This is a genomic window from Klebsiella sp. V115_8 (assembly GCF_029967715.1).
GTDB classification, from domain to species: domain Bacteria; phylum Pseudomonadota; class Gammaproteobacteria; order Enterobacterales; family Enterobacteriaceae; genus Klebsiella; species Klebsiella quasipneumoniae.
In genome coordinates this window covers 1-99,000 of record NZ_JASCAR010000040.1, presented here as the reverse complement: position 1 = coordinate 99,000, position 99,000 = coordinate 1, and the positions used below count along the sequence as shown (strand labels likewise).

Sequence of the window (99,000 nt, the reverse complement as noted above, 5' to 3'; positions counted from 1 at the left end):
CTACGCTTAGCCGGGCTACGACTGGTGCGCTCCATTTATGCCGGATGGCGGCATACATGCCTTATCCGGCCTACGTTCCTTCCTGCGGGCTCCCCCTGTAGGCCCGGCAAGCGCAGCGCCGCCGGGCAGGACACTTCAAGCTCCATACCTGCGGTTGTGCCGGATGGCGGCATAAATGCCTTATCCGGCCTACGTTTCTGAGGAGGCGTGCGGGATACCCTCCCCAGGCCCGCGCAAGCGCAGCGCCGCCGGGCAGGACACTTCAAGCTCCATACCTGTGGTTGTGCCGGATGGCCGCATCAATGCCTTATCCGGCCTACGTTCCTGAGGAGGCCTGCGGGATCCCCCCAGGCCCGGCAGGCGCAGCGCCGCCGGGCGGTCTGGCGCCAGCCCCGCATGACGACATCCACTCTTTATCTCTGACACAAACGACGGGCGATGCGCTCCAGCTTCATCATCAACAGCAGCGTGACGCCCACCAGCACGATGGTCAGCGCCGAGCCATCGGCGATATTACCGCGATCGGTCAGGCTGAAAATGGTCACCGGCAGGGTGGTCCAGCCCGGCGGATAGATCATCACCGTCGCTCCCAACTCCCCCATCGACAGCGATAAACTCAGCGCCAGCGCCGAGATCATCCATGGCGTCATCAGCGGCAGCGTCACATGGCGCAGGCGGTACCACGGGGAAGCGCCCAGGCTGGAGGCGACGTTTTCAATATCAGCGGAAATTCGCGCCAGCCCGGTGGTCACGTTGCTGAAGGTAAAGGCCGAGATCAGCACGAAATGCGCCGCCAGGACGATAAAGAAGGTGCCATTCATCTGCAGCGGCCCCTGGCTGAAGGCCACCAGAATGCCCAGTCCCACGGAAACCGAGGGGATGGCGCTGGGCAGATAAAACATCAACCCAAGATATTTCTGCAGCTTCGCGCCAGTCTGGCGCAGCGCCAGCGCCGCCCACATCCCGCATAGCAGCGCCAGCAGGCTGGCGCAGAAGCCCACCACCAGGCTGGAAAACAGCGAATCCCACGCCGCGCCGCGAAAAGCGTTAACAAAGTGGGCAAAGGTAAAGCCGGTGGGCAGCAGGCCGTTCCACTGCTGGCTCAGGCTGGAGAGCAAAATCACCGCCAGCGGCAGCAGGAAGATGCCGGCAAAGAGCGTCACCGCCAGCGCGCCCGCCGCCGCGCGGCCTTTACGCGACCAAATCAACATCGTTAACTCCTTACGCCAGTGCGCGCCGCCGCCAGCCGATAGAGCATAAACAGCCCCAGCGACAGCAGAATATTCATCAGCGCGATCATGCAGGCCACGCTGTAATCCGACTCCAGAATCGCCTTGCTGTAGACCATCATCGGCAGGGTATTGACCCCTTTGGCGCCGATAAACAGCACGATACCGAACTCGTTAGTGGTCAACAGCAGGCACAGGCTGCCCCCCGCCATCAGCGCCGGCAGCGCCGCCGGGAAGATAACCTGGGTCATCACCCGCAGCGGGTGAGCGCCAAGAATACTCGCCGCTTCCAGCTGACTCTTATCGATCTGCCGCAGTCCGGCCATCAACGGGCGCATCACCAGCGGCGTAAAGACGGTGATCTCCGCCAGGATCACGCCGTTAATCGAATAGAGGAAGTCCACCGGCGGCAGTTCAAAGGCGAACAGCGCCATCAGGGCGCCGTTGAGCAGCCCCGCCGATCCGTAAATAAAGGTGAACGCGAGAGTGATAAGGAAGGTCGGCAGCGCAATAAAAGTATCGATCACCCGGCAAATCAGCTGGCTGCCGGGGAACGGAATAAAAACCAGAATCAGCGCCAAAACGCTGCCGAGCACCAGGCAGCCAAGGGTAGCGAACACCGCAATCTGTAAGGTATTGAGCAGCGCGCCAATAAAGCGTTTTGAGTCAATCACCTGCCAGAAGGTTTCGAGGCTCAGTTTGCCGCTGGCGTCGCGCAGCGCCTGTTCGGCGATCAGCAACAGCGGATAGAAAAACAGCGTCGCCAGCACCAATAGCGGCAACGCCAGCCACAGGTAAGGGCGCAGGTTTCGCGCCGGGCGCGTAAGGATTAAGGTTTGCGCCATCATTGCTCCTCGATCAGAACCGCATCGCCAGGTTCGAAGTAGAGCGCCAGCTTGTCGCCCGCGCGCGGCAGGGGGTTGACGTGAGTCATGACGATCCGCACCGCTTCGCCCGCGACGTCGCACAGCAGATGCGTCAGATCGCCCTGCCAGTGTACCGAAGTCAGGGTGGCGTTGAGGCGATTACTGGTTGCCGATCGCGGCGCCAGGCTCATATGCTGCGGGCGAATGCATAACAGCTTGTTGTTGCCATGCAGCCCGCCCCGGCTGAAGGCGTTAACCAGGCCGCCGCCGCAGCTCACGTTAACCAGACCCGGCTGAAGACTATCGGTCAGCGCCGTCGCCTGCAGGATATTGGCGCGGCCGAGGAATTCAGCGCTAAAGCGGTTCGGCGGATAGTGGTACAGCTCGTGCGTTTCGCCATGGGCGATCAGCGACCCGTCTTTCATAATGCCGATTTTATCCGCCAGAGTGAGCGCTTCGGTCTGATCGTGGGTGACGTAGAGGATGGTCAGCTCCGGCAGTTCGCGGTGCAGACGGGCAATCTCTTCCACCATGTTATGACGAATTTGCGCATCCAGCGCCGACAGCGGTTCATCAAGCAACAACACCCGAGGACGCACGGCAATGGCGCGGGCTATCGCGACGCGCTGCTGCTGGCCGCCGGAAAGCTGATGCGGATAGCGGGTGGCGTAGTCCGCCATACCAACGATTTTTAAGGCTTCAGTCACCCGCCCGGCGATCAGCGCCCTGGGCTGCTTTTGCGCCCGCAGGCCGAAGGCGACGTTGTCTTCCACCTTCATATGGGGAAACAGCGCGTAGTTCTGCACCACCATCGCCAGCCCGCGCTGGTAAGGCGGCAGGTGGGTGACGTCCGTATCGCCGATCAGGATCCGCCCGCCAGCCGGTTGCACAAATCCGGCAATCGCCCGCAGCACGGTGGTTTTCCCGGAACCGGAAGGGCCAATCAGCGCCAGCACCTCACCGGGTTCAATGGTCAATGACAGCGGTTTTAAGACCACGTTGCCGTGGTAGGAAACGCGCAGCGAGTCCAGGGTGATCCCGGAAGTCCCCGCCAGCGACGGGGAAGGCGTGACGGTCGTTTTCATTAACATCAGGCTTACTCGCTATCGGTCACTTTATGCCAGCGGGCGATATCCGCCGAGAGAGAAAGCGCAACGTCGTCCCAGTTGGGTTCCCAGCGCTTCACGCCGTCGAGCGCCGCCTGCGCCGCCTTAAAGTTAGCGTCATCCGGCGCCACGTCATTGCGTACCGGTAAGCCCCAGGAGCGCGCGCTGACGCTGGATTGCGCCGGTTTATCCAGCAGGAAATTAATCAGCTTTTTGCCGTTTTCGCTGTTCGGCCCGTTCTGCACCAGCCCGATGGTGTAGGGCAGCGCCAGCGCGCTGCGCTCGCCGTTATCATCCGCCGGCCAGAAAATTTTAACGTTCGGGTTACGCGCCATCTGCGACAGGTTCATCTGCAGATCGCCGTTGGCGACGTACAGCTCGCCTTTGTTGACCAGCGCCGTCAGCTTGCCGGTGGAGGCCGATGGGCCGACGTTATTGGCCTGGAGCTTGCCAAGATAGGCAAAGCCAGCGTCTTTACCGCCAAGGCTGTGGAAGGCCTGCAGCATCACCGCGGTGCCGTCCCCCGCCTGGCCCGGCGTGGAATACTGGAGCTTATTCTTAAAGCGGCTATCCAGCAGATCCTGCCAGCTGGCCGGCGCGGTTTTCAGCAACTGACCGTTATAGATGAAGGTCAGATAGTTGTTCACCAGCGGCGAATAGCGGTCGTTGGCGCCAGGGATCTGCGCGCTGCCCTGTGGAGTAAAGGTGGCCAGCAGCTGCTCTTTCGCGGCGCGCTGGATAAACGGCGGCACCGTGACCAGTACGTCGGCCTGCGGATTGGTGCGCTCCTTCGCCAGACGCTCGACAATCGCGCCGGAGCCGCCTTCCACATACTGCACTTTGATGCCCGTCGCTTTGGTGAAGGCGTCGAACTGGCTCTGATACCAGCTGTTATCGCCGTCATGCAGGCCGTCGGCGGAGTATACCGTGACGACGCCGTCCGCCCAAACCGGGGAGCTGGTCAGCGCGAACAGGGACAGCAGGGCAAGTCGGGAGAGTTTCATCGTGTTAGCCTCATCGCAGTTAGTTATTCTGGTGTAGACCAGATTTTCCTTCACGCTACCGGGGGTTTATGACAAAACGATGAAAGAAGTGTGTCGAAAGAGTTAAAACGAGGGGGAGGCATAGCCCCGGTTAACGCTGACGCCACCGGGGACACAGGAAGGATTAATGCAATAAAATCAATGGGTATCGACTTCGATCCGCAGGCTGTCATGCCGCCAGTATTCGATATCGTAGTCAAGAATACGCCCGTGCTGATCGTAATTCAGCCTGCGCAGCAGCAGCGCCGGGCGCCCCTCCATCACCCCCAACGCCGCTGCGGCCTGCGGCGGCATGGAGGTGGGATAAAACGACAAATGCATACTGGTATAGATCAGGTCGTACTGGCTCTGATAAATCTCGGTCAGACTGCCGTTGAGATCGTGGCGCAGCAGCTCCGGCACCCGGGCCGGCAGGCAGTGGTTTTCGCAATAGCACACCGGACGCCCGTCGGCATAGCGCAGGCGGGTCAGCAGGTAGACCTGATCGAAAGGCTGCAGCGCCAGCGGCGCCATCACATCCAGCGGCACGGCGGATAACCGGCCATCAAGCAGCACCGTTTTCGGCTCACGTCCCTGCTCGAGACACAGCTTGTGGAAGTTGGTGTTCTGCGTCGGATCCAGCCACAGCCGCTCCGGCGTCACAAACCAGCCGCGGCGGTCGGCGCGGTAGATCACGCCGCTGGCCTCCAGCTGCGCCAGGCTCTCGCGCACGGTGATACGGGTCGTGTTGAACAACGCGCACAGCTCGCGCTCGGAAGGCAATTTATCGCCGCTTTTGAGGGCGCCGTTTTGAATACGCGCCTGGAGCTGCGCCTTAATCATCAGGTATTGCGGCATCTCGCCAGAGGGTGATTTCATGTTTACTCGCTGCCACTTTTGGTGCGCTCATTATACATAGCCAGATGAATTTTTTGTTGCAGCGCCACATTTCCTTTGACCCTGCCCCGGCTTTGTCTCCATGATAAACACCAATCTGGTATAGACCAAATGGTGAGACAAATGACTTCACGAAACTACCTGCTGCTGACCCCCGGCCCGTTAACCACCTCCCGCACGGTGAAAGAGGCGATGTTATTCGATAGCTGCACCTGGGATGATGATTACAATCTCGGCGTGGTACAGACCATTCGTCAGCAGCTGGTGCAGCTGGCCACCCCGGCCGCCGGGTATACGGCGGTGCTGCTGCAGGGCAGCGGCAGCTACGCGGTCGAAGCGGTGCTCGGCAGCGTCATCGGCGAACAGGGCAAAGTGCTGATCGTCAGCAATGGCGCCTATGGCGCGCGCATGATTGAGATGGCACAGCGGATGGGTATCGCCTTCCACCCTTACGACTGCGGCGAAGTCGCCCGCCCGGACGCCGCGGCGATCGCGCGGATCCTGCGGGATGACCCGGCGATCACCCATATCGCGATGGTGCATAGCGAAACCACCACCGGGATGCTCAACCCGATTGAAGAGGTGGCCGCGCTGGCGAAAGAGTATGGCAAACGCTATATCGTCGATGCGATGAGCAGCTTCGGCGGCATTCCGCTGGATATCGCCGCGCTGAATATTGACTACCTGATAAGCTCTGCCAACAAGTGCATTCAGGGCGTGCCGGGCTTCGCCTTCGTCATCGCCCGCGAATCGGAGCTGGCCGCCTGCAAAGGCCGCTCGCGCTCGCTGTCGCTGGATCTTTACGCCCAGTGGCGCTGTATGGAGGATAACCACGGCAAGTGGCGCTTCACCTCGCCGACCCATACCGTGCTGGCCTTCGCCCAGGCGCTGAAAGAGCTGGCCCAGGAGGGCGGCGTCAGCGCCCGCCATCAGCGCTATACCCGCAATCAGCGCCGACTGGTAGCCGGAATGCGCGCGCTCGGCTTCCGGCCGCTGCTCGACGACAGCCTGCACTCGCCGATCATTACCGCCTTTTATTCACCGGATGCGCCGCAGTATCGCTTTCACACCTTCTACCAGAAGCTGAAAGATCAGGGCTTCGTGATCTATCCGGGCAAAGTGTCGCAAAGCGATTGCTTCCGCATCGGCAACATCGGCGAAGTCTACGACGCCGACATCACCGCCCTGCTGGCGGCCATCGACAACGCCATGTACTGGAAACAATAAGGAACCGCCATGAACCGTATCACCGCACTCATTCTCGACTGGGCCGGCACCACCGTGGACTTCGGCTCCTTCGCGCCGACGCAAATTTTCGTCGAGGCCTTTCGCCAGGCCTTCGATATTGAGATCACCCTTGAAGAGGCCCGCGTGCCGATGGGGCTTGGCAAATGGCAGCACATTGAGGCGCTGGGCAAACTGCCGTCGGTCGACAGCCGCTGGCAGGCGAAATTTGGCCGGGCGATGACGGCCGCTGATATCGATGCGATCTATGCCGCGTTTATGCCGCTGCAAATCGCTAAGGTTGTCGATTTTTCCGCTCCGATCGCCGGCGTTGTCGACACCCTCGCCGCGCTGCGCGCCGACGGACTGAAGATCGGCTCCTGCTCGGGCTATCCGCGCCCGGTGATGGAAAAACTGGTTCCAGCCGCCGCCGCCCAGGGCTATGCCCCGGACCACTGGGTCGCTACCGATGACCTTGCCGCCGGCGGGCGTCCCGGGCCGTGGATGGCGCTGCAGAACGTGATTGCCCTGGGCATAGACGATGTGGCCCACTGCGTGAAGGTCGACGACGCCGCGCCGGGCATCAGCGAAGGGTTACATGCCGGGATGTGGAGCGTCGGCCTGGCGGTGTCGGGAAATGAATTTGGCGCCACCTGGGAGGCGTATCAGGCGATGTCGAAAGAGGAAATCGCCACCCGTCGCGAGCGGGCGGCAGGCAAGCTGTATGCCGCCGGGGCGCATTATGTGGTTGATACCCTGGCGGACCTGCCGGAAGTGATTGCCGACATCAACGCCCGGCTGGCAAAAGGCGAGCGGCCTTAAGCGGGTGAATTCACCTTCACTTTGGTCGCCACCAGCAGGCCGGTAAACAGCATCAATACCCCGGACAACAACAGCGGCGACAGCAGGCCTAAATGGTCAAGCGCAATGCCGCCGACCGCGGCCCCGCAGGTGTTGGCCAGCTGGATCACCGCCACCTGAATCGACCCGGCTTTTTCCGCCTGATCGGAGAGGGAACGGGTGATCCACGTTGACCACCCCACCGGGATCAAGGCGAACGCGAAGCCCCAGATGATCGCCACCGTCGAGGCGACGATTTTGCTTTCCCCCCACAGCACCAGCGCCGCCGCGCAGGCGGTCAGCACCAGCGGCGCAATCGCCAGCGCCGCTTTCACCGAGCGCTTGAGCAGCACCGAGGAAAGCGACGTGCCGATGAAGCTGGCGATACCAAAGCTCAGCAGCACCAGCGTCAGGCCATCGACATCAAACCCGGCGAGGGTCATGTACACCGGGCGAATATAGGTAAAGAAGGCGAACTGTCCGGCAAAAGCCATGAAAATGGCGCACATGCCGGCCATCACCCCCGGCCGCTTCAGCAGGCCAAACATTTTTTGCTGCTGAGCCGCCGATTCACCCGGCAGCGACGGCAGCGCTTTCAGCACCCAGATCGTACACAGCACGCCCATCACCGCCGCGCCGTTAAATACGTTGCGCCAGCCAATAAGCCCGCCAAGAAAACTGCCCAACGGGGCGGCGATCACCAGCGCGATGGATACCGCGCCGAAGATAATCGACAGCGCTTTCGGCACCACGCGCATCGGCACCAGACGCATGGTCAGCGAGGCTGACATCGCCCAGAAACCGCCGAGCGCCAGCCCCAGACAGGCGCGTCCCAGCAGCAGCAGGGTGAAGCTATCGGCAAAGGACACCAACAGGCAGGAAAGGGTCAGCAGCAGCGAAAAGAGGATCACCACGTAGCGGCGATCGGTTTTGCCAATAACGGAGGTGATAAACAGGCTGGAAAACATCGCGACGAACGCCGTCGTCGTCACCGACTGCCCGGCCATCCCTTCGGAGATGCCTAAATCCAGCGCCATCGGCGTCAGCAGACTGACCGGTAGAAATTCGACGGTAATCAGGCAGGCGACGCAGAAAGCAACCGCGAAAACTGCCGACCAGTTTGGTCGCGCGAGCTCGCGTGCGTGGGTTTTGGCTTCATTTGAATGATTCATGAGTGACCTGCGAAGAAAATGGCGGAAAGCTGCGCAGTGTAACATTTTGTTTGTGACGCATTTAACGTTTTCGCAACTCTTCTCGCTTTTCATAAGAGGATGCGTAGCTGCTCGCATGTTTAAAAAAACGATGCTTGCTATCGCCTTAACAAATCTCAGGAGAATTTAATGTAGCACTATGTGCTATACTTTTAACGACAGGATGTCAGCAATGCGTATCTTTAAAACCAAATGGTTCGCCAGAGAGGCTAGCTCTCATGGCATTTCCGACGACAAGCTCTATCAGGCAATTCAATCTGCGCTTCAGGGCAAAGTGGTTGATTTAGGAGGAGGGGTTTATAAAAAGCGACTCAACAAGAATCGCGATCGCGCAATCATCCTTACCAAAAGCGCAGGGTATTGGTTTTATACCTTTCTATATGCCAAACAGGATATGGCCAATATCAACCATCGCGAATTAATGGGGTTTCGTGAGTTAGCAAAACACTATGCCAATCTCTCTGAAGAGAAAACGACGGCCTTAGTTAAAAGTAAAGAATTGGTGGAGATTTGCGATGACAGCAAAAAATAAATACAAAAGCCCGGCTTTCGAAGCGATCCATAGCGCTGCGTCGGGGCTATTCAGCGTTGGCGCAATCCCACAGGAAACAATGCGCCATTTTGATGAATCATGTCTCGGTAGCGTAGCCGCACTTCAACCCATTGAAATTAAAGCGCTACGTGAACAACTCAATGTTAGCCAACCCGTGTTCGCTCGTTATCTGAATACCAGTGTGTCTACCGTGCAAAAATGGGAGACTGGCGCTAAACGACCGAGCGGAATGTCATTAAAATTGCTTAGCGTCGTACAAAAACACGGCCTGAAAATCCTACTGTAGTTATTCTGCCGGATGGCGCTTACGCTTATCCGGCCTACAAGGAACGTAAGGGAGATATGGTTTTGAACCACAGGCCGGATAACAATGATATCAGTGCAACCAGTGCACGCCGTCTTCCGGGAGAAACAGGTCGTTATAGCGCTGCTGAAGGTTATGCAAATCGCTCACATCCGGATCCAGCTCGCGCAGAAACCCTTGCGCCAGACGGATTTGCGCGTCGGTGATCGGCGCCGCTAAACGCGCTTTTTGCATCAGGCGATACCAGTAATGTAGGTTTTTTTCGCTGGCGTCGACAATCGCAACCTGCCAGATCAGCAGCACCTGCGCGGCATTCTGCAGATGCGCTTCATTCGGCCGTTCCAGGTAACGCAAATACTCATTGCCGGCGGTTTTACCCAGCTGATCGATCATCGATTCCAGCGGGACGGGCGTAATGCCAAGGCGTTCGCTCAGGCGGCGGATCGCGCGGCGTGAATCAGAGGTAAGCACCCGAAATCCCACAACAAACACCACTACCAGGGTGGCCAGTCCTATCCAGATCATGCATCCTCTCATCCAATCGCAGCCTGACTATCATAATGGGAATTTGCCTGCTGTCGACTGCCGGACCTGGCATAATGCGCAAGAAATAAAAAAGCCCGGCGCGAAGGCCGGGCAAGGTTACCCAATACCTGGTGAATCAGGCGGTCTGCAAAATACGGTTCTTTTTCTCGCGGCGAATTTTACGCTCTTCGAAGATAGCCACGATGGCCATCAGGCAGATACAGCCGATGGCGGCGGCGTCCAGCGCCGCAAAGGTGCCGGCCCAGCCGGTGAGACCGAAGACCGGCGTGCCGTCGGCGATCATCCCGAGGCCCAGCTTGGCGAAGCTATCGCCGATCAGATAGGCGAAAGTGCCCTTGATCCCATCGGCGGCGCCGATCGCTTTTTTCGGTACGAAACCGACGGCGGCGACGCCGATCAGCAGCTGCGGACCAAACACCAGGAAGCCCAGCGCAAACAGCGAGGCCAGGTAGACGTACTGGTTGCTGGCATGTTGATAAACGCCGAGGGTGGCGATAATCAGCGCCAGCGCGATGCAGGCCACCAGCGCGCGGCGGCCGTTGGCCAGGTCCGACAGCCAGCCCCACAGCAGCGTGCCAACCAGGGCGCCGACTTCAAACAGGGTAAAGCCCTGAATCGCCACTTCTTTAGACAGCTTCAGCTCCTGGAAGGCATACACGGTGGACCACTGATCGATACCAATACGCACCACGTAGAGGAAGATGTTGGAGAAGCACAGCAGCCAGATCACTTTGTTTTTCAGCACGTACTCAACAAAGATCTGCCACTTGGTCATCGCGTTTTCTTCGGTCTCTTTATCCTCTTCGCTGATCGCTTCGCCAAACAGCTCTTCCGCCGTGCCGAGGCCATAGGATTCCGGGGAGTCGCTACCATAGCGCAGGCCAATAAAGCCGACGATTAACGCAATAATCGACGGGAAGATAAACATGCCGATCACGTGGCCGTCGAACAGGTAGTTGGCGCCAAACAGCGCCACGCCCGCCGCGCCGGCGCCGCCGAGGTTGTGAGAGATATTCCAGAAGCCGAGGAAGGTGCCGCGCTTACGGCGAGGCGTCCATTTGGTGATGGTGGAATAACTGCACGAGCCGCCGGTGCTCTGGAAAAAGCCGCTCAGCGCATAGAAGGCGATCATCAGGAACAGGCTGGTGGAACCCGCGCCCATGCTGGCGCTAAAGCCCAGCATGCAGATGGCGGAGAGGATCAACATAAACGGCAGGAACTGCTTGGTGTTTTTGCCATCGGCATAGTAGGAAACCAGGGTTTTCCCTACGCCGTAGGTAATGGAGAAGCCCAGGCCAATCATCCCCAGCTGCGTCATGCTCAACCCGTAAGTGGAGATCATGTCGTTCTGCGCAATATTAAAGTTCTTGCGGATCAGATACATGGTCAGGTAGCCGATGAAGACCACCAGATAGGACTGCATGAAAGGTTTGAACCACATTTTGCGCCGCACGTCGAGCGGCAGATCCAGGGTCGGCTTACGAACCTGATTCAGAAAGGCCAGCATGGGTATCTCCTGAGCTGATTTTTTATGCCTGCGTCATAGCCAGGCATTGTAAAAATCAGCGCGCCGTCTGGCCTGAGACGGCGTCCAGGTGAAACCGGGAAAATTTCCTAGTTTTGCCCCATTCGCGGCGAAAGAGTGAGATGCATCACGCTTCACTGGCCGCGCGCGGCGCCTGGGCGTTTAAGAACGGCAGCAGCAGCAGCGCGGAAATGCCGGCGGCAATCGCGATCGCCACGAAGAATCCGGTCCAGTGCCAGATATCCATTACCTGCGCCAGCGGCCAGCCGGAAAGCGACGCGCCAAGATACGCGAACAGGCCGACAAACCCGGTGGCCGCCCCGGCGGCCTCTTTATGCGAACACTCCGCCGCCGCCATGCCGATCAGCATCTGCGGGCCGAAGACGAAGAAACCGGTGGTGAAGAAGCAGGCCGCCTGCATCACGTAGCTGGCGAACGGCATCAGCCACAGGCCGCCAACCGACAGCAAAATTCCGGCGGCGAAGATCAGGTTCATCGGCCCGCGATTGCCGTTAAACAGCTTATCCGAGCCCCACCCCGCCACCAGCGCGCCGATAAATCCGCCCAGCTCGAACATGGTCACCGCCGAGTTAGCGGTCACCAGATCGACGCCAAGCGTCTCCGACATATACAGATTGCCCCAGTCGTTAATCGCCGCCCGCACCACGTACACCAGCACATAGCACAGCGACAGCAGCCAGATATAGGGGTTGGCCAGCACGTAGCGGGTGAGGATCTCTTTACGCGTCAGTCCGGCGCCCTCCTGCTGCTGGGCAATCTCCAGCGCATCGTGACGCCAGTCGCCGACGGCGGGTAGCCCCACTGCCTGCGGACGATCGCGCAGCCGCCAGCACAGATATAATCCGGCGAGGATCGCCAGGCCGCCGGCGATGGTCATCCCCGCGCGCCAGCCGTAATGTAGCGCCGCCGCTCCCACCACCATCGGGATCAGCGCGCCGCCCACGTTATGCGCCGTATTCCACAGCGCCCACCAGCCGCCGCGTTCGGTGCGTGAATACCAGGCCGTCAGCAGCCGGGCGCAGACCGGCGAGCCCCACCCCTGAAAGAAGGCGTTCAGTGCCCACAGCAGGGCGAAGGCCCACAGTGAGGAAGAAAAACCGAACAGAATATTCACCACCCCGGTGGCGATAAGCCCCAGTCCCATAAAATAGCGGGCGTCGGAGCGGTCGCTGACGATACCGGAGAAAAATTTCGACAGTCCGTAGGTAATGTAGAACAGCGTGGCCAGCAGACCGATATCGCTGCGGGTCAGCACGTTGCTGGCGAGAATATCAGGAACCGCGGCGTTAAAGCTTTTGCGGGTGAAATAGAACAGCGCGTAGCCCAGCCAGATGGTCAACAGGATATGGCGACGCCAGTAGCGATAACGCGCATCAAGCTCGCGTTTATCGCTAATCGGCGCGGCGTCCGGCGGGGCTTTTAAAAAGGCGAACATCGGCGATCCTCTCAGGCGTAACGCAGCGGTAGATTGACGCACACCCGGGTACCGTGGGTGCAGGAGATCGTCAGCGTGCCCCCCAGGGCGGTCACGCGCTCGCGCATGCCGGTCAGACCGAACCCCTGCGCGCTGGAGCCCGGCGGCAGGCCGCAGCCGTCATCCTCCAGCACCAGCATCAGTCGCTCCTCCTGCTGCCAGCCCTGCAGGGTTACGGCGCTGGCGCTGGCATGCTTGACGATATTGTTCAGTCCCTCCTGGCAGACGCGGAACAGGGTCACGCGCTGGTTTTCACTCAGCCCCACCTCGTTAATCCGCCAGTCGAGATGGCTGACGATGCCGCGGTCCTCCAGCTCCATTTCGCGCATCAGAGAACGTACCGCCTGCTCCAGCGGCAGGTCGTCAAGCTGGCGCGGACGAAGACGGCCCAGCAGGCGACGCACCGAGTCATACACCCCTAGCGACAGGTGTTCAATCAATTGGCCGCTCTGGCGAACGCTGGCGTTGTCCGGCGCCAGCCGCTGGACGATCCCCGCCTGGGTGCGTATTGCCGTGATGGTCTGCCCGATATCATCGTGGAGCTCGCGGGCAACGTCGCGGCGCACGCTCTCTTCAGTCTCCAGCAGACGATCCGCCAGCCGCCGATTGCGCGCCAGCTCGCTCTGTAGCGACTGGTTCAGCTCGCGCAATCGCTGGATCCCCGCCCCCAGCAGTAGCCCGGTGAGGCTCTGCGCCAGCAGCGAAAGCAGGAGATCGACGGGGTGATCGTGCCAGGTCTGGCTGGCAATCAGGGCGATCGCGTTCATCAGCGTAGCGATCAGCGCTCCCTGCCAGCCGTAGTGCCAGGCCAGAGCGATAATCGGCAGCGCGAGGCAAAACGGGGTAAAGCGGGAGAGCTCGGCGGGCAGCCCAAGCTGCAGCCACAGGCTTATGGTGAATAACAGCAGATACCAGATCAGATGCCGCCCGCGCCAGTTTACCGGCTGCGCCACCAGCGACGGCCCCAGCGGCCGCCAGACGGTGCTGGTGAGGTAGTGCCAGAACACCAGACAGGTCGGCGCCAGGGTCAGGCCGCCGGTGAGCGTCAACAGCAGGGCGTTAAGCCCCTCGTCCCCCTCCGCCAGCCATGGCAGCGATTGCAGCAGCGCGGCGGCCATTAACGCCCCGCCCTGACGCAGAAGCGTCAGCCAGTCGCGCTGCTGGCGATATCGCGAGATCAGCGCCACCGGCAGGAGGGTCAGCAGGCTTCCGGTCATCAATATTATCGGATGCGCCAGCGCCACTTCCTGCGTCAGCCAGAAGATCAGCAGCCACTCGCTTCCCAGCAGCACCGGCCAGTAGCCGCGCGGGCACTGGAGCATCAGCCCCAGCCGCAGGCCGAAGGGGAACAGCAGCACCGCCAGATCGGCGCGCTCCACCAGATGCAGGCTGATGCTCCACAGACAAAACCAGGCGGCGGCGAAGATAAAGGCGCAGCCGATCACCGACAGCAGGCGCGGGAGTAAGGTCTTCATTGCCAGCTGTCAAACATGCGGCGCGCCAGCTCGACGTCATTGCTGACGCCCAGCTTTTCCAGCAGGTTGGCGCGGTGAACGTGGACGGTTTTCGGCGACAGCCCGAGCTCAGCGGCGATCTCTTTTACCGCCATGCCCTGCGCCAGCATTTCCGCCACCTGACGTTCGCGTTTGGTGAGCGGATCCTGGCGCCCGGCGGCCAGCTTCATGGCGATATCCGGCGTGAGATAGCAGCCGCCCGCCGCCACCGTGCGCACCGCGGCGATAAGTTCGTCCGGGCTGCAGCGTTTCGACAGAAAGCCGCGCGCGCCGGCGTTGAGCGCCTGCTCGACCAGCGCCGGGCTGTCGTGCACCGACAGCATGATGGTCGCCATCCCCTTCGGCAGCTGGCTGAGCAGCTCCAGCCCGGAAATATCCGGCATCGAGATATCGCAGATACAGACCTGAACGCCGCGCCCCGGCAACCCCGCCAGCGCCTCGCGGCCGCTGCCAAATTCGGCGACAACCTGAAAATCAGTTTCCAGCCCCAGCAGCTGAGCAAAGCCGGAGCGGACAATCAAATGATCGTCAATAAGGGCGATGGTGGTCATGATAGGGTCCTGGTGCCTGAGGCGACAAAGCGCTGTGTCCGTAGGCCGGATTAGCGCAGCGCCATCCGGTAAAGGCGCCTACCTTAACCATAAGCACCTTACCGTTCAAGCCTTGCGCGATTTACTCGAAGAACACCGCAATTTTGTTAAACATGGTGGGATCGGACTGGTTACGCGCCACTTTGGTGACATCTTCCAGCTTTTCAATCTGGCTAATCATCTGCCCGAGACGCTGATCGTCGTTCACCAGCAGCCAGATGCGGCTGTGTTCGCTGCCCTGAATCGGTAGACAGAGAATACCTTCGACGTTAAACGCGCGGCGGGCAAAAAGCCCGCAGACGTGGGTCATGACGCCGGGGTGGTTGCGGACGGTGAGTTCCAGGATGACGTTATCACAGTGTTTTTGCATGGCTTACTCCCCCACCATTTCAGTATTAGCCGCACCCGGCGGTACCATCGGATACACTTTCTGCTGCGCGTCGATGCGCACGTGGATCAGCGCCGGCCCCGGACGGTCGATGATCGCCTGCAGCGCCGCCTGCGGATCGGCTTCGTTATTTAAATCACAGGTTTGCAGGCCAAAACCGGCGGCAATCTGCATAAAGTTAATCATCCCCGGATAGGTGGCGGCAAAAACCCCCTGCTGATAGAACAGGCTCTGCTGCTGATGCACCAGCCCCAGCGCTTCGTTGTTCAGCAGGATAATTTTTACATCCAGCTGATTTTCAGCGGCGGTGGCCATCTCCTGAATATTCATCATCAGGCTGCCGTCGCCGGAGAAGCAGATAACCTTGCGCTGCGGATTCGCCAGCGCCGCGCCGATCGCCGCCGGCAGGCCGAAGCCCATGGTGCCAAGACCGCCGGAGGTCAGCCACTGCCGCGGACGGTTGAGCGGGTAGGCCTGCGCCGTCCACATCTGGTGCTGGCCTACGTCGGTGGTGATGATCGCTTCATCATCCACGCAGGCGGCCACGGCGTTAATCAGGCCATAATGGGAGAGCGGGTCGCTTTCCTGCGGGATGGCGCAGGGGAATTCGCGCTGCAAGTCGGCCACCAGCTGGCGCCACTCCTCGCGCGGCTGCGCCTCAACCTGCGGATTCAGCTGGGCTAAGACTTCCGCCACATCGCCCTGAATCGCCACGTGCGGTTGCTTAATTTTGCCCAGCTCGGCGCGGTCGATATCGACGTGGATAATCTTCGCGTTCGGGCAGAACTGCTCGGTCTTGCCAATCGCCCGGTCATCAAAACGCGCGCCTAAAACAATCAGTAAATCCGCTTCCTGCAGAATGAAGTTGGTGCTGCGCGCGCCATGCATGCCCAGCATCCCCAGCGACAGCGGGTGCGCCTTCGGCAGCATGCCCAGCGCCATCAGGGTCATGGTGGTCGGCAGGTTGGCTTTTTCCGCCAGCTCACGGATCTCCTGCGGCGCGTTAATCACCCCGCCGCCCAGATAGAGCACCGGACGCTTCGCCGCGTTGATCATCGCCGCCGCTTCGCGCACGCTTTCGGGGGCGAATGCCGGCGCTGCGGCGCGCTCGCCCGGCTCCGGCAGCGTTTCCAGCTCAATGGTCGCCGACTGTACGTCCTTAGGAATGTCTATCCACACCGGCCCGGGACGCCCGGACTGAGCAATACGGAAGGCGTCGCTGATCACCTGCGGCAGCTCGGCGATGTCGCGCACCAGATAGTTATGTTTGGTGATGGGGATAGAGATGCCGTAGGTGTCCACTTCCTGGAAGGCGTCGGTGCCGATCATCGATGCCGGCACCTGGCCGGTGATGCAGACCAGCGGAATCGAATCCAGGCGGGCATCGGCGATCGCCGTCACCAGGTTCGTCGCCCCCGGGCCGCTGCAGGCCATACAGACCGCCGGTTTGCCTTCGGTACGCGCCATCCCCTGGGCGATAAAGCCCGCGCCCTGCTCGTGGCGCGCCAGGATGTGGCGGATCTGCGTGCTCTGGCTTAAGGCATCGTAGATAGGCAGGATGGAGCCGCCCGGAATGCCGCTAACCATAGTGATACCCTGGCGTTCCAGTAAATGAACAACCAGCTGCGCGCCGGTAAAGCGCATTGTGTTTGATGTGGTGCCCGAACTTGCCATGCTCCAGTCCTTTTCTTCTGGGCCGACTTTACCGGGGGGCTCGCCAACAAAAAACCCCGCTCGGTTTGCGCCGGCGGGGTTTGGAATTCGTGTTGTTCCGGACCCTACGGCGCATTGCCGACGACGACCACCACAGACACGACGACCACCGCGGCTGGCGCGGTTTTTAGTAGGGTCGAAGCGATCAGGGTTGCGTTCATTAGGGACCTGTTGTGTCGAAAAATAAGCTGAATTTATACAAACACAGGTTTTACGTTTTCACAATGGATTTATTTTCATCCACGAAAATTTGCGCGAAAGATCACAGTTCGGCGCAGAAGGGCAGAAAACAAAAAACCCCGCCGGAGCGAGGTTTTTATCAGCATGGTTACAGGTGGTAGCCGCAAGCACACTGTATTACGTCAACGCCAAAAGTATACGCGATCGCTGCAGTTCGCGCAATTTAAGGTCGGTTTTTCTCTGTCATAGAGTATGGGATAGCGCGGCGGATTTGTCCAAAAAATACTGTTCATCCATACAGTATTTATCTATACTGGGTGTGTTCACGGTGTGCCATTCGGGGGCCGCAAGTTTGACCGGCGCAACGAAGTCCTGGCTGAAACGGGTGGTGCCGTCAGTGCCTTAACCCCGAGAGAGCACACTGTGTTACGTCAACAACGTGCAGTTACTGGCCCGCGCGGCAACGCGTGGTTCAGCGCTGCGCACCCCTGTCGTTGCAGGCGGCGGGCCGGGAAGCCGTCCACGGAAGGAGCCACCACAGGCCAGGGCGACGCCGCCGGCGACAGGCAGGGATAAGCTGACAACGGGCAGCGGAAAGGTACGTCAGCTTATTGTGCTCCTTAACCACAGGAGACGCGCGTATGGGCGGAATGGATATTATTATTTTAATCCTGAAACTCATGGTTGCTGTGTTGCAACTACTTGATGCAGTCCTGAAACAGTTCCGCTGATTCAGGTTCAAGTCGCACCTGAGGGGGGCGGGAAACCGCCCCCCTGCAGGCGCCCGCCGGGCGCCCCGGGATGACTTGATGGAGGAAGCTATGCCACCCCTGTTAATTGCCGCCACGACGCCGGATGCCCCGGGGTTCGCGGCGCTGCGCACCGAAAGCCTTGAACAGCATTTCAATATGCTGCGCCGCCTGGCGGAAAACTGGCAGAGCGGCAAAAACCGCTTTACCGCGCCGGGCGAAACGCTGCTGGGCGCCTTCGTGAATCACCAGCTGGTTGGGGTATGCGGCATCAATAGCGATCCCTTCAGCCCCCAGCCGCGGGCCGGGCGTATTCGCCACCTCTACATCAGCGAGCGCTACCGCCGCCGGGGGATCGGCCAGCAGCTGCTGGTCTCGGTTATCACCCACTCCAGCGCCTGGTTCGATTTTCTCAACACCCACGCTCCGGCGCAGGCCTGGCCCTTTTATGAAAGACTTGGCTTTCGCCCGGTGTACGATGAACCGCGGGTGACGCATCGCCTGTTTTGTTCGCTGTAGCCCCGCTGGCTGGCAGCGCGGGCGCGTGTTACAGTCCGGTGACCTTCACTGTTGAACCTGTCTGCGATGACCCTCACCGTATTCTGCATTTTGCTGTTCGCCGCCCTGCTGCACGCCAGCTGGAACGCTATTGTCAAAGCCAGCGGCGATAAAATGTACGCGGCGATCGGCGTCAGCGGCTCGGCCGCGCTGCTCGCCCTGGTGATGCTGCCTTTTGCCCCGCAGCCCACGCTGGCCAGCGCCCCCTATCTGCTGGCGTCGTGCGCGTTACAGGTGGTGTATACGGTGCTGGTGGCGAAGACCTATCAGGTGTCGGATATGAGCCAGACCTATCCGCTGATGCGGGGGACTGCCCCGTTGCTGGTGGCGGCGATAAGCGTGCTGTTTCTCGGCGATCGTTTGTCGCCGCTGGCCTGGCTGGGCATCGGCGTCATCTGCCTGGCCATTCTGGCGATGGCCTTTAACGGCCGCGCCAGCTCCCGCAAAGGCATCGTGCTGGCGCTGATCAACGCCTGCTTTATCGCCGGCTATACGCTGGTGGATGGCACCGGCGTCCGGCTGGCGGGCTCGGCGCTGGGCTACACCCTGTGGACCTTTTTTATGAACGGCTTCTGCCTGCTAAGCTGGGCAATGATGACCCGCCGCGCTGAAGCCAGCCGCTATCTACGCCTGCACTGGCGAATAGGTATCCTCGGCGGGATCGGCACCATGGGCTCCTACGGCCTGGCGCTGTGGGCGATGACCCAGGCGCCGCTGGCGGTGGTCGCCGCGCTGCGTGAAACCTCCATTTTGTTCGGCGCGCTGATCGCGTTTATCGTCCTGAAAGAGCAACTGATGCCGCTGCGCATCGCCGCCGCCTGCGGGATTGCCGCCGGGGCGATCCTCCTGCGCCTCGCGTAGCCTGAAATGGCAACATTAGTTGCCGTTCCTGTTTACATAATCTGCCTGGAATTCCCTCAACAATCGGCACTTTGCAGTTGTTATGTCATTTTTATATGGTAGATTCCTCCATCGTTTACGGGGTGTGCCAGTCACATATTCTTCATTTTTATTTACTCACAAAGTATTCATCGACATGAAACGGCATAAAAACTTCAATTTGTTGTTGATGCTGGTACTGCTGGTGGCCGTCGGCCAGATGGCGCAGACCATCTATATTCCGGCCATCGCCGACATGGCGGTCGCGCTGAACGTCCGCGAAGGGGCGGTACAAAGCGTAATGGCGGCCTACCTGCTGACCTACGGTATTTCACAGCTGTTTTACGGCCCGCTCTCCGACCGCGTGGGTCGCCGCCCGGTGATCCTCGTCGGGATGTCGATTTTTATGCTGGCGACGCTGGTAGCCATTACCACCCATAGCCTGCCGGTGCTGATCGCCGCCAGCGCCATGCAGGGGATGGGCACCGGCGTCGGCGGCGTGATGGCGCGCACCCTGCCCCGCGATCTGTACGAAGGCGCCCAGCTGCGTCATGCCAATAGCCTGTTAAATATGGGCATTCTGGTCAGCCCGCTAATTGCCCCGCTGCTCGGCGGCATCCTCGACACCCTGTGGAACTGGCGCGCCTGTTACGCCTTCCTGCTGGTGCTGTGCGCGGGGGTGACCTTTAGCATGGCGAAATGGATGCCGGAAACGCGCCCGGAGGGCGCGCCGCGCACCAAACTTCTGGCCAGCTACAAAACGCTGTTCGGCACCGGCGCCTTTAACTGTTACCTGCTCATGCTGATCGGCGGCCTGGCGGGAATTGCGGTATTCGAAGCCTGTTCCGGCGTACTGATGGGCGCGGTGCTCGGCCTGAGCAGCATGGCGGTGAGTATTCTGTTTATTCTGCCGATCCCGGCCGCCTTCTTCGGCGCCTGGTTTGCCGGCCGGCCGAACAAGCGTTTCCCGACCCTGATGTGGCAATCGGTTATCTGCTGCCTGCTGGCGGGTCTGATGATGTGGATCCCGGGGCTGCTGGGCGTTATGACCGTCTGGACCCTGCTGGTGCCGGCGGCGCTGTTCTTCTTTGGCGCCGGCATGCTGTTCCCGCTGGCCACCAGCGGCGCGATGGAGCCATTCCCGTTCCTCGCCGGTACCGCCGGGGCGCTGGTTGGCGGCTTGCAGAATATCGGTTCCGGCGTGCTGGCATGGCTGTCAGCAATGATGCCGCAAACCGGTCAGGGCAGTCTCGGGCTGCTGATGATGCTGATGGGCCTGTTGATTCTGCTGTGCTGGCTGCCGCTGGCCTCGCGCTTTACCCATCATCAGCAGCCGGTATAAGTGCGGCGGCCGCTCCCCGGATAGCGGCTGACGCCTTACCCGGCCTACCGTTCTGTCGTCTGTAGGCCCGCGCAAGCGCAGCGCCGCCGGGCGGTTATCAGGCGCCGTACCGTTATGTTGCCGGGTGGCGGCTCACGCCTTACCCGGCCTGTCCAACATCACAGAGGGGTAGCCCGGCTCATTTTCAGGTCAGACTATGTAGCCACTCGATAAAGGCGTCGATTTTCGGCCACTGGCGACCCGGCAGGGTGGTCACATAGTAGTGCTGGTGGCATTTCAGCGTCATATCGCCAAACGGGGCGATCAACTCCCCGCTCTCCAGCCGCTTCTGCACCAGCCGCTTACGCCCCATTGCCACCCCGAGGTGGTTCATCGCCGCGATCGCCGCTAAATCGGAACGATCGAAGCCAATGCCCGACGATGGCGGCAGGTCCACCGCAAACTGCTGCGCCCAGCTATACCACTCATCGGTGCCGGAATCGTTGCTCCATGCCTGGCGGTCGTGGAGCAAGGTACAGTGGCGCAGATTGCCCGGATTCGACATTAACTGCCGCTGGTGCGCGTAATTCGGCGTACATACCGGCACGATCGCCTCATCCATCAGAAAATGGTGGCTCAACTGCGACGACGGCGCATCATCAAAATAGATCGCCAGATCGATGCCCGTCCGCTGCAGGTTAACGTTCTCGTTGCCGGTCAGCACGGTGAGGGAGATGGCCGGGTAACGGCGGGTAAAGTCTCCCAGAGCCGGCACCAGCCAGCACTGGGCGATAGAGGGCCGCGAGTAGACCGTCAGACTGCCGGAGAGCTCCTGGTTTTTGATGTCGAGGATCTCCTGATTGAGGCCATCCAGCGACGACTTCAGCGCCCAGTAGACCCGCTTACCTTCACGCGTCAGCTCAACTTTACGATGCGAGCGGACAAAGAGCAGGATCCCCAGCTCCGCTTCCAGCTGATTAATCCGGTGGCTGACGGCGCCAGGCGTGAGCGCCAGCTCGTCGGCGGCCAGGGCAAACGACTCGTGCCGCGCCGCTACTTCAAAGGTCGACAGCCTGGAAAGCTGCCAGCCGTTCAGCAGCCGGGTACCTATGTTTTTTAGCACATCCATCACGCGCTCCTGGCTAATACAGTGGCTGTTGATGATAAAAAAATCACGCCGGTTTTGCCGCTAAAGGGTGAATTAATTTGACCCACAGCATGTTTAATGGTCTGTTTTTGAGCCAAATCACCGACTTGATTCAATTCTCCTCACCTTAAAGCCCATTTATATCGTTTGTCAGCCCATGAGGTTTCTCGCTTCAATAAGGCCAGATTATTCACAGGCGAGGTGGAATATGGGTTCGCAAGTCTGGGTTGTGAGCACGCTGCTGATCAGCATCGTGTTAATCGTCTTAACGATCGTCAAACTGAAGTTTCATCCTTTTCTGGCGCTGCTGCTGGCGAGCTTTTTCGTCGGCGCGATGATGGGAATGGGCCCGCTGGAGATGGTCAACGCCATTGAGAGCGGGATCGGCGGCACGCTGGGCTTCCTGGCGGCGGTGATCGGCCTCGGCACCATTCTCGGCAAGATGATGGAGGTCTCCGGCGCGGCGGAGCGCATCGGCCTGACGCTGCAGCGCTGCCGCTGGCTGTCGGCGGACGTGATTATGGTGCTGGTCGGCCTGATCTGCGGCATCACGCTGTTTGTCGAAGTCGGCGTGGTCCTGCTGATCCCGCTGGCCTTCTCCATCGCCAAAAAAACCAACACCTCGCTGCTGAAGCTGGCTATTCCGCTGTGTACCGCGCTGATGGCGGTGCACTGCGTGGTCCCTCCGCATCCGGCGGCCCTGTTTGTCGCTAACAAACTGGGCGCCGATATTGGCACAGTGATTGTCTATGGCCTGCTGGTCGGTCTGATCGCCTCGCTGGTTGGCGGCCCGCTGTTTCTCCGAGCGTTAGGCAACCGCCTGCCGTACAAACCGGTCCCGGCCGAATTTGCCAATCTTGAGGTCCGCGAGGCGTCGACGCTGCCGTCGCTCGGCGCCACGCTGTTTACCGTACTGCTGCCGATTGGCCTGATGCTGGTGAAAACCGTCGCCGAACTGAACATGGCGAAAGGCGGCACGCTGTATACGGTGCTGGAATTTATCGGCAACCCCATCACCGCGATGTTTATCGCCGTCTTTGTCGCGTATTACATGCTCGGCATTCGTCGGCAAATGGGGATGGGCGTCCTGCTAACCCATACTGAAAATGGCTTTGGGTCGATCGCCAACATCCTGCTGATTATCGGCGCAGGCGGCGCGTTCAACGCGATCTTAAAATCCAGCGGCCTGGCCGATAGCCTGGCGGTGATCCTGTCGAACCTCGATATGCACCCGATTCTGCTGGCCTGGCTGGTGGCGCTTATCCTGCACGCCGCCGTCGGCTCCGCCACCGTGGCGATGATGGGCGCCACCGCCATCGTCGCGCCGATGCTGCCGCTCTATCCCGGCGTCAGCCCGGAGATCATCGCTATTGCTATCGGTTCCGGCGCCATTGGCTGCACGATCGTCACCGATTCCCTCTTCTGGCTGGTCAAACAGTACTGCGGCGCAAGCCTCAGTGAAACGTTCAAGTACTACACGACGGCGACTTTTATCGCGTCGCTACTTGCACTGGCCGCCACCTTCCTGCTTTCTTTCATTATCTGAGCGCAAAGAGACGTATGATGAAACACGCTGAATTGACTACCTTGACCGCGACCTTCCCGCTTGTGCAGGATTTGATCGCCCTGAAAGAAACCACCTGGTTTAACCCCGCCACCACCCCTCTGGCGGAGGGATTACCTTACGTCGGCCTGACCGCCGACGACGTGCAGGACGCCCATGCCCGCCTTCAGCGCTTCGCGCCCTATCTGGCGGAAGCCTTCCCGGAAACGGCCATCAGCGGTGGGATCATCGAATCGGAAGTGGTCGCCATTCCGGCAATGAAGCACCGCCTCGAGCAAAAATTCGGCCAGCCGATTGGCGGCGAACTGCTGCTGAAAAAAGACAGCCATCTGCCGATCTCCGGCTCGATCAAAGCGCGCGGCGGCATTTATGAAGTGCTGACCCATGCGGAAAAGCTGGCGCTCGAGGCCGGGCTGCTGACTACCGCAGATGATTATCGCAAATTGCTGACGCCGGAGTTTAAACAGTTCTTCCGCCAGTACAGCATCGCCGTCGGCTCAACCGGCAACCTCGGGATGTCGATCGGCATCATGAGCGCCCGCATCGGCTTTAAGGTTACCGTACATATGTCCGCGGACGCCCGGGCGTGGAAAAAGGCCAAACTGCGCAGCCACGGCGTGACGGTGGTGGAGTATGAAGAGGACTACGGCGTGGCGGTCGAACAGGGACGCAAGGCGGCGGAATCCGACCCGAACTGCTTTTTCATCGACGATGAAAATTCGCGCACGCTGTTCCTCGGCTATGCCGTGGCCGGCGAGCGCCTGAAGGCGCAGTTCGCCAAAGCCGGACGGGTGGTCGATGCCGACCATCCGCTGTTCGTCTACCTGCCGTGCGGCGTCGGCGGCGGCCCCGGCGGCGTGGCGTTTGGCCTCAAGCTGGCCTTTGGCGACCACGTTCACTGCCTGTTCGCCGAACCGACCCACTCTCCCTGCATGCTGCTCGGCGTCTACACCGGGCTTCATGACCAGATAGCGGTGCAGGATTTAGGCATTGATAACCTGACTGCCGCCGACGGTCTGGCGGTCGGCCGGGCGTCCGGCTTCGTTGGCCGGGCAATGGAGCGCCTGCTCGACGGGTTCTATACCCTTGACGACCAGACGATGTATGACATGTTGGGCTGGCTGGCGACAGCGGAAAATATTCGCCTTGAGCCCTCCGCGCTGGCCGGGATGGCCGGGCCGCAGCGCGTCTGCGCCAGCAAAGCGTACCATCAGCTGCAAGGGCTGAGTGAGCAACAGCTGCAGCAGGCGACCCACCTGGTGTGGGCCACCGGCGGCGGAATGGTGCCGGAAGAGGAGATGGCGCAGTATCTGGCGAAGGGGCGCTAATCTTCAGCGCAGCAGCGGCATCAACGCCTCTGGCGGCCGCTGCTGTCGGCGCAGGTCCCGCATCACTCGCATATAGGGCCCGCTGAGATCGTAGAACTGCCGATACCCCGCGCACAGCGGGTCTTCCTGTTCGCCGCAGCGGCACAGGCGTAGCCACGGACAGCCGTAGCAGGCGCTGTTGGCCGCCGGCGCGCCCGCCTGCGTTATCAACTCGCCGCACCAGGCGCTCAGCGTCTCGCTGAACAGCAAAATATTGATACGGCCAATATCTTCCCGCACCCAGCGGTGAAAGACCGCGCAGAGAAACTCTCCCCACAGCGCGGCGTCGCCAGCCGCCAGCTGCGGAATAAAATGGATAGCCGTAAGCCCCTGTTGACGCAGCTGCGCATAGAACGCCTGCGGCTGGCGGCAATGCTCCGCCTCGACCACTACCGCCTGAAAGGGAGTGTCATGTTGCTGGCCGGGGGCATGAGTGAGAGGCAAATTCGCCGGACATCCTGTCATGACATATCCCTAATGAATGAAACGATCTGTTGAAGGTGAGTAACAGCAAACAGGAATGCCAGAGAAAGTACTGCGAGTGCGATCAAAAATTTGTCACGAACCGCCCGCGGCTGCAAAAAATCGCTGTCGTCGACGTCCATCAGATGACGACGGCGGGTATAGCCCCAAAGGATCCCCGCCACTATCGCCAGCACGCCGATCGACAGCCAGAACGGCAGTCCGGCGCGGTGCCAGCTGTGCTTAATCGCCAGCGCCATCAGCGCGCCATAGCCCAGCAGGGTGCGAAACCAGGCCAGGGAGGTGCGCTCTGGCTGTAGCCCCGGGTCGCTTTCCCGCCGCGCCCGGCGTTTATCCGCCATACAGCACCAGCAGCATCACCGCGACCACCACCGCCAGCAGCAGGATGCTAATCACCAGCAGCGTCCGGGTATAGGGGAGATCCTGCTTCAGGCGCATCGCCTTCTCGTTGTTCAGCCAGCGCAGATAGCCATAGATGGCCATGCCGCCGGCAAACAGGCACAGCAGCAGGGCGAGAATTTCACGGATCAGCGGCGTGGCAAAGTCTGGCGCCAGCTGGTCAAGACCGACGCCAGCGGCAAGAAAACCGAGCGCCGTGCGGATCCACGCCAGAAAGGTGCGTTCGTTAGCCAGCGAAAAGCGGTAATCAGGCGCTTCGCCGAGGCGGGAGATTTTCATGACGGTTCCTTGTTCATCGCGCAGCAGGCTTCAGCATAGCGTAAATCAGGAACCGGGGAGAAGCATCGGCGCCCCGCAGGGCGCCGGTCAACGGCGGGGATTAATGCAGCTCCGGCCAGTAATCCTTATTGGCGGCAATCAGGTCGTCGAGGATCGCTTTCGCCACCGAGGCGCTCGGCACGGTTTTCGACAGGGTAATCGCCTGCCACAGCTTGTGGTAAGAGCGTTGTTCCCAGGCATCGACCACCAGTTTTTCCACCGCCACCTGCTGGCTCATCATCCCTTTCTGGAAGTGCGGGATGTCGCCGACCGTCAGCGGCTCCGGCCCGTTGTGGCCCACCAGGCAAGGAATTTCCACCATCGCGTCGGCGTCAAAGTTATGGATCGCGCCATTGTTCGGCACAATCAGCAGCATCCTTTCCTGCGTGTTAAAGGCGATGGCCGTCGCCAGATCGACGATATACGACGCGTGCTCGTCAATCTCCAGATCGCCTGCGGAGGATTTCCCGGCGGCAATAATCGCCCGGCAGGCGCTGAAGACGTTTTTCTCACGATGATCCATCACCTCATTGGCGCGGGTGCGTTCCGGGTTGGAGTGGGCCACCACGTAGTCCGGGAACAGGTAATATTTCAGGTAGGTATTCGGCATGGTCTGCGGATCCAGCTCCTGCACATCTTTCGCTTTGGCAAAGGTGTCGTTCCAGCTTGCCTCGGTGTGCGGGTCGTTAGAAGGCGGCACATAGCCGTATTTCGCCACATATTCGCGCAGTTTTGGCATCAAATCGTTGCCGTCGAGATCCTCAATCGAGGTCCACCAGCCGAAGTGGTTGAGGCCGTAGTAGCGCACGCGCATCTGTTTACGGTCTTTGAGGCCGACAATCTGCGCCATCCGCCCTTCAATGCCGATCGGCATATCGCAGATGTTGAGGATTTTGGCGTTCGGCCGCAGACGACGGGTAGCTTCCGCCACAATCGCCGCCGGGTTGGAGTAGTTAAGCATCCAGGCGTTCGGCGAATATTTTTCCATATAATCCACCAGCTCCAGCACGCCGCCGATAGAGCGCATACCGTAGGCGATCCCGCCCGGTCCGCAGGTCTCCTGGCCCAGCACGCCGTGGCGCAGCGGGATTTTCTCATCCTGTTCACGCATCGGATATTTCCCGACGCGGATATGCGCCATGACGAAATCAACATCGGTAAACGCCGCCTGCGGATCGGTGGTATAGCTGAATTCAATCTCCGGCGCCTGCTCTTTGAGGATCACTTTGCACGCCTCGGCGATGGTCTCCTGCCGCGCCCCGTCGTTGTCGTAAAATTTCAGCGACCGCAGCGGAAAACGATCCTGGTTTGCCAGCAGCATCAGGACAATGCCCGGGGTGAAGGTGCTGCCGCCGCCTGCGATAACAACTGAGAATTTTTTCATGATACTGCCTCCGTCATGGTGGTATGTTCGGTCGAAAGAGAATCTTTCATCAGGTTTTCCAGCTGGTCGCGCACCTGGGGAACGTGCAGGCCGACGATGACCTGAATCCCGTTGCCGCGGCGTACTACCCCGTGGGCGCCCAGCGCTTTAAAGACGTCGTCACTTTGCGTTTTCGCCATATCGACCAGCGCGATGCGCAGTCGGGTGGCGCAGTTATTGATACTTTCAATGTTGCTGGCGCCGCCGAGGGCCTGCAGGAAGCCAGCGGCCTGGCCCAGCCGGGTCTCTGGCGCGGCTGCCGCCGTGGTTTTACCCCGCGCCGCCTGATAATCAGCCTTGCTGTAGAGCTTGATTTCGCTCTCTTCCCGGCCCGGCGTCTTCAGGTTCAGACGCAGGATCAGGGTGCGGAAGACCACGAAGTAGAGGGCGGTGAAACAGAGACCAATACCTATCTGAATGAACATCATCGAGGCGTGGTGATGGAACATCGGGATCCAGTTTTGCGGCAAGAACTGGTCGAGCAGGCCGCCGCCGAAATTGCCCACCACCCCGCAGATGTACATCACCGTCGCCATGGACGCCGCCAGCACCGCGTGGACGGCGAACAGCAGTGGCGAGATGAACAGGAAGGTGAACTCCAGCGGCTCGGTGATCCCGACCAGCATCGCGGTCAACGTGGCGGGGATCAGCAGGCCGGCGACCTTGACGCGATTTTCCGGCGCGGCGGTGAAGTAAAGCGCCAGCGCAATGCCCACCGAACCAAACACTTTCGAGTTACCGTGCAGGGCAAAGCCGCCCTCCGGGAACAGCGTCTTCAGCGGTTCCGTACTCTGGCTGAACGCCTGCAGATGCTCTGCCCAGTAGACCTGCAGTCCGCCCTCCACTACCGCCGGGCCAAAGATGAACGGGCCATAGACGAAGTGATGCAGACCGGTGGGGATCAGAATGCGCTCAAGGAAGATGTAGACCCACACCCCGAGCGCGCCGGCAGAGCGCAGGAAGGCCTGTAGCGATTCAATACCCAGCTGGACTTTTGGCCAGCCGAGCAGCGTCAGCCAGGCGCAGGGGATCATCGCGAGGAAGGCGACAATGACCACAAACGATGAGCCCTGGAAGATGCCGAGGAACACCGGCAGGGGTTTATCGAAATAGCGATTATGCAGGGCCGTCACCAGGCCGGAGATGACGATCGCCCCGATAATGCTGGTGTCGAGGGTTTTAATCCCGGCAATCATCGTCAGGCCGCTGCCGGCCGTGGGTTCAACGGAAAAGTCGACGCCGAAGAAGTGGCCCCAGGTCATCCCCATGGCGTTAATAAAGTAGTTCCAGGTGAGAAAGCTCACCAGTACCGCCAGACAGGCCCGGCCCTGGGCCTGCTTCGCCAGGCCAATCGGCAAGCCGACGGCGAAAATCAGCGGCATATTACGAAAGACGGTCCAGCCGCCCTCTTCGATGATGTGAACGATCTGTGCAAACAGGCTGTCGGGTGCGGTCAGCGCTTCGCCGACGAACATCGGGTTGCGCAACATAATGGCGATACCGACCACGATCCCGGCGAAAGGAAACAATAAAACCGGGGTAAACATGGCGCCGCCAAAGCGTTGTATTTGACTGAGCATTGGGAAATCCTCATGTAACAACTCGTAGGGTGAATGGCCTTCTTTTTCTTGATTACCGGCCTCACTCGAGAATAGGAATTTGCCCGTCCAACAACATGCCGCGCCGTTGCGATTCGTGATCGCTTTCATGGTTTTAATTTGGCCAAAGTTGTCTACTTCGTTAACAAAAGTTAGACATCGATAAGCCAAAGGATGAAATCGATCTAATGAATGGATAATAACCTGCTGTCTTAAAACTCATTTTTTAATAACAGGTGAAGAAAATAACCTCGCTCTTTCCTGTACAAGAGGACTACTGGTGATCTACAAATCCATTGCTGACCGCCTGCGGCTGCGGCTGAATTCTGCCGACTTCTCCATCGGCAGCCCGCTGCCGGGAGAGAAAAAACTGGCCGAGGAGTTCGGGGTGGCGCGCATGACCATCCGCAAAGCCATCGACCTGCTGGTGGACTGGGGGTTGGTGGTCCGTCGCCACGGCTCGGGGACCTACGTGGCGCGTAAAGACGTCCATCATGAAACCAGCAATCTCACCGGCCTGGCGGAAGTGCTGCGCAAGCAGGGTAAAGAGGTGGTAAGCCAGGTGCTGGCCTTCGAAGTGATGCCTGCCCCGCCGGCCATCGCCAGCCTGTTGCGAATTAAAATTGATGAACGGATCTACTTCTCGCGGCGGGTGCGCTTCGTCGACGGCAAGCCGCTGATGCTGGAGGATAGCTATATGCCGGTGAAGCTGTTCCGTAACCTGTCGCTGAGCCATCTGGAGGGATCGAAATTTGATTATATTGAGAAGGAGTGCGGGATCATCATCAGCGGGAACTATGAGACCCTGACGCCGGTGCTGGCGGACAGGCAACTGGCGCGCTCAATGAACGTTCCGGAGCAGACGCCGCTGCTGCGGATTACCTCCCTTTCCTACAGCGACAGCGGCGAGTTTCTTAACTATTCGGTTATGTTCCGCAACGCCAGCGAGTATCAGGTGGACTACCATCTGCGCCGCGTCCAGGCGCACAGCCCGCTAGCTCACCCCCCAGAACAGCACGGCGAGTAGCTGCGGGGTGATAATCCGCAGGAACATCACCAGCGGATAGACGGTAGCGTAAGAGAGCGCCGCCGCGCCGCTGGTGGCGTGCAGATTGTTGGCGAAGGCCAGCGCCGGCGGGTCGGTCATCGAGCCGGCCAGCATGCCGCACAGCGTCAGATAGTTCATTTTCGCCAGCATGCGCGCGAGAATGCCTACCGTCAGCAGCGGGATGGCGGTGATGAAAATGCCGTAACCGATCCAGCTCAGGCCATCGCCCTGGGTCAGGGTCGCCACAAAGTCGCCCCCCGATTTCAGCCCGACCACCGCCAGAAACAGCACGATCCCCAGCTCGCGCAGCGCCAGGTTGGCGCTCGGCGGCATAAACCAGTACAGCTTGCCGATGCTCCCGATGCGCCCGAGAATCAGCGCCATAATCAGCGGCCCCCCGGCCAGCCCGAGCTTCAGGGCGGCGGGGAAGCCGGGAATAAACAACGGGATAGATCCCAGCAGTACCCCGAGGCCGATGCCGATAAATACCGGCAGCATCTGAACCTGCTGCAGCTTCTGCTGGGCGTTACCCAGCTCGGCGGCCACGGCGTCAATCGCCTCCGGACGGCCGACCAGGTTGAGAATATCGCCAAACTGCAGGCTGGCGCTGCTGCTGGCCACCAGCTCGACGCCAGCGCGATTAAGCCGGGAGATCACGACGTCATAGCGCTGTTTGACGTGCAGATCGCGTATTTTCTTCCCCAGCACTTTCTCGTTAGTCACCACCACACGCTCTACCTTCAGGTCGGTGCCACGCGTCGACAGCGAGGTGGCCACCTCCTGGCCGATCACCAGTTGCGCATTGTGCAGATCCTCCGGCCGCCCCACCAGGTGCAGCAGATCGCCGGCCTGGATAAGGGTGCCCGGCGCAGGCACCATTAGCAGCTCACCGCGCTTCAGTCGCGAACAGACGATATTGTCGCTGTTGAGCATCGGCACATCCTGAATCGCCATCTGGTTGAGGTTAGGGTTCTCCACCCGCACGTTGATGGTGTGCAAATGGGCATGGCCGTTGCCGCTGCTCTCCTCAAATTGCTGAGCCTCTTTCTCAACATTGATGCGAAAGAACAGGCGCACCAGCCACATGGTCAGCAGAATGCCGCAGATGCCGAACGGATACGCCATCGCATAGCTCATCCCCATCTGATCGACCACCTCGAACGGCACCCCGAGATCGCGCAGGATTTGCTGCCCGGCCCCCAGCGCCGGCGTGTTGGTCACCGCGCCGGAGAAGATGCCGAGCACCACCGGGAGAGGAATATTGAACAGTTTATGCAGCACCGCCGTGACCAGGCCGCCAAGAATCACGATCAGGATAGCGAAAAGATTGAGCCGCAGGCCTGAGACCCGCAGCGAGGCGAAAAAGCCCGGCCCCACCTGGATACCGATGGTGTAGACAAACAGGATCAAGCCGAATTCCTGAATAAAATGCAGCATCGGGCTGCTGAGGGCGACTCCCGCCTGATCGACAAAGTGGCCGACGATAATGCCGCCAAACAACACGCCGCCAATACCAAAGCCGACGCCGCGGATTTTGACATTGCCGATCCACAGCCCAATCACCGCCACCAGCGCCAGTACGCTGACCGTCAATGCTATCTCACTCATGGTATCGTCCCTGTGAATAACATTATTATTAACAGGGATTATGACCGCTGCCAGACGGGTTGTATGCAGCCTGGCGCACAATACCAGCAAACAGACCGGCACAAAAAAGCCCCGAAAATCGGGGCTTTATCAATAGGTTGCTTTATTAGCTATTTAACGCCGGTCGTTCGCTGATGGCGATGCGCTGCGGGGCGATCTGCTCAGGCTCATGGCGGGTCAGATCGATATGCAGCAGACCGTTGGTGAAGGTCGCGCCAGAGACCTCCATGTTGTCGGCGAGGGTGAAGCTCAGGCTGAAGGCCTGGCTCACCAGCCCCTGGTGCAGCCAGGTGGTCTCTTTTTCCGGCTGCTGCGGCGTGCCTTTTACCACCAGGCGGGTGCCTTCCAGCTGAATATCCAGATCTTCCTGACGGAAACCGGCCAGCGCAAGGGTGATGCGGTAGTGGTTATCGTCGCTTTTTTCGATGTTATAGGGCGGGAAGCTCTGGCTTTCGCCGGCGGTTTGCAGGGCGCTGGCCAGTTTGTCAAAACCGATCCATTGACGCAGCAGGGGGGATAAATCGTAGTTACGCATACTGTTTTCTCCTTCTGTGAAGCGAGTGAATATCTGCGAATTGCGCGAATTCGCATATGCTCCCTGACGGCGAGCAGGTTGTTACATCAGGCCGCCACGCGGCCTGAGAGGGACAATTAGTTGATTTCGATACGGCGCGGCTTGTTCGCTTCCGGGATCACCCGTTCCAGATCGATATACAGCAGTCCGTTTACCAGGTTGGCGCCGCGGACATGAATGTTTTCCGCCAGCTGGAATTTACGCTCGAAGTTACGCTCGGCGATCCCCTGATACAGGTAGGTCCGCTCTTTCTGCTCGGCAGCGTGGGCGCCTTTGACGATCAGCAGATTGTCCTGGGCGGTGATCTCCAGCTCGCTTTCAGCAAAGCCAGCCACCGCGATAGCGATGCGATAGTGGTTTTCGTCTACCAGCTCGACGTTATACGGAGGGTAGCCGCCATTGCTCTGGCTTTGATTGTTTTCCAGCAGGTTAAACAGGCGGTCGAAACCAATGGCTGAACGATAAAGCGGGGAGAGATCGAAGTTACGCATAATAAATAGCTCCTGAAAATCAGCGAGAATCAAATGACCTTCCATCGTGGACAGGCCGCGGTAATCCGGAATACCCCTCAGGCGTATTCTCAGTGGGTTACACCTATAAAATGGGTTTCTCCCCGTGCTTTTCAAGGGATTGAGGGCGTTTTTTTTTGCAGTTTGCCGATGATTGCTTAGACTGGGGGGAGGAGCACAAAAAGCAAAGTGCGATGCCCGCCACAGTGCGGCGCAATAACGCTATGCATTCACGGGATGGCCCGATATAACCGCTAAAAGGTTATCTCAACGCCCGAAACGACGATGGAAGAACAATGAAAAGCAGACGACTGTTAAAGCTGGTCCTGTTCAGCGGGATAATAAGCCTGAGCGGTTGCTCCAGCGTAATGTCACATACCGGTGGCAAAGAGGGAACCTATCCGGGCACGCGATCCAGTGCGCAAACGCTGGGGGACAACAATACCAACTGGGGTGTGAAATCGCTGGTGGCGCTGGACATGCCGTTCACCGCCGTCATGGATACCCTGCTGCTGCCGTGGGATATGTTCCGCACCGACAGCTCAATCAAATCTCGGGTCGAAAAGAGCGAGAAGGCCACGCTGGCGACCAACTCGGTGATCCCGCCAGCGCCGATGCCTGCCCAGTAAGTTATCGCCCGGTCTGCGTGACCCACAGCTGGCGATAACCGTCCACCTCCTCCATCCAGGCAATCTGTTTACCGTCTGGCGAAAAGACGATCGCGTCCGCCGAGGGCGCATGAGCATGCGCCTCGGTTAAAAAGGTGATATCGCCTGTGCCGGCATGACAGCAGGCAATCCGCCCCTCCAGTACAAAGCCCAGCCACTCTCCCGACGGATGCCAGTTAAACGCTGACTGGATACCCGACGTGTGATGCGTCAACTGCCACGGCTCGCCCCCCTGTGGGGAAATCAGCCACAGCTGCACCACACCGGCGTCGTCGCGCATCAGGAAGGCGATGCTCGTAGCCTGTGGATTGGCGCGCACCCAGTGACGTGGAATATTCACCAGCCCCGGATAACGGCGATGGTGGGTGAAGGTCAAACGACGCTGACTGACGCCCGCCGGCGGCGCGGGCATCGTGGTTGCGGTACCGGCCAGCGGCTCCCCGCCGGGCTGCTTCCAGCTGGCTTCATCCTGCGGCAGATCGACAATAAACAGCTCCGGGACTTTGTCGCCGTTTTCCGCCAGCGTATCGCCAATAAACGCCAGCGCATGGTTCCCGACCCAGCCCTCTTCATAGGCGCGATTAATCTCATCGCTGCCCGGTGCGGGAGTCGACGTCGTGCGGCTCACCAGCACGCACCAGTGGCTGCCGCCGTATTCGCGCGGATGGTGGCCCGGCGGCGTCACGGGTCCATACGGCGCGGCCACGCCGACGTTGCGCAGATCCAGCGCCGGGTCGCGCTCGTGCAGCACATGATCGTTGTAGGTAAAACTGACCAGCTGGCCGTTGGGGCTATAGACATGGACGTGGCTGCCGCCGCGCAGCGCCCCGGGGGTGTAAGGGGCAGTGATGTCCATGGCGTCCAGATTCTCGACGGTATCCTGAAAGGCCACCACCCCGCGGCGGTGATGAAAATCATACTGCCATTGCGCATCCGGCCGCTCGGGGCCGTGAATGAACACGTAGCGCTCCTGGGTTGGATGCACGGTCACCACGCCCACGTGCGCGCCTTGCGTGGCACGATAAATGGTCTCCACCGCGCCGCTGTTTACGTTCACTCGCTCAATGGTCTCGCCGGTGAACGACGCACCGGACGGGCGGACGTCGAACACCAGCCACTGGCTGTCGGGGGTCCAGGTATTAACATTGGTAAGCTGATGATGCCGGGGAGCAAAAGTGACTTGTTTCATAACGATACCCTGATGCGAGACTTACGCATCAGGGTAGCGTATCGCAAAAATTTAGCCTACACGTTTCACATCGCCGACCAGCAGGATATAAGACAGCGCGCCTATCAGCGCCACCACGGAGATATAGACCAACGCCGGGCCAAAGCCGTAATCCTGCGCCAGATAGCCAATCACGAGCGGTACGGTGATGCCCCCCAGGCCGCCAACAAAGTTAAACACGCCTCCGGTTAGACCGATCAGGCGCATCGGCGCCAGGGATGAGACCAGCGACCAGGTAATGGAGGCAAAACCGTTACCGAAGAATGCCAGCGCCATCAGCGCCATAATCCATACCGGGTCGTTGGTGTAGTTCGCCCCCATGATGCAGGTGGAGATCAGCAGTCCGCAGATGATCGGCGTTTTACGCGCCACGCCCAGCGAATAGCCTTTTTTCACCAGTTTATCCGCCAGCCAACCAGAGAGCAGGACGCCAAAAAACGCAGCGAGGAAGGGCACCGTGGTCATAAAACCGGCCTTCAGCGCGGTAATGCCTTTTTCCTGGGTTAAGTAGTTCGGGAACCAGGTCAGGAAGAACCACAGCGTCGAGGTTACCGCAAACTGCCCAAGGTAAACACCGACCAGCTTGCGATGAAAGACCAGCTTCCAGTCCGCTTTCGATAACGGTTGACGCGCCTCTTTCTTCACCGGCGCATCGCCATCCACCAGGCCGCCGCCGTCGCGAATATAGTCGAGTTCGGCTTTGCTGATGCTTTTGGTCAGCCGCGGCGGTTGATAAACCTTGAACCAGATCAGCGACCAGATAATGCCGATACCGCCGGTAACAATAAACACCCAGTGCCAGCTCAATAGCTCCTGGATCCAAATCAGCAGCGGCGTTAAGAAAGCCAGGCCAACAAATTGCCCCGAGGTATAAAACCCGACGGCGGAGGCGCGTTCATGCTCCGGGAACCAACTGGTCACCATGCGGTTATTGGTTGGAAAGGCAGGTGCTTCGAAGATCCCGGTGATAGCGCGCAGGCCTATGAGCGACATTAAGCCGGTGGCGAAGCCTTGTAGCAACGTGGCTACAGACCAGCCAAAGATGGCGATAAAGTAGGTAAGCCGGGACCCCACGCGGTCAAGGAACCAACCGCCCGGGATCTGGCAGAGGGTATACAGCCAGGCAAAGGCGGAAAATACGTAGCCCATTTCCGCTTTGCTAATACCAAACTCCTCCTGAATATGCGCCGAGGCGACGGCGAGGTTGGCGCGGTCAACATAACAAATAACCACGGTAATAAAGATCATGATGAGCGTCAGATAACGGCGACGCCCGGTTTTTACAGCGGTAACTGAAATATCCATCGCAATCTGTCTCCAGATTTTGGGCATAGCGAAGCCGCTCACCATGCCCGGTAATTTACAGAGGGTGTTTTTGTTTTGTATTAATAACTATGTTGCGATGCGCTAAATAATTTGTGCTGGGGAAAGGCGGCAAATTTTCGCATCCCTGGGAGCATACAATCGTATGTGACCAGGGTAAGAAAATGCAGCCAACGCATCACCAGCGCGAAGTATGACGCGCATTTACCATTCGGCGACAGAGCCATCCTCATACCGCCACAACGGGTTTCGCCAGTCCGGCGCGTTTTTACTTAACTCAATCACGCGGGCCTCATCAATTTCCACGCCCAGCCCCGGCTTCATCAGTGGTTTAAAGAAGCCGCCTTCCATATTGAAATCTTCTTTGTTTTTCACAAAATCAAGCAGTTCGGCGCCTTTGTTGTAGTGGATCCCCATGCTCTGCTCCTGGAAGACCGCGTTATGCGAAACGAAATCAACGTGCAGACAGGCTGCCAGTGCGATCGGCCCCAGCGGACAGTGCGGCGCCAGCCCAACGTCATAGGCTTCCGCCATGCCGGCAATTTTATAGCATTCGGTAATACCGCCTGCGTGCGACAGATCGGGTTGTAAAATAGCCACCCCGCCCGCTTCAAGGACCCGTTTAAATTCAAAACGCGAAAACATACGTTCGCCGGCGGCAATAGGGATATGGGTTTGCGCCGCCAGCCGCGGATAATATTCCGCCTGCTCGGCTAATACCGGCTCCTCAATAAATAATGGGCGATACGGTTCCAGCTCTTTAATTAATACTTTGGCCATCGGCGCGCTTACCCGACCATGAAAATCGAGGCCAAACTCAATTTCATTGCCAAACGCTTCGCGGATTTGCGCCACGGTATTCACCGCCGCATCAACCGCGCGGGAATTATCAATGATGCCCATCTCTTCGCAGCCGTTTAATTTAAAGGTATCGAAACCAATGCCGCGCAGCTTCTTAATCCCGTCAATCACTTCGGCGGGGCGGTCGCCGCCCACCCAGCTGTAGGCTTTAATTTTGTCGCGCACCAGCCCGCCCATCAGTTGCCAGACCGGGGCATTCAGGACCTTACCTTTAATATCCCATAACGCCTGGTCAATACCGGCGATGGCGCTCATCATAATCGGACCGCCGCGATAAAAGCCGCCGCGGTACATCACCTGCCACAGGTCATTAATCCGCGCCGGATCCTGACCAATCAGATAATCGCCAAATTCATGAACGGCGGCTTCCACCGTTCGGGCGCGCCCTTCAATCACCGGTTCTCCCCAGCCGACGATGCCTTCATCGGTTTCAATCTTCAGGAACATCCAACGCGGAGGTAAACGGTACGTGGTGATATTGGTTATTTTCATTTCACTGCCTCTCGATACGCTTTTACGAATGCGGCTGCCTGCTGCGCGGTACGTTCAACCGACTGGCCGGCACGATAGAGATCGCTCCCCAGCCCAGCCCCCACACAGCCGGCTTTAATCCACTGCGCCAGGTTTTCCGGCGTCACGCCGCCGACGGCAAAGACCGGAATTTCCGGCGGCAGCACGGCTTTCAACGCTTTGATGTAATCCGGGCCAAAAGCCGATGACGGGAAAATTTTCAGCGCCTGCGCGCCGGCATCGAGCGCGCTGAAAGCTTCGCTGGCGGTGGCGCAGCCTGGACATACGGTCATGCCGTAACCCACCGCTCGCCGGATCACTTCCGGTTGAATGTTTGGCGTCACAATCAGCCGACAGCCCATGGCCGCCAGCCGATCGACCTGCTCCGGTTGCAGCACGGTGCCCGCGCCGATAAGCGCCTGCTCGCCGTAAGCGTCGACGACCTGCGGAATACTTTTCTCCCACTGCGGCGAGTTCAGCGGGATTTCGACCGCGTCGAAACCGGCGTCGATAACGGCGCCAACGTGAGCCAGCGCCTCGTCTGGCGTAATACCGCGCAGAATAGCGATAAGCGGAAGGTTAGTTTGCCACTGCATAAGCGATGCTCCTTATTCCTGTCTGAAATGCCGTATCGCCCGCAACCGCAGTGACTTCGCGGCCAATGGCGCGGAATGCCTGCTGATAGCGGGACGTTAACGATGACCCGGCGACGAGGGTAATCGCCTGCTCTCCGGCGAACGTGGCGCTGAGGGTGGCAACTTCAGCGCCAATCAGCAGGCCGGAAAGAAATTCGCTAACCTGCTCGCGAGGCAACGCGCCCAGCACGTGCGAAGCGCGCACTTCAAACAGCTGCGGCAGGACGGCGGGGTTGTTGATACCGCGCTGCAGACCGGCCGCGAATGCGTCGGCGGACGTTTCCTGCGGCGGCAAGCCGGCGCCCACCAGCGAGTGCTGAAGCAACAGATGATGCAACTCACCGGTCAAAACGGTACGAAAATCGTGAATTTGCAGGCGATCGGCCAGTACCCATTTGCAGTGGGTTCCTGGCATCACATAGACAGACGAAGGGGCTAAGGCGCGTGCGCCCAGCAGTTGCGTTTCTTCCCCGCGCATGACGTTATGGTTATCGTCACGGGAAACGCAAAGGCCGGGAATTATCCAGATATTGTCGCCAACGGCAGTTAACTGCTGGCCAATATCCGAGAAAGCGGCAGGAAGCGGCAAATAAGGGGCAATTTTCCAGCCCACGTTGCTACCGACCATACCTGCCATCACCACCGGTGTGGCGCCATCGCGCCAGTATTGTGTGATTTCCGCTAACACCGCAGCGGGAGATCGACCATTCAGGCGCGTTACGCCTGCTTCAGATTGCCTGCTTTCCAGGCATTCTTCGCCCTGGTACAGCCAGGCGCGTAAATTCGTCGATCCCCAATCTATTGCGATGTAGCGAGCCGTCATGTGATTTCCTTGAGCCTTCGTGTCGAGCTGGCGATCATCGTCAACGCCGCCTGCTCTGCCGCGTCGCTATCCTGATGCCGAATGGCGTCAAATAGCGCTTTATGTTCCTGGAGCGTTTTCGGCATGTTGCCTTCATCGCCCATCCAGGTCCGTTCAAATACCGCCCGCTGCAGCGAACTGATCGCCACGCTAAGCTGCTGCAAAACCGGATTATGTACTGACTGCAGCACCGCCTCGTGGTAGCGAATATCCGCTTCGTTAAAGGCATCCCGGTTTTGGTTATTAGCAATCATGTCATTCAGCGCCGACTCGATTTCCGCCAGATCGCTTGAGGTGGCGCGTTCCGCCGCCCAACGTGCGATGGCGGGTTCAACCAGGTTGCGCACTTCACTCATGGCGCTGATAAGACGCGGGTCATAGTCATTTTCCAGTACCCACTGCAGCACCTCGGTATCGAGGTAGTTCCACTGGTTTCTGGAGGCGACAAACGCGCCGCGATAGCGCTTCATTTCAATCAGCCGCTTCGCCATCAGGGAACGAAACACTTCGCGGATGATGTTGCGCGAGGTTTCAAACTCCTCACAGAGTTCCGCTTCGGCCGGAAGCGCCGAACCGGGAACGTATTTACCGCTGACGATTTGTCTGCCCAGCGAGATCACAATGCGATCGGTCTTATTGAGAGTCATGGAGAGTCCTTGTGCTCTATGTGTACTGCTCTACTTTACCGTCGCTGCTGAATTTCGCCTCATGTTTGTACTACTAACGTGATGCTGTACGTTATCAACATGAGCGCACTGTAGTACAATATTATTGTGTTGTACTACAATTTGGATCACAAAAAGAACAATCCATGGAAATTAAAACGCAGCAGCCCTGGCAAGAGGCGATAAGAGAGAAAAAGAAGGGGAGGACGCGTTAAAACGCTTCGCCGACCTGGAAGTAAAAGCCGCTGCTGCCTTTGCCGATACCGTAGTCGAGGCGAACGTTAACGCGAGGTTTGAATTCAAAGCGGTAGCCGACGCCCGCCGAAGGCAGCCAGCGTCCGTCATTCAGGGAATCCATGGATGGCCCCATGGTTCCCGCCCCGGCCCAGGCCACAATCCCGTGTCGCCAGGTGAGCTGCCGGCGGTATTCCAGTTGGCTGCTAACGACGTTTTTGTCGCGATAACGCCCCTGATAGTAGCCGCGCATCCGCTCATCACTGCCCAGCAGGGGCATCATGCTCCATGGCACATCGCCCTGGGTGAAAGCGCCATCGGCCTCCCAGGCGAGGACGCTCTTCTCGCTGAGGGCATGATAATGGCTATAGTGCAGCTGAAATTCGTCAAAGCGGGTATCGCTGCCTAAGCCGGGCGCATAGTGGGTGTAACGGAAGTTGGCATACTGACCCCGGCGCGGATTGGGGACAAAGTCGCGATCGTCCCAGTTGAGCGCGACGCTGGCGCCCGAGCTGAATACCGACGGCCCCTGCGGGGTATTTTCAATTTTCGGCAAATCGTTATGGTCCATCTCATCGGCATTCTGCGCCGCCAGCGACCATCCGGCGCCGAGATAAACATTGTCGATAAGCTGCCGGTAGACCGTCGGGCGCAGGGTCAGCACCTGGGCGGTATATTTCTCTTTTTCGTTGTCTTTATCGCCGGCATGAAAGCCTTGTCCCCAGAAATACGTCGGGGTGTTGGCCATCGATCCATCAACAAAAATTCGCCATCGGTCGTGGTCAAAAAAAGCGTAGTTTTTCACGCTAAGGCCGAAGGCGCCGGTGGAGCTGGCGTAGCCGCTGAGCGTCAGCGTGGAATTCTGGCTGGTGGTATCCTGCGGATCGGGACGGTAGAGACCGACGACGGCAGTGCCGATGCCCAGCCCCAACTCCGGCGTATAGAACGGACCGGGCATCACGCCCCAGTCAATGCCTTTGCTGGCGTCGAATTCATCGCTGGCGCCGAGATGCTGCAGCCAGCCGTCGATTTGCTCGCGGCTGATGGCCTGCGCCTGGACCGGCGCGCATAGCGCCCATGTCAGAAGCAACAGAACAGGGTTAAGCGGTCGGCTCAAAAGCGATACTCGCCGGAGATAAAGAAGCTGTTACGCTCGGCAAAACCAAACTCCGTGGTGATATTAAAATTCTGCGTCAGCTCATACTGCGCTCCCACCAGCACGTTCCACGGCGACTGCAGATGCTGTTTCACATCAAAGCGGCCATGATTGTCCTGGTTGGCCAGGTTGACCATGTTTTGCAGCATCGGCGACGGCATCGAGAGATCGTTAAGGCTACCCTTAAACTCTTGCTGCACGTCCTGATACATGCTGCCGACCCATAGATTCAGCTTTCCGGCCGGGAGATGTAGCGCATCGACCGATGGCGTATTGAAACGATAGCCTACGCGAGGCGAAAAGGTAAACGCATCGATGCTGCCGTCGAGGATATCAAAGCGCGTCTGGGTGTAGTTAGCGTCCAGTACGGTAAACCAGTTGCCGATGCCGCCCACCAGCGTGGTGCCCATCCCATAGGTGGTGCCTTTAAAATCGAGGCGAAAGTCGAGGTCCTGCATCCCCGGCATCGGCACCACTTTGCCGTTCGGCCCCTTCAGCCCGACGGCAATCTGCGAAATGGAGTGCCCCTCGGTGTGTCCGACGAGACCATAAACATTCATAAACGGCAGCAGCCAGGCATCCAGCTTGAGCGTCTCGGTTTTGCTGCTTTCCCGCGTATTACCGACGCCAATCTGGAAGGCGTTGTCCAGCGAGACCGGCCCATTTCCGAAAATGTGCTTCACGGCGCGTTTGCAAACAGGATCCTTACCGCAATCGATATTGCGGCCGTCCAGCGACAGGCCGGTGAAGCTAATGCTGTCGACATTAATATTCTGCCGCATATCCATATAGTTAATGCTGACGCCAAACGGCAGCGGCAGGACGTAGCCACGCTTTCTGGCCTCGTCGCCTAGCAAAGGGAGTAGCGAGGACGATGCTGTCGCCGCAGGCTGGCGACTTTCTGGCGCCGGCAGATCCGCGGGCTCGGCGCCGTGATAGGCGTACGCCGGCTCAAGCGGCGTTGTTGGTTCCGCGGCCGCGCAGATCTGAACAGAGGCGAATGGCAGCGTAACCAACATCAAATAATGGCGTTTATTCATGAAAAATCTGATGTTAGTTCTGAATTGCAAAAAAAGAGGGCGGGTAGCTTATAGAATCCCCTGTGCGGAATAAGGGATTTAAATGCGGATTAACATCTGTTCATGAAAAAAGAGAAGACAGGCCCGACGAACGCCGGACCTGAAGGAAGCTTACGCTAAAACGTATTTTTCAATAGCGAAGGCGACGCCATCATCGAGGTTCGATTTGGTAATGAAGTTCGCCGCTTCTTTGACCGCCGGAATGGCGTTATCCATCGCCACGCCGACGCCGGCAAATTCAATCATCGCGATATCATTTTCCTGATCCCCTATCGCCATAATCTCTTCCGGTTTGATACCCAGCGCATCGGCCAGCGACTTCACGCCGGTGCCTTTATTGACGCGTTTATCCAGTATTTCGAGGAAGTAAGGCGCGCTTTTCAGCACGGTGTACTTTTCTTTCACTTCCGCCGGGATACGGGCGATGGCCTTGTCGAGGATCGCCGGCTCATCGATCATCATTACCTTCAGCAGCTGGATCTCAGGGTCCATCTTTTCCGCTTCGCAGAACACCAGCGGGATGGTCGCCACATAGGATTCATGCACGGTGTAGTAGCTGATATCGCGATTCGCGGTATACAGCGTATTGCGATCGAGCGCGTGGAAGTGGGAGCCGACTTCGCGGGAGAGCTGTTCGAGGAAGCGATAGTCGTCATAGCTCAGCGCGGTTTGTGCGACGGTGCTGCCGTCCCCGGCTTTCTGCACCAGCGCGCCATTGTAGGTGATGCAGTAATCACCCGGCTGCTCCATATGCAGCTCTTTCAGATAGCTGTGGACACCCGCGTAAGGGCGGCCGGTGGTCAGCACCACGTTCACCCCTTTTTCACGGGCGGCGGCAATGGCGTTTTTAACGGCGGGAGAGATAGTGTGATCGGGCAGCAGCAGCGTGCCATCCATATCAATTGCAATCAGTTTAATAGCCATAGGATCCCCGGGTAAGATGAGTCTTCCCTCATGCTAACGCGATTCCGCTCAAAAAACAGTAAAAGTGTCGGCCAGAAAGGGGGATGGAACCGCAGCAGAGGATTCCCCTTTTACTGGCAAAGAAAAGCCCGGTCGCGCTATGCGCCCGGGCTCAGACATTCCGTTACCCCGGTCAAACTCGCGCCGGGGGAACACACGGCTTAGATATCGATATTCGCCGCTTTCAGGGCGTTCTCTTCGATAAACGCGCGACGCGGTTCAACGGCATCACCCATCAGGGTAGTGAACAGCTGGTCGGCGGCAATCGCGTCCTTGACGGTCACGCGCAGCATACGGCGGCTGTCCGGATCCATGGTGGTCTCCCACAGCTGATCCGGGTTCATCTCGCCCAGACCTTTATAGCGCTGGATAGAGAGGCCGCGACGGGACTCTTTCACCAGCCAGTCCAGAGCCTGCTCAAAGCTGGCTACCGGCTGACGGCGTTCGCCGCGCTCGATGTAAGCATCTTCTTCCATCAGGCCGCGCAGTTTCTCGCCCAGGGTACAGATACGGCGATATTCCGGCCCCATAATGAACTCATTATCCAGCGGATAGTCGGTATCCACGCCGTGGGTACGAACGCGAATAACCGGTTCAAAATGCTGCAGCTCTTTGTTCTCATGGAGATCAAATTTCCACTGGCTGCCGTGCTGCTCTTTCTCATTCAGCTCGGAGACCAGTGTGTTCATCCAGCGGGTCACCTTCTGTTCGTCCGCCAGATCGGCCTCGGTCAGGGTCGGCTGATAGATAAGCTCTTTCAGCAGCGCTTTCGGGAAGCGGCGCTCCATGCGGCCAATCATTTTCTGGGTGGCGTTAAACTCAGCAACCAGTTTTTCCAGCGGTTCGCCCGCCAGCGCTGGCGCATTGGCGTTGGTATGCAGGGTGGCGCCGTCGAGGGCGATGGCAATCTGATACTGATCCATCGCTTCGTCGTCTTTAATATACTGTTCCTGCTTGCCTTTCTTCACTTTGTACAGCGGCGGCTGAGCAATATAGACATGGCCGCGCTCGACGATCTCCGGCATCTGACGATAGAAGAAGGTCAACAGCAGGGTACGAATGTGCGAGCCGTCGACGTCCGCATCGGTCATGATGATGATGCTGTGATAGCGCAGTTTGTCCGGGTTGTACTCATCGCGGCCGATGCCGCAGCCCAGAGCGGTGATCAGCGTGGCCACTTCCTGGGAAGAGAGCATCTTGTCGAAGCGGGCTTTCTCAACGTTGAGGATTTTGCCCTTCAGCGGCAGGATCGCCTGATTCTTGCGGTTACGCCCCTGCTTCGCAGAGCCGCCCGCGGAGTCCCCTTCCACCAGGTACAGTTCGGAGAGCGCCGGGTCGCGTTCCTGGCAGTCCGCCAGTTTGCCCGGCAGGCCAGCCAGATCCAGCGCCCCTTTACGGCGGGTCATCTCACGGGCACGACGCGCGGCTTCGCGCGCGCGCGCGGCGTCAATAATTTTGCCGACCACGATTTTCGCATCGGACGGATTTTCCAGCAGGTATTCGCTCAGCAGTTCGTTCATCTGCTGCTCAACCGCCGATTTCACCTCGGAGGAGACCAGCTTGTCTTTGGTCTGCGAGGAGAACTTCGGATCCGGCACTTTCACCGATACCACGGCAATCAGGCCTTCACGGGCGTCGTCGCCGGTGGCGCTGACTTTCGCTTTTTTGCTGTAGCCCTCTTTGTCCATGTAGGCGTTGAGGGTACGGGTCATCGCCGCGCGGAAGCCGGCAAGGTGAGTCCCCCCGTCACGCTGCGGAATGTTGTTGGTAAAGCAGTAAATGTTTTCCTGGAAGCCGTCGTTCCACTGCAGGGCCACTTCCACGCCGATACCGTCTTTTTCAGTAGAGAAATAGAAGATATTCGGGTGGATCGGCGTTTTGTTCTTGTTGAGATACTCAACGAACGCCTTGATGCCGCCTTCGTAGTGGAAATGATCTTCTTTGCCGTCGCGCTTATCGCGCAGGCGGATAGAGACTCCGGAGTTCAGGAACGACAGCTCGCGCAGGCGTTTCGCCAGGATATCGTATTCAAACTCGGTGACGTTGGTGAAGGTTTCCAGGCTCGGCCAGAAACGCACCATGGTGCCGGTTTTGTCGGTCTCGCCGGTCACGGCCAGCGGCGCCTGCGGCACACCGTGCTCATACATCTGCTTGTGCACTTTGTTATCGCGCTGGATAACCAGCTCCAGCTTCTGCGACAAGGCGTTAACCACCGAGACGCCTACGCCGTGCAGACCGCCGGAGACTTTATAGGAGTTATCATCGAATTTACCGCCAGCGTGCAGGACGGTCATGATAACTTCCGCTGCGGAGACGCCCTCTTCCGGGTGAATGCCGGTCGGGATGCCGCGGCCGTCATCCTGGACGGAGACGGAGTTATCGCTGTGGATGGTCACCACGATATCTTTGCAGTAACCCGCGAGCGCTTCGTCGATAGCGTTATCCACAACCTCGAATACCATGTGGTGCAGACCGGTGCCGTCATCCGTGTCGCCGATATACATACCCGGGCGCTTACGCACCGCATCCAGCCCTTTCAGGACTTTGATACTGGAGGAGTCATAAGAATTCGACATCAACGTTTCTCGCTCATTTAATCTTGGGTTAATCAGTTATTTTACCTTTTTCCACGCGGAACATCTTCGAATTTTTGTCCGACATGTCCATAACGTGCTCAGCGCTGATGGCGCTGACGAAAACCTGCGACTGCGTCGCTTTCAGGCGACTGGATAACAGACCGCGGCGGGCATCATCGAGTTCCGAGGCAAAATCATCTATCAGGTACAGGCAGCGCCGCCCGCTGACGCGGGTGAGGAACTCGCCCTGCGCCAGACGCAGGGCGCACATCAGCAGCTTAAGCTGCCCGCGCGACAAGGTATCTTCCACCGGCGCCCCGTCGGCGCGAATACGGAAATCCGCTTTATGCGGGCCGTGGGCGGTATAGGTTAACATTCTGTCACGCTCGAAATTCCGCTCCAGCACTTCAGCGTAGTCGGTCTCTTTTTCCCAGCCGCGCTGGAAGGAGAAAGAGAGCGAGAATTCCGGTAAAAATTGCTGACAGGTATCCGCCATGTCTTCGACGATAGCGGCGCTGTATTCGGCACGCCAGCGGCTGATCTGCTCCGCCAGCGGGATTAATTCCAGATCCCATGGGCGCAGCTGGGCATAACGGCTGACCTGACGCAGCGCGGCGTTGCGCTGCTTGACCAGGCGCTTCAGGTTGCTCCAGGCGGTGAAGAATCCGGCTTCGTTATGAAAGCATCCCCAGTCAAGGAATGCTCTTCTGTATTTGGGGCCGCCGTTGAGTAAAGTAAACCCCTCCGGCGTAATCAGCTGCATCGGCATCAGGTGCGCCAGCTCCGCCACTTTGTGGCCGTCGGTGCCGTCGATACGCACCTTGCTGTCGCCCTGTTTGTCTTTGGTCAGGCCGATGGCGGTTTCCCGCTCTTCGCCCTGCAGACGGCCATGCAGAACAAAGGCCTCCTGCTCGTGGCGGATCACCCGGCCAATTTGCAAACTGCGAAACGCCCGGCCATGGCCGAGCGTGTAGATGGCTTCCAGCACGCTGGTTTTGCCGCTGCCGTTCGCGCCAACCAGGAAGTTAAAGCCGGGAGATAAAGCGAGATCCGCATGTTCAATATTGCGGAAATCTTTGATAAGTAAGCGCGTCAGTGACATATCTGGGTTTCTTCGGGCCAGGGCGTAATCGGCGCAGCCAGTTTCAACGCGGACTGCGCGCAGACCCTGGAGCGTACACGAAGTACGTGACAGGGACGAGCACAGCCCAGGTTGAAAATGGCAAGTAAGATAGCCCGATATTTTCTATAAGCGCATAGGCATGACAACATAGGCTGCGCTTTGTGAAGCCGCATCCTCAATCTGCACGCTCGACACCGAATCCGTCAGCAGAATGCGCACATTCTCGCACTTCAGCGCGTTCAGCACATCCAGCACGTAGCTAACGTTGAAGCCAATCTCCATCTCCGTGCCGGCGTAGGTCACGTCCAGAATCTCTTCCGCTTCTTCCTGCTCCGGGTTATTGGCGGTGATTTTCAGCTGATTTTCGCTAACGTACAGCCGCACGCCGCGGAATTTCTCATTGGAGAGAATCGCCGCGCGGGCAAAGGCCTGCTTCAGAATATCGCAGCCCGCTTCGAGGTGTTTATCCGGATTTTTCGGCAATACGCGGCGATAATCCGGGAAACGGCCATCAACCAGCTTCGAAGTGAAGATAAAATCGCCGACATGGGCGCGGATATTATTGCTGCCGATCTGCACGCGCAGCGGCGTATCACCGCCGTCGAGCATCCGCATCAGCTCAATCACCCCTTTACGCGGCACGATCACCGAATGGTTCGGCAGCGACGCTTCCAGCGGCATCGAACAGACCGCCAGACGGTGACCGTCGGTAGCGACGGTGCGCAGTTCGCTGCCTTCGGTTTCGAACAGCATACCGTTTAAGTAGTAACGAACATCCTGGTGCGCCATCGAGAACTGCGTCGCTTCGATCAGACGCTTCATGGTCGCCTGCGGCAGGGTAAATTCCACCTCGCTCTGCCAGTCGTCAAGATTCGGGAAGTCGGCAGCGGGCAGGGTCGACAGCGAGAAGCGGCTGCGGCCGGAACGCACCAGCATGCGATCGCCTTCCAGCTGCACCGCGATCTCCGCGCCTTCCGGCAGGCCGCGGCAGATATCAAAGAATTTACGCGCCGGAACGGTGGTGGCGCCCGCTTCGTGCGGCTGAACCAGCGCCACGCGCGCCACCATCTCCATTTCAAGATCGGTACCGGTCAGCGACAGCGCGCCGTCCGCGACCTGAAGCAGCAGGTTACCGAGAATGGGCAGCGTCGGACGACCACCTAACGGACCGCTCACCTGTTGCAGCGGTTTTAATAAATGTTCACGTTCTACGGTAAATTTCATAGCGTCACGAGGATAATGTTCTGATTAAATTGGAAAAATCTTCTTTAATGTCGTGGCTTTCTTCACGCAGCTGCTCAATCTTGCGGCAGGCGTGCAGCACGGTGGTATGGTCGCGGCCGCCAAACGCATCGCCGATTTCCGGCAGGCTGTGGTTGGTCAGCTCTTTGGCCAGCGCCATCGCCATCTGGCGAGGACGCGCCACCGAACGGGAGCGGCGTTTGGACAGCAGGTCCGCTACCTTAATCTTGTAGTACTCCGCCACCGTCTTTTGAATATTGTCGATGGTGACCAGTTTTTCCTGCAGCGCCAGCAGATCGCGCAGCGCTTCGCGCACGAAATCGATAGTGATCGCCCGGCCGGTGAAGTTGGCGTTGGCGATAACGCGGTTCAGCGCCCCCTCCAGTTCACGCACGTTTGAGCGCAGGCGCTTGGCAATAAAGAACGCCACTTCGCCCGGCAGGCGGATGTCGTTCTCATCGGCTTTTTTCATCAGGATCGCGACGCGGGTTTCCAGCTCCGGCGGCTCGATCGCCACCGTCAGCCCCCAGCCGAAGCGGGATTTCAGACGATCTTCAACGCCGTTGATCTCTTTGGGATAACGATCCGAAGTCAAAATGATCTGCTGATTACCTTCCAGCAAGGCGTTGAAGGTGTGGAAAAACTCTTCCTGGGATCGCTCTTTATTAGCGAAGAACTGAATGTCATCGATCAGCAGGGCGTCAACGGATCGGTAGTAGCGCTTAAACTCTTCGATGGCGTTGTTCTGCAGCGCTTTAACCATGTCCTGAACGAAACGCTCCGAGTGCATATAGACCACTTTGGCGTTCGGTTTACGCGCCACGATACCGTTCCCCACCGCGTGCAGCAGGTGGGTTTTACCCAGGCCCGTTCCGCCGTAGAGGAACAGGGGGTTATAGGCGCCGCCCGGGTTATCCGCCACCTGACGCGCCGCCGCGCGGGCCAGCTGGTTAGATTTACCTTCGACGAAGTTATCAAACGTGTGTTTCACGTTAACGTTAGAACGGTAGGTCGGCTCCGCCGGCGCCGGGACATTATCCCAGCCAGGGCGCACGATCGTCGGCGCCACGCGCGCGGTCTGCACCTGCGCCGCCGGGATAGTCGCTGCGGCCGGGCTTACCGCCCCTTTCTGCAGCGAGCTGGCGGGCTTAGCTCCCACCTCAAAACGCAGCTGCGGGGCGTCCGCACCGCAAAAATCATTGAGGAGTCCATTGATATTATTGAGGTATTTGTCCCTTACCCAGTCGAGCACAAAACGGTTTGGCGCATACAGTGCCAGCGTGTTATCGCTCAGTTCCGCCTGCAATGGGCGGATCCACATGCTGAATTCTGTGGCTGGTAACTCATCCTGCAATCGGGCAAGACACTGCTGCCAAAGCGAAAGTGACACGGCGGACTCCACTCGAACATAAAATCGATATCAAAGAAAAACTGAAACAATCGTGATTGTTGGCACACGTCGACAAGACCCTGCATTAGCCGAAAAGCCCCTGCACAAAAGGGGTGACGTGCGAACCGCTATCTGCGGTTATTTCCCGCTGCGGATCCGGGGATCGCGATCGGGACCGGGGATCATAGCCTAAACTGAGAAAGAGATCTTGTGTTTCTCAACAGATTCTTCCCGATTTATCCACAGGAAGGATCGAAACCGGGTAAGTGTAATCGATCCTGGGAAGAGTGAAGCACGATTTCCGCCGCATATTGGAAAAATTAATGAGCTATGCCGCTTTTGGGCGGAAACGATCTAACAAAGATCCTTCAGGATCCTTGCGCTTTACTGGCCAGGCCGTATAATCCCCCACCCGGCGCGTAATGCCCGTTTTCGTCACGCGTCTCAGCTTATTTTTTGTGCGACGAGGTGCGAGAAATAAGGAAAGAGAATTGACTCCGGAGTGTACAATTATTACAATCCGGCCTCTTTAATCACCCACGCTGAGGCGTAAGTCGTTCGAAGTTCGTTCGGGTCTACGCAAAAGTCAGTGAATTTATTCAAGTTTAGGTAGAAATCGCCATGAAACGCACTTTTCAACCGTCTGTACTGAAGCGCAACCGTTCTCACGGCTTCCGTGCTCGTATGGCTACTAAAAATGGTCGTCAGGTTCTGGCACGTCGTCGTGCTAAAGGCCGCGCTCGTCTGACCGTTTCCAAGTAATAAAGCTAACCCTGCGTGGTTAAGCTCGCATTTCCCAGGGAGTTACGCTTGTTAACTCCCAGTCATTTCACTTTCGTCTTCCAGCAGCCACAACGGGCTGGCACGCCGCAAATCACCATCCTCGGCCGCCTGAATTCGCTGGGGCATCCCCGCATCGGTCTCACCGTCGCCAAGAAAAACGTGAAACGCGCACATGAACGCAATCGGATTAAACGTCTGACGCGTGAAAGTTTTCGTTTGCGTCAACATGAACTCCCGCCAATGGATTTCGTGGTGGTGGCGAAAAGAGGGGTTGCCGACCTCGATAACCGTGCTCTCTCGGAAGCGTTGGAAAAATTATGGCGCCGCCATTGTCGCCTGGCTCGCGGGTCCTGATCGGCCTGATTCGAGTTTATCAGCGCCTGATTAGTCCGCTACTCGGGCCGCATTGCCGTTTCACCCCAACCTGTTCTCAATACGGAATTGAGGCCTTACGCAGGTTTGGAGTGATAAAAGGCAGTTGGTTGACGATGAAACGCGTATTAAAATGCCACCCTTTACACCCTGGTGGTGACGATCCCGTCCCGCCTGGACCATTTGATACCAGAGAACACTAACGATGGATTCGCAACGCAATCTTCTTATCATCGCTTTGTTGTTCGTGTCTTTCATGATCTGGCAAGCCTGGGAGCAGGACAAAAATCCGCAACCCCAGCAGCAGACCACGCAGACTACGACCACAGCAGCGGGTAGCGCCGCCGACCAGGGCGTACCGGCCAGTGGCCAGGGGAAACTGATTACGGTTAAAACTGATGTGCTTGATCTGACCATCAACACCCGCGGTGGTGATGTTGAGCAAGCGCTGCTTCCGGCTTACCCGAAAGCGCTGAAATCGACTGAACCGTTCCAGTTACTGGAAACTACGCCACAGTTTATCTACCAGGCGCAGAGCGGCTTAACCGGTCGTGACGGCCCGGATAACCCGGCTAACGGCCCGCGTCCGCTGTATAACGCTGATAAAGATGCGTATGTACTGGCTGATGGCCAGAACGAAATCGTTATTCCGCTGACCTATACCGACAAAGCCGGCAACGTCTTCACCAAGACCTTCACCCTGAAACGCGGTGATTATGCGGTGAACGTGGGTTATAGCGTGCAGAACGCCAGCGAGAAACCGCTGGAAGTCTCGACCTTCGGTCAGCTGAAGCAGACCGCCGCGCTGCCGTCCAGTCGCGATACGCAGACCGGCGGCCTGTCCACGATGCATACTTTCCGTGGCGCGGCGTTCTCCACCGCGGATTCGAAATACGAAAAATACAAATTCGATACCATCCTGGACAATGAAAACCTGAACGTCAGCACCAAAAACGGTTGGGTTGCCATGCTGCAGCAGTACTTCACCACCGCGTGGGTGCCGCAGAATAACGGGACGAATAACTTCTACACCGCCAACCTCGGCAACGGCATTGTCGCTATCGGCTATAAATCTCAGCCGGTACTGGTGCAGCCTGGTCAAACCGACAAACTGCAGAGCACGCTGTGGGTCGGCCCGGCGATTCAGGACAAAATGGCTGCCGTCGCGCCGCACCTGGATCTGACCGTCGACTACGGCTGGCTGTGGTTCATCTCCCAACCGCTGTTCAAGCTGCTGAAATTCATCCACGGCTTCCTCGGCAACTGGGGCTTCTCGATTATCGTCATCACCTTTATCGTTCGTGGCATCATGTACCCGCTGACCAAAGCGCAGTACACCTCCATGGCGAAGATGCGTATGCTGCAGCCGAAAATTCAGGCCATGCGCGAGCGTCTGGGCGACGATAAACAACGTCAAAGCCAGGAGATGATGGCGCTGTATAAAGCGGAAAAAGTGAACCCGCTGGGCGGCTGCTTCCCGCTGATTATCCAGATGCCGATCTTCCTTGCGCTGTACTACATGCTGAGCGCCTCGGTAGAACTGCGTCATGCGCCGTTTATCCTGTGGATCCACGATCTGTCTGCGCAAGACCCGTACTACATCCTGCCGATCATCATGGGCGCGACGATGTTCTTCATCCAGAAGATGTCGCCGACCACCGTGACCGACCCGATGCAGCAGAAGATCATGACCTTTATGCCGGTCATCTTCACGGTGTTCTTCCTGTGGTTCCCGTCTGGCCTGGTGGTGTACTACATCGTCAGCAACCTGGTGACCATTATCCAGCAGCAGCTGATTTACCGTGGTCTGGAGAAGCGTGGCCTGCATAGCCGCGAGAAGAAGAAATCCTGATACTCTTCATTCTTCAAGCCAACGCATCTGCGACCTGGATAATTTAGAGTAGTTACGGTAACGTTAATGCCAGAGAAGGCGGTCAATGGACCGCCTTTTTTACATCTACATAGAGAGTCACCATGAGCCATAACGACACTATCGTCGCCCAGGCAACCCCACCGGGACGCGGGGGTGTGGGCATCCTGCGTATCTCCGGCCTCAAAGCGCGAGACGTCGCGCAGGCGGTACTCGGCAAGCTGCCGAAGCCGCGCTATGCCGACTACCTGCCGTTCAACGACGTTGACGGTACGCCGCTGGATCAGGGGATTGCGCTGTGGTTCCCCGGGCCGAACTCCTTTACCGGGGAAGATGTGCTTGAGCTGCAGGGCCACGGCGGCCCGGTCATTCTCGACCTGCTGCTCAAACGTATTCTGACCCTGCCGGGCCTGCGCATCGCCAGACCGGGCGAATTCTCCGAGCGCGCGTTCCTTAACGACAAGCTCGACCTGGCGCAGGCAGAGGCCATCGCCGATCTTATCGACGCCAGCTCAGAACAGGCGGCGCGCTCGGCGCTGAACTCGCTGCAGGGGGCGTTCTCCGCGCGGGTGAACCACCTTGTGGAAGCGCTCACTCACCTGCGCATCTACGTGGAAGCGGCGATTGATTTTCCGGATGAAGAAATTGATTTCCTCTCCGACGGCAAAATTGAAGCCCAGCTGAACGAGGTGATGGCCGACCTCGACGCCGTCCGCGCCGAAGCCCGTCAGGGCAGTCTGCTGCGCGAAGGGATGAAAGTGGTGATCGCCGGGCGGCCAAATGCCGGTAAATCGAGCCTGCTGAACGCCCTGGCGGGCCGCGAAGCGGCGATCGTCACCGACATTGCGGGCACCACCCGCGATGTGCTGCGCGAGCATATCCATATCGACGGCATGCCGCTGCATATCATTGATACCGCGGGCCTGCGCGACGCCAATGACGAAGTGGAGCGTATCGGCATCGAGCGCGCCTGGCAGGAGATTGCGCAGGCTGACCGGGTGCTGTTTATGGTCGATGGCACCACCACCAGCGCCGTTGACCCGGCGGAGATCTGGCCAGATTTTATCGAGCGCCTGCCCGCTAAACTGCCGATTACTGTGGTGCGCAATAAAGCCGATGTTACCGGCGAAGCGCTGGGTATCAGCGAAGTAAATGGCCACTCACTGATCCGCCTGTCGGCACGCACCGGCGAAGGCGTCGAGGTGCTGCGTAATCACCTCAAGCAGAGCATGGGCTTCGATACCAATATGGAAGGCGGCTTCCTCGCCCGCCGTCGCCATCTGCAGGCGCTGGAAGAGGCGGCGAACCATCTGCAGCAGGGCAAAGCCCAGCTGCTGGGCGCCTGGGCCGGCGAGCTGCTGGCGGAAGAGCTGCGTCTCGCGCAGCAGGCGCTGAGCGAGATCACCGGGGAGTTCACCTCCGACGACCTGCTGGGCCGCATCTTCTCCAGCTTCTGTATCGGCAAATAACGTTTAGTCCGTAAACGTTCACTCACCCGCATTAGCGCCGCGTTAATGCGGGTTTTTTCTTGCCCTTTGCGGCGCAACGTTCTCTACTTTTATCTCCCCCTAACCACGAGACTAAAGCATGACCGTTGAATATACCGTGATCGAGAAGGTGCCCTCCGCCGAAGCGTTTTGCCACCTGCGGGTGGTAGCGGGCATGTCGCCGCGCCCCGTAGAAGGCGCCAGAGCCGGGCTGCCGCAAAGCTGTTATGGCGTACATATCCTCTGGCAGGAGACGCCGATCGCCATGGGGCGCATCGTCGGCGACGGCGCGATTAATTTCGACATTGTCGACGTCGCCGTCGATCCGGCTCACCAGGGGAAGGGCCTTGGCCGGCTGGTGATGGAGAAACTGGTCGCCTGGCTGGATGCGAACGCCTTTGACGGCGCCTACGTTACGCTGGTGGCGGATGTTCCGGAGCTGTACGCGAAGTTTGGCTTCGAAAGCGTTCGGCCGGAAAGCGAAGGGATGGCCCGCGTCTGGCGACGCCGGGGCCGCTAGTTCGCGTTTCCTGCCAGGAAAATAGCGTTGTCCAAATGGCAACTCGTCTTGCGGAGCGTATCTCACTATGCTGAACGCCATTCACATCGCGAGGATCTCATGACACGCTTTCTTCTCTGCAGCTTTGCCCTGGTTCTGCTCTATCCCTCCGGCATCGATATGTATCTCGTCGGCCTGCCGCGTATTGCTCAGGATCTGGGAGCCAGCGAGGCGCAATTACATATCGCCTTCTCGGTCTATCTGGCCGGAATGGCCTCCGCGATGCTGTTTGCTGGCCGTATCGCCGACCGCTCGGGGCGCAAGCCTGTCGCCATTGTGGGCGCGGCGATCTTTGTTATCGCCTCCCTGCTCTGCGCGCAGGCGCACACCAGCAGCCACTTCCTTACCGGACGCTTTATCCAGGGGATCGGCGCCGGCTGCTGCTACGTGGTGGCTTTCGCTATTCTGCGCGATACGCTGGACGACCGTCGGCGGGCCAAAGTGCTGTCGTTGCTCAACGGCATTACCTGCATCATCCCCGTTCTGGCGCCGGTGCTCGGCCACCTGATCATGCTGAAATTCCCGTGGCAGAGTCTGTTCTACACCATGATCGGCATGGGGGTAACGGTGGGTTTACTGGCGGTATTTATCCTGCGCGAGACGCGTCCGACGGCGCCTCCGCAGACGGCTATGCCGCAGCATGGCGCGGACGAATCGCTGTTGAATCGCTTTTTCCTCAGCCGCATTCTCATCACCACCCTCAGCGTAACGGCGATCCTCACCTACGTGAACGTCTCGCCGGTACTGATGATGGAGGAGATGGGGTTCGATCGCGGCACCTATTCCATGACGATGGCGCTGATGGCGATGGTCAGCATGGCGGTCTCCTTCTCGACGCCGTTCGCCCTGTCGCTGTTTAAACCGCGCACCCTGATGATAACCTCGCAGCTGCTGTTTCTGGCGGCTGGCGTGGCGCTGAGCATCGCCACCCACCAGGCCGTCACCCTGGTCGGGCTGGGCATGATTTGCGCCGGCTTCTCCGTCGGCTTCGGCGTCGCGATGAGCCAGGCCCTGGGGCCATTCACGCTGCGCGCCGGTGTCGCCAGCTCGGTCCTCGGCATCGCGCAGGTGTGCGGTTCGTCGCTGTGGATATGGCTCGCCGCTATCATCGGACTCAGCGCAATGAATATGCTGATCGGGATACTCATTGCCTGTAGCATAGTGAGTCTTGTTCTGCTACTGGTCGCCACCCCGCCGCGGGTTGCGCAACACGATGAAGAAGCCGCTTTCGAGTCTCGATCTTAATTTACTCCTCTGCCTGCAGCTCCTGACCCAGGAGCTCAGCGTTACCCGTACGGCGAAGCGGATGAACGTTTCGCCCTCGGCGGTGAGCAAGTCGCTGGCCAAACTGCGCGCCTGGTTTGACGATCCGCTGTTTGTCAAAACGCCGCTGGGCCTGGCGCCCACGCCGCTGGTCAGCAGCATGGAGCAGGATCTGGCGGACTGGATGCAGATGGGCAACCAGATCCTCGATAAACCGCACCACACCATGCCGAGCGGCCTCAAGTTCGAGCTGGCGGCGGAAACGCCGCTGCTGATGATCCTGTTTAACACCCTCTCCCAGCGCATCTATCAGCGCTATCCGCAGGCATTGATTCGTTTGCGCAACTGGGACTACGACTCCCTGGACGCCATCATTCGCGGCGAGGTGGATATCGGCTTCTGCGGGCGCGAAAGCCATCCGCAGTCGCGGGAGCTGCTAAGCCTGCTGCCGTGGTATATCGATTTTGATGTGCTGTTCACCGACCTGCCGCAGGTCTGGCTGCGCGCCGATCATCCGGCGCTCAGGGAGGAATGGGATCTGGCGGCATTCTTACGCTATCCGCATATCACCATCTGCTGGGAACAACGCGATACCTGGGCGCTGGACGACGTGCTGCAGGAGCTGGGGCATAAACGTAACGTGGCGCTGACCGTGCCGGGGTTTGAGCAATCCCTCTTTATGGCGGCCCAGCCGCAGCACACCATGCTGGCCACCGCGCCGCGCTACTGCCAGCACTATAATCAGCAGCACCAGCTCCCCCTGGTCTCCCGACCGCTGCCGCTGGAGCCGCAGCATCTGGAAAAGCTTCGCGTCCCCTTCACCTTGCTATGGCATAAACGCAACAGCTACAACCCGAAGCTTGTCTGGCTTAGAGATACGCTGAAAGCGCTCTATTCCGGTACGCTGTAAGCCTTGTTTCGTGCCCATAGCACCTTATTTGCGCAAGAATTTGTAAAATTCAAACAAATTCCCTTTTCAAGGGGGGATTTCGGCATTAAAACCTGTTAATACCAGGCGATAATAGCGCCCGCCGTTTTATTCAGACCATTACTCACGGAGCGACGTATGGCAACGCATTTTGCACGAGGGATACTCAGTACCGGGGAGCCGCTATCGACACGTTTGTCAGCGGCCTGTCATCAATCCGCACGTCGGCTCCCTGAATACCGGCAAGCCCGCTTTCGCGCTTCGCGGTCGCTGCTCGCCGAACTGCTGTTTATGCTTTACGGCATCAGCGAGCTGCCTGAAATCGTTAACGAAGCCAATGGCAGACCGGTTTTTAGCGATCGTCACCTTCCCCGCTTCTCTATCTCTTATACTGGCAATATCGTTGGCGTGGCGCTGACCACCGAGGGGGATTGCGGCCTCGACATGGAGCTGCAGCGCGCCGTTCGCAGCCACGACGCCGACCGGCAAAATTTCAGTAACAATGAGAATCTGTGGATTAACATTCAGCATGACCCGGACGAAGCGCGCAGCCAGCTGGTGGCGCTGCGGCGCAGCGTGCTGAAACTGACCGGTGAGACATCAACGCAGCTGCAGCTGCTGCCTGGCTCCGGCCGCCTGCGTACCGCCGGCAGCCTGCCGATCGAAGCCGTCTGTGACGCCGAATCGCTGCTGGTGTGGTCGATTGCCGCTACCCCGAATATCGGCCCGCTGAAGGTCTGGGAGTATGATGCTAAGGGAGGCGACTGGCACAGCCTGGCGGACGCTCAGCGCCGCGCACGCGAACCCTCAGCCCGCCTGATGCGCTTTACCAGTCTGCCCACGGAAAAAACCTTATCCCTCAATTGACCGGTCTTGCCGGCATCATGATCCAAAGGAGCAATCATGTCAGATACCTTGAAAGTGGTTACGTTACTCGGCAGCCTGCGTAAAGGGTCGTTTAATGGAATGGTCGCGCGTACCCTGCCCGGCATCGCGCCAGCGGGCATGCACATTTCCGCGCTGCCGTCGATCGGCGATATTCCGCTGTACGATGCTGATATTCAGGAGGAAGAGGGATTCCCGCAGAGCGTGCAGGAGATTGCGCAGCAGATCCGCGAGGCGGATGGCGTGGTGATTGTCACCCCCGAGTATAACTATTCCGTGCCTGGCGGCCTGAAAAACGCCATCGACTGGCTTTCACGTCTGCCCGAGCAGCCGCTGTCCGGCAAGCCGGTGCTGATTCAAACCAGCTCTATGGGCGCCATCGGCGGCGCGCGCTGCCAGTATCATCTGCGGCAGATTCTGGTGTTCCTCGATGCGATGGTGATGAATAAACCGGAATTTATGGGCGGCGTGATCCAGAACAAAGTGGATCCGCAGTCGGGTGAAGTGGTCGATCAGAGCACCCTCGACCATCTGCGCGGCCAGCTGACTGCCTTTGGCGACTATATTCAGCGGGTTAAAGCATAAAAAAAGCCCGGCAGCGATGCCGGGCTTTTTCATCATACGTGCGGATTAATGTGCATCGATAAAGACAATCTTCAGCACAAACAGCAGCGAGACGATAATGACGCAAGGGCTGAGGTCGCGCAGACGGCCGGTGCCAATTTTCATCACGCAGTAGGAGATAAAGCCCAGGGCAATGCCTTCGGTGATCGAGAAGCTAAACGGCATCATCACCGCGGTGATAAACGCCGGTACCGCTTCCGTCAGGTCATCCCACTTCACGCGCGCCAGGCTTGAGGTCATCAGCACACCGACGTAAATCAGCGCGCCGGCGGCCGCATAGGCTGGAACCATCCCCGCCAGCGGAGAGAGGAAGATAACCAGCAGGAACAGGATACCGACGACCACGGCGGTCAGGCCGGTGCGCCCGCCCACGGAAACGCCGGAGGAGGATTCGATATACGCTGTTACCGACGAGGTGCCGATGAAGGAGCCTGCCACCGACGAGACGCTATCGACAAACAGCGCCTGCTTCATGCGCGGGAATTTACCGTTGGCGTCCGCCAGACCCGCTTTATCCGTCACGCCGATCAGCGTCCCGGAGGAGTCAAACAGGTTGACCAGCATAAAGGAGAAGATCACCCCGGCCAGGCCCAGATTCAGGGAGCCCGCCAGATCGACATGACCGATCACCGAAGTCACGCTCGGCGGCGCCGAGACGATACCGGTGTAGTGTACATCACCCAGCATCCAGCCCAGCAGGGTGGTCACCACGATAGAGACCAGAACCGCGGCATGAATGTTGCGCGACGCCAGAATTGCGATGATAAAGAAGCCCAGCACGCCCAGCAGCACGCTGTGGGAGGTCAGATGACCAATGCTGACCAGCGTTTCCGGGTTTGCGACGATAACCCCGGCGTTCTTCAGGCCCATCATACCGATAAACAGACCGATACCGCTGGTGATGCCCACGCGCAGGCTCAGCGGAATATTGGCGATCATCCAGTAGCGTACGCGGAAGATCGTCAGCAGCAGCAGGCCGACGGCGCCCCAGAAAATCGCGCCCATCCCGACCTGCCACGGCAGGCCCATCGCCTGCACCACCACAAAGGCGAAAAAGGCGTTCAGGCCCATCGCCGGCGCCAGGGCGACCGGCAGGTTCGCGAACAGCCCCATCAGGATACTGCCGAAAGCGGCAATCAGACAGGTGGTCACAAACACGGCGCTGGTATCCATGCCCGCTACGCCAAGAATTTGTGGGTTAACAAAAACGATATACACCATCGTCAGGAACGTGGTGAAACCGGCGATGGCTTCCGTGCGCACCGTGGTGCCGTGCTCGCGCAGTTTAAATACGCGCTCCAGCAGACCCTGGCCAGAAGACTGGCTGGTTTGTTGTTGACTCATTATCGGTTTCCGAACGTAAGGAGGGAAAATTCGACGCTATCCTATACCAAATTACAGCACCAGGCGCGGTTGTATGGTAATTTTTTTCATTTATTTTGCTTATACGGCAACGATTGCGTCGCGGTATTGGACATGACGAAAACGTTAAACTTGTTAATATGGAATGGCTATGACTCAACCAGAAGCAGTATTTTTTGACTGTGACGGCACGCTGGTCGACAGCGAGGTGATTTGCTCCCGCGCCTACGTGCATATGTTCCAGGAATTTGGCATTACGCTGGAGCTGGCAGAGATTTTTAAGCGCTTCAAAGGCGTAAAGCTGTACGAAATAATCGACACCATCAACGCCGAGCATGGCGTTAACCTGCAAAAGGTCACTCTGGAGCCGATTTACCGTGCGGAAGTCGCCCGCCTGTTTGATAGCGAACTGGAGGTGATTGCCGGAGCCCAGGCGCTGCTGGATGCGGTAAGCGTCCCGATGTGCGTGGTTTCCAATGGCCCGGTCAGTAAGATGCAACACTCTCTCGGCCGCACCGGCCTGCTGCACCATTTCGCTGACCGGTTATACAGCGGCTACGATATTCAGCGCTGGAAACCCGATCCGGCCCTGATGTTCCATGCCGCAAAGGCGATGAGCGTTAACGTTGAGAACTGTATTCTGGTTGATGATTCCAGGGCAGGTGCACAATCGGGAATAGCCGCCGGCATGGAGGTGTTCTACTTCTGCGCCGATCCGCACAACCCGCCCATCGATCATCCCAACGTGACGACCTTTACCGATCTGGCTGCGCTTCCGGCATTGTGGAAAGCGCGCGGTTGGGATATCACTCGCTAGCCCCCGGCGTCGCCCAGCCGGGCGACGGTTGGCAGGTAGCGCTATGTTCTAGCCCAGAACAGGACGGCTGGCGACCGGCTATCTCTTCATCATCTTCGGACACAATCACTTTCATCTTGTCTTTCTTCACTCGCGGAAAGCGGGGGCTAAACGCCCCCACCGGCTATTTAAACAGTTTTTGCACAAACTCCGCGTAGGCCGGGCGCCAGACGTCCATTTCATGGTTCAGGCCGGGATAGGCGTGATAGTCAAAGTTGATCTTCTGTTTTTCCAGTTCGCTTTTCAGACCCGCGATGTCTTTGCCGGTCACGGAATCTTTTTCCCCGACGACCACGGTAAAGTTACGCAGCTGTTGATTGATCGCCTCAGGATGTTTCAGTTGCGCTTCCACACCGGCATTCGGCACCGTGGTGGTCGTGACGCCGCTAAACGTGGCGAGCCAGCCAAAGCTCTCCAGATGATTCATCCCGGAAACCAGCGCCTGATACCCGCCCTGAGAGAGGCCAGCCAGCGCCCGACCGTCGGCATCTTTACGCACGTTAAACCGGGCATCGATCAGCGGAATAATGTCCTGCATCAGCTCCTTATCCGCCGCCTGCGCATTCAGCGGATAGAAGGTTTTGCGTCGCTCCTGCGGCGGGAAGTTTTCCGCGATGGCTTCCGGGGTGTCGGTTTCGGTATCCGGGACCACCACCAGCATAGGCTTGATCTTGCCCTCCGCCAGCAGGTTATCCATGATTTGCGGAATACGCCCCTGATCGATGGCCGACAGCCCGCTGTCGCCAAAGCCATGATAGAAATAGAGCACCGGCAGCGGCTCGCCGCTGCCGCTATAGTTCGGCGGCGTCCAGACATAGAGCCGCCGTTCCGCATTCAGCGCCTTCGAGTGATAGGTAAGGGTGCGCAGATCGCCGTGCGCGACCGGGCGATCGTCCAGAATACTGCCGGGAACCAGAATCAGGCTGGTGTTCACCTGACGCTGCGGCTTCTGATAGCGGCTGCCGGTATCCACCGAGCGGAAGCCGTCCACATCAAAATAATATTCATAGAGATTGGGTTTCATTGCCTCGCTTTTCCATGTCCAGACCCCGTGGTCCGCTTTGGTCATGTCGTGCGAGACAAAGGTGTCCGGCGTGGCGCCTGTCACCACCGAAACCCGCCGGGCATCAGGGGCAAACAGGCGGTAAGTGATACTCTTATCCGCGTTAACCTGAGTGATAAAGTGGCTCACCGGCAGGGAGGGCTCGGGCATCGCTGGCAACGGTGCCGCCTGAATGGTGAACGCCGCGCCTGCCAGCGCGAGGGCGAAATAAATGGCATGTCGTTTCATCGTTATTCCTCTTACGTTGTGTCCGTTCTGTTATCGTCTCACCACCAGATTTCCGCCTGCGCCCCTACGGCAAACTGATCGTTTTTACCGTCTTCAAAAATGTGGGTGGTGTTATTCGCGGCCTTATCCAGGTCGATATCCTTCGCTTTAATATAGGTGGCATAGAAGCGAATTTCCGGGCGCGAGGTCAGCATACTGGTATTAACTTTGAAGGTATGGAACAGCGTGGTCTTATAGCCGGATTCGTTATATTTCTTGCCGGTCACATCTTTGTTTTGCTGCCTGAAGTACCCCAGTTCGACGCCGGTCTGGTTATATTTATTCCAGATATAGGCCGGCCGCAGGACCGTTCGGATGGATTCAAAATCGGAGTGGGCCCCGGTCTCGTAACTGTAAACGTCGTTGCCAAAGGAGTAAACGATGGCATTCGCCATAATAATGTCATCGCGTAAATAGGTTTCCCCTTGCGAGGTTAAGCGCACGGCAGTGCCATTGGTATGGTCGCCATAATAGCGGCCGTTAAAGGTGGTATAGGGGCTGGATCCGGCATAGCGCGAGAAGCTGCTGGCAATGGAGTTATTCGCCAGCAACAAAGAAAATTCGTTAAAGCCGCCGTGAGCAAATTTTTGCGTTAACGAGGTGCCGGCCATCCAGGTATCTTTCCATGGATAATAGCCTTCATTGCCCTCTTTATATTTCTCAGAAGAACTTTGGTTGGCGGCGACATAGCGTCCGCTGACCATCAGACTGGCTTTATCCCACAACGGGATCTCTTTGTAACGGATATCGAGGGTATTGGTGTTAATTTGCTGCTTATTGCTTAAAGAACGATCGTAGTCATCCACATCCTCCCGGACCAGCGCGATATCGAATTTCCCGGCGCCTACCTGCCAGTTTTCCAGCCCCACGCCAGCCGCCGCATCGGTTCTCTGCGTTTTCCAGTCCAGCATCTGGATCTCGATTTTTGGCGCACCGTGTTTGCCGACCCAGAAATCGGCTTCCGGGGCAAACGGCAGGAATCCTTTGGTGTTAACGTACATATCCGAGAACTGGATGTAGTTTTCGCCGCCGGCATTGTCACCAAACCAGCCAGTGGAATACTGCTGGCCAACGTTCCCGTCGAGCATCACGATGGCGTCGACGCGTTTATTGCCTTCCTGAAACACCCGCTGCTTCAGCTGCAGATCGAACCAGCCGGAATATTCATTGCCCAGACGGCCAAGCGAGCCAATGGCCCACGACTTTGGCGAGCCATGCGAGGCGGTTCCCCAGCCCGAGCGGAAGTAGCCGTTATAGCTAAAGCCAATTTCATCTTTGACGAACTTGCTAAAGTCTTTCAGCGTCATCGCGCTGTAGGCTGGCGCGCCGTCTGTGGCAGGTTGTTGATTTTTGACCAGTACCGCATCCGGTTTCACTGCTGCTTTCGGTCCTGCCGCCGCCGCGACGGTGCGCGTCTGGCTCTCTGCAGGCGAAGACCATGTGGCCCAAATCTGGTCTCTTTTTCTCTCCTGGTCCTGATATTTTTTGAGCTCTTTTTGCGTATCGCTAAGCGCTTTTTCCAGCAACTCAAGCCGTTGCTCTACCGTCAACTGGCTCGCGAACAGCGTGGTTGAATAACAAAGCGGCGCCAGCAATACCATCGCCGAAGCGATCCTGTTTTTTCTAAACATAATATTCCCTTATATAATTGTTGGCATAAATAAATACGACAGCGACAAGCATCGCGCGGGTTTTAATAGCTGTATCCATACCGCTTAAGGGCGCGAGGGCTGTTATTTTTGCGGTGAGAAAAAAGCAAAAAAACCCGAAGAAGACGATCTGCCTAAACAGATAATCCTCTTCAGGTTTTGCCCGCGCATCGCGGTAGCAACCCTTATTAATTCATTCTTAGCGCGCATAAAAAAACCTGATATCGCCGCCGTGGGGGGGCAATATCAGGTTTTGCCTGCTGTCGCAGTAACAATCCGTTTAAAACATTCTGAGCTTGCGCGCTCAGTCAGTGGATACTGATTGTTACGCGATAAAATGAAGAACTCAAACGGGCAGCCTGTTAATTGTGACGATAATCGCAGCAATATCGCTGCCGCTGGAGGAATCATATCTAATTCTGATAAATCCATTTATCAGAATTAAACAAAATGATTATTACTCTTTCGGATCTTTTCCGGCGAGCAGTTTATCCAGTTCATCGCCGCCCACATGACGGAAATCCTGGCCTTTGACGAAGTAGAAAATATATTCGCAAATATTCTGGCAGCGGTCGCCGATACGTTCGATGGAGCGCGCGCAGAACAGCGCCGTCAGAACGCTGGGGATAGTGCGCGAGTCTTCCATCATGTAGGTCATCAGCTGACGCACGATGCCTTCATACTCCTGGTCGACTTTCTTGTCTTCGCGATAGATACGTACCGCCTCGTCGAGATCCATACGCGCGAAGGCATCCAGCACGTCATGCAGCATCTGCACCGTATGGCGGCCCAGCGATTCGAGGCTCACCAGCAGCGGCTGGTGCTGCTGGGAAAACTTCTCCAGCGCGGTACGGCAGATTTTATCCGCCACGTCGCCAATGCGTTCCAGCTCAGCGATGGTCTTGATGATCGCCATCACCAGGCGCAGGTCGCTGGCGGTCGGCTGGCGCTTGGCGATGATGCGCACGCAGGCTTCATCGATCGCCACTTCCATCATGTTGACCTGCTTGTCGCCGTCAATCACGCGTTTCGCCAGATCGCTGTCCTGGTTATGCATGGCGGTGATCGCATCAGAAAGCTGTTGCTCCACCAGCCCACCCATGGTCATCACCTGGGTGCGGATATACTCCAGTTCAGCGTTGAACTGGCCGGAAATATGTTTGTTAAGATTTAGGTTGTCCATGGTGTCTCCTGATTGCCCAACTGGTGAGAGCCTGAAAGCACAAGGGCAAATCAACCGTAGCGGCCAGTAATATAATCTTCAGTTTGTTTCTTCGCGGGCTTGGTGAACAGGTCATCCGTGTTGCTGAACTCAATCAGCTCGCCAAGATACATAAATGCCGTATGGTCGGAGCAACGCGCAGCCTGCTGCATGTTGTGAGTCACGATAACGACGGTGTAATCCTGCTTCAGCTCGGTGATCAGCTCCTCGATACGCCCGGTAGAGATCGGGTCCAGCGCTGAGCAAGGTTCATCAAGCAGCAGGACTTCCGGGCGGATCGCGATACCGCGGGCGATGCACAGGCGCTGCTGCTGACCGCCGGAGAGAGAATACCCGCTCTGGTGCAGTTTATCTTTGGTTTCATTCCATAATGCGGCTTTGGTCAATGCCCACTGCACGCGCTCATCCATATCGGCACGGGACAGCTTTTCAAACAGGCGCACGCCGAAAGCGATGTTGTCGTAAATGGACATCGGGAACGGCGTTGGCTTCTGGAATACCATGCCAACCTTGGCACGCAGCAGGGCGATATCCTGGGTGTTGGTCAGAATGTTGTCGCCATCCAGCAGGATCTCGCCTTCCGCGCGCTGCTCCGGATACAGTTCAAACATTTTGTTGAACGTACGCAGCAGGGTGGATTTACCACAGCCTGACGGACCGATAAACGCCGTCACCTGGTTTTTGGTGATATCCAGGTTGATGTTCTTCAGGGCATGGAATTTACCGTAGTAGAAGTTCAGGTTGCGAACTGAAATCTTACCCGGGGCTGTATTCACCATACTCATCTCAATCTCTTCCTCATTCAGCGCAGCTGTCGCTGCGCCGCAAAAATTAACCGTGTTTCTTCTTGGCGAAGATAACGCGCGCCAGGATGTTCAGCAGCAAGACGCACAGGGTGATAATCAATACCCCGGCCCATGCCAGTTGCTGCCACTCCGCAAACGGACTCATGGCAAATTTGAAAATGGTCACCGGCAGGTTGGCAATCGGCTGCATCATGTCGGTGCTCCAGAACTGGTTGGACAGCGCGGTAAACAGCAGGGGCGCCGTTTCCCCGGCGATACGGGCGATAGCCAGCAGGATCCCGGTCATAATCCCCGAGACGGACGCTTTCAGGGTGATCGCCGAGATCATCTTCCACTTCGGCGTACCCAGCGCATAGGCCGCTTCACGCAGGCTATCCGGCACCAGTTTCAGCATGTTTTCGGTGGTACGAATAACGATAGGCACCTGCAGCAGCGCCAGGGCGATCACCCCCGCCCAGCCGGAGAAGTGCTGCATCTGCGCCACCACGATGGTGTAGACGAACAGACCAACCACGATAGACGGCGCGGAAAGCAGAATATCGTTAATAAAACGGATAATTTCCGCCAGCACCGACTTGCGGCCATACTCCGCCAGATAAATTCCAGCGAGGATTCCCAGCGGCGTACCAAAGATGGTTGCCCACAGGATCAGCAGGCCGCTGCCGGCGAGGGCGTTGGCCAGACCGCCGCCCGCGGTATTCGGCGGCGGCGTCATTTCGGTAAACAGCGCCAGGCTCATGCCGTCGAAGCCGCGGGTTATCGTCGCCATCAGGATCCAGATAAGCCAGAACAACCCAAACGCCATGGTGGCCATCGACAGCGCCAGGGCGATACGGTTCTTCATGCGGCGTTTAGCCTGCATCTTGCGGCGAGACTCCGCCAGCTCGGCGGTGCTTTGCATTTCAATAGTCGCCATTAGCGTGCCCCCTCATTCTTCGCGAGGCGCATAATCATGAACTTCGACGCCGCCAGAACGATAAAGGTGATAACGAACAGGATCAGACCCAGTTCCATCAGCGCCGCCACGTGCAGACCGGTTTCGGCTTCGGCGAATTCGTTGGCCAGCGCGGAGGTAATGCTGTTCCCCGGCATATACAGCGATATGCTGTCGAGCTGGTAGGTGTTACCGATGATAAAGGTGACCGCCATGGTTTCACCCAGCGCGCGGCCCAGACCGAGCATCACGCCACCGATCACCCCGTTCTTGGTGAACGGTAAAACGATGCGCCAGATCACTTCCCAGGTGGTGCAGCCGATGCCATAGGCCGACTCTTTCATCATCACCGGCGTCTGTTCGAAAACATCACGCATTACCGCGGCGATATAAGGGATGATCATGATGGCCAGAATAACGCCAGCGGCGAGAATACCGATACCAAACGCCGGGCCAGCAAACAGCGCGCCGACGAACGGAATAGTCGACAGGACGTTACCGACAGGCTCCTGGAAGTAAGTCGCAAACAGCGGGGCGAAAATAAACAGGCCCCACATGCCGTACACGATACTCGGGATCGCGGCCAGCAGCTCAATCGCAATGCCCAGCGGACGCTTGAGCCAGGCGGGGGACAGTTCCGTCAGAAACAGCGCGATGCCGAAGCTCACCGGTACGGCGATCAGCAGCGCGATAAAGGAGGTCACCAGGGTCCCGTAAATCGGCACCAGCGCGCCGAAGATTTCGTTGGGCGCATCCCACTCTTTGGTCCACAAAAAGGCAAAGCCAAACTTTTGAATGCTCGGCCAGGAAGAGATGATCAGGGAAACGATGATGCCGCCCAGCATCAATAGCACAATCAGCGCAGCCAGTTTTACCAGCGCACTGAAAATCATGTCACCCTTTTTCCCCGGAGGGGTAAATGCAGGCTTGGTTGCAGCCATAGATTACTCTTTACGTATTAAAGCTTGTTCGAATAAATGCCCGGTGGCGTTCGCTTCCGGGCCTACAGTCTGAACCGTAGGGCGGGCAGCGCTGAACGCCCCCGCCATCTTCGTCAAAAATCTACTGTTAGTACAGCGCTTTACCGCTGCTGTCTTTGACGTTGGTTTTCCATGCCGCACGAACCTGCTCAACCACGCTTTCCGGCAGCGATGCGTAATCCAGCGCATTCGCTTCTTTCCCGCCGTTTTTATACGCCCAGTCGAAGAACTTCAGCACTTCAGCGGTCTGCTCAGGCTTGTTAGTCGCCTTATGCACCAGGATGAAGGTGGTTGAGGTGATCGGCCATGCATTTTCACCCTTCTGGTTAGTCAGGTCCTGAGCGAAAGACTTGCTCCAGTCAACGCCTTTTGCGGCGTTAGCGAAGTTGTCTTCAGTCGGGCTAACCGGTTTGCCATCGGCAGAGACCAGTTTGGTGTACGCCAGATTGTTTTGTTTGGCGTAAGCGTATTCGACGTAACCAATCGAGCCCGGCAGACGCTGAACAAAGGCGGCGATACCGTCGTTGCCTTTACCGCCAAGACCGGTTGGCCAGTTAACGGTAGAGCCTGCGCCGATTTTCGATTTCCACTCTTCATTCACTTTGGACAGGTAGCTGGTGAAGACGAAGGAGGTACCGGAACCATCGGCGCGGCGAACCACGGCGATATTCTGCGACGGCAGCTTCAGACCCGGGTTGAGTTTAGCGATCGCTTCGTCATCCCATTTTTTAATTTTACCCAGATAGATATCGCCGAGGGTTTTGCCATCCAGCACCAGCTCGCCGGATTTCACGCCAGGCAGGTTAACCGCCAGCACCACGCCGCCGATCACGGTCGGGAACTGGAACAGACCTTCCTGGGTCAGTTTGTCATCAGCCAGCGGAGCATCAGAAGCACCGAAATCAACTGTGTTGGCAATAATCTGCTTAACGCCACCAGAGGAACCAATACCCTGGTAGTTCACTTTATTGCCGGTTTCTTTCTGATAGGTGTCAGCCCATTTGGCATACACCGGCGCAGGAAAAGTTGCACCTGCGCCAGTCAGGCTTGCTGCTGCGAAAGCAGAGAAAGCGCTCATCGATAAGGTCGCGGCGACAACTGTTGCGACGGTGGTACGCATAACGTTCATAATGTCTCCTGCTGGGATTCGTAAATCATTGTTTCGAGGCTATGGTGAGCAAAATAGGTCAAAGAGGTGACAGTAAAATGTACGAATTATGACAGTTTTATGACAGGCCGGGAGACGGGATTTTGCGTCAAATAATACGCTTATAACTCAAATGGTTACTTGCAAGCATGACCATACAATGACGGAATAATTTTCTTTTTATGACAGCCAAATCGCAGTGCAAAACGATCGGTTGTCGTCTATCGCCATCCCACATATTGCGCACAAGATCGGCGAAAAACAGCAGGTGAAAATAAAAAAGGGCCACCGCCGGCAGCCCTTTGCAAAAGAGGTAATACGTTACTCAACCGTGACCGATTTCGCCAGGTTACGCGGCTGATCAACGTCTGTGCCTTTGATCAGCGCAACGTGATAAGCCAGCAGCTGCAGCGGCACGGTGTAGAAGATGGGGGCGATGGTCTCTTCGACATGCGGCATCTCAATGATGTGCATGTTGTCGCTGCCGTTGAAGCCGGCGTCACCGTCGGCGAAGACGTACAGCTCACCGCCGCGGGCGCGAACTTCTTCGATGTTGGATTTCAGTTTTTCCAGCAGCTCGTTGTTCGGCGCCACCACGATCACCGGCATTTCCGCATCAATCAGCGCCAGCGGGCCGTGCTTCAGCTCGCCCGCCGCGTAGGCTTCCGCGTGAATGTAGGAGATCTCTTTCAGCTTCAGCGCCCCTTCCATGGCGATCGGATACTGATCGCCGCGGCCGAGGAACAGCGCATGGTGCTTATCAGAGAAACGCTCTGCCAGCTGCTCAATACGCTTGTCCTGAGAGAGCATCTGCTCAATACGACTCGGCAGCGCCTGCAGGCCGTGGACGATATCATGCTCAATGGACGCATCCTGACCTTTCAATCGCGCCAGTTTCGCCACCAGCATCAGCAGCACCGTCAGCTGAGTGGTAAAGGCCTTGGTCGAGGCCACGCCAATTTCCGTTCCGGCTTTGGTCATCAGCGCCAGATCGGATTCGCGCACCAGCGACGAGCCCGGCACGTTGCAGATGGCCAGCGAGCCGAGATAGCCCAGCTCTTTCGACAATCGCAGCGCCGCCAGCGTATCGGCAGTTTCACCGGACTGGGAAAGGGTGATCATCAGGCTGTTACGACGCACCGCGGACTTGCGATAGCGGAATTCGGAGGCGATTTCCACATCGCACGGCACGCCGGCTAACGCTTCAAACCAGTAGCGGGAGACCATCCCGGAGTTATAGGAGGTCCCGCAGGCAACAATCTGAATATGTTCGACCTGAGCCAGCATTTCATTGGCGTTCGGCCCCAGCTCGCTGAGATCGACTTCGCCGTGGCTGATACGCCCGGTCAGGGTGTTCTTAATCGCGTTCGGCTGTTCGAAAATCTCTTTCTGCATATAGTGGCGATAGATACCTTTATCGCCGGCGTCATACTGCAGATTGGATTCGATCTCCTGGCGCTTCACTTGCGCAGCGGATTTATCGAAAATCACCACCGAGCGACGAGTCACTTCCGCAATATCGCCCTCTTCGAGGAAGATGAAGCGGCGGGTAACCGGCAGCAGCGCCAGCTGGTCGGAGGCGATAAAGTTTTCACCCATGCCCAGACCGATAACCAGTGGGCTACCGGAGCGGGCCGCCAGCAGAGTTCCCGGGTCGCGGGTATCCATGATGACGGTGCCGTAGGCGCCGCGCAGCTGCGGGATGGCGCGCAGCACGGCTTCACGTAAGGTACCACCTTGTTCCAGCTCCCAGTGCACCAGATGGGCGATAACTTCGGTATCGGTCTCAGTGACGAAGACATAGCCGCGAGACTGCAGCAGTGCGCGCAGCGGCTCGTGGTTTTCAATGATCCCGTTATGGACCACCACAATGTGTTCAGAAACATGCGGATGCGCATTGCTCTCAGACGGTTCGCCGTGCGTCGCCCAACGAGTATGGGCGATCCCGGTACCACCGTGTAACGGTTGCTCTTCGACCGCCTGAGCCAGCATCTGTACCTTACCCAGGCGACGCACGCGGGTCATATGACCTTCGCTGTCGACTACCGCCAGACCGGCAGAGTCATAGCCACGGTATTCCAGACGACGTAAACCTTCGAGAAGGATTTCAGCAATATCACGCTGCGCGACTGCGCCAACAATTCCACACATAGTTAAATTTCCTGATAATGGCGATATGCCATGCGTTGTCGCTGACCTGTATTTGCCCGTTTTCCGGGCGCCCCGAGCCTTGTAGAGAGTGGGGTTATTGTTATGGTACTGCCTGCGGACGGGGATCTATATTGACCCTCTCATCCTGGTTCGCCGGGCGTTTTTCCCCCCCGGCGACAATCCTGTTTATTTTTTCTTCACCGGACGCTGCCAGCCCTGTTTGTGGACCTGCGGTACGCGGCTCAACACCAGTTCGTTATCGGCGATATTGCGTGTGACGGTTGTGCCGGCGGCGATCGTGACGCCGTTGCCTACCGTGACCGGGGCCACCAGCTGGGTATCCGAGCCGACAAAGACATCATCGCCAATAATCGTTTTATGTTTATTCGCGCCATCATAGTTGCAGGTGATGGTGCCCGCGCCGATATTGACGTTATCACCGATCTCCGCATCGCCCAGATAGGTCAGATGACCCGCCTTGGAGCCTTTGCCGAGACGCGCCTTTTTCATTTCCACGAAGTTGCCAACGTGGGCGCCTTCCAGCAGTTCGGCGCCCGGGCGCAGACGGGCAAATGGGCCGATGGTGCAGGCCGCCTGCAGCTGGGCATCTTCCACCACGCTGTAGGGGCTGATTTCGCAATCATCGCCGATAGTGCTGTTTTTAATCACACAGCCGGCGCCGATTTTCACGCGATCGCCCAGCACGACGCGGCCTTGCAGAATAACGTTAGTATCGATCTCCACATCGCGCCCGTGCTGCAGCGTACCGCGCAGATCGAAACGCGCCGGATCGCGCAACATCACCCCCGCCAGCAGCAGCTTTTCCGCTTGCTCAGCCTGGTAGACGCGCTCCAGGCGCGCAAGCTGCAGGCGATTGTTGACGCCTTCGACTTCGCTCAGGCGCTGGGGATGCACGGCAACGATCTCGTGACCTTCCTGATGCGCCATGGCGATGATATCGGTGATGTAGTATTCGCCCTGGGCGTTGTTATTGGTGAGCTTCGCCAGCCAGCGCTTGAGATCTGCTCCGCCGGCGATCAGGATCCCGGTGTTAATTTCCTGAATCTGGCGCTGCGTCTCGCTGGCATCTTTGTGCTCAACGATGCCTGTCACCTGGCCATTCTCACGGGTAATGCGGCCATAGCCGGTTGGATCATCCAGCTTCACCGTCAGCAGACCAATCCCGCCCTGCGGTTTCGCGGCGCGCAGGCGCTGTAGCGTCTCGACGGAGATCAGCGGCACGTCGCCGTAGAGCATCAGGATATCTTCATCATCATTGAAGAACGGCGCCGCCTGCTGCATGGCGTGCCCGGTTCCAAGCTGCTCGGCCTGCAGCACCCAGTTCAGGTTGTCTTCATGCAGCGTCTGACGCAGCAGATCGCCGCCGTGGCCGTACACCAGGTGTACCGCACATGCGCCTAAATCGTTAGCGGCATCAATGACATGCTGCACCATTGGCTTCCCGGCCAGGGTATGCAGCACCTTAGGAAGATCGGAATACATGCGGGTCCCTTTGCCTGCGGCAAGGATAACCACGCTCATCGCACTATTTGACATACTCATCCTGACGGTAGTTAGAACGAAAAGTAAAAGCCTTTCACGTTGAAATTTCTACATATTTTTCATCATAAAACGAGACGTGGAGAAAACGTCCAGGCTCACGGCTATACACCATTTTATGACGCTATTTTTAACCACTGCAAATCAGTTTAACGCTGAAAAAGGAGGGTAGGGAGGATAATCATTGACTATCTCACTGCTTTTGCTGTTTTTTCGTCACCTGAATAAAGCCACTGCGGAAAGCGGTTTTCAGCACCCACAGCGGGAAGAACCAGGATAATCGTCGCCAGTCGCTGGCGGGGGGAGGGCGGCAAAGTGATTGATGTAGTGATTAAAAACGAAAGGCCACCGTCAGGTGACCTTCTTTGCCCGGTTTCACATCGCCAGTGTTGTCGTTTTGATGGGCGATACGTCGTGTCAGCGGGGGAGATAGCGCGGAGCTTAGAAGCTCAGGACGCTAAATTTAGCGATGATTTTATGGAACAGTTTCATGATGAATTCCTGACGCAGGTGCAATTTGATAACGCTATTTTATGTGACATACATCACATAAAATAGAGTCTACGCTTCATCATTTAACTAATCAATAACAATTAAGGGTGAACTCTGTTTTCACTTCATCCGCTCGTCAGCAGCTGGCCATAAAAAAAGCCAGCCTGGAAACCAGACTGGCTTTTTACGTTCAAGCCGGTGTTACATCGCTTTTTTGGTCAACTCGATAACGCGCAGTTTAGCGATCGCTTTGGCCAGTTCCGCGGACGCCTGAGCGTAATCCACGTCACCATGAGAGCTCTTAATGTGCTCTTCAGCCTTACGTTTCGCTTCCAGGGCTCGCGCTTCGTCGAGATCCTGGCCACGAATTGCGGTATCCGCCAGGACGGTCGTGCTACCCGGCTGCACTTCAAGAATGCCGCCTGACAGGTAGATAAATTCTTCGTGACCGTGCTGCTTAACGATGCGAATCATACCAGGCTTAATGGCGGTGAGCAGCGGCGCGTGCCCCGGGTAAATACCCAGTTCACCTTCGCTACCCGTTACCTGGATTTTCTCGACCAGACCAGAGAACATTTGTTTCTCTGCGCTGACGACGTCCAGGTGGTAAGTCATTGCCATATCACCCTCCGATTAAGGCGTTAAAGTTTTTTGGCTTTTTCCACGGCTTCGTCGATAGAACCGACCATGTAGAACGCCTGCTCCGGCAGGTGATCGTATTCGCCTTCCATGATGCCTTTAAAGCCACGGATGGTGTCTTTCAGGGAGACGTATTTGCCCGGAGAACCGGTAAATACTTCTGCCACGAAGAACGGCTGGGACAGGAAGCGCTGGATCTTACGCGCGCGAGCTACCACCAGTTTATCTTCTTCAGACAGTTCATCCATACCCAGGATGGCGATAATGTCTTTCAGTTCCTGATAACGCTGCAGAATGGACTGAACGCCACGAGCGGTGTCGTAGTGCTCCTGACCAACAACCAGCGGATCCAGCTGACGGCTGGTGGAGTCCAGCGGGTCAACGGCCGGGTAGATACCCAGGGATGCGATCTGACGGCTCAGTACTACGGTTGCATCTAAGTGAGCAAAGGTAGTGGCTGGGGATGGGTCAGTTAAGTCATCCGCCGGTACGTATACCGCCTGTACGGAAGTGATAGAGCCGGTTTTGGTGGAGGTGATACGTTCCTGCAGAACGCCCATCTCTTCCGCCAGGGTCGGCTGGTAACCTACCGCTGAAGGCATACGACCCAGCAGTGCGGATACTTCCGTACCGGCCAGGGTGTAACGATAGATGTTATCGACGAACAGCAGTACGTCACGACCTTCGTCACGGAACTTCTCAGCCATGGTCAGGCCGGTCAGCGCAACGCGCAGACGGTTTCCCGGCGGCTCGTTCATCTGGCCATACACCAGGGATACTTTGTCGATAACGTTGGAGTCGGTCATTTCGTGGTAGAAGTCGTTACCCTCACGAGTACGTTCACCTACGCCCGCAAACACGGAGTAACCGGAGTGCTCGATCGCGATGTTACGGATCAGCTCCATCATGTTTACGGTTTTACCTACACCCGCGCCACCGAACAGACCGACTTTACCGCCCTTGGCGAACGGACACATCAGGTCGATAACTTTGATGCCGGTTTCCAGCAGTTCCTGAGAGCTGGACAGCTCTTCATAAGACGGTGCTGCGCGGTGGATAGCCCAACGCTCTTCTTCGCCGATGTCGCCTTTCATGTCGACCGGTTGACCCAGTACGTTCATGATACGACCCAGCGTAGCTTTACCAACCGGGACTTCGATCGGGTGCTCGAGGTCTTTTACATCCAGACCGCGGCGCAGACCATCGGAAGAACCCATGGCGATGGTACGCACGATACCGCCGCCCAGCTGCTGCTGAACTTCCAGCACCAGAACTTCATTACCATTCTGTACCTCAAGGGCTTCGTACACGCGTGGTACGGCATCCTGAGGGAACTCGACGTCGACCACGGCGCCGATTACCTGGACAATCTTTCCAGTAGCCATCTTAAATCCTCTACGAAATAACCTGGTTAAACCGCGGCGGCCCCCGAGACGATCTCGGTGAGTTCCTGAGTAATGCTGGCCTGACGAGCTTTGTTGTATACCAACTGCAGCTCTTTAATCAGGCTGCCGCCATTATCGGTCGCGGCTTTCATCGCCACCATACGGGCGGCCTGCTCGCTGGCCAGGTTTTCAACCACGCCCTGATAAACCTGAGACTCGACGTAGCGGCGCAGGAGGGTATCCAGCAGCGCTTTCGGATCGGGCTCATACAGGTAATCCCAGGATTTACGTTTCAGATCAGCGTCTTCTGATGCCGGTAACGGCAGCAGCTGAGTGATCGTCGGAACCTGAGACATGGTGTTAATAAATTTGTTGCTGACAACGTACAGCTTGTCCAGACGGCCTTCATCATAGGCCTGCAACATCACTTTTACCGGGCCGATCAGTTCGGACAGGGATGGGTTATCCCCCATACCGGTCACCTGTGCAACGACGTTGCCGCCAACGGAGTTAAAGAAAGAGACGCCCTTAGAGCCGATCATTGCGAGGTCGCACTGAACGCCTTTATCGGACCATGCTTTCATTTCCGCCAGCAGTTTCTTGAACAGGTTAATGTTCAAGCCGCCGCACAAACCACGGTCGGTCGACACCACCAGGTAGCCCACGCGCTTAACGTCGCGTTCTTCCAGGTAAGGGTGCTTATATTCCAGATTACCGTTCGCAAGGTGACCAATCACTTTGCGCATAGTATCTGCGTAAGGACGGCTGGCCGCCATGCGCTCCTGCGATTTACGCATTTTGGAAGCGGCGACCATCTCCATCGCTTTAGTGATCTTTTGCGTGTTCTGGACGCTTGCGATCTTACTACGTATCTCTTTTGCGCCGGCCATGAGCTTCTCCTCAATGCCTTGCGGCCTGCCCTAAGACAGACCGCCAGACGTTACCAGGACTGGGTTGCTTTGAAGGAATCGAGGATGCCTTTCAGCTTGCCTTCGATTTCGTCGTTATAGCCACCGGACTGGTTAATCTCTTGCATCAGCGGAGCGTGATCACGGTCGACGTAAGCCAGCAGAGCGGCTTCGAAGCTACCGATTTTCGCCAGTTCTACATCAGCCAGATAACCACGTTCTGCTGCGAACAGAACCAGAGACTGCTGCGCGACGGACATCGGCGCATACTGTTTCTGTTTCAGCAGTTCGGTCACTTTCTGACCGTGGTCCAGCTGTTTGCGGGTTGCATCGTCAAGGTCGGATGCAAACTGGGAGAACGCCGCCAGTTCACGATACTGCGCCAGCGCGGTACGGATACCACCGGACAGTTTCTTCATGATCTTGGTCTGCGCTGCACCACCCACACGGGATACCGAGATACCCGGGTTAACCGCAGGACGAATACCGGCGTTGAACAGGTTGGTTTCCAGGAAGATCTGACCATCGGTAATGGAGATTACGTTGGTCGGAACGAACGCGGAAACGTCACCCGCCTGGGTTTCGATAATCGGCAGCGCGGTCAGAGAACCGGTTTTCCCTTTCACTTCACCTTTGGTGAAGGCTTCAACGTATTCGGCGTTAACACGCGCAGCACGCTCCAGCAGACGAGAGTGGAGGTAGAATACGTCGCCCGGGAACGCTTCACGTCCTGGCGGACGACGGAGCAGCAGGGAGATCTGACGATAAGCAACAGCCTGTTTAGACAGGTCATCGTAAACGATCAGCGCATCTTCACCGCGGTCGCGGAAGTATTCGCCCATTGCGCAACCCGCGTATGGCGCCAGGTATTGCAGTGCAGCAGATTCGGATGCAGTCGCTACCACCACGATGGTGTTAGCCAGCGCGCCGTGCTCTTCCAGTTTACGCACCACGTTAGAGATGGTGGACGCTTTCTGGCCGATAGCAACATAGACGCACTTGATGCCGGAATCACGCTGGTTGATGATGGCATCGATAGCCAGCGCAGTTTTACCGGTCTGACGGTCGCCGATGATCAGTTCACGCTGACCACGACCGATTGGGATCATGGCGTCAACGGATTTATAACCGGTCTGTACCGGCTGATCGACGGACTGACGTTCGATTACGCCCGGCGCGATCGCTTCAACGGCGGAGAAACCGTCGTTTTCCAGCGGACCTTTACCATCAATTGGCGCGCCCAGGGTGTTAACCACGCGGCCCAGCAGGCCACGGCCAACCGGAACTTCCAGGATACGGCCAGTACATTTCACCTTCATGCCTTCGGCGAGGTCAGCGTACGGACCCATCACCACCGCACCAACGGAGTCGCGCTCCAGGTTCAGTGCGATAGCGTAACGGTTACCCGGCAGGGAGATCATCTCACCCTGCATACATTCGGCAAGGCCGTGGATGCGGATAACACCGTCACTTACAGAAACAATAGTACCTTCGTTATGAGCTTCGCTCACAACATTGAACTGAGCAATGCGCTGCTTGATCAGTTCGCTGATTTCGGTGGAATTCAGTTGCATGCTCCAGTCCCCTTAAGACTGCAAGACGTCTGCAAGGCGATCAAGACGGCCGCGTACGCTGCCATCAATGACCATATCACCCGCACGGATGATAATACCTGCCATAACAGACTTATCGATTTTGCAATTCAGCTTAACTTTGCGTGACAGACGTTTTTCCATCGCGCTGACGATCCTGGCAAGCTGTTCATCACTCAGTTGGTTGGCAGATATGACTTCTACCTCTGCGATGGCCTCACTGGCCGCGCGCAGGTGAATGAATTGCTCAAGAACGTCCGGGAGCACCTTCAGACGATTATTTTCCGCCATCACCTTAATCAGGTTCTGGCCGTTTTCGTCAAGTTGCTCGCCGCAGATAGCGATAAACGCTTCTGAGAGCGTTTCCGGCGCCAAAGCACCGGAGAGAAGCTCTGCCATTTGGTCGTTTTTGGTCACTTCGGCGGCAAACGCCAGCATATCCTGCCAGCGTTCAACACTGTTGTGTTCGACGGCAAAGTCAAAAGCTGCTTTGGCGTAGGGGCGAGCTACCGTTACAAATTCAGACATCAGCCCCTCCCTCCTTACAGTTCAGCGACAAGTTTATCCACGATGTCGCTGTTAGCAGCTTCATCCACGGAACGTTCGATGATCTTCTCGGCGCCAGCAACAGCCAGGATAGCGACCTGCTTACGCAGCTCCTCGCGTGCACGTTTACGCTCAGCATCAATTTCAGCCTGCGCTTGTGCAACGATTTTGGTGCGTTCCTGTTCTGCTTCAGCTTTAGCTTCGTCCAGAATCTGAGAGCGGCGCTTGTTCGCCTGCTCAATGATTACCTGGGCTTCCGCTTTCGCTTTTTTCAGCTGGTCGGTCGCGTTGGCCTGTGCAAGGTCCAAATCTTTCTTAGCGCGTTCTGCAGAAGCTAAACCGTCAGAAATCTCTTTCTGGCGTTTTTCGATGGCAGCCATTAAAGGCGGCCATACGTACTTCATGCAGAACCATACGAAGATAACAAACGCGATGGCCTGGCCGAGGATTGTTGCGTTCATGTTCACAGCACAATACCTCTTTAATTAACTCTGTGGCTTAGGTTTCTAACAACTTACTACGCGACGGCGAACATCACGTACAGACCCAGACCTACAGCGATCATCGGGATAGCATCCACCAGACCCATAACGATAAAGAACTGAGTACGCAGCAGAGGGATCAGATCCGGCTGACGCGCTGCGCCTTCCAGGAATTTACCTCCGAGGATGCCGATACCGATCGCAGCACCGATTGCCGCCAGACCCATCATCACAGCGGCAGCCATGTACAGCAGATCCATATTCAGGTTTTCCATGACAGTCTCCAGTTTGTTTCAGTTAAAACGTAGTAGTGTTGGTAAAAATCAATGCTCTTCAGACGCCATCGACAGATAGACAATCGTCAGAACCATGAAGATGAAGGCTTGCAGCGTAATAATCAGGATGTGGAAAATGGCCCAAGGCACATTCAGAACCCACTGTGACCACCACGGCAACAGACCAGCAATCAGAATGAAAATCAGCTCACCGGCATACATGTTGCCGAACAGTCGCAGACCGAGAGAGACCGGTTTGGACAGCAGGCTTACCCCTTCAAGGATTAAGTTGACAGGAATGAACGCCCAGTGATTGAACGGCTGCATGGTCAGTTCTTTAACGAACCCACCTACGCCTTTCATTTTGATGCTGTAGAAAATAATCAGGATGAACACGCCAAGCGCCATCGACAGGGTGATGTTCACGTCAGCAGACGGAACCACGCGCAGTGCAGGCAGGCCGAAAATGTGTTCGCCGATATAAGGAAGCAGGTCGATTGGCAGCAGGTCCATCAGGTTCATCAGGAAGACCCAGACGAACACGGTCAGCGCCAGCGGCGCGATAACCTTGCTCTTGCCATGGTACATGTCTTTGACGCTGCCATGGACGAAGCCGATGATCATTTCGATGAAGGTCTGGAATTTCCCTGGTACGCCGCTGGTCGCTTTCTTAGCAACGCTACGGAACATGGCCAGGAACAGCAGACCGAGAACCACCGAGAAGAACATGGAGTCAATGTTGAGCGTCCAGAAGGTGGCCGGGGGGTTGTGCGGATCCACCAGCGAGAAAGTACGCAGATCAATCTGAAGGTTGTTCAGATGGTGACCTATGTATTCCTGCGGCGTCATATTTTCTGAAGCCATGATGCCTTTTACCCTTTGTTGTTGATTACAGCTGGCGCCAGAACTTGTACCACCAGCACCAAAACCCACGTCACGATCAGTGGCAAAAATACCACTTTTAAAACGGCCAGCGCCACCGCCAGGAGGGCGAAGGTCAGCAACACCTTGAAGGCTTCACCGAAGGCGAAGGTCCAGGCCACACGGCCTTTTGCTGGTGTATGCGCCTGATGACGCCAGGCAAAAATCATAAACATCAGGTTTGGCAAAACCACTGCCAAACCGCCGCATACCGCGGAAATGCCCCAGAAGGGGTCTTTGAGGCTAAACAGCAGTCCACTTGCTATTACTGCCAGTAACTGAATAAACAGAAGCTTGCGAGCAACGTTTCGACTCAAGAGCGACACTGACATCACGTTTTTACTCCTGCTCCCTTTGAGGTATGTCGCGTGTCGTATAAAACGTCCTTTAAGACGAAGAGTCAAGCATCAAAAAGCGGACAAATTATACGGTGACGCCCCGTGATTTCAAACAATAAGTAGCAAAATAGTGAATAAATGTTTAATTATTTTCCAACGGACAACTTTCCGTGCATTTCAGCGTTCTGTGAGCGGTCATACAAAACTGCAAATAACGTGGAAACACGGCAATTAAAGCGTGCATTAGATCACATAATAAACATTTCAAGCGCCCTTTAATGAATCAAGGACATAAAACACTATTTTTCATGTTTTTGATATTCAAGATAAAAAGTGAGGACATTATCTAAAACAACCCCACATACAATAAAAACCTTTTATTGACATTTATAATAAAAATTTAACATCACGATGCTGATCATCATTGTCGATTTTTAGCACCCTGATATTTTCAAAGTTGACTATTTTGTCAGTGAATCACTTAGGCTAAGTTAATCACAAGAAAAACCATAGTAAAAACATGGTTAAATGCAGCCCGATAATATCAGGAGGTGACCTTTATTTTTGTAACATTCATGGGCCACATTTTTTCCACATTTTTTGATAAAAATTAACTCGATTTTGGCGTAATCACCACCAGGTGCCGCTCCCCTTCCAGCTGAGGAACATGCAGCTCAATGACCTCGGCTATGGCATACCCTTCCGGCAGGTTTTCCATTTCGTCTTTTTGCGCTAACCCTTTGAGCGCATAGAAGTGACCGTTCGCGGCCGGCAAATGATGGCACCAGCTCACCATATCATTAAGCGACGCGAAGGCGCGGCTTATCACGCCATCAAACGGCGGCTCGGCCGGGAAAGCTTCCACGCGGCTCTGCACCGGCGTGACGTTATCCAGCTTCAGTTCATGCTGCACCTGACGCAGGAAGCGCACGCGTTTGCCAAGGCTGTCCAGCAGGGTGAAATGCGACTCCGGGCGCACGATAGCCAACGGGATCCCCGGCAGCCCCGGTCCCGTACCGACATCGATAAAGCGCGAGCCCTGCAGATAAGGCGCGACGATGATGCTGTCGAGGATATGACGCACCAGCATCTCATTTGGATCGCGAACGGAGGTCAGGTTATAGGCTTTGTTCCACTTATCGAGCAGCCCGACGTAAGCCACCAGCTGATTTTTCTGGTGATCGGTGAGCGAAATACCCGCTTCATCCAGCAGACGAGAAAGTTTGTTGAGCACGGTAAGTACCTTCAAAAAATAATGAGCCCGGAGGCGCTAACGCTTACCGGGCCAGGAATGATAAAGGCGAGCGCTGATTATGCAAGTGGGAAATCAGCGCGGCAGGCTGCCGCAATCAGGCGCTGCGACGCAGCATCCCCTGCTTTTTCAACCAAACCAGCAAAATAGAGATCGCCGCCGGGGTGATCCCGGAAATACGTGACGCCTGCCCTATCGACGACGGTTTATGGTCGTTTAGTTTAGCGATCACTTCATTAGACAGTCCGGTGACCTGACGGTAGTCGAGTGTCGCCGGTAACAAGGTATTCTCGTTGCGCTGCTGTTTCTCGATCTCATCCTGCTGGCGCGCGATATAGCCTTCATACTTCACCTGGATCTCAACCTGCTCAGCCGCCTGCCGATCTTCCAGCCCCGGCGCGAACGGCGAGAGCTGAACCAGCTGCTCGTAGGTCATTTCCGGGCGACGCAGCAGATCTTCACCGCTGGCTTCGCGCGACAGCGGCGCGGTCAGGTGAGCGTTCACTTCGGTAGCGCTCTCAGCCTGCGGGTTCACCCAGGTCGATTTCAGGCGCTGGCGTTCGCGCTCAATGCTTTCCAGCTTCTCGTTGTAACGCGCCCAGCGTTCATCATCCACCAGACCCAGCTCACGCCCCTGCTCAGTCAGACGCAGGTCGGCGTTGTCTTCGCGCAGCATCAGACGATATTCAGCACGAGAGGTAAACATGCGGTACGGTTCTTTGGTACCCAGAGTACACAGGTCATCCACCAGCACGCCGAGGTAGGCCTGATCGCGACGTGGCGCCCAGCCCTCTTTTTCCGCCGAGAAGCGAGCAGCGTTAAGACCGGCCAGCAGACCCTGAGCAGCCGCTTCTTCATAACCGGTGGTGCCGTTGATCTGACCGGCGAAGAACAGACCCTGAATGAATTTGCTCTCGAGCGTCGGTTTCAGATCGCGCGGGTCGAAGAAGTCGTACTCAATAGCGTAGCCAGGACGGACGATCCGCGCATTTTCCATCCCCTGCATGGAGCGGACGATTTGCATTTGCACATCGAACGGCAGGCTGGTGGAGATGCCGTTCGGATAAATTTCGTTTGAGGTCAGGCCTTCCGGTTCGAGGAAGATCTGATGCTGGTTGCGATCGGCAAAGCGCATGACTTTGTCTTCGATCGACGGGCAGTAGCGTGGACCGATCCCTTCGATCACCCCGGCGTACATGGGGCTGCGATCGAGGTTATTGCGGATCACGTCATGGGTTTTCTCGTTAGTGTGGGTGATGTAGCACGGCACCTGACGCGGATGCTGATCGGCAGATCCCATAAACGAGAAGACCGGCATCGGGTTATCGCCATGCTGTTGAGCCAACACGCTGAAATTGATGGTGCGCGCGTCAATGCGCGGCGGGGTCCCGGTTTTCAGTCGGCTTACGCGCAGCGGCAGTTCACGCAGACGACGAGACAGCGGGATCGACGGCGGATCGCCGGCGCGTCCGCCGCTGTAGTTATCCAGACCAATATGGATTTTGCCGTCAAGGAAGGTTCCGACGGTCAGCACCACCGCTTTGGCACGGAATTTGAGGCCCATCTGGGTGACTGCGCCTACGACGCGATCGTTTTCGACAATCAGATCTTCCACTGCCTGCTGGAAGATCATCAAATTCGGCTGGTTCTCCAGCGCAGTGCGTACCGCCTGACGGTACAGCACGCGGTCAGCCTGGGCGCGAGTGGCGCGTACCGCGGGGCCTTTGCTGGCGTTTAGTATCCTAAACTGGATGCCTGCCTGATCGATCGCTTTGGCCATCAGGCCGCCGAGCGCGTCCACTTCTTTTACCAGGTGTCCTTTCCCAATGCCGCCAATCGCCGGGTTGCAGCTCATCTGCCCCAGCGTGTCGATATTGTGTGTCAAAAGCAGGGTCTGTTGACCCATACGCGCTGCGGCCATTGCGGCCTCAGTGCCTGCGTGACCCCCGCCAATGATAATGACGTCAAAAGGATCCTGATAAAACATGTTGGTCTGCCTCGCATAACGCGGTTTGAAAATGGATTGAAGCCCGGGCCGTGGATTCTACTCGGCTTTGGTCTTTTGAGAAAGACTCCGGGATCCTGAGTATTAAAAAGAAGATCTTTATATAGAGATCTGTTCTATTGTGATCTCTTATTAGGATCGACTCTCTTTGTGGATAAGTCGGATCCGCGAAGTAAGATCAAAAGCTTAAGAAGGATCACTATCTGTGAATGATCGGTGATCCTGGTCCGTATAAGCTGGGATCAGAATGAAGGGTTATGCACAGCTCAAAAAGCGTACTGCGGTTATTCTTTGGATAACTACCGGTTGATCCAAGCTTTTAAGCATGGTTATCCACAGAAGAACGGACGATCTTTACAAATCTCAGAGCAAATTTTTCCAGGATCCCAGCCAAATTTCCGCCGGATCCTCGGGAATTTCATGTTCCAGCACGTTGATCTTCAGGGTCTCGCCGATCTGTTTTGCCCCGCAGGCCTTCAGCGCCGCTTCTAATTTATCGATCGCGCCGCAAAAAGTGTCGTATTCGCGGCTGCCGATCCCGATGGCGCCAAAGCGCACGGCGGAAAGATCGGCCTGCTGCGCCAGCAGCGCGTCATAGAAGGGAACCAGGTTGTCGGGAATGTCGCCGGCGCCATGGGTGGAAGAGATAACTAACCAGATCCCCTGCGCCTGCAGATCGTCCACCAGCGGGCCGTGCTGGATTTCAGTGCTGTAGCCTGCTTCTTCCAGCTTTTCCGCCAGATGCTCCGCTACGTATTCCGCACTGCCCAGGGTGCTGCCGCTGATAAGTGTAATGTCTGCCATAGATCGCCGATCGCCCGCTCAACTGTTCAGAGTGGCGTATTGTACGCTGTGAGCGAGCTGGGATCTACCTGTGGAAAAATGTGGGATTAAAAAAAACGATCAGGGCTTAATGGTGCGCATGATCGGGTTCTGCAGCACGATCAGGGTCTCGGTGGACTGAATTTCATCAATTGTTTGGATCTTGTTGATAAGTACCTGCTGCAGGGCATCGATGGATTTACACATCACCTTAATAAAGATGCTGTAGTGGCCGGTGGTGTAGTAAGCCTCGGTGACCTCCTCCAGGCTTTCCAGGCGGGCGAGGGCGGAGGGATAGTCTTTGGCGCTTTTGAGAATAATGCCGATGAAGCAGCCGACGTCATAGCCCAGCTGTTTGGGGCTGACGTCAATGCGCGCGCCGGTAATGATGCCCGCCTGTTTCATCTTTTCGACGCGTACATGAATAGTGCCGGGGCTGACGCTGAACTGTTTGGCCAGTTCGGCATAGGCGGTACGGGCGTTGGCCATTAGCGCATCGAGAATGCCGCGGTCCAGATTGTCGATCTGATAATTTTCCATATCTTTTTCTTATGAAGTTTGAGGGTTCTTACTATTTTAGCGCCATATTTTGATGAATTAAAAGTCGATGAGCCTTTTTATTGATTGATTATTGTATTGGTGGCCTGTTTTGTTGCTTAATCAATGGCAACAGGACGCAGGAGTCATAAAAATGAAAACCGCATATATCGCAAAACAACGCCAGATCAGTTTCGTTAAATCCCACTTTTCCCGTCAGCTGGAAGAGAAGCTTGGCCTGATTGAAGTCCAGGCGCCAATCTTAAGCCGCGTGGGCGATGGGACGCAGGATAACTTGTCCGGCTGTGAGAAAGCGGTTCAGGTGAAAGTGAAAACACTGCCCGACGCCCAGTTCGAAGTGGTTCATTCGCTGGCGAAGTGGAAGCGTCAAACCCTGGGACAACACGACTTCAGCGCGGGCGAAGGGCTGTACACGCACATGAAGGCCCTTCGCCCCGATGAAGACCGTCTGACGCCGATCCATTCCGTCTATGTCGACCAGTGGGACTGGGAGCGGGTGATGGGGGATGAAGAGCGCCACGTCGGCACGCTGAAGGCGACCGTCGAAGCGATTTACGCCGGGATCAAAGCCACCGAGCTGGCGGTCAGCCAGGAATTTGGCCTGACGCCGTTCCTGCCGGAACAGATCCACTTTGTTCACAGCCAGGCGCTGCTGAGTCGCTATCCGGATCTTGATGCCAAGGGCCGCGAGCGAGCGATTGCCAAAGAGCTGGGCGCCGTCTTCTTAATCGGCATCGGCGGCAAACTCTCTGATGGCAAGCGCCATGATGTACGTGCGCCGGACTATGATGACTGGAGCACTGAGGTTTCTGAAGGCTTTGCCGGACTGAACGGCGATATCCTGGTGTGGAACCCCGTGCTGGAAGATGCGTTCGAGATCTCCTCAATGGGGATCCGCGTTGACGCCGCGGCGCTGAAACGCCAGCTGGCGCTGACCGGCGATGAAGATCGCCTGAAACTGGAGTGGCACCAGGCGCTGCTGCGCGGCGAGATGCCGCAGACTATCGGCGGCGGCATTGGCCAGTCTCGGCTGACGATGCTGTTGCTGCAGCTCGACCATATCGGCCAGGTGCAGTGCGGCGTATGGCCGGCACAGGTTCGCGAAAGCGTTTCCGCGCTGCTGTAACGATTAGCGCCGCCAGCGTCGCAGCAGGCGGCTACGCAACCCGGTATCAAAGCGCCAGATATGATCGAAGATGCGCATGATGCCGGGTTTGCCGTGTACCGACATCGCCACCGCGTGAAAACGGTGCTGATGCTTTCGCTGTAACTCCCCCACCTGAGCAATCACCTCATCCGGCAACCGCTGGGCAATAAAGTCGGAGATCACCACGGCATCCGCATCCACCCACTGCGGGTTTTGCAGACGTTCAATAATGGCGCGAAAACAGCTGGCCAGATCGGTGCCGCCGCGAAAGCGCTGGCTCAGAAAGCGGATCGCCTGCTCCAGGCCGCCCTCGCAGGTCAGTTCGTAGTGCACCACTTCGCTGGAGAACAGCATAATAAAGCAGCGGCGGTTATCCGCTAGCGCGACGCGCATCAGGGCCAGACAAAAGGCTTTGGCGCACTGCTCGTTAAAACCGCCCATCGATCCTGACGTATCGACGCAGACAATAAAGGGCCCGCGCGGCTGTTCATCAAAATCCTGCCGCGTCACCGGGCGTTCGGTGATTTTTTCTCGCCAGGCGTCGCCGTGCAGCCGGTAGGTCAGGAGCTGTTTCTCCACCAGCTTGCGATAAAATTCAAACTCCAGCTCCGTGATGCCGAGCGTCGCCAGCTCCGGCGGCAGCAGGCGCAGAATGTCATCGCTCTGCTGGAGGCCGTCGACCTGTTCCGGCACCGTCGCTGGCTCGCGCACCAGGCTACGGAAGGTCTCCATCGGCGCGTCTTTCTTCGGCACGGATTTCGCTTCCCGTGAGCGCCCCAGCTGTTCCGCCAGCTGCAGCAGCTCCGGCTGCTGGTTAAGAAAATCGCCATAGCGCACGATCAGCTGATAGTCGCCACGTTTGAGTTCGCCGGCGCTCATATCCCACAGGCGTCCGGCGGCGGTGTCATTCTCCGCCAGCACCGGATCGAGCTGACCGCTGAGCGTCATTCGTTCCTGGACCTCACTGAGCAACTGATCTCGCTCCTCATCCAGCAGCTGCTGGTTAAGGCTGGTGGCTTGCACCACCAGGCTCAGGCGCCAGCGCTGTAAAAACAGCGTATGCAGCGCCGGGGTAAAGGTCGCATTGTCGTCCACCAGCTTCTGCGCCTGGGCGGCAAAAGGGGACTGGAGCTGGTGTAGCTTGCCGAGGATCTGCGGCAGCTGGACGATAAACTGCGAGGTAGAGAGCAGCTGAGCCTGCTGATAGGTTTGCACCTCGGCGTCCAGATCCGGCGGGACGTTAACCTCTTTTAAGCGGGCGCGAACGGCCTCCCGCCAGCGCGGAATATCCGCCGCGATGATGTTTTTCAGGCGGGGAAATTTCTCAAAGAAAACCGCCAGCTGCGGAGAGGCCAGCAGCGCCAGCAGCATCTCCTCGATCATTCCCTCTTCGCTGACTGCCAGCATGACATTCAGCATATCGAGCGTCATGGCTGCTTCGCCTGTTTAATCTGCGCGCCGACGTCCTGCAGGCTGGCTTCGATTCTTCCCAGCCACTCGACCGGGATAAACAGGCACTTCTGCTGCTCGCTGAAGCGGTTATGTTGCTGGTGCCACTCATCGTCCAGTGCCTCCAGCTGCTGGCGAATTTCCGCCGGCATGTTTTCCTGCGACGCGCTGCCGGGCAGCGAGAGGCGTGAGCCCTGCAGGCTGACGTCGCGAACAACCAGATGCTGGCTGGTGTCGACATCCATATTGAGCAGTTGGGCAAAGCCGATCCCGTTGAGCTTGCCGCGGATCTCGCCGCCCTTTTCCAGCCAGCTGGCTAACGCCTCGCGCTCAAAAGTAATGTGGATCACTTCCATATCGTGGAGTTTGAGCGGCTGCTGCAGCAGCAGGGTCAGGGTGGTCCCCTGGATCTCCGCCGGCAGCTCATAGTGCGGCTTGCGGCTAAACATGCCGCCAAGGCGGGTGACCTTTAGCGCCGTTTTGTCACTTTGCTGCTGTTGGATCTGAATGCGTCGCTGCACAATCGCCCCGAGCCGCGTCAGCATCGCCTGCTGCTGCCAGGCGTGGCAGGTCATCAGCGTTTCCAGCTGCTGCGACATCAGGTTCATGCTCTCGACGTTGTGCCACAGACAATCTTTCAGCAGGATAAGATCTATCGGCGCGATGCTGTCGCGGCCGCTGAAGAAGGCGCTGGCCTGCAGCAGGCGAATAGCCTTTTTCCAGCGGCGATCCGAAACGTATGGCGCGTTTGGCAGGGCATCCAGCTGCTGGCGCAGCTGGAATATCAGCTCAAACACCGCGTCCGGCAGTTTGATATTGCCGATCTGCTGCTGCCATTGCGTAAACTCTTCATCGCTAACCTGCAGCGCGCTGGGCACCGGATTGCTGTTTTCATCCTGCTGGCTGACCAGCATCGAACGGAAATTACCTTTATCCTGTACTTTATCGAGCCACAGACGGATCAGCATGCGGTCATACAGCGCTTCCAGGCTGCTGTCGGCTTCGGGCAGTTCGTTCGAGGCGGCCACCAGCAGGCGCATCGGGATTTTCTCTTCGTGAGCGCCGTTGCGGAAGTGACGTTCGTTAATCGCCGTCAGCAGGGTGTTGAGGATAGCCGGACCCGCTTTCCATATTTCATCGAGGAACACGATTTCTGCTTCCGGCAGGTAGCCGGCGGTTAAACGCTCGTAGCGGCCTTCATCTTTCAGCGCCTGAATGGACAGCGGGCCAAAAACCTCTTCCGGGGTGGAAAAGCGGGTCATCAGGTATTCAAAAGCGCGCGCCTGCTGGAAGGCGAACTTGAGGCGGCGGGCAATCAGGCTTTTGGCAATCCCCGGCGGACCGAGCAAAAATACGCTCTCGCCGCTGAGCGCCGCCAGCAGGCACAGGCGTATCGCGTGGCTGCGTTCAAAGAGTCCTTTTTCGAGTGCCGCGCTGAGTCGGGAAATTCTTTCAGCCAGTAAATGTGTTTGAGCCATAATTGAGTTGCGTGCTTTGTCATGTATCGTTATTGGGACGAGTATAGATGTTAGAGCAGGGGCGGTAATAGCCTGAAGAATCGATTTATTTTTTTTGAGCCAGGTTAATATGGTGTCTGTTAGGGGTACGATTTCACAAATAATCGTGCATACTGTGCGCTTTTTGTGGGCCAAGGGACTAGGCACACATTTGTTTTATAAACGAAAAGACTAGTCTATGAGCACTGATAATAAACAATCGTTGCCGGCGTTAACGCTGGCGGCCATCGGCGTGGTGTACGGTGATATCGGTACCAGTCCACTGTATACCCTGCGTGAATGCCTGTCAGGTCAGTTTGGCTTTGGCGTTGAGCGTGATGCCGTATTTGGCTTTTTGTCGCTGATTTTCTGGCTGTTAATCTTTACCGTATCGATAAAATACATCACCTTCGTGATGCGGGCGGATAACGCCGGGGAAGGCGGGATCTTAACGCTGATGTCGCTGGCCGGACGCAATACCTCGGCGCGGATGACCTCTGTGCTGGTGATCCTCGGCCTGATCGGCGGCAGTTTCTTCTATGGCGAAGTGGTGATTACCCCGGCGATTTCGGTGATGTCGGCGATAGAGGGGTTAGAAATTATCGCTCCGCAGCTCGATAGCTGGATTGTGCCGATCTCCATTATCGTGCTTACCCTGCTGTTTATGATCCAGAAGCACGGGACCGGGATGGTCGGCAAGCTGTTTGCGCCGATTATGCTTATCTGGTTCCTGCTGCTGGCGGTGCTTGGCGCGCGAAGCATTTACGCTAACCCGGAAGTTCTGCAGGCGCTAAACCCCTACTGGGCGGTGCACTTCTTCCTGCAGTACAAAACGGTTTCCTTTATTGCGCTTGGCGCGGTGGTGCTGTCGATTACCGGGGTGGAAGCGCTGTACGCCGATATGGGGCACTTCGGCAAACTGCCGATCCGTGTCGCCTGGTTCTCCGTCGTGCTGCCTTCGCTGGTGCTGAACTATTTTGGCCAGGGGGCATTGCTGCTTAAGCATCCGGAAGCGATTAAAAACCCTTTCTTCCTGCTGGCGCCGGAGTGGGCGTTGATCCCGATGCTGATTATCGCCACACTGGCGACGGTTATCGCCTCGCAGGCGGTGATCTCCGGGGTCTTCTCCTTAACCCGTCAGGCGGTGCGTCTGGGCTATCTGTCGCCGATGCGCATCATCCACACCTCGGAAATGGAGTCCGGCCAGATCTATATCCCGTTCATTAACTGGCTGCTGTATGTCTCGGTAGTGATCGTCATCGTCAGCTTCGAACATTCGTCTAACCTGGCGGCGGCATACGGTATCGCGGTCACGGGGACCATGGTGCTGACCTCCATCCTGTCGGCAACGGTGGCGCGCAAAAACTGGCACTGGAATAAGCTGTTCGTTGGACTGATGCTGGTGGCCTTCTTGTGCATTGATGTTCCGCTGTTCTCGGCGAACCTCGATAAGATTGTCTCCGGCGGCTGGCTGCCGTTGTCCCTGGGTCTGGTGATGTTTACGGTGATGACCACCTGGAAGAGCGAGCGTTTCCGCCTGCTGCGTCGAATGCACGAGCACGGCAACTCGCTGGAAGCGATGATCTCTTCGCTGGAGAAATCGCCGCCGGTGCGCGTGCCGGGTACTGCGGTGTATATGTCCCGCGCCCTGAACGTGATCCCGTTTGCCCTGCTGCATAACCTGAAGCACAACAAGGTGCTGCATGAGCGAGTGATCCTCCTGACCCTGCGCACCGAAGACGCGCCTTACGTGCATAACGTTCGCCGGGTGCAGATTGAGCAGCTGTCGCCCTCGTTCTGGCGGGTGGTGGCCAGTTACGGCTGGCGGGAAACGCCAAATGTCGAAGAGGTGTTCCATCGCTGTGGCCTGGAAGGACTCAGCTGCCGGATGATGGAGACCTCGTTCTTTATGTCCCATGAGTCGCTGATTATCGGCAAACGGCCGTGGTATCTGCGCCTGCGCGGCAAGCTTTATCTGCTGCTGCAGCGTAACGCCCTGCGTGCGCCGGATCAGTTTGAAATCCCGCCAAACCGGGTTATCGAGCTCGGTACTCAGGTCGAAATCTGATGTCAAAAAAGCCCTTCCGTTGCGAAGGGCTTTTTGTTTCTCACTCCGGCTGTCATCTCCTGTCGCTGTCTCGCGAAACGTTTCGATAGCGATCACATTTCTCTCTTCTGGTGATGGTTTTCTGCTCACGCATTGATAATAATTATTTTAGCGAAACGTTTCGCTAGTGGAGCAAAAGAGAAAAAATGAAAAAAGGCACCGTACTTAACGCTGATATTTCCGCGGTTATCTCCCGCCTGGGCCACACCGATACACTGGTGGTCTGCGATGCCGGATTACCGGTTCCCCGCAGCAGCGCGCGCATCGATATGGCGTTGACCCAGGGCGTACCTTCATTTATGCAGGTTCTGGAAGTGGTGACGACGGAAATGCAGGTTGAAGCGGCTGTCATCGCTGAGGAAATTAAGACGCATAATCCGCAGCTCCACGCGACGTTGCTCAACCATCTTGAGCAGCTGCAGCAGCACCAGGGAAACACCATTGAAATTCGTTACACCAGTCATGAGCAGTTCAAAAAACAAACCGCAGACAGTCAGGCGGTAATTCGCAGCGGGGAGTGTTCCCCGTTTGCGAATATCATTCTCTGTGCCGGCGTCACCTTCTGAGATCGCCGTCATGGAAGCCTTATTGCAACTGAAAGGGATCGATAAAGCGTTCCCTGGCGTCAAGGCGCTCTCCGGCGCCTCGCTGAATGTCTACCCTGGCCGGGTGATGGCGCTGGTGGGTGAGAACGGCGCCGGTAAATCCACCATGATGAAAGTGCTGACCGGGATCTATACCCGTGATGCTGGCGCTTTATTGTGGCTGGGCAAAGAGACCACCTTTAGCGGCCCAAAATCTTCCCAGGAAGCCGGGATCGGCATTATCCATCAGGAGCTGAACCTGATCCCGCAGTTGACGATCGCCGAGAACATCTTCCTCGGCCGCGAATTCGTTAACCGCTTTGGCAAAATCGACTGGAAGCGGATGTATGCCGAAGCCGACAAGCTGCTGGCGAAGCTGAATCTCCGTTTTACCAGCCAGAAGCTGGTGGGCGATCTGTCGATTGGCGATCAGCAAATGGTGGAGATCGCCAAAGTGCTGAGCTTCGAGTCGAAGGTCATCATTATGGATGAACCGACCGACGCGCTGACCGATACCGAAACCGAATCGCTGTTCCGTGTGATCCGCGAACTGAAATCGCAGGGGCGCGGCATCGTCTACATCTCCCACCGCATGAAAGAGATCTTCGAGATTTGCGACGACGTGACCGTGTTCCGCGACGGGCAGTTTATTGCCGAACGCGAGGTCTCCTCGCTGGATGAAGACCGCCTGATTGAAATGATGGTTGGCCGGAAGCTGGAAGATCAGTATCCGCATCTGGCTAAGGCGCCGGGCGCGGTGCGCCTGAAAGTCGATAATCTCTGCGGCCCGGGCGTGGAAAACGTGACCTTTACCCTGCGCCAGGGGGAAATCCTCGGCGTCGCCGGGCTGATGGGCGCCGGGCGGACCGAGCTGATGAAAGTGTTGTATGGCGCGCTGCCGCGCAGCAGCGGCTCCGTGACGCTCGACGGTCACGAAGTGGTGACCCGTTCGCCGCAGGATGGTCTGGCGAACGGCATTGTCTATATCTCCGAAGACCGTAAGCGTGACGGCTTAGTGCTCGGGATGTCGGTAAAAGAAAACATGTCCCTGACCGCCCTGCGCTACTTCAGCCGGACGGGGGGGAGTCTCAAGCATAAAGATGAACAGCAGGCGGTCAGTGATTTCATCCGGCTGTTTAACGTGAAAACGCCATCCATGGAGCAGGCGATCGGCCTGCTCTCCGGCGGCAACCAGCAAAAGGTCGCCATCGCCCGCGGGCTGATGACCCGGCCGAAGGTCCTGATCCTCGATGAGCCGACCCGTGGCGTCGACGTTGGGGCGAAGAAAGAGATCTACCAGCTTATCAATCAGTTCAAAGCCGATGGCCTGAGCATCATTCTGGTCTCCTCCGAGATGCCGGAAGTGTTGGGCATGAGCGATCGCATCATAGTGATGCATGAAGGGCATCTCGGCGGTGAATTCACACGCGAGCAGGCCACCCAGGAAGTATTGATGGCTGCCGCTGTGGGCAAGCTTAACCGTGTGAATCAGGAGTAAGAAAGATGACAACCCAGGCTGTTTCTGGTCGCCGTTATTTCACGAAAGCGTGGCTGATGGAGCAAAAATCGCTGATTGCCCTGCTGGTGCTGATCGCGGTGGTATCGACCATGAGCCCCAACTTTTTTACCGTCAATAACCTGTTCAATATTCTGCAGCAGACCTCCGTTAACGCCATTATGGCGGTAGGGATGACGCTGGTCATACTGACCTCGGGGATCGACCTGTCCGTCGGTTCCCTGCTGGCGCTCACCGGCGCGGTGGCGGCGTCGATCGTTGGCATTGAAGTGAATGCGCTGGTGGCGGTCGCTGCTGCCCTCGCATTAGGTGCGGCGATCGGCGCAGTCACCGGGGTGATTGTGGCGAAAGGCCGCGTGCAGGCTTTCATCGCCACCCTGGTGATGATGCTGCTGCTGCGCGGCGTGACCATGGTGTACACCAACGGCAGCCCGATCAATACCGGCTTTAGCGATAATGCCGATCTGTTCGGCTGGTTTGGTATCGGACGTCCGCTGGGGATCCCGACGCCGGTATGGATCATGGCGATTGTCTTCCTGGCGGCCTGGTACATGCTGCACCATACTCGCCTGGGTCGTTATATCTACGCCCTTGGCGGTAATGAGGCGGCGACGCGCCTGTCCGGGATTAGCGTCAATAAAGTCAAAATTATCGTCTACGCGTTGTGCGGGATGCTGGCGTCGCTGGCCGGGATTATCGAAGTGGCGCGCCTCTCCTCCGCGCAGCCGACGGCCGGGACAGGCTATGAGCTGGACGCCATTGCGGCAGTCGTGCTCGGCGGCACCAGCCTGGCGGGCGGCAAAGGACGCATTGTCGGCACGCTGATTGGCGCGCTGATCCTTGGCTTCCTGAATAATGGTTTGAACCTTTTAGGCGTTTCTTCCTATTACCAGATGATCGTTAAAGCGGTGGTGATTTTGCTGGCGGTACTGGTAGATAACAAAAAGCAGTAACTGAGAACTCTACAGGACATCTTAACTATGAATATGAAAAAACTGGCGACCCTGGTCTCTGCTGTTGCGCTAAGTGCGACCGTTAGCGCGAACGCGATGGCCAAAGACACCATCGCTCTGGTTATCTCTACTCTCAACAATCCCTTCTTCGTGTCGCTGAAAGACGGCGCGCAAAAAGAAGCTGACAAACTGGGCTACAACCTGGTGGTGCTCGATTCCCAGAACAACCCGGCGAAAGAGCTGGCTAACGTTCAGGATTTAACGGTGCGCGGCGCGAAGCTGTTGCTGATCAACCCAACCGACTCTGATGCCGTCGGCAATGCCGTGAAGATGGCGAACCAGGCGAAAATCCCGGTCATCACCCTCGACCGTCAGGCGACAAAAGGCGATGTCGTGAGCCACATCGCCTCTGACAACGTGCAGGGCGGAAAAATGGCGGGTGATTACATTGCGAAAAAGCTGGGTGAAAGTGCGAAAGTCATTGAGCTGCAGGGCATTGCCGGGACTTCCGCGGCGCGCGAGCGCGGCGAAGGCTTCAAACAGGCCGTGGCGGCGCACAAGTTCAACGTTCTGGCCAGCCAGCCGGCCGATTTCGACCGTACCAAAGGGCTGAACGTGATGCAGAACCTGCTGACCGCCCATCCTGACGTCCAGGCGGTGTTCGCGCAGAATGATGAAATGGCGCTCGGCGCTCTGCGCGCGCTGCAGACCGCAGGCAAGTCCGATGTGATGGTGGTTGGATTTGACGGCACTCCGGATGGCGAAAAAGCAGTAAACAGTGGCAAACTGGCGGCGACCGTCGCACAGTTGCCGGAGCAGATCGGCGCGAAAGGCGTTGAGACTGCTGATAAGGTACTGAAGGGCGAAAAAGTGGAAGCTAACTACCCGGTTGAGCTGAAGCTGGTCGTTAAGCAGTAATATGCGATTCGGACTGGCAACGGTCCGAGGGACAATATAAAAAAAGAAAAGCAGGGCATGCGCCACCGGATCCCGGTGGCGCGCTTTCCCGGGAACAGAAACGATGAAAACTGCAGGCAAACTTGTCGTCCTTGGCAGCATCAATGCCGATCACATTCTCAACCTTGACGCTTTCCCGACGCCGGGTGAAACCGTCACCGGCAACCACTACCAGCTGGCGTTCGGTGGTAAAGGGGCCAACCAGGCGGTGGCCGCCGGGCGCAGCGGGGCGGATATCGCGTTTATTGCCTGCACCGGCGATGACGACATCGGTGAACGCATCCGCCGCCAGCTGGCGAGCGATAAAATCGATGTGGCGCCTGTGCGCGCGGTCGCCGGGGAAGCAACCGGCGTGGCGTTAATCTTCGTTAACGCCGAAGGTGAGAATGTCATCGGTATTCATGCCGGCGCCAATGCGGCCTTATCCGTCGCTCAGGTAGAGGCGGAAAAAGAGCGGATCGCCAGCGCGCAGGCGTTGTTGATGCAGCTCGAGTCGCCGCTGGAGAGCGTGCTGGCGGCGGCGAAAATCGCCCATCACCATCAGACCACCGTGGTGCTTAATCCCGCGCCAGCGCGTGAACTGTCCGATGAACTGCTGGCGCTGGTGGATATCATTACCCCCAACGAAACCGAAGCGGAAAAGCTGACGGGGATTCGCGTTGAGAGTGACGAGGATGCGGCAAAAGCCGCCGACGTGCTGCATGCCAAAGGCATTGGTACGGTAATGATCACCCTCGGCAGCCGCGGCGTCTGGCTCAGTGCCGAAGGCGAAAGCCGCCGGATCCCAGGGTTTCGCGTGCAGGCTATTGATACTATCGCGGCCGGCGACACTTTCAACGGCGCGCTGGTGACCGCGCTGCTGGAAGGGACCGCCCTGCCGGAGGCGATCCGCTTTGCGCATGCCGCGGCGGCGATTGCCGTGACTCGCAAAGGCGCGCAGCCTTCCGTGCCGTGGCGCACAGAGATTGATGAATTTTTAGCGCAACAGGGGTAATGCTTGGCTACGATGAAAGATGTGGCCCGCGTCGCGGGCGTTTCCACATCGACGGTGTCACACGTCATCAATAAGGACCGCTTTGTCAGCGAGGCGATTACCGCCAAAGTCGACGCCGCGATCAAAAGCCTCAACTACGCCCCCTCGGCGCTGGCGCGTAGCCTCAAGCTTAATCAAACCCGCACCATCGGCATGCTGATCACCGCCAGTACCAATCCGTTTTATTCCGAGCTGGTGCGGGGCGTGGAGCGCAGCTGCTTTGAGCGGGGTTATAGTCTCGTACTCTGTAATACGGAAGGTGATGAGCAGCGAATGAATCGTAATCTGGAGACGTTAATGCAAAAACGCGTCGATGGATTACTGCTGCTGTGCACTGAGACCCACCAACCCTCCCCGGAAATTATGCAGCGCTATCCGTCGGTTCCGACGGTCATGATGGACTGGGCGCCGTTTGATGGCGATAGCGATCTGATTCAGGATAACTCGCTGCTCGGTGGCGATATGGCGACCCAGTACCTGATCGATCAAGGGTATTCACACATAGCCTGCATTGCCGGCCCGCTGGATAAAACCCCGGCGCGTCTGCGCCTTGAAGGTTACCATGCCGCGATGGCGCGCTGCGCTCTGCCCGTAGCCGAGGGATACGTGGTGACCAGTGATTTTGAATTTGGCGGCGGATTTAGCGCGATGCAGCAGCTGCTGGCGTTGCCGCAGCGGCCGCAGGCGGTGTTTGTCGGTAACGACGCCATGGCGGTTGGCGCTTATCAGGCGTTATACCAGGCCGGGTTGCAGATCCCGCAGGATATGGCGCTGGTGGGTTACGATGATATTGAACTGGCTCGCTATATGACGCCGCCGTTAACCACCATTCACCAGCCGAAAGATGAGCTGGGGGAACTGGCCATCGACGTGCTGATCCATCGCATGGCCGACCCGCAGCAAAAACAACAGCGCGTACAGTTAACTCCGGAGCTGGTGGTCCGCGGTTCCGCTTAGCGTTTGTGCCGCTCGCTAATCAGGTTGCGGCCATCCTTCGCTCTCAACAGCATAAACATCAGCGCCGACACGATGGTTATCACGCCCATGGTAATAAAGGTGTAGTGAAACTGCTCTACGGTGCTGGCGCTGTCAAAACCTTCATAGAAGCGCAGCACCGCAGCGCTGATGGCCACTCCGAGACTGATGGAAAGCTGCTGGGTGACTGCCAGCAGGCTATTGCCGCTGCTGGCATTGTCATCCGTCAGATCGGCCAGGGTAATGGTATTCATGGCGGTAAACTGCGTGGACATCGCCATCCCCAGCACGAACAGCGGCAGAAGCAGCATCCACAGCGGCATTTCTGGCGACTGCAGCGAGAACTGGGCAATCATAAGGCCAATAAACACGGTGATCCCCACCAGGGTCTTACGATAGCCAAACCAGCGCAGCACCTGGGTAACGGTAGATTTCGCAATAATCGAGCCGATAGCGGTGGGGGCGATCATACAGCCGGCGATAATGGCCGGATAGCCAAAGCCAACCTGCAGCATGAGCGGCATCAGAAAAGGTACGCAGCCGGTACCCAACCGCGTGGCAAGGTTGCCGGCAATGCCGACCGAGAACGTATGGGTCTTAAATAAAGAGAGCGAGATCAGCGGCGCAGGATGGCGGCGCGCGTGACGGACATAGGCCAGGAGCAGTATCAGACTGACGGCGATCACCGCCAGCGCCAGCCATGTCGCCACGATTTTTTCGCCAAACAGTTCAATACCGCTGGAAAATAACACCAGGCTTAAGCCAAATAACAGAAAACCGGTTATATCGAAGCGTCGGCGCGGCGTTGTGAAATTTGGCATATATTTACGGGCATACAGAATGCCGATCACGCCGATGGGAATGTTTATCAGGAAAATCCAATGCCAGCTGGCCCAGGTCACAAATACCCCGCCGAGAACCGGGCCCAGAATCGGTCCTACCAGTCCCGGCATGGTGACAAAGTTCAGTACCGGCAGCAGTTCGCTGCGCGGATAGGCGCGCAGGAGGGCTAGCCTCGCCACCGGCATCATCATCGCCCCGCCGACCCCCTGAATAACGCGAAAAATGACCAGCTCCGTTAATGAACTCGAGAGCGCGCAGGCGAGGGAGCCGAGAGTAAACAGGCTAACGGCGATGATAAAGACCCGGCGCGTGCCGAAGCGATCGGCCAGCCAGCCGCTGACCGGGATCAACATCGCCACCGTCAGCGTATAGCTGATGATGGCCGACTGCATTGCTAAGGGGGAACGGTTCAGGCTGTGGGCGATAGCCGGGAGGGCGGTGTTAAGAATGGTGGCATCCAGCGCCTGCATAAAGAAGGCCATCGCCGCGATCCACGGCAGGCCAGCCATGCTGCGCCCTTTTTTTCCGCTCATGCCAAATCCTTGTTATTGATTTACGTGGTGTGGGGCGTTCAGCAGCGCCTGGCAGGCGAGCAAGGCACCTGGCGCATCGCTATTGAGAATGGCATCGACGATCGCCTGGTGGAGATCGAGCTTCACGACTTCATTTTGCGTAATCGACGTGAAGTAGGTGTGGTAGACGGAATGAAATAAAGAGGCGAATGAGCTGAGGAAAGGATTGCCGCTCATTTCATAGATATGTTCATGCCAGGCCATATCGACGTCTATCCAGCGATCGCGCTGAAAATGACGTTTCAGGGCGATCATCTCTTCCATAAGGGTATTGAGCTGCGCTTTCTGTTCCGCGGTGCCGTGGGCGGCGGCGAGGAAACAGGCCTGTGGCTCCAGGCTGCTGCGCATGACGAGAAAGTGGCTCACCACCTCTTCGAAGTTATCTTCCGTGAGCCACCAGGAGAGTAGTTCCTTATCCAGGAAGTTCCAGCTGCTGCGCGGCATTACCCGGGTGCCAATGCGAGGGCGGGGCAGCAGCATGCCTTTTGCAGTCAGCGTCTTCACCGCTTCGCGGACGGCGGTACGACTCACGCCGAACTGCTCCCCTAACTCCATTTCGCCGGGAAGAATGCTTTCCGGCTGATATTCGCCAGTCAGTATCTTTTGGGCGAGCTTCTCGGCCAGTACCCAGGAGATGTTCTTTTGTGCCGCCAGTTGCTGTGCGCTTAAAGACATAAATGCCGTTCCTTTCTTTTCTCTACACTAACAGTATGCCACCAGGCGCCCCGTTTCGTCGGTTAAAACAGCAAAACGGCGGTTTTTTGCGACATTCCTCGCCGCATTGTTGAAAAAAGAGACGGTTGAAAAGTTTTTTTGCATTTCCCCTTGTCACCTCAGAATTACTCCCTATAATGCGCCTCCACTGACACGGAACAACGGCAAGCAAGCCGCCGGGTCAGCGGGGTTCCGGTGAGAACCTCGCAGAGAAAAGCGAAAATAAATGCTTGACTCTGCAGCGGGAAAGCGTAATATGCACACCCCGCGCCGCAGCGAAAAACGAAGCGGCACTGCTCTTTAACAATTTATCAGACAATCTGTGTGGGCACTCAAAGTGACATGGATTCTTAACGTCCTCGGACGAAA

The 99,000-nt window shown here is 57.4% G+C and carries 95 protein-coding genes and 1 other annotated feature; of the genes, 32 read left to right on the top strand and 63 right to left on the bottom strand.

Annotated features, from left to right (window positions below; translation table 11 throughout):
- Positions 1-413: 413 nt before the first annotated feature.
- From phnV to phnR, 5 genes are all read right to left on the bottom strand, one after another.
- The gene (phnV, locus tag QLG03_RS18710; protein ID WP_023291426.1) at positions 414-1,211 is read right to left on the bottom strand and encodes a 2-aminoethylphosphonate ABC transport system, membrane component PhnV; all 798 of its coding nucleotides are present in this window, start codon (positions 1,209-1,211) and stop codon (positions 414-416) included.
- A gap of 2 nt (positions 1,212-1,213) precedes the next feature.
- Entirely contained in the window at positions 1,214-2,074 is an 861-nt protein-coding gene (gene phnU, locus QLG03_RS18705) for a 2-aminoethylphosphonate ABC transporter permease subunit (protein WP_044525080.1), read from the bottom strand.
- Positions 2,074-3,186, bottom strand: a complete 1,113-nt coding sequence (gene phnT / locus QLG03_RS18700; protein WP_032454410.1) for a 2-aminoethylphosphonate ABC transport system ATP-binding subunit PhnT — start codon at positions 3,184-3,186, stop codon at positions 2,074-2,076. Before phnT ends, phnU begins: the two co-directional genes overlap by 1 nt.
- Before the next feature lie 5 nt (positions 3,187-3,191).
- Positions 3,192-4,205: a 2-aminoethylphosphonate ABC transporter substrate-binding protein gene (gene phnS, locus QLG03_RS18695; protein ID WP_023291429.1), complete on the bottom strand. Its 1,014-nt coding sequence runs from the start codon at positions 4,203-4,205 to the stop codon at positions 3,192-3,194.
- Between the two features lie 177 nt (positions 4,206-4,382).
- Complete coding sequence (phnR, locus tag QLG03_RS18690; RefSeq protein WP_023291430.1) at positions 4,383-5,102, bottom strand: phosphonate utilization transcriptional regulator PhnR; 720 nt, start codon at positions 5,100-5,102, stop codon at positions 4,383-4,385.
- Positions 5,103-5,243: 141 nt separating this feature from the next.
- Here phnR and phnW point away from each other — a divergent pair, with 141 nt between their 5' ends.
- Together phnW and phnX are read left to right on the top strand one after the other, a co-directional pair.
- Positions 5,244-6,347, top strand: a complete 1,104-nt coding sequence (gene phnW / locus QLG03_RS18685; protein ID WP_044525082.1) for a 2-aminoethylphosphonate--pyruvate transaminase — start codon at positions 5,244-5,246, stop codon at positions 6,345-6,347.
- Between the two features lie 9 nt (positions 6,348-6,356).
- Positions 6,357-7,166, top strand: a complete 810-nt coding sequence (phnX, locus tag QLG03_RS18680; RefSeq protein WP_117129481.1) for a phosphonoacetaldehyde hydrolase — start codon at positions 6,357-6,359, stop codon at positions 7,164-7,166.
- Here the strand turns inward: phnX and nepI are convergent.
- Positions 7,163-8,356, bottom strand: coding sequence for a purine ribonucleoside efflux pump NepI (gene nepI, locus QLG03_RS18675; protein ID WP_147734125.1), 1,194 nt, complete (start codon positions 8,354-8,356; stop codon positions 7,163-7,165). The two genes, phnX and nepI, sit on opposite strands and share 4 nt — an antisense overlap.
- A 211-nt stretch (positions 8,357-8,567) precedes the next feature.
- Here nepI and QLG03_RS18670 point away from each other — a divergent pair, with 211 nt between their 5' ends.
- Both QLG03_RS18670 and QLG03_RS18665 read left to right on the top strand, forming a co-directional pair.
- Positions 8,568-8,927, top strand: a complete 360-nt coding sequence (locus tag QLG03_RS18670; RefSeq protein WP_255989694.1) for a type II toxin-antitoxin system RelE/ParE family toxin — start codon at positions 8,568-8,570, stop codon at positions 8,925-8,927.
- Positions 8,911-9,234, top strand: a complete 324-nt coding sequence (locus QLG03_RS18665) for a DNA-binding transcriptional regulator (RefSeq protein WP_004173862.1) — start codon at positions 8,911-8,913, stop codon at positions 9,232-9,234. Before QLG03_RS18670 ends, QLG03_RS18665 begins: the two co-directional genes overlap by 17 nt.
- A gap of 90 nt (positions 9,235-9,324) precedes the next feature.
- On the opposite strand, the gene QLG03_RS18660 is transcribed toward QLG03_RS18665, so the two are convergent.
- From QLG03_RS18660 to ivbL, 8 genes are all read right to left on the bottom strand, one after another.
- A complete protein-coding gene (locus QLG03_RS18660; protein WP_004901545.1) occupies positions 9,325-9,777 on the bottom strand; it encodes a DUF1198 family protein in 453 nt (150 codons plus the stop codon).
- Between the two features lie 136 nt (positions 9,778-9,913).
- Positions 9,914-11,305, bottom strand: a complete 1,392-nt coding sequence (gene uhpT, locus QLG03_RS18655; RefSeq protein ID WP_004202242.1) for a hexose-6-phosphate:phosphate antiporter — start codon at positions 11,303-11,305, stop codon at positions 9,914-9,916.
- A 145-nt stretch (positions 11,306-11,450) separates the two neighbouring features.
- On the bottom strand, positions 11,451-12,779 hold the full coding sequence (locus tag QLG03_RS18650) for an MFS transporter (protein ID WP_017899678.1): 1,329 nt from the start codon (positions 12,777-12,779) through the stop codon (positions 11,451-11,453).
- A gap of 11 nt (positions 12,780-12,790) precedes the next feature.
- The gene (gene uhpB / locus QLG03_RS18645; protein WP_072414111.1) at positions 12,791-14,272 is read right to left on the bottom strand and encodes a signal transduction histidine-protein kinase/phosphatase UhpB; all 1,482 of its coding nucleotides are present in this window, start codon (positions 14,270-14,272) and stop codon (positions 12,791-12,793) included.
- A 17-nt stretch (positions 14,273-14,289) separates the two neighbouring features.
- Positions 14,290-14,883: a transcriptional regulator UhpA gene (uhpA, locus tag QLG03_RS18640; protein WP_152841941.1), complete on the bottom strand. Its 594-nt coding sequence runs from the start codon at positions 14,881-14,883 to the stop codon at positions 14,290-14,292.
- Positions 14,884-15,004: 121 nt separating this feature from the next.
- Positions 15,005-15,292, bottom strand: coding sequence for an acetolactate synthase small subunit (gene ilvN, locus QLG03_RS18635; protein ID WP_017899675.1), 288 nt, complete (start codon positions 15,290-15,292; stop codon positions 15,005-15,007).
- A 3-nt stretch (positions 15,293-15,295) separates the two neighbouring features.
- The gene (gene ilvB / locus QLG03_RS18630) at positions 15,296-16,984 is read right to left on the bottom strand and encodes an acetolactate synthase large subunit (protein ID WP_023291439.1); all 1,689 of its coding nucleotides are present in this window, start codon (positions 16,982-16,984) and stop codon (positions 15,296-15,298) included.
- A gap of 104 nt (positions 16,985-17,088) precedes the next feature.
- On the bottom strand, positions 17,089-17,184 hold the full coding sequence (ivbL, locus tag QLG03_RS18625) for an ilvB operon leader peptide IvbL (protein ID WP_002923286.1): 96 nt from the start codon (positions 17,182-17,184) through the stop codon (positions 17,089-17,091).
- Between the two features lie 12 nt (positions 17,185-17,196).
- On the opposite strand from ivbL, the gene QLG03_RS18620 reads away from it, so the two are divergent.
- The 5 genes from QLG03_RS18620 (at position 17,197) to emrD (ending at position 20,731) form a co-directional block, all read left to right on the top strand.
- On the top strand, positions 17,197-17,364 hold the full coding sequence (locus QLG03_RS18620; protein WP_014343455.1) for a hypothetical protein: 168 nt from the start codon (positions 17,197-17,199) through the stop codon (positions 17,362-17,364).
- 450 nt (positions 17,365-17,814) lie between these two features.
- On the top strand, positions 17,815-17,934 hold the full coding sequence (tisB, locus tag QLG03_RS18615; protein ID WP_004145059.1) for a type I toxin-antitoxin system toxin TisB: 120 nt from the start codon (positions 17,815-17,817) through the stop codon (positions 17,932-17,934).
- 90 nt (positions 17,935-18,024) lie between these two features.
- Positions 18,025-18,471: a GNAT family N-acetyltransferase gene (locus QLG03_RS18610; protein WP_004202251.1), complete on the top strand. Its 447-nt coding sequence runs from the start codon at positions 18,025-18,027 to the stop codon at positions 18,469-18,471.
- Between the two features lie 66 nt (positions 18,472-18,537).
- Complete coding sequence (locus QLG03_RS18605) at positions 18,538-19,371, top strand: DMT family transporter (RefSeq protein ID WP_072414108.1); 834 nt, start codon at positions 18,538-18,540, stop codon at positions 19,369-19,371.
- A gap of 175 nt (positions 19,372-19,546) precedes the next feature.
- Positions 19,547-20,731 (top strand): multidrug efflux MFS transporter EmrD, encoded by a 1,185-nt coding sequence (emrD, locus tag QLG03_RS18600; RefSeq protein ID WP_023291441.1) that lies wholly within the window; start codon positions 19,547-19,549, stop codon positions 20,729-20,731.
- Positions 20,732-20,915: 184 nt separating this feature from the next.
- On the opposite strand, the gene dsdC is transcribed toward emrD, so the two are convergent.
- A complete protein-coding gene (dsdC, locus tag QLG03_RS18595) occupies positions 20,916-21,839 on the bottom strand; it encodes a DNA-binding transcriptional regulator DsdC (RefSeq protein WP_044525088.1) in 924 nt (307 codons plus the stop codon).
- A 226-nt stretch (positions 21,840-22,065) separates the two neighbouring features.
- Here dsdC and dsdX point away from each other — a divergent pair, with 226 nt between their 5' ends.
- Entirely contained in the window at positions 22,066-23,403 is a 1,338-nt protein-coding gene (gene dsdX / locus QLG03_RS18590; RefSeq protein WP_048335644.1) for a D-serine transporter DsdX, read from the top strand.
- Between the two features lie 17 nt (positions 23,404-23,420).
- Complete coding sequence (dsdA, locus tag QLG03_RS18585) at positions 23,421-24,749, top strand: D-serine ammonia-lyase (protein ID WP_023291444.1); 1,329 nt, start codon at positions 23,421-23,423, stop codon at positions 24,747-24,749.
- A 3-nt stretch (positions 24,750-24,752) separates the two neighbouring features.
- On the opposite strand, the gene QLG03_RS18580 is transcribed toward dsdA, so the two are convergent.
- The 5 genes from QLG03_RS18580 to QLG03_RS18560 form a co-directional block, all read right to left on the bottom strand.
- On the bottom strand, positions 24,753-25,253 hold the full coding sequence (locus tag QLG03_RS18580; protein ID WP_023291445.1) for a hypothetical protein: 501 nt from the start codon (positions 25,251-25,253) through the stop codon (positions 24,753-24,755).
- A complete protein-coding gene (locus QLG03_RS18575; RefSeq protein WP_023291446.1) occupies positions 25,250-25,612 on the bottom strand; it encodes a DUF202 domain-containing protein in 363 nt (120 codons plus the stop codon). The genes QLG03_RS18580 and QLG03_RS18575 overlap by 4 nt, the downstream gene beginning before the upstream one ends.
- Positions 25,602-25,949 (bottom strand): DUF202 domain-containing protein, encoded by a 348-nt coding sequence (locus tag QLG03_RS18570; RefSeq protein ID WP_004202264.1) that lies wholly within the window; start codon positions 25,947-25,949, stop codon positions 25,602-25,604. The genes QLG03_RS18575 and QLG03_RS18570 overlap by 11 nt, the downstream gene beginning before the upstream one ends.
- A 100-nt stretch (positions 25,950-26,049) precedes the next feature.
- Complete coding sequence (locus tag QLG03_RS18565; RefSeq protein ID WP_147734124.1) at positions 26,050-27,372, bottom strand: 6-phospho-alpha-glucosidase; 1,323 nt, start codon at positions 27,370-27,372, stop codon at positions 26,050-26,052.
- Positions 27,369-28,991: an alpha-glucoside-specific PTS transporter subunit IIBC gene (locus tag QLG03_RS18560; protein ID WP_023291447.1), complete on the bottom strand. Its 1,623-nt coding sequence runs from the start codon at positions 28,989-28,991 to the stop codon at positions 27,369-27,371. Before QLG03_RS18560 ends, QLG03_RS18565 begins: the two co-directional genes overlap by 4 nt.
- Positions 28,992-29,289: 298 nt before the next feature.
- Between QLG03_RS18560 and QLG03_RS18555 the strand changes: the two genes are divergently transcribed.
- The gene (locus tag QLG03_RS18555) at positions 29,290-30,036 is read left to right on the top strand and encodes a GntR family transcriptional regulator (RefSeq protein ID WP_023291448.1); all 747 of its coding nucleotides are present in this window, start codon (positions 29,290-29,292) and stop codon (positions 30,034-30,036) included.
- On the opposite strand, the gene QLG03_RS18550 is transcribed toward QLG03_RS18555, so the two are convergent.
- The 3 genes from QLG03_RS18550 to ibpA form a co-directional block, all read right to left on the bottom strand.
- Positions 30,004-31,665: a putative transporter gene (locus QLG03_RS18550; RefSeq protein ID WP_255989693.1), complete on the bottom strand. Its 1,662-nt coding sequence runs from the start codon at positions 31,663-31,665 to the stop codon at positions 30,004-30,006. The two genes, QLG03_RS18555 and QLG03_RS18550, sit on opposite strands and share 33 nt — an antisense overlap.
- A 145-nt stretch (positions 31,666-31,810) precedes the next feature.
- Complete coding sequence (ibpB, locus tag QLG03_RS18545) at positions 31,811-32,239, bottom strand: small heat shock chaperone IbpB (RefSeq protein ID WP_023291450.1); 429 nt, start codon at positions 32,237-32,239, stop codon at positions 31,811-31,813.
- Positions 32,240-32,355: 116 nt separating this feature from the next.
- A complete protein-coding gene (gene ibpA, locus QLG03_RS18540) occupies positions 32,356-32,769 on the bottom strand; it encodes a small heat shock chaperone IbpA (protein WP_004151523.1) in 414 nt (137 codons plus the stop codon).
- Positions 32,763-32,838 (bottom strand) — a sequence feature (ROSE (Repression Of Heat Shock gene Expression) occurs in the 5'-region of heat shock genes and acts as an RNA thermometer to modulate expression.). It overlaps the preceding gene by 7 nt.
- Positions 32,839-33,083: 245 nt before the next feature.
- Here ibpA and QLG03_RS18535 point away from each other — a divergent pair.
- A complete protein-coding gene (locus QLG03_RS18535; RefSeq protein WP_023291451.1) occupies positions 33,084-33,416 on the top strand; it encodes a YceK/YidQ family lipoprotein in 333 nt (110 codons plus the stop codon).
- Between the two features lies 1 nt (position 33,417).
- Here the strand turns inward: QLG03_RS18535 and QLG03_RS18530 are convergent, their stop codons facing one another.
- From QLG03_RS18530 to dnaA, 13 genes are all read right to left on the bottom strand, one after another.
- A complete protein-coding gene (locus tag QLG03_RS18530; RefSeq protein WP_152841945.1) occupies positions 33,418-34,644 on the bottom strand; it encodes a DUF3748 domain-containing protein in 1,227 nt (408 codons plus the stop codon).
- 51 nt (positions 34,645-34,695) lie between these two features.
- Positions 34,696-36,033, bottom strand: coding sequence for an MFS transporter (locus tag QLG03_RS18525; protein ID WP_032447014.1), 1,338 nt, complete (start codon positions 36,031-36,033; stop codon positions 34,696-34,698).
- Positions 36,034-36,210: 177 nt separating this feature from the next.
- The gene (dgoD, locus tag QLG03_RS18520) at positions 36,211-37,359 is read right to left on the bottom strand and encodes a galactonate dehydratase (RefSeq protein ID WP_004150286.1); all 1,149 of its coding nucleotides are present in this window, start codon (positions 37,357-37,359) and stop codon (positions 36,211-36,213) included.
- Positions 37,356-37,973, bottom strand: a complete 618-nt coding sequence (locus QLG03_RS18515) for a 2-dehydro-3-deoxy-6-phosphogalactonate aldolase (RefSeq protein ID WP_117129486.1) — start codon at positions 37,971-37,973, stop codon at positions 37,356-37,358. The genes dgoD and QLG03_RS18515 overlap by 4 nt, the downstream gene beginning before the upstream one ends.
- A complete protein-coding gene (locus QLG03_RS18510) occupies positions 37,957-38,835 on the bottom strand; it encodes a 2-dehydro-3-deoxygalactonokinase (protein WP_032454430.1) in 879 nt (292 codons plus the stop codon). The genes QLG03_RS18515 and QLG03_RS18510 overlap by 17 nt, the downstream gene beginning before the upstream one ends.
- Positions 38,832-39,521 (bottom strand): D-galactonate utilization transcriptional regulator DgoR, encoded by a 690-nt coding sequence (dgoR, locus tag QLG03_RS18505; protein ID WP_032454431.1) that lies wholly within the window; start codon positions 39,519-39,521, stop codon positions 38,832-38,834. Before dgoR ends, QLG03_RS18510 begins: the two co-directional genes overlap by 4 nt.
- Positions 39,522-39,750: 229 nt before the next feature.
- Complete coding sequence (locus tag QLG03_RS18500; protein WP_162543142.1) at positions 39,751-40,866, bottom strand: BamA/TamA family outer membrane protein; 1,116 nt, start codon at positions 40,864-40,866, stop codon at positions 39,751-39,753.
- Between the two features lie 20 nt (positions 40,867-40,886).
- Positions 40,887-41,969 (bottom strand): hypothetical protein, encoded by a 1,083-nt coding sequence (locus QLG03_RS18495; RefSeq protein ID WP_023291454.1) that lies wholly within the window; start codon positions 41,967-41,969, stop codon positions 40,887-40,889.
- A gap of 150 nt (positions 41,970-42,119) precedes the next feature.
- On the bottom strand, positions 42,120-42,932 hold the full coding sequence (gene yidA, locus QLG03_RS18490; RefSeq protein WP_023291455.1) for a sugar-phosphatase: 813 nt from the start codon (positions 42,930-42,932) through the stop codon (positions 42,120-42,122).
- Positions 42,933-43,132: 200 nt separating this feature from the next.
- Entirely contained in the window at positions 43,133-45,547 is a 2,415-nt protein-coding gene (gyrB, locus tag QLG03_RS18485; RefSeq protein ID WP_255989690.1) for a DNA topoisomerase (ATP-hydrolyzing) subunit B, read from the bottom strand.
- Positions 45,548-45,575: 28 nt separating this feature from the next.
- Entirely contained in the window at positions 45,576-46,649 is a 1,074-nt protein-coding gene (gene recF, locus QLG03_RS18480) for a DNA replication/repair protein RecF (protein WP_023291459.1), read from the bottom strand.
- Positions 46,650-46,793: 144 nt separating this feature from the next.
- Positions 46,794-47,894 (bottom strand): DNA polymerase III subunit beta, encoded by a 1,101-nt coding sequence (gene dnaN, locus QLG03_RS18475; protein WP_004145090.1) that lies wholly within the window; start codon positions 47,892-47,894, stop codon positions 46,794-46,796.
- A 4-nt stretch (positions 47,895-47,898) separates the two neighbouring features.
- Positions 47,899-49,302 (bottom strand): chromosomal replication initiator protein DnaA, encoded by a 1,404-nt coding sequence (gene dnaA, locus QLG03_RS18470; protein WP_017899658.1) that lies wholly within the window; start codon positions 49,300-49,302, stop codon positions 47,899-47,901.
- A gap of 621 nt (positions 49,303-49,923) precedes the next feature.
- Between dnaA and rpmH the strand changes: the two genes are divergently transcribed.
- From rpmH to QLG03_RS18420, 10 genes are all read left to right on the top strand, one after another.
- A complete protein-coding gene (gene rpmH, locus QLG03_RS18465; RefSeq protein ID WP_000831330.1) occupies positions 49,924-50,064 on the top strand; it encodes a 50S ribosomal protein L34 in 141 nt (46 codons plus the stop codon).
- A 15-nt stretch (positions 50,065-50,079) separates the two neighbouring features.
- Complete coding sequence (gene rnpA / locus QLG03_RS18460) at positions 50,080-50,439, top strand: ribonuclease P protein component (RefSeq protein ID WP_004151535.1); 360 nt, start codon at positions 50,080-50,082, stop codon at positions 50,437-50,439.
- Positions 50,403-50,660 (top strand): membrane protein insertion efficiency factor YidD, encoded by a 258-nt coding sequence (gene yidD, locus QLG03_RS18455; RefSeq protein WP_004151536.1) that lies wholly within the window; start codon positions 50,403-50,405, stop codon positions 50,658-50,660. The genes rnpA and yidD overlap by 37 nt, the downstream gene beginning before the upstream one ends.
- A gap of 2 nt (positions 50,661-50,662) precedes the next feature.
- A complete protein-coding gene (gene yidC / locus QLG03_RS18450) occupies positions 50,663-52,309 on the top strand; it encodes a membrane protein insertase YidC (RefSeq protein WP_023291460.1) in 1,647 nt (548 codons plus the stop codon).
- 122 nt (positions 52,310-52,431) lie between these two features.
- Positions 52,432-53,796: a tRNA uridine-5-carboxymethylaminomethyl(34) synthesis GTPase MnmE gene (gene mnmE / locus QLG03_RS18445; RefSeq protein ID WP_021313053.1), complete on the top strand. Its 1,365-nt coding sequence runs from the start codon at positions 52,432-52,434 to the stop codon at positions 53,794-53,796.
- A 118-nt stretch (positions 53,797-53,914) separates the two neighbouring features.
- Positions 53,915-54,334, top strand: a complete 420-nt coding sequence (locus tag QLG03_RS18440) for a GNAT family N-acetyltransferase (protein ID WP_023291462.1) — start codon at positions 53,915-53,917, stop codon at positions 54,332-54,334.
- A 99-nt stretch (positions 54,335-54,433) separates the two neighbouring features.
- Complete coding sequence (locus QLG03_RS18435; protein WP_050534289.1) at positions 54,434-55,618, top strand: MFS transporter; 1,185 nt, start codon at positions 54,434-54,436, stop codon at positions 55,616-55,618.
- A complete protein-coding gene (gene yidZ, locus QLG03_RS18430; protein ID WP_004202291.1) occupies positions 55,587-56,546 on the top strand; it encodes an HTH-type transcriptional regulator YidZ in 960 nt (319 codons plus the stop codon). The genes QLG03_RS18435 and yidZ overlap by 32 nt, the downstream gene beginning before the upstream one ends.
- Before the next feature lie 309 nt (positions 56,547-56,855).
- Positions 56,856-57,431, top strand: coding sequence for a phosphopantetheinyl transferase (locus tag QLG03_RS18425; RefSeq protein WP_072096716.1), 576 nt, complete (start codon positions 56,856-56,858; stop codon positions 57,429-57,431).
- 36 nt (positions 57,432-57,467) lie between these two features.
- Positions 57,468-58,034 carry an NADPH-dependent FMN reductase gene (locus tag QLG03_RS18420; RefSeq protein ID WP_023291465.1) on the top strand — a complete coding sequence of 189 codons (567 nt, stop codon included), beginning with the start codon at positions 57,468-57,470 and terminating at the stop codon, positions 58,032-58,034.
- Positions 58,035-58,079: 45 nt separating this feature from the next.
- Here QLG03_RS18420 and QLG03_RS18415 read toward each other — a convergent pair whose 3' ends face one another.
- Entirely contained in the window at positions 58,080-59,417 is a 1,338-nt protein-coding gene (locus tag QLG03_RS18415) for an NCS2 family permease (RefSeq protein ID WP_023291466.1), read from the bottom strand.
- A 169-nt stretch (positions 59,418-59,586) separates the two neighbouring features.
- Between QLG03_RS18415 and yieH the strand changes: the two genes are divergently transcribed.
- A complete protein-coding gene (gene yieH, locus QLG03_RS18410; RefSeq protein ID WP_255989685.1) occupies positions 59,587-60,252 on the top strand; it encodes a 6-phosphogluconate phosphatase in 666 nt (221 codons plus the stop codon).
- A gap of 163 nt (positions 60,253-60,415) precedes the next feature.
- Here the strand turns inward: yieH and QLG03_RS18405 are convergent, their stop codons facing one another.
- The 22 genes from QLG03_RS18405 to asnC form a co-directional block, all read right to left on the bottom strand.
- Positions 60,416-61,582, bottom strand: coding sequence for an alpha/beta hydrolase-fold protein (locus QLG03_RS18405; protein ID WP_048335667.1), 1,167 nt, complete (start codon positions 61,580-61,582; stop codon positions 60,416-60,418).
- 38 nt (positions 61,583-61,620) lie between these two features.
- On the bottom strand, positions 61,621-63,252 hold the full coding sequence (locus QLG03_RS18400) for a carbohydrate porin (protein WP_282473663.1): 1,632 nt from the start codon (positions 63,250-63,252) through the stop codon (positions 61,621-61,623).
- A gap of 475 nt (positions 63,253-63,727) precedes the next feature.
- On the bottom strand, positions 63,728-64,453 hold the full coding sequence (gene phoU / locus QLG03_RS18395; protein ID WP_004145007.1) for a phosphate signaling complex protein PhoU: 726 nt from the start codon (positions 64,451-64,453) through the stop codon (positions 63,728-63,730).
- Positions 64,454-64,503: 50 nt separating this feature from the next.
- Complete coding sequence (pstB, locus tag QLG03_RS18390) at positions 64,504-65,277, bottom strand: phosphate ABC transporter ATP-binding protein PstB (RefSeq protein ID WP_004145006.1); 774 nt, start codon at positions 65,275-65,277, stop codon at positions 64,504-64,506.
- Positions 65,278-65,323: 46 nt separating this feature from the next.
- Entirely contained in the window at positions 65,324-66,214 is an 891-nt protein-coding gene (pstA, locus tag QLG03_RS18385; RefSeq protein ID WP_023291470.1) for a phosphate ABC transporter permease PstA, read from the bottom strand.
- The gene (gene pstC, locus QLG03_RS18380) at positions 66,214-67,173 is read right to left on the bottom strand and encodes a phosphate ABC transporter permease PstC (protein ID WP_004145004.1); all 960 of its coding nucleotides are present in this window, start codon (positions 67,171-67,173) and stop codon (positions 66,214-66,216) included. Before pstC ends, pstA begins: the two co-directional genes overlap by 1 nt.
- Before the next feature lie 127 nt (positions 67,174-67,300).
- Positions 67,301-68,341: a phosphate ABC transporter substrate-binding protein PstS gene (pstS, locus tag QLG03_RS18375; protein ID WP_023291471.1), complete on the bottom strand. Its 1,041-nt coding sequence runs from the start codon at positions 68,339-68,341 to the stop codon at positions 67,301-67,303.
- Positions 68,342-68,680: 339 nt separating this feature from the next.
- Positions 68,681-70,510: a glutamine--fructose-6-phosphate transaminase (isomerizing) gene (gene glmS, locus QLG03_RS18370; RefSeq protein ID WP_023291472.1), complete on the bottom strand. Its 1,830-nt coding sequence runs from the start codon at positions 70,508-70,510 to the stop codon at positions 68,681-68,683.
- Positions 70,511-70,696: 186 nt separating this feature from the next.
- Positions 70,697-72,067, bottom strand: coding sequence for a bifunctional UDP-N-acetylglucosamine diphosphorylase/glucosamine-1-phosphate N-acetyltransferase GlmU (glmU, locus tag QLG03_RS18365; RefSeq protein ID WP_044525109.1), 1,371 nt, complete (start codon positions 72,065-72,067; stop codon positions 70,697-70,699).
- 696 nt (positions 72,068-72,763) lie between these two features.
- Positions 72,764-73,183, bottom strand: a complete 420-nt coding sequence (locus QLG03_RS18360) for a F0F1 ATP synthase subunit epsilon (protein ID WP_004107274.1) — start codon at positions 73,181-73,183, stop codon at positions 72,764-72,766.
- A 20-nt stretch (positions 73,184-73,203) separates the two neighbouring features.
- A complete protein-coding gene (gene atpD, locus QLG03_RS18355; protein ID WP_023291474.1) occupies positions 73,204-74,586 on the bottom strand; it encodes a F0F1 ATP synthase subunit beta in 1,383 nt (460 codons plus the stop codon).
- A 26-nt stretch (positions 74,587-74,612) separates the two neighbouring features.
- Positions 74,613-75,476, bottom strand: coding sequence for a F0F1 ATP synthase subunit gamma (gene atpG / locus QLG03_RS18350; protein WP_004144996.1), 864 nt, complete (start codon positions 75,474-75,476; stop codon positions 74,613-74,615).
- Between the two features lie 50 nt (positions 75,477-75,526).
- Positions 75,527-77,068, bottom strand: coding sequence for a F0F1 ATP synthase subunit alpha (gene atpA, locus QLG03_RS18345; protein WP_004144995.1), 1,542 nt, complete (start codon positions 77,066-77,068; stop codon positions 75,527-75,529).
- A gap of 12 nt (positions 77,069-77,080) precedes the next feature.
- Complete coding sequence (atpH, locus tag QLG03_RS18340; protein WP_004202307.1) at positions 77,081-77,614, bottom strand: F0F1 ATP synthase subunit delta; 534 nt, start codon at positions 77,612-77,614, stop codon at positions 77,081-77,083.
- A 14-nt stretch (positions 77,615-77,628) separates the two neighbouring features.
- A complete protein-coding gene (gene atpF, locus QLG03_RS18335) occupies positions 77,629-78,099 on the bottom strand; it encodes a F0F1 ATP synthase subunit B (RefSeq protein ID WP_004107293.1) in 471 nt (156 codons plus the stop codon).
- A 50-nt stretch (positions 78,100-78,149) separates the two neighbouring features.
- On the bottom strand, positions 78,150-78,389 hold the full coding sequence (gene atpE, locus QLG03_RS18330) for a F0F1 ATP synthase subunit C (RefSeq protein WP_000429386.1): 240 nt from the start codon (positions 78,387-78,389) through the stop codon (positions 78,150-78,152).
- A gap of 48 nt (positions 78,390-78,437) precedes the next feature.
- On the bottom strand, positions 78,438-79,253 hold the full coding sequence (atpB, locus tag QLG03_RS18325) for a F0F1 ATP synthase subunit A (protein WP_023291475.1): 816 nt from the start codon (positions 79,251-79,253) through the stop codon (positions 78,438-78,440).
- An 8-nt stretch (positions 79,254-79,261) separates the two neighbouring features.
- Positions 79,262-79,642 (bottom strand): F0F1 ATP synthase subunit I, encoded by a 381-nt coding sequence (atpI, locus tag QLG03_RS18320; RefSeq protein WP_110244071.1) that lies wholly within the window; start codon positions 79,640-79,642, stop codon positions 79,262-79,264.
- 616 nt (positions 79,643-80,258) lie between these two features.
- Positions 80,259-80,882 carry a 16S rRNA (guanine(527)-N(7))-methyltransferase RsmG gene (gene rsmG / locus QLG03_RS18315; RefSeq protein WP_044525110.1) on the bottom strand — a complete coding sequence of 208 codons (624 nt, stop codon included), beginning with the start codon at positions 80,880-80,882 and terminating at the stop codon, positions 80,259-80,261.
- 115 nt (positions 80,883-80,997) lie between these two features.
- On the bottom strand, positions 80,998-82,887 hold the full coding sequence (gene mnmG, locus QLG03_RS18310) for a tRNA uridine-5-carboxymethylaminomethyl(34) synthesis enzyme MnmG (protein WP_147734118.1): 1,890 nt from the start codon (positions 82,885-82,887) through the stop codon (positions 80,998-81,000).
- 381 nt (positions 82,888-83,268) lie between these two features.
- Complete coding sequence (gene mioC, locus QLG03_RS18305) at positions 83,269-83,709, bottom strand: FMN-binding protein MioC (protein ID WP_017899651.1); 441 nt, start codon at positions 83,707-83,709, stop codon at positions 83,269-83,271.
- Between the two features lie 99 nt (positions 83,710-83,808).
- The gene (gene asnC, locus QLG03_RS18300; protein WP_002882510.1) at positions 83,809-84,267 is read right to left on the bottom strand and encodes a transcriptional regulator AsnC; all 459 of its coding nucleotides are present in this window, start codon (positions 84,265-84,267) and stop codon (positions 83,809-83,811) included.
- Positions 84,268-84,418: 151 nt separating this feature from the next.
- On the opposite strand from asnC, the gene asnA reads away from it, so the two are divergent.
- On the top strand, positions 84,419-85,411 hold the full coding sequence (gene asnA / locus QLG03_RS18295; protein WP_023291478.1) for an aspartate--ammonia ligase: 993 nt from the start codon (positions 84,419-84,421) through the stop codon (positions 85,409-85,411).
- Positions 85,412-85,414: 3 nt separating this feature from the next.
- On the opposite strand, the gene viaA is transcribed toward asnA, so the two are convergent.
- Positions 85,415-86,863 carry an ATPase RavA stimulator ViaA gene (gene viaA / locus QLG03_RS18290; RefSeq protein ID WP_032454444.1) on the bottom strand — a complete coding sequence of 483 codons (1,449 nt, stop codon included), beginning with the start codon at positions 86,861-86,863 and terminating at the stop codon, positions 85,415-85,417.
- On the bottom strand, positions 86,860-88,359 hold the full coding sequence (gene ravA, locus QLG03_RS18285; protein WP_060590682.1) for an ATPase RavA: 1,500 nt from the start codon (positions 88,357-88,359) through the stop codon (positions 86,860-86,862). Before ravA ends, viaA begins: the two co-directional genes overlap by 4 nt.
- Before the next feature lie 217 nt (positions 88,360-88,576).
- On the opposite strand from ravA, the gene kup reads away from it, so the two are divergent.
- The 7 genes from kup (at position 88,577) to rbsR (ending at position 96,484) form a co-directional block, all read left to right on the top strand.
- Positions 88,577-90,445: a low affinity potassium transporter Kup gene (kup, locus tag QLG03_RS18280; RefSeq protein ID WP_004202319.1), complete on the top strand. Its 1,869-nt coding sequence runs from the start codon at positions 88,577-88,579 to the stop codon at positions 90,443-90,445.
- A 185-nt stretch (positions 90,446-90,630) separates the two neighbouring features.
- The gene (rbsD, locus tag QLG03_RS18275) at positions 90,631-91,050 is read left to right on the top strand and encodes a D-ribose pyranase (RefSeq protein WP_004202320.1); all 420 of its coding nucleotides are present in this window, start codon (positions 90,631-90,633) and stop codon (positions 91,048-91,050) included.
- Between the two features lie 10 nt (positions 91,051-91,060).
- Entirely contained in the window at positions 91,061-92,566 is a 1,506-nt protein-coding gene (gene rbsA / locus QLG03_RS18270) for a ribose ABC transporter ATP-binding protein RbsA (protein ID WP_023291483.1), read from the top strand.
- A 5-nt stretch (positions 92,567-92,571) separates the two neighbouring features.
- On the top strand, positions 92,572-93,537 hold the full coding sequence (gene rbsC / locus QLG03_RS18265; protein ID WP_004202322.1) for a ribose ABC transporter permease: 966 nt from the start codon (positions 92,572-92,574) through the stop codon (positions 93,535-93,537).
- Between the two features lie 27 nt (positions 93,538-93,564).
- Positions 93,565-94,455, top strand: a complete 891-nt coding sequence (rbsB, locus tag QLG03_RS18260) for a ribose ABC transporter substrate-binding protein RbsB (RefSeq protein WP_004202323.1) — start codon at positions 93,565-93,567, stop codon at positions 94,453-94,455.
- Positions 94,456-94,558: 103 nt separating this feature from the next.
- The gene (rbsK, locus tag QLG03_RS18255; RefSeq protein WP_023291484.1) at positions 94,559-95,488 is read left to right on the top strand and encodes a ribokinase; all 930 of its coding nucleotides are present in this window, start codon (positions 94,559-94,561) and stop codon (positions 95,486-95,488) included.
- A 3-nt stretch (positions 95,489-95,491) separates the two neighbouring features.
- On the top strand, positions 95,492-96,484 hold the full coding sequence (gene rbsR / locus QLG03_RS18250) for a ribose operon transcriptional repressor RbsR (protein ID WP_087672188.1): 993 nt from the start codon (positions 95,492-95,494) through the stop codon (positions 96,482-96,484).
- Here rbsR and mdtD read toward each other — a convergent pair.
- Positions 96,481-97,878 carry a multidrug transporter subunit MdtD gene (gene mdtD / locus QLG03_RS18245; protein ID WP_023291486.1) on the bottom strand — a complete coding sequence of 466 codons (1,398 nt, stop codon included), beginning with the start codon at positions 97,876-97,878 and terminating at the stop codon, positions 96,481-96,483. The two genes, rbsR and mdtD, sit on opposite strands and share 4 nt — an antisense overlap.
- A 12-nt stretch (positions 97,879-97,890) precedes the next feature.
- Complete coding sequence (locus QLG03_RS18240) at positions 97,891-98,592, bottom strand: FadR/GntR family transcriptional regulator (protein ID WP_023291487.1); 702 nt, start codon at positions 98,590-98,592, stop codon at positions 97,891-97,893.
- Positions 98,593-99,000: the final 408 nt, after the last annotated feature.

Bases quoted from the DNA above. Each gene is read 5' to 3' on its own strand.
- phnV (WP_023291426.1), bottom strand. From the start codon at position 1,211: ATGTTGATTTGGTCGCGTAAAGGCCGCGCGGCGGCGGGCGCGCTGGCG.
- phnU (WP_044525080.1), bottom strand. From the start codon at position 2,074: ATGGCGCAAACCTTAATCCTTACGCGCCCGGCGCGAAACCTGCGCCCT.
- phnT (WP_032454410.1), bottom strand. From the start codon at position 3,186: ATGTTAATGAAAACGACCGTCACGCCTTCCCCGTCGCTGGCGGGGACT.
- phnS (WP_023291429.1), bottom strand. From the start codon at position 4,205: ATGAAACTCTCCCGACTTGCCCTGCTGTCCCTGTTCGCGCTGACCAGC.
- phnR (WP_023291430.1), bottom strand. From the start codon at position 5,102: ATGAAATCACCCTCTGGCGAGATGCCGCAATACCTGATGATTAAGGCG.
- phnW (WP_044525082.1), top strand. From the start codon at position 5,244: ATGACTTCACGAAACTACCTGCTGCTGACCCCCGGCCCGTTAACCACC.
- phnX (WP_117129481.1), top strand. From the start codon at position 6,357: ATGAACCGTATCACCGCACTCATTCTCGACTGGGCCGGCACCACCGTG.
- nepI (WP_147734125.1), bottom strand. From the start codon at position 8,356: ATGAATCATTCAAATGAAGCCAAAACCCACGCACGCGAGCTCGCGCGA.
- QLG03_RS18670 (WP_255989694.1), top strand. From the start codon at position 8,568: ATGCGTATCTTTAAAACCAAATGGTTCGCCAGAGAGGCTAGCTCTCAT.
- QLG03_RS18665 (WP_004173862.1), top strand. From the start codon at position 8,911: ATGACAGCAAAAAATAAATACAAAAGCCCGGCTTTCGAAGCGATCCAT.
- QLG03_RS18660 (WP_004901545.1), bottom strand. From the start codon at position 9,777: ATGATCTGGATAGGACTGGCCACCCTGGTAGTGGTGTTTGTTGTGGGA.
- uhpT (WP_004202242.1), bottom strand. From the start codon at position 11,305: ATGCTGGCCTTTCTGAATCAGGTTCGTAAGCCGACCCTGGATCTGCCG.
- QLG03_RS18650 (WP_017899678.1), bottom strand. From the start codon at position 12,779: ATGTTCGCCTTTTTAAAAGCCCCGCCGGACGCCGCGCCGATTAGCGAT.
- uhpA (WP_152841941.1), bottom strand. From the start codon at position 14,883: ATGACCACCATCGCCCTTATTGACGATCATTTGATTGTCCGCTCCGGC.
- ilvN (WP_017899675.1), bottom strand. From the start codon at position 15,292: ATGCAAAAACACTGTGATAACGTCATCCTGGAACTCACCGTCCGCAAC.
- ilvB (WP_023291439.1), bottom strand. From the start codon at position 16,984: ATGGCAAGTTCGGGCACCACATCAAACACAATGCGCTTTACCGGCGCG.
- ivbL (WP_002923286.1), bottom strand. From the start codon at position 17,184: ATGAACGCAACCCTGATCGCTTCGACCCTACTAAAAACCGCGCCAGCC.
- QLG03_RS18610 (WP_004202251.1), top strand. From the start codon at position 18,025: ATGCCACCCCTGTTAATTGCCGCCACGACGCCGGATGCCCCGGGGTTC.
- QLG03_RS18605 (WP_072414108.1), top strand. From the start codon at position 18,538: ATGACCCTCACCGTATTCTGCATTTTGCTGTTCGCCGCCCTGCTGCAC.
- emrD (WP_023291441.1), top strand. From the start codon at position 19,547: ATGAAACGGCATAAAAACTTCAATTTGTTGTTGATGCTGGTACTGCTG.
- dsdC (WP_044525088.1), bottom strand. From the start codon at position 21,839: ATGGATGTGCTAAAAAACATAGGTACCCGGCTGCTGAACGGCTGGCAG.
- dsdX (WP_048335644.1), top strand. From the start codon at position 22,066: ATGGGTTCGCAAGTCTGGGTTGTGAGCACGCTGCTGATCAGCATCGTG.
- dsdA (WP_023291444.1), top strand. From the start codon at position 23,421: ATGAAACACGCTGAATTGACTACCTTGACCGCGACCTTCCCGCTTGTG.
- QLG03_RS18580 (WP_023291445.1), bottom strand. From the start codon at position 25,253: ATGACAGGATGTCCGGCGAATTTGCCTCTCACTCATGCCCCCGGCCAG.
- QLG03_RS18575 (WP_023291446.1), bottom strand. From the start codon at position 25,612: ATGGCGGATAAACGCCGGGCGCGGCGGGAAAGCGACCCGGGGCTACAG.
- QLG03_RS18570 (WP_004202264.1), bottom strand. From the start codon at position 25,949: ATGAAAATCTCCCGCCTCGGCGAAGCGCCTGATTACCGCTTTTCGCTG.
- QLG03_RS18565 (WP_147734124.1), bottom strand. From the start codon at position 27,372: ATGAAAAAATTCTCAGTTGTTATCGCAGGCGGCGGCAGCACCTTCACC.
- QLG03_RS18560 (WP_023291447.1), bottom strand. From the start codon at position 28,991: ATGCTCAGTCAAATACAACGCTTTGGCGGCGCCATGTTTACCCCGGTT.
- QLG03_RS18550 (WP_255989693.1), bottom strand. From the start codon at position 31,665: ATGAGTGAGATAGCATTGACGGTCAGCGTACTGGCGCTGGTGGCGGTG.
- ibpB (WP_023291450.1), bottom strand. From the start codon at position 32,239: ATGCGTAACTACGATTTATCCCCCCTGCTGCGTCAATGGATCGGTTTT.
- ibpA (WP_004151523.1), bottom strand. From the start codon at position 32,769: ATGCGTAACTTCGATCTCTCCCCGCTTTATCGTTCAGCCATTGGTTTC.
- QLG03_RS18535 (WP_023291451.1), top strand. From the start codon at position 33,084: ATGAAAAGCAGACGACTGTTAAAGCTGGTCCTGTTCAGCGGGATAATA.
- QLG03_RS18530 (WP_152841945.1), bottom strand. From the start codon at position 34,644: ATGAAACAAGTCACTTTTGCTCCCCGGCATCATCAGCTTACCAATGTT.
- QLG03_RS18525 (WP_032447014.1), bottom strand. From the start codon at position 36,033: ATGGTGAGCGGCTTCGCTATGCCCAAAATCTGGAGACAGATTGCGATG.
- dgoD (WP_004150286.1), bottom strand. From the start codon at position 37,359: ATGAAAATAACCAATATCACCACGTACCGTTTACCTCCGCGTTGGATG.
- QLG03_RS18515 (WP_117129486.1), bottom strand. From the start codon at position 37,973: ATGCAGTGGCAAACTAACCTTCCGCTTATCGCTATTCTGCGCGGTATT.
- QLG03_RS18510 (WP_032454430.1), bottom strand. From the start codon at position 38,835: ATGACGGCTCGCTACATCGCAATAGATTGGGGATCGACGAATTTACGC.
- dgoR (WP_032454431.1), bottom strand. From the start codon at position 39,521: ATGACTCTCAATAAGACCGATCGCATTGTGATCTCGCTGGGCAGACAA.
- QLG03_RS18495 (WP_023291454.1), bottom strand. From the start codon at position 41,969: ATGAATAAACGCCATTATTTGATGTTGGTTACGCTGCCATTCGCCTCT.
- yidA (WP_023291455.1), bottom strand. From the start codon at position 42,932: ATGGCTATTAAACTGATTGCAATTGATATGGATGGCACGCTGCTGCTG.
- gyrB (WP_255989690.1), bottom strand. From the start codon at position 45,547: ATGTCGAATTCTTATGACTCCTCCAGTATCAAAGTCCTGAAAGGGCTG.
- recF (WP_023291459.1), bottom strand. From the start codon at position 46,649: ATGTCACTGACGCGCTTACTTATCAAAGATTTCCGCAATATTGAACAT.
- dnaN (WP_004145090.1), bottom strand. From the start codon at position 47,894: ATGAAATTTACCGTAGAACGTGAACATTTATTAAAACCGCTGCAACAG.
- rpmH (WP_000831330.1), top strand. From the start codon at position 49,924: ATGAAACGCACTTTTCAACCGTCTGTACTGAAGCGCAACCGTTCTCAC.
- yidD (WP_004151536.1), top strand. From the start codon at position 50,403: ATGGCGCCGCCATTGTCGCCTGGCTCGCGGGTCCTGATCGGCCTGATT.
- yidC (WP_023291460.1), top strand. From the start codon at position 50,663: ATGGATTCGCAACGCAATCTTCTTATCATCGCTTTGTTGTTCGTGTCT.
- mnmE (WP_021313053.1), top strand. From the start codon at position 52,432: ATGAGCCATAACGACACTATCGTCGCCCAGGCAACCCCACCGGGACGC.
- QLG03_RS18440 (WP_023291462.1), top strand. From the start codon at position 53,915: ATGACCGTTGAATATACCGTGATCGAGAAGGTGCCCTCCGCCGAAGCG.
- QLG03_RS18435 (WP_050534289.1), top strand. From the start codon at position 54,434: ATGACACGCTTTCTTCTCTGCAGCTTTGCCCTGGTTCTGCTCTATCCC.
- yidZ (WP_004202291.1), top strand. From the start codon at position 55,587: ATGAAGAAGCCGCTTTCGAGTCTCGATCTTAATTTACTCCTCTGCCTG.
- QLG03_RS18425 (WP_072096716.1), top strand. From the start codon at position 56,856: ATGCTTTACGGCATCAGCGAGCTGCCTGAAATCGTTAACGAAGCCAAT.
- QLG03_RS18420 (WP_023291465.1), top strand. From the start codon at position 57,468: ATGTCAGATACCTTGAAAGTGGTTACGTTACTCGGCAGCCTGCGTAAA.
- QLG03_RS18415 (WP_023291466.1), bottom strand. From the start codon at position 59,417: ATGAGTCAACAACAAACCAGCCAGTCTTCTGGCCAGGGTCTGCTGGAG.
- yieH (WP_255989685.1), top strand. From the start codon at position 59,587: ATGACTCAACCAGAAGCAGTATTTTTTGACTGTGACGGCACGCTGGTC.
- QLG03_RS18405 (WP_048335667.1), bottom strand. From the start codon at position 61,582: ATGAAACGACATGCCATTTATTTCGCCCTCGCGCTGGCAGGCGCGGCG.
- QLG03_RS18400 (WP_282473663.1), bottom strand. From the start codon at position 63,252: ATGTTTAGAAAAAACAGGATCGCTTCGGCGATGGTATTGCTGGCGCCG.
- phoU (WP_004145007.1), bottom strand. From the start codon at position 64,453: ATGGACAACCTAAATCTTAACAAACATATTTCCGGCCAGTTCAACGCT.
- pstB (WP_004145006.1), bottom strand. From the start codon at position 65,277: ATGAGTATGGTGAATACAGCCCCGGGTAAGATTTCAGTTCGCAACCTG.
- pstA (WP_023291470.1), bottom strand. From the start codon at position 66,214: ATGGCGACTATTGAAATGCAAAGCACCGCCGAGCTGGCGGAGTCTCGC.
- pstC (WP_004145004.1), bottom strand. From the start codon at position 67,173: ATGGCTGCAACCAAGCCTGCATTTACCCCTCCGGGGAAAAAGGGTGAC.
- pstS (WP_023291471.1), bottom strand. From the start codon at position 68,341: ATGAACGTTATGCGTACCACCGTCGCAACAGTTGTCGCCGCGACCTTA.
- glmS (WP_023291472.1), bottom strand. From the start codon at position 70,510: ATGTGTGGAATTGTTGGCGCAGTCGCGCAGCGTGATATTGCTGAAATC.
- glmU (WP_044525109.1), bottom strand. From the start codon at position 72,067: ATGTCAAATAGTGCGATGAGCGTGGTTATCCTTGCCGCAGGCAAAGGG.
- QLG03_RS18360 (WP_004107274.1), bottom strand. From the start codon at position 73,183: ATGGCAATGACTTACCACCTGGACGTCGTCAGCGCAGAGAAACAAATG.
- atpD (WP_023291474.1), bottom strand. From the start codon at position 74,586: ATGGCTACTGGAAAGATTGTCCAGGTAATCGGCGCCGTGGTCGACGTC.
- atpG (WP_004144996.1), bottom strand. From the start codon at position 75,476: ATGGCCGGCGCAAAAGAGATACGTAGTAAGATCGCAAGCGTCCAGAAC.
- atpA (WP_004144995.1), bottom strand. From the start codon at position 77,068: ATGCAACTGAATTCCACCGAAATCAGCGAACTGATCAAGCAGCGCATT.
- atpH (WP_004202307.1), bottom strand. From the start codon at position 77,614: ATGTCTGAATTTGTAACGGTAGCTCGCCCCTACGCCAAAGCAGCTTTT.
- atpE (WP_000429386.1), bottom strand. From the start codon at position 78,389: ATGGAAAACCTGAATATGGATCTGCTGTACATGGCTGCCGCTGTGATG.
- atpB (WP_023291475.1), bottom strand. From the start codon at position 79,253: ATGGCTTCAGAAAATATGACGCCGCAGGAATACATAGGTCACCATCTG.
- atpI (WP_110244071.1), bottom strand. From the start codon at position 79,642: ATGTCAGTGTCGCTCTTGAGTCGAAACGTTGCTCGCAAGCTTCTGTTT.
- mnmG (WP_147734118.1), bottom strand. From the start codon at position 82,887: ATGTTTTATCAGGATCCTTTTGACGTCATTATCATTGGCGGGGGTCAC.
- mioC (WP_017899651.1), bottom strand. From the start codon at position 83,709: ATGGCAGACATTACACTTATCAGCGGCAGCACCCTGGGCAGTGCGGAA.
- asnC (WP_002882510.1), bottom strand. From the start codon at position 84,267: ATGGAAAATTATCAGATCGACAATCTGGACCGCGGCATTCTCGATGCG.
- asnA (WP_023291478.1), top strand. From the start codon at position 84,419: ATGAAAACCGCATATATCGCAAAACAACGCCAGATCAGTTTCGTTAAA.
- viaA (WP_032454444.1), bottom strand. From the start codon at position 86,863: ATGACGCTCGATATGCTGAATGTCATGCTGGCAGTCAGCGAAGAGGGA.
- ravA (WP_060590682.1), bottom strand. From the start codon at position 88,359: ATGGCTCAAACACATTTACTGGCTGAAAGAATTTCCCGACTCAGCGCG.
- kup (WP_004202319.1), top strand. From the start codon at position 88,577: ATGAGCACTGATAATAAACAATCGTTGCCGGCGTTAACGCTGGCGGCC.
- rbsD (WP_004202320.1), top strand. From the start codon at position 90,631: ATGAAAAAAGGCACCGTACTTAACGCTGATATTTCCGCGGTTATCTCC.
- rbsA (WP_023291483.1), top strand. From the start codon at position 91,061: ATGGAAGCCTTATTGCAACTGAAAGGGATCGATAAAGCGTTCCCTGGC.
- rbsC (WP_004202322.1), top strand. From the start codon at position 92,572: ATGACAACCCAGGCTGTTTCTGGTCGCCGTTATTTCACGAAAGCGTGG.
- rbsB (WP_004202323.1), top strand. From the start codon at position 93,565: ATGAATATGAAAAAACTGGCGACCCTGGTCTCTGCTGTTGCGCTAAGT.
- rbsK (WP_023291484.1), top strand. From the start codon at position 94,559: ATGAAAACTGCAGGCAAACTTGTCGTCCTTGGCAGCATCAATGCCGAT.
- mdtD (WP_023291486.1), bottom strand. From the start codon at position 97,878: ATGAGCGGAAAAAAAGGGCGCAGCATGGCTGGCCTGCCGTGGATCGCG.
- QLG03_RS18240 (WP_023291487.1), bottom strand. From the start codon at position 98,592: ATGTCTTTAAGCGCACAGCAACTGGCGGCACAAAAGAACATCTCCTGG.